This is a genomic window from Kribbella sp. NPDC049584, assembly GCF_040675555.1.
Classification (GTDB): domain Bacteria; phylum Actinomycetota; class Actinomycetes; order Propionibacteriales; family Kribbellaceae; genus Kribbella.
In genome coordinates, this window is the sequence record NZ_JBFAPF010000009.1 from 110,704 (window position 1) to 223,482 (window position 112,779).

The 112,779-nt window shown below is 68.5% G+C and carries 105 protein-coding genes, 1 tRNA gene and 1 riboswitch (2 of these 107 cut by a window edge); of the genes, 32 read left to right on the top strand and 74 right to left on the bottom strand.

All coding sequences use genetic code 11. The features are described 5' to 3' along the window. Positions 1-26, bottom strand: partial view of a hypothetical protein gene (locus AB0J62_RS27950; RefSeq protein ID WP_363877262.1) — the beginning only. Its footprint begins 643 nt before the window's first position; only the first 26 of its 669 coding nucleotides appear in the window; it begins with the start codon at positions 24-26; its stop codon lies beyond the left edge, outside the window. Between the two features lie 160 nt (positions 27-186). Between AB0J62_RS27950 and AB0J62_RS27955 the strand changes: the two genes are divergently transcribed. Then, a complete protein-coding gene (locus tag AB0J62_RS27955; protein ID WP_363877264.1) occupies positions 187-1,389 on the top strand; it encodes an acetyl-CoA C-acyltransferase in 1,203 nt (400 codons plus the stop codon). Further along, entirely contained in the window at positions 1,386-3,497 is a 2,112-nt protein-coding gene (locus AB0J62_RS27960; protein WP_363877266.1) for a 3-hydroxyacyl-CoA dehydrogenase NAD-binding domain-containing protein, read from the top strand. The genes AB0J62_RS27955 and AB0J62_RS27960 overlap by 4 nt, the downstream gene beginning before the upstream one ends. 75 nt (positions 3,498-3,572) lie before the next feature. Here the strand turns inward: AB0J62_RS27960 and AB0J62_RS27965 are convergent, their stop codons facing one another. The 5 genes from AB0J62_RS27965 to dxs all read right to left on the bottom strand — a co-directional run bounded on the left by AB0J62_RS27965 (position 3,573) and on the right by dxs (position 11,182). Beyond that, positions 3,573-4,880, bottom strand: a complete 1,308-nt coding sequence (locus AB0J62_RS27965; protein WP_363877268.1) for a hypothetical protein — start codon at positions 4,878-4,880, stop codon at positions 3,573-3,575. 54 nt (positions 4,881-4,934) lie between these two features. Next, the gene (locus tag AB0J62_RS27970; RefSeq protein ID WP_363877270.1) at positions 4,935-6,416 is read right to left on the bottom strand and encodes an amino acid permease; all 1,482 of its coding nucleotides are present in this window, start codon (positions 6,414-6,416) and stop codon (positions 4,935-4,937) included. 86 nt (positions 6,417-6,502) lie between these two features. After that, a complete protein-coding gene (locus AB0J62_RS27975; RefSeq protein WP_363877272.1) occupies positions 6,503-7,858 on the bottom strand; it encodes a hypothetical protein in 1,356 nt (451 codons plus the stop codon). 66 nt (positions 7,859-7,924) lie between these two features. Then, the gene (locus AB0J62_RS27980; RefSeq protein WP_363877274.1) at positions 7,925-9,262 is read right to left on the bottom strand and encodes a hypothetical protein; all 1,338 of its coding nucleotides are present in this window, start codon (positions 9,260-9,262) and stop codon (positions 7,925-7,927) included. 27 nt (positions 9,263-9,289) lie between these two features. Further along, positions 9,290-11,182: a 1-deoxy-D-xylulose-5-phosphate synthase gene (gene dxs, locus AB0J62_RS27985; RefSeq protein ID WP_363877276.1), complete on the bottom strand. Its 1,893-nt coding sequence runs from the start codon at positions 11,180-11,182 to the stop codon at positions 9,290-9,292. Between the two features lie 180 nt (positions 11,183-11,362). Here dxs and AB0J62_RS27990 point away from each other — a divergent pair, with 180 nt between their 5' ends. Beyond that, on the top strand, positions 11,363-11,863 hold the full coding sequence (locus tag AB0J62_RS27990; RefSeq protein ID WP_363877278.1) for a DUF402 domain-containing protein: 501 nt from the start codon (positions 11,363-11,365) through the stop codon (positions 11,861-11,863). A gap of 219 nt (positions 11,864-12,082) precedes the next feature. Further along, on the top strand, positions 12,083-12,577 hold the full coding sequence (locus AB0J62_RS27995) for a DUF402 domain-containing protein (RefSeq protein WP_363877280.1): 495 nt from the start codon (positions 12,083-12,085) through the stop codon (positions 12,575-12,577). On the opposite strand, the gene AB0J62_RS28000 is transcribed toward AB0J62_RS27995, so the two are convergent. Both AB0J62_RS28000 and AB0J62_RS28005 read right to left on the bottom strand, forming a co-directional pair. Continuing rightward, positions 12,574-13,212 carry an alpha/beta hydrolase-fold protein gene (locus AB0J62_RS28000; protein WP_363877282.1) on the bottom strand — a complete coding sequence of 213 codons (639 nt, stop codon included), beginning with the start codon at positions 13,210-13,212 and terminating at the stop codon, positions 12,574-12,576. The genes AB0J62_RS27995 and AB0J62_RS28000 overlap by 4 nt on opposite strands. A gap of 4 nt (positions 13,213-13,216) precedes the next feature. Beyond that, positions 13,217-14,725, bottom strand: coding sequence for a CocE/NonD family hydrolase (locus tag AB0J62_RS28005; RefSeq protein WP_363877284.1), 1,509 nt, complete (start codon positions 14,723-14,725; stop codon positions 13,217-13,219). 121 nt (positions 14,726-14,846) lie between these two features. Here AB0J62_RS28005 and AB0J62_RS28010 point away from each other — a divergent pair, with 121 nt between their 5' ends. Continuing rightward, a complete protein-coding gene (locus AB0J62_RS28010; protein ID WP_363877286.1) occupies positions 14,847-16,754 on the top strand; it encodes a Na+/H+ antiporter in 1,908 nt (635 codons plus the stop codon). Positions 16,755-16,758: 4 nt separating this feature from the next. Further along, a complete protein-coding gene (locus AB0J62_RS28015; protein ID WP_363877288.1) occupies positions 16,759-17,175 on the top strand; it encodes an HIT family protein in 417 nt (138 codons plus the stop codon). Here the strand turns inward: AB0J62_RS28015 and AB0J62_RS28020 are convergent. The 8 genes from AB0J62_RS28020 to AB0J62_RS28055 form a co-directional block, all read right to left on the bottom strand. Then, positions 17,152-17,532, bottom strand: a complete 381-nt coding sequence (locus AB0J62_RS28020) for a GNAT family N-acetyltransferase (protein WP_363877291.1) — start codon at positions 17,530-17,532, stop codon at positions 17,152-17,154. The genes AB0J62_RS28015 and AB0J62_RS28020 overlap by 24 nt on opposite strands. A 349-nt stretch (positions 17,533-17,881) precedes the next feature. Further along, positions 17,882-18,439 (bottom strand): HEAT repeat domain-containing protein, encoded by a 558-nt coding sequence (locus AB0J62_RS28025; RefSeq protein WP_363877293.1) that lies wholly within the window; start codon positions 18,437-18,439, stop codon positions 17,882-17,884. 621 nt (positions 18,440-19,060) lie between these two features. Beyond that, entirely contained in the window at positions 19,061-19,291 is a 231-nt protein-coding gene (locus AB0J62_RS28030; RefSeq protein ID WP_363877295.1) for a cold shock domain-containing protein, read from the bottom strand. Positions 19,292-19,452: 161 nt separating this feature from the next. Then, positions 19,453-22,227, bottom strand: a complete 2,775-nt coding sequence (gene acnA / locus AB0J62_RS28035) for an aconitate hydratase AcnA (RefSeq protein WP_363877297.1) — start codon at positions 22,225-22,227, stop codon at positions 19,453-19,455. Between the two features lie 143 nt (positions 22,228-22,370). Then, entirely contained in the window at positions 22,371-23,303 is a 933-nt protein-coding gene (locus AB0J62_RS28040) for an LLM class F420-dependent oxidoreductase (protein ID WP_363877299.1), read from the bottom strand. 10 nt (positions 23,304-23,313) lie between these two features. After that, entirely contained in the window at positions 23,314-28,638 is a 5,325-nt protein-coding gene (locus AB0J62_RS28045; protein ID WP_363877301.1) for a hypothetical protein, read from the bottom strand. Positions 28,639-28,673: 35 nt separating this feature from the next. Continuing rightward, on the bottom strand, positions 28,674-29,873 hold the full coding sequence (locus AB0J62_RS28050; protein WP_363877303.1) for a class I SAM-dependent RNA methyltransferase: 1,200 nt from the start codon (positions 29,871-29,873) through the stop codon (positions 28,674-28,676). Next, positions 29,870-31,897 (bottom strand): APC family permease, encoded by a 2,028-nt coding sequence (locus tag AB0J62_RS28055; protein ID WP_363877305.1) that lies wholly within the window; start codon positions 31,895-31,897, stop codon positions 29,870-29,872. The genes AB0J62_RS28050 and AB0J62_RS28055 overlap by 4 nt, the downstream gene beginning before the upstream one ends. Before the next feature lie 171 nt (positions 31,898-32,068). Here AB0J62_RS28055 and AB0J62_RS28060 point away from each other — a divergent pair, with 171 nt between their 5' ends. Next, a complete protein-coding gene (locus AB0J62_RS28060) occupies positions 32,069-32,731 on the top strand; it encodes a TrkA family potassium uptake protein (protein WP_363877307.1) in 663 nt (220 codons plus the stop codon). Next, the gene (locus tag AB0J62_RS28065; protein WP_134098908.1) at positions 32,731-33,408 is read left to right on the top strand and encodes a TrkA family potassium uptake protein; all 678 of its coding nucleotides are present in this window, start codon (positions 32,731-32,733) and stop codon (positions 33,406-33,408) included. The genes AB0J62_RS28060 and AB0J62_RS28065 overlap by 1 nt, the downstream gene beginning before the upstream one ends. Positions 33,409-33,444: 36 nt before the next feature. Here AB0J62_RS28065 and AB0J62_RS28070 read toward each other — a convergent pair whose 3' ends face one another. From AB0J62_RS28070 to dut, 4 genes are read right to left on the bottom strand one after another with little or no spacing between them, the layout of a single operon-like run. Then, positions 33,445-34,230 carry a DUF3159 domain-containing protein gene (locus tag AB0J62_RS28070; RefSeq protein ID WP_363877310.1) on the bottom strand — a complete coding sequence of 262 codons (786 nt, stop codon included), beginning with the start codon at positions 34,228-34,230 and terminating at the stop codon, positions 33,445-33,447. Next, on the bottom strand, positions 34,223-34,612 hold the full coding sequence (locus AB0J62_RS28075) for an OB-fold nucleic acid binding domain-containing protein (RefSeq protein ID WP_134098895.1): 390 nt from the start codon (positions 34,610-34,612) through the stop codon (positions 34,223-34,225). The genes AB0J62_RS28070 and AB0J62_RS28075 overlap by 8 nt, the downstream gene beginning before the upstream one ends. A 19-nt stretch (positions 34,613-34,631) precedes the next feature. After that, a complete protein-coding gene (locus tag AB0J62_RS28080; RefSeq protein WP_363877312.1) occupies positions 34,632-35,333 on the bottom strand; it encodes a DUF3710 domain-containing protein in 702 nt (233 codons plus the stop codon). A gap of 25 nt (positions 35,334-35,358) precedes the next feature. Beyond that, positions 35,359-35,811 carry a dUTP diphosphatase gene (dut, locus tag AB0J62_RS28085; RefSeq protein WP_130450488.1) on the bottom strand — a complete coding sequence of 151 codons (453 nt, stop codon included), beginning with the start codon at positions 35,809-35,811 and terminating at the stop codon, positions 35,359-35,361. Between the two features lie 52 nt (positions 35,812-35,863). Between dut and AB0J62_RS28090 the strand changes: the two genes are divergently transcribed. Together AB0J62_RS28090 and AB0J62_RS28095 are read left to right on the top strand one after the other, a co-directional pair. Beyond that, on the top strand, positions 35,864-36,319 hold the full coding sequence (locus AB0J62_RS28090; protein ID WP_363877314.1) for a DUF3093 domain-containing protein: 456 nt from the start codon (positions 35,864-35,866) through the stop codon (positions 36,317-36,319). Between the two features lie 28 nt (positions 36,320-36,347). Then, positions 36,348-36,674 (top strand): DUF4235 domain-containing protein, encoded by a 327-nt coding sequence (locus AB0J62_RS28095; RefSeq protein WP_363877316.1) that lies wholly within the window; start codon positions 36,348-36,350, stop codon positions 36,672-36,674. 138 nt (positions 36,675-36,812) lie between these two features. Here the strand turns inward: AB0J62_RS28095 and AB0J62_RS28100 are convergent, their stop codons facing one another. The 3 genes from AB0J62_RS28100 to AB0J62_RS28110 all read right to left on the bottom strand — a co-directional run bounded on the left by AB0J62_RS28100 (position 36,813) and on the right by AB0J62_RS28110 (position 39,275). Further along, complete coding sequence (locus AB0J62_RS28100; protein ID WP_130379292.1) at positions 36,813-37,112, bottom strand: DUF4193 domain-containing protein; 300 nt, start codon at positions 37,110-37,112, stop codon at positions 36,813-36,815. Positions 37,113-37,407: 295 nt separating this feature from the next. Next, positions 37,408-38,208 (bottom strand): inositol monophosphatase family protein, encoded by an 801-nt coding sequence (locus AB0J62_RS28105; RefSeq protein WP_363877318.1) that lies wholly within the window; start codon positions 38,206-38,208, stop codon positions 37,408-37,410. After that, the gene (locus AB0J62_RS28110; RefSeq protein ID WP_363877320.1) at positions 38,205-39,275 is read right to left on the bottom strand and encodes a ferrochelatase; all 1,071 of its coding nucleotides are present in this window, start codon (positions 39,273-39,275) and stop codon (positions 38,205-38,207) included. Before AB0J62_RS28110 ends, AB0J62_RS28105 begins: the two co-directional genes overlap by 4 nt. Positions 39,276-39,347: 72 nt before the next feature. Between AB0J62_RS28110 and AB0J62_RS28115 the strand changes: the two genes are divergently transcribed. Together AB0J62_RS28115 and AB0J62_RS28120 are read left to right on the top strand one after the other, a co-directional pair. Beyond that, on the top strand, positions 39,348-40,523 hold the full coding sequence (locus AB0J62_RS28115) for an MFS transporter (RefSeq protein WP_363877322.1): 1,176 nt from the start codon (positions 39,348-39,350) through the stop codon (positions 40,521-40,523). 40 nt (positions 40,524-40,563) lie between these two features. Then, positions 40,564-41,274, top strand: a complete 711-nt coding sequence (locus AB0J62_RS28120) for a MerR family transcriptional regulator (RefSeq protein ID WP_363877324.1) — start codon at positions 40,564-40,566, stop codon at positions 41,272-41,274. On the opposite strand, the gene AB0J62_RS28125 is transcribed toward AB0J62_RS28120, so the two are convergent. After that, positions 41,257-41,862, bottom strand: coding sequence for a trimeric intracellular cation channel family protein (locus AB0J62_RS28125; RefSeq protein WP_363877327.1), 606 nt, complete (start codon positions 41,860-41,862; stop codon positions 41,257-41,259). The two genes, AB0J62_RS28120 and AB0J62_RS28125, sit on opposite strands and share 18 nt — an antisense overlap. Before the next feature lie 56 nt (positions 41,863-41,918). Between AB0J62_RS28125 and AB0J62_RS28130 the strand changes: the two genes are divergently transcribed. Both AB0J62_RS28130 and fdhD read left to right on the top strand, forming a co-directional pair. Beyond that, the gene (locus AB0J62_RS28130; protein ID WP_363877329.1) at positions 41,919-42,884 is read left to right on the top strand and encodes a phosphotransferase; all 966 of its coding nucleotides are present in this window, start codon (positions 41,919-41,921) and stop codon (positions 42,882-42,884) included. Between the two features lie 17 nt (positions 42,885-42,901). After that, positions 42,902-43,738, top strand: coding sequence for a formate dehydrogenase accessory sulfurtransferase FdhD (fdhD, locus tag AB0J62_RS28135; protein ID WP_363877332.1), 837 nt, complete (start codon positions 42,902-42,904; stop codon positions 43,736-43,738). Here the strand turns inward: fdhD and AB0J62_RS28140 are convergent. Beyond that, a complete protein-coding gene (locus AB0J62_RS28140) occupies positions 43,719-46,463 on the bottom strand; it encodes an AAA family ATPase (RefSeq protein ID WP_363877334.1) in 2,745 nt (914 codons plus the stop codon). The two genes, fdhD and AB0J62_RS28140, sit on opposite strands and share 20 nt — an antisense overlap. Beyond that, entirely contained in the window at positions 46,460-47,587 is a 1,128-nt protein-coding gene (locus tag AB0J62_RS28145; protein ID WP_363877336.1) for a DNA repair exonuclease, read from the bottom strand. Before AB0J62_RS28145 ends, AB0J62_RS28140 begins: the two co-directional genes overlap by 4 nt. A gap of 193 nt (positions 47,588-47,780) precedes the next feature. On the opposite strand from AB0J62_RS28145, the gene AB0J62_RS28150 reads away from it, so the two are divergent. Then, a complete protein-coding gene (locus AB0J62_RS28150; protein ID WP_363877338.1) occupies positions 47,781-48,329 on the top strand; it encodes a GNAT family N-acetyltransferase in 549 nt (182 codons plus the stop codon). Then, positions 48,322-48,828, top strand: a complete 507-nt coding sequence (locus AB0J62_RS28155) for an HAD family acid phosphatase (RefSeq protein WP_363877340.1) — start codon at positions 48,322-48,324, stop codon at positions 48,826-48,828. The genes AB0J62_RS28150 and AB0J62_RS28155 overlap by 8 nt, the downstream gene beginning before the upstream one ends. 14 nt (positions 48,829-48,842) lie before the next feature. On the opposite strand, the gene AB0J62_RS28160 is transcribed toward AB0J62_RS28155, so the two are convergent. The 5 genes from AB0J62_RS28160 to AB0J62_RS28180 are packed head-to-tail and all read right to left on the bottom strand — an operon-like array spanning position 48,843 to position 54,412. Next, positions 48,843-50,513: an ABC transporter substrate-binding protein gene (locus AB0J62_RS28160; protein WP_363877342.1), complete on the bottom strand. Its 1,671-nt coding sequence runs from the start codon at positions 50,511-50,513 to the stop codon at positions 48,843-48,845. Between the two features lie 9 nt (positions 50,514-50,522). Further along, complete coding sequence (locus AB0J62_RS28165; protein ID WP_363877344.1) at positions 50,523-51,497, bottom strand: ABC transporter ATP-binding protein; 975 nt, start codon at positions 51,495-51,497, stop codon at positions 50,523-50,525. Further along, complete coding sequence (locus tag AB0J62_RS28170; RefSeq protein WP_363877346.1) at positions 51,494-52,492, bottom strand: ABC transporter ATP-binding protein; 999 nt, start codon at positions 52,490-52,492, stop codon at positions 51,494-51,496. Before AB0J62_RS28170 ends, AB0J62_RS28165 begins: the two co-directional genes overlap by 4 nt. Continuing rightward, positions 52,485-53,483 (bottom strand): ABC transporter permease, encoded by a 999-nt coding sequence (locus tag AB0J62_RS28175; protein ID WP_363877348.1) that lies wholly within the window; start codon positions 53,481-53,483, stop codon positions 52,485-52,487. The genes AB0J62_RS28170 and AB0J62_RS28175 overlap by 8 nt, the downstream gene beginning before the upstream one ends. After that, positions 53,483-54,412: an ABC transporter permease gene (locus tag AB0J62_RS28180; RefSeq protein ID WP_363877350.1), complete on the bottom strand. Its 930-nt coding sequence runs from the start codon at positions 54,410-54,412 to the stop codon at positions 53,483-53,485. The genes AB0J62_RS28175 and AB0J62_RS28180 overlap by 1 nt, the downstream gene beginning before the upstream one ends. A 154-nt stretch (positions 54,413-54,566) precedes the next feature. Between AB0J62_RS28180 and AB0J62_RS28185 the strand changes: the two genes are divergently transcribed. Beyond that, on the top strand, positions 54,567-55,409 hold the full coding sequence (locus tag AB0J62_RS28185; protein WP_363877744.1) for an alpha/beta hydrolase: 843 nt from the start codon (positions 54,567-54,569) through the stop codon (positions 55,407-55,409). Continuing rightward, positions 55,409-56,089 (top strand): nucleotidyltransferase domain-containing protein, encoded by a 681-nt coding sequence (locus AB0J62_RS28190; RefSeq protein WP_363877352.1) that lies wholly within the window; start codon positions 55,409-55,411, stop codon positions 56,087-56,089. The genes AB0J62_RS28185 and AB0J62_RS28190 overlap by 1 nt, the downstream gene beginning before the upstream one ends. Here the strand turns inward: AB0J62_RS28190 and AB0J62_RS28195 are convergent. Genes AB0J62_RS28195 through AB0J62_RS28205 form a run of 3 tightly spaced genes read right to left on the bottom strand, consistent with a single transcriptional unit; the run spans position 56,086 to position 57,981 of the window. Then, the gene (locus AB0J62_RS28195) at positions 56,086-56,733 is read right to left on the bottom strand and encodes a hypothetical protein (protein ID WP_363877354.1); all 648 of its coding nucleotides are present in this window, start codon (positions 56,731-56,733) and stop codon (positions 56,086-56,088) included. The two genes, AB0J62_RS28190 and AB0J62_RS28195, sit on opposite strands and share 4 nt — an antisense overlap. 37 nt (positions 56,734-56,770) lie before the next feature. Further along, on the bottom strand, positions 56,771-57,427 hold the full coding sequence (locus tag AB0J62_RS28200; protein WP_363877356.1) for a hypothetical protein: 657 nt from the start codon (positions 57,425-57,427) through the stop codon (positions 56,771-56,773). Then, on the bottom strand, positions 57,424-57,981 hold the full coding sequence (locus AB0J62_RS28205; RefSeq protein ID WP_363877358.1) for a sigma-70 family RNA polymerase sigma factor: 558 nt from the start codon (positions 57,979-57,981) through the stop codon (positions 57,424-57,426). Before AB0J62_RS28205 ends, AB0J62_RS28200 begins: the two co-directional genes overlap by 4 nt. A 215-nt stretch (positions 57,982-58,196) precedes the next feature. Between AB0J62_RS28205 and AB0J62_RS28210 the strand changes: the two genes are divergently transcribed. Continuing rightward, the gene (locus AB0J62_RS28210) at positions 58,197-59,708 is read left to right on the top strand and encodes a TldD/PmbA family protein (protein WP_363877360.1); all 1,512 of its coding nucleotides are present in this window, start codon (positions 58,197-58,199) and stop codon (positions 59,706-59,708) included. After that, a complete protein-coding gene (locus AB0J62_RS28215; protein ID WP_363877362.1) occupies positions 59,705-61,108 on the top strand; it encodes a metallopeptidase TldD-related protein in 1,404 nt (467 codons plus the stop codon). The genes AB0J62_RS28210 and AB0J62_RS28215 overlap by 4 nt, the downstream gene beginning before the upstream one ends. 93 nt (positions 61,109-61,201) lie before the next feature. On the opposite strand, the gene AB0J62_RS28220 is transcribed toward AB0J62_RS28215, so the two are convergent. Further along, the gene (locus AB0J62_RS28220) at positions 61,202-61,633 is read right to left on the bottom strand and encodes a DUF805 domain-containing protein (RefSeq protein ID WP_363877364.1); all 432 of its coding nucleotides are present in this window, start codon (positions 61,631-61,633) and stop codon (positions 61,202-61,204) included. 163 nt (positions 61,634-61,796) lie between these two features. Further along, entirely contained in the window at positions 61,797-62,465 is a 669-nt protein-coding gene (locus AB0J62_RS28225; RefSeq protein WP_363877366.1) for a methyltransferase domain-containing protein, read from the bottom strand. A gap of 289 nt (positions 62,466-62,754) precedes the next feature. Between AB0J62_RS28225 and AB0J62_RS28230 the strand changes: the two genes are divergently transcribed. Both AB0J62_RS28230 and AB0J62_RS28235 read left to right on the top strand, forming a co-directional pair. Next, the gene (locus tag AB0J62_RS28230; protein WP_363877369.1) at positions 62,755-64,275 is read left to right on the top strand and encodes a carbohydrate kinase family protein; all 1,521 of its coding nucleotides are present in this window, start codon (positions 62,755-62,757) and stop codon (positions 64,273-64,275) included. A 205-nt stretch (positions 64,276-64,480) separates the two neighbouring features. Then, complete coding sequence (locus AB0J62_RS28235; protein ID WP_363877371.1) at positions 64,481-66,022, top strand: PfkB family carbohydrate kinase; 1,542 nt, start codon at positions 64,481-64,483, stop codon at positions 66,020-66,022. 6 nt (positions 66,023-66,028) lie between these two features. Here the strand turns inward: AB0J62_RS28235 and AB0J62_RS28240 are convergent, their stop codons facing one another. Continuing rightward, positions 66,029-66,979, bottom strand: a complete 951-nt coding sequence (locus AB0J62_RS28240; RefSeq protein ID WP_363877373.1) for a hypothetical protein — start codon at positions 66,977-66,979, stop codon at positions 66,029-66,031. A 500-nt stretch (positions 66,980-67,479) separates the two neighbouring features. On the opposite strand from AB0J62_RS28240, the gene AB0J62_RS28245 reads away from it, so the two are divergent. Then, positions 67,480-67,635 (top strand): hypothetical protein, encoded by a 156-nt coding sequence (locus tag AB0J62_RS28245; protein WP_363877375.1) that lies wholly within the window; start codon positions 67,480-67,482, stop codon positions 67,633-67,635. Positions 67,636-67,709: 74 nt separating this feature from the next. Here AB0J62_RS28245 and AB0J62_RS28250 read toward each other — a convergent pair whose 3' ends face one another. The 6 genes from AB0J62_RS28250 to AB0J62_RS28275 form a co-directional block, all read right to left on the bottom strand. Further along, positions 67,710-68,237, bottom strand: a complete 528-nt coding sequence (locus tag AB0J62_RS28250) for a hypothetical protein (RefSeq protein ID WP_363877377.1) — start codon at positions 68,235-68,237, stop codon at positions 67,710-67,712. Between the two features lie 88 nt (positions 68,238-68,325). Further along, positions 68,326-70,119 carry an IucA/IucC family protein gene (locus AB0J62_RS28255; protein WP_363877379.1) on the bottom strand — a complete coding sequence of 598 codons (1,794 nt, stop codon included), beginning with the start codon at positions 70,117-70,119 and terminating at the stop codon, positions 68,326-68,328. After that, the gene (locus AB0J62_RS28260; RefSeq protein ID WP_363877381.1) at positions 70,116-71,375 is read right to left on the bottom strand and encodes a SidA/IucD/PvdA family monooxygenase; all 1,260 of its coding nucleotides are present in this window, start codon (positions 71,373-71,375) and stop codon (positions 70,116-70,118) included. The genes AB0J62_RS28255 and AB0J62_RS28260 overlap by 4 nt, the downstream gene beginning before the upstream one ends. 1 nt (position 71,376) lies before the next feature. Next, the gene (locus AB0J62_RS28265; protein WP_363877383.1) at positions 71,377-71,901 is read right to left on the bottom strand and encodes a GNAT family N-acetyltransferase; all 525 of its coding nucleotides are present in this window, start codon (positions 71,899-71,901) and stop codon (positions 71,377-71,379) included. A 17-nt stretch (positions 71,902-71,918) separates the two neighbouring features. Then, the gene (locus AB0J62_RS28270; protein WP_363877385.1) at positions 71,919-73,535 is read right to left on the bottom strand and encodes an IucA/IucC family protein; all 1,617 of its coding nucleotides are present in this window, start codon (positions 73,533-73,535) and stop codon (positions 71,919-71,921) included. Then, positions 73,532-75,019, bottom strand: a complete 1,488-nt coding sequence (locus AB0J62_RS28275) for a pyridoxal-dependent decarboxylase (protein WP_363877387.1) — start codon at positions 75,017-75,019, stop codon at positions 73,532-73,534. The genes AB0J62_RS28270 and AB0J62_RS28275 overlap by 4 nt, the downstream gene beginning before the upstream one ends. Before the next feature lie 177 nt (positions 75,020-75,196). Here AB0J62_RS28275 and AB0J62_RS28280 point away from each other — a divergent pair, with 177 nt between their 5' ends. Continuing rightward, on the top strand, positions 75,197-76,522 hold the full coding sequence (locus AB0J62_RS28280; RefSeq protein ID WP_363877389.1) for a tetratricopeptide repeat protein: 1,326 nt from the start codon (positions 75,197-75,199) through the stop codon (positions 76,520-76,522). A 6-nt stretch (positions 76,523-76,528) separates the two neighbouring features. Here the strand turns inward: AB0J62_RS28280 and AB0J62_RS28285 are convergent, their stop codons facing one another. The 14 genes from AB0J62_RS28285 to AB0J62_RS28350 form a co-directional block, all read right to left on the bottom strand. Then, positions 76,529-78,799, bottom strand: coding sequence for a hypothetical protein (locus AB0J62_RS28285; protein WP_363877391.1), 2,271 nt, complete (start codon positions 78,797-78,799; stop codon positions 76,529-76,531). A gap of 23 nt (positions 78,800-78,822) precedes the next feature. Beyond that, positions 78,823-78,894: transfer RNA gene (locus tag AB0J62_RS28290), tRNA-Ser, on the bottom strand. A gap of 14 nt (positions 78,895-78,908) precedes the next feature. Beyond that, positions 78,909-80,207, bottom strand: a complete 1,299-nt coding sequence (locus AB0J62_RS28295; RefSeq protein WP_363877393.1) for a serine hydrolase domain-containing protein — start codon at positions 80,205-80,207, stop codon at positions 78,909-78,911. Beyond that, positions 80,207-83,038, bottom strand: a complete 2,832-nt coding sequence (gene gcvP, locus AB0J62_RS28300; RefSeq protein WP_363877395.1) for an aminomethyl-transferring glycine dehydrogenase — start codon at positions 83,036-83,038, stop codon at positions 80,207-80,209. Before gcvP ends, AB0J62_RS28295 begins: the two co-directional genes overlap by 1 nt. 88 nt (positions 83,039-83,126) lie before the next feature. Continuing rightward, a riboswitch (glycine riboswitch) is annotated at positions 83,127-83,216 on the bottom strand. Positions 83,217-83,231: 15 nt separating this feature from the next. Continuing rightward, positions 83,232-84,125, bottom strand: coding sequence for a dihydrodipicolinate synthase family protein (locus AB0J62_RS28305; RefSeq protein WP_363877397.1), 894 nt, complete (start codon positions 84,123-84,125; stop codon positions 83,232-83,234). 26 nt (positions 84,126-84,151) lie between these two features. Continuing rightward, a complete protein-coding gene (locus AB0J62_RS28310) occupies positions 84,152-84,658 on the bottom strand; it encodes a MerR family transcriptional regulator (RefSeq protein ID WP_233714804.1) in 507 nt (168 codons plus the stop codon). 317 nt (positions 84,659-84,975) lie between these two features. Continuing rightward, complete coding sequence (locus AB0J62_RS28315; RefSeq protein ID WP_134098799.1) at positions 84,976-85,467, bottom strand: bifunctional nuclease family protein; 492 nt, start codon at positions 85,465-85,467, stop codon at positions 84,976-84,978. A gap of 60 nt (positions 85,468-85,527) precedes the next feature. Beyond that, positions 85,528-86,178: a MerR family transcriptional regulator gene (locus AB0J62_RS28320; protein ID WP_363877400.1), complete on the bottom strand. Its 651-nt coding sequence runs from the start codon at positions 86,176-86,178 to the stop codon at positions 85,528-85,530. A gap of 58 nt (positions 86,179-86,236) precedes the next feature. After that, positions 86,237-86,773 carry an FHA domain-containing protein gene (locus tag AB0J62_RS28325; RefSeq protein WP_134098795.1) on the bottom strand — a complete coding sequence of 179 codons (537 nt, stop codon included), beginning with the start codon at positions 86,771-86,773 and terminating at the stop codon, positions 86,237-86,239. Positions 86,774-86,899: 126 nt separating this feature from the next. Then, on the bottom strand, positions 86,900-87,283 hold the full coding sequence (gcvH, locus tag AB0J62_RS28330; RefSeq protein ID WP_134098793.1) for a glycine cleavage system protein GcvH: 384 nt from the start codon (positions 87,281-87,283) through the stop codon (positions 86,900-86,902). A gap of 30 nt (positions 87,284-87,313) precedes the next feature. Beyond that, a complete protein-coding gene (locus AB0J62_RS28335; protein ID WP_363877403.1) occupies positions 87,314-88,264 on the bottom strand; it encodes a DUF881 domain-containing protein in 951 nt (316 codons plus the stop codon). Position 88,265: 1 nt separating this feature from the next. After that, positions 88,266-88,598 carry a small basic family protein gene (locus tag AB0J62_RS28340; protein ID WP_130379362.1) on the bottom strand — a complete coding sequence of 111 codons (333 nt, stop codon included), beginning with the start codon at positions 88,596-88,598 and terminating at the stop codon, positions 88,266-88,268. Beyond that, complete coding sequence (locus AB0J62_RS28345) at positions 88,595-89,443, bottom strand: DUF881 domain-containing protein (protein ID WP_363877406.1); 849 nt, start codon at positions 89,441-89,443, stop codon at positions 88,595-88,597. Before AB0J62_RS28345 ends, AB0J62_RS28340 begins: the two co-directional genes overlap by 4 nt. Positions 89,444-89,447: 4 nt before the next feature. Further along, complete coding sequence (locus AB0J62_RS28350) at positions 89,448-90,044, bottom strand: CDP-alcohol phosphatidyltransferase family protein (protein ID WP_350863426.1); 597 nt, start codon at positions 90,042-90,044, stop codon at positions 89,448-89,450. A 199-nt stretch (positions 90,045-90,243) separates the two neighbouring features. Between AB0J62_RS28350 and AB0J62_RS28355 the strand changes: the two genes are divergently transcribed. Both AB0J62_RS28355 and AB0J62_RS28360 read left to right on the top strand, forming a co-directional pair. Continuing rightward, the gene (locus AB0J62_RS28355; RefSeq protein WP_363877409.1) at positions 90,244-90,612 is read left to right on the top strand and encodes a YciI family protein; all 369 of its coding nucleotides are present in this window, start codon (positions 90,244-90,246) and stop codon (positions 90,610-90,612) included. Further along, positions 90,609-91,805, top strand: a complete 1,197-nt coding sequence (locus AB0J62_RS28360) for a DUF6596 domain-containing protein (protein WP_363877411.1) — start codon at positions 90,609-90,611, stop codon at positions 91,803-91,805. Before AB0J62_RS28355 ends, AB0J62_RS28360 begins: the two co-directional genes overlap by 4 nt. Here AB0J62_RS28360 and AB0J62_RS28365 read toward each other — a convergent pair. Continuing rightward, positions 91,780-92,544 (bottom strand): class I SAM-dependent methyltransferase, encoded by a 765-nt coding sequence (locus AB0J62_RS28365; RefSeq protein ID WP_363877413.1) that lies wholly within the window; start codon positions 92,542-92,544, stop codon positions 91,780-91,782. The genes AB0J62_RS28360 and AB0J62_RS28365 overlap by 26 nt on opposite strands. Before the next feature lie 191 nt (positions 92,545-92,735). Here AB0J62_RS28365 and AB0J62_RS28370 point away from each other — a divergent pair, with 191 nt between their 5' ends. Beyond that, complete coding sequence (locus AB0J62_RS28370) at positions 92,736-94,952, top strand: glycoside hydrolase domain-containing protein (RefSeq protein WP_363877415.1); 2,217 nt, start codon at positions 92,736-92,738, stop codon at positions 94,950-94,952. Beyond that, positions 94,949-96,259 (top strand): glycosyltransferase, encoded by a 1,311-nt coding sequence (locus tag AB0J62_RS28375; RefSeq protein WP_363877417.1) that lies wholly within the window; start codon positions 94,949-94,951, stop codon positions 96,257-96,259. Before AB0J62_RS28370 ends, AB0J62_RS28375 begins: the two co-directional genes overlap by 4 nt. Positions 96,260-96,280: 21 nt before the next feature. On the opposite strand, the gene AB0J62_RS28380 is transcribed toward AB0J62_RS28375, so the two are convergent. Beyond that, positions 96,281-96,667, bottom strand: a complete 387-nt coding sequence (locus AB0J62_RS28380) for a VOC family protein (protein ID WP_363877419.1) — start codon at positions 96,665-96,667, stop codon at positions 96,281-96,283. A 57-nt stretch (positions 96,668-96,724) separates the two neighbouring features. Between AB0J62_RS28380 and AB0J62_RS28385 the strand changes: the two genes are divergently transcribed. Continuing rightward, positions 96,725-97,333, top strand: a complete 609-nt coding sequence (locus AB0J62_RS28385; RefSeq protein ID WP_363877421.1) for a GNAT family N-acetyltransferase — start codon at positions 96,725-96,727, stop codon at positions 97,331-97,333. Here the strand turns inward: AB0J62_RS28385 and AB0J62_RS28390 are convergent, their stop codons facing one another. Together AB0J62_RS28390 and AB0J62_RS28395 are read right to left on the bottom strand one after the other, a co-directional pair. Beyond that, positions 97,334-98,938 (bottom strand): DNA polymerase Y family protein, encoded by a 1,605-nt coding sequence (locus AB0J62_RS28390; protein ID WP_363877423.1) that lies wholly within the window; start codon positions 98,936-98,938, stop codon positions 97,334-97,336. After that, positions 98,938-99,771 (bottom strand): hypothetical protein, encoded by an 834-nt coding sequence (locus AB0J62_RS28395; protein ID WP_363877425.1) that lies wholly within the window; start codon positions 99,769-99,771, stop codon positions 98,938-98,940. Before AB0J62_RS28395 ends, AB0J62_RS28390 begins: the two co-directional genes overlap by 1 nt. Positions 99,772-99,848: 77 nt before the next feature. Between AB0J62_RS28395 and AB0J62_RS28400 the strand changes: the two genes are divergently transcribed. From AB0J62_RS28400 to AB0J62_RS28410, 3 genes are read left to right on the top strand one after another with little or no spacing between them, the layout of a single operon-like run. Beyond that, entirely contained in the window at positions 99,849-100,382 is a 534-nt protein-coding gene (locus AB0J62_RS28400; RefSeq protein WP_363877427.1) for a hypothetical protein, read from the top strand. A 9-nt stretch (positions 100,383-100,391) separates the two neighbouring features. Then, positions 100,392-100,856 carry a PPOX class F420-dependent oxidoreductase gene (locus tag AB0J62_RS28405; protein WP_134098771.1) on the top strand — a complete coding sequence of 155 codons (465 nt, stop codon included), beginning with the start codon at positions 100,392-100,394 and terminating at the stop codon, positions 100,854-100,856. Between the two features lie 35 nt (positions 100,857-100,891). Then, the gene (locus tag AB0J62_RS28410) at positions 100,892-101,611 is read left to right on the top strand and encodes a PIG-L family deacetylase (protein ID WP_363877430.1); all 720 of its coding nucleotides are present in this window, start codon (positions 100,892-100,894) and stop codon (positions 101,609-101,611) included. A gap of 3 nt (positions 101,612-101,614) precedes the next feature. Here the strand turns inward: AB0J62_RS28410 and AB0J62_RS28415 are convergent, their stop codons facing one another. From AB0J62_RS28415 to AB0J62_RS28475, 13 genes are all read right to left on the bottom strand, one after another. Next, positions 101,615-102,319 carry a GntR family transcriptional regulator gene (locus AB0J62_RS28415; protein ID WP_363877432.1) on the bottom strand — a complete coding sequence of 235 codons (705 nt, stop codon included), beginning with the start codon at positions 102,317-102,319 and terminating at the stop codon, positions 101,615-101,617. Positions 102,320-102,454: 135 nt separating this feature from the next. Next, positions 102,455-103,393, bottom strand: a complete 939-nt coding sequence (locus tag AB0J62_RS28420) for a zinc-binding alcohol dehydrogenase family protein (RefSeq protein ID WP_363877434.1) — start codon at positions 103,391-103,393, stop codon at positions 102,455-102,457. 61 nt (positions 103,394-103,454) lie between these two features. Beyond that, positions 103,455-104,354, bottom strand: a complete 900-nt coding sequence (locus tag AB0J62_RS28425; RefSeq protein WP_363877436.1) for an amidohydrolase family protein — start codon at positions 104,352-104,354, stop codon at positions 103,455-103,457. Between the two features lies 1 nt (position 104,355). After that, entirely contained in the window at positions 104,356-104,745 is a 390-nt protein-coding gene (locus tag AB0J62_RS28430) for a cupin domain-containing protein (RefSeq protein ID WP_363877438.1), read from the bottom strand. Further along, positions 104,742-106,301 carry an FAD-dependent monooxygenase gene (locus AB0J62_RS28435; protein WP_363877440.1) on the bottom strand — a complete coding sequence of 520 codons (1,560 nt, stop codon included), beginning with the start codon at positions 106,299-106,301 and terminating at the stop codon, positions 104,742-104,744. The genes AB0J62_RS28430 and AB0J62_RS28435 overlap by 4 nt, the downstream gene beginning before the upstream one ends. A 4-nt stretch (positions 106,302-106,305) precedes the next feature. Then, positions 106,306-107,040 carry an SDR family NAD(P)-dependent oxidoreductase gene (locus AB0J62_RS28440; protein WP_363877442.1) on the bottom strand — a complete coding sequence of 245 codons (735 nt, stop codon included), beginning with the start codon at positions 107,038-107,040 and terminating at the stop codon, positions 106,306-106,308. Beyond that, positions 107,037-107,735 carry a GntR family transcriptional regulator gene (locus AB0J62_RS28445; protein ID WP_363877444.1) on the bottom strand — a complete coding sequence of 233 codons (699 nt, stop codon included), beginning with the start codon at positions 107,733-107,735 and terminating at the stop codon, positions 107,037-107,039. The genes AB0J62_RS28440 and AB0J62_RS28445 overlap by 4 nt, the downstream gene beginning before the upstream one ends. Beyond that, the gene (locus AB0J62_RS28450) at positions 107,732-108,565 is read right to left on the bottom strand and encodes a fumarylacetoacetate hydrolase family protein (protein ID WP_363877446.1); all 834 of its coding nucleotides are present in this window, start codon (positions 108,563-108,565) and stop codon (positions 107,732-107,734) included. Before AB0J62_RS28450 ends, AB0J62_RS28445 begins: the two co-directional genes overlap by 4 nt. Before the next feature lie 40 nt (positions 108,566-108,605). Beyond that, on the bottom strand, positions 108,606-109,001 hold the full coding sequence (locus AB0J62_RS28455) for a RidA family protein (RefSeq protein WP_130450613.1): 396 nt from the start codon (positions 108,999-109,001) through the stop codon (positions 108,606-108,608). Beyond that, positions 109,001-110,089: an Ldh family oxidoreductase gene (locus AB0J62_RS28460; RefSeq protein ID WP_363877449.1), complete on the bottom strand. Its 1,089-nt coding sequence runs from the start codon at positions 110,087-110,089 to the stop codon at positions 109,001-109,003. The genes AB0J62_RS28455 and AB0J62_RS28460 overlap by 1 nt, the downstream gene beginning before the upstream one ends. Positions 110,090-110,207: 118 nt before the next feature. Further along, entirely contained in the window at positions 110,208-110,987 is a 780-nt protein-coding gene (locus AB0J62_RS28465) for an ABC transporter permease (RefSeq protein ID WP_363877451.1), read from the bottom strand. Further along, a complete protein-coding gene (locus AB0J62_RS28470) occupies positions 110,984-111,763 on the bottom strand; it encodes an ABC transporter ATP-binding protein (RefSeq protein ID WP_363877453.1) in 780 nt (259 codons plus the stop codon). Before AB0J62_RS28470 ends, AB0J62_RS28465 begins: the two co-directional genes overlap by 4 nt. A 16-nt stretch (positions 111,764-111,779) precedes the next feature. Continuing rightward, on the bottom strand, positions 111,780-112,779 hold the 3' portion of the coding sequence (locus AB0J62_RS28475; RefSeq protein ID WP_363877456.1) for an ABC transporter substrate-binding protein. It continues 20 nt past the right edge of the window; only the last 1,000 of its 1,020 coding nucleotides appear in the window; its start codon lies beyond the right edge, outside the window — the gene reads right to left on this strand; it ends in the stop codon at positions 111,780-111,782.

Consider the following 112,779-nt stretch of genomic DNA (forward strand, 5'->3'; position numbering starts at 1 on the left):
GGTACGGCGAGATCAAGGTTGTTCATTGAACGGCTCCCCATAGCTACCTGCCACCAGCATGCGCCGATTCCATGCGGTTCGCCACGGGTTGCTGTGAGCTGCTCCACAGGCACAGGGTGTTTGGCACTTCTGTTACTCATGGGTAGCATCGGGGTAGCTTTCCCGACCCCCCAGAGGAGGGCCCTCGTGCCCCGTGAGATCCGCGATGTCGTGTTCGTCGACGGCGTTCGCACCCCGTTCGGCAAGGCCAAGGGCCAGTACGCCGAAACCCGCGCCGACGACCTGGTGATCAAGTGCATCCGGGAGCTGCTGCGGCGGAACCCGGGTCTCCCCCCGGAACGCGTGGACGAGGTCGCGATCGCGGCCACCACCCAGATCGGCGACCAGGGCCTGACCATCGGCCGGACCGCGGCCCTGCTGGCCGGCCTGCCGAACACCACGCCCGGCTACGCCATCGACCGGATGTGCGCCGGCGCGATGACCGCCGTCACCACCACCGCGGCCGGCGTCGCGTTCGGTGCGTACGACGTGGTGATCGCGGGCGGGGTCGAGCACATGGGCCGGCACCCGATGGGCGAGGGCGTCGACCCGAACCCGCGGATCATCTCCGAGAAGCTCGTCGACACCTCCGCGCTGGTGATGGGGTCGACCGCGGAGAACCTGCACGACCGGTTCCCGGGGATCACCAAGGAGCGCGCCGACGCGTACGCCGCAGCGTCCCAGGAGAAGGCCGCGAAGGCCTACGCCAACGACCTGATCCAGCCGGACCTGGTGCCGATCGCGACCCGGTCGGCCGAGCAGGGCTGGGGCCTCGCGAGCACCGACGAGCCGATGCGGCCGGGCACCACGGTCGAGGACCTGGCTGGCTTGAAGACGCCTTTCCGTCCCCACGGCCGGGTCACCGCGGGTAACTCGGCCGGTATCAACGACGGTGCGACCGCGTGTGTGCTGACGTCGGCGGAGGCCGCAGAGGAGCTCGGGCTGACCCCGAAGATGAAGCTGGTCTCGTACGCCTTCGCCGGCGTCGAGCCCGAGGTGATGGGCGTCGGCCCGATCCCGGCGACCGAGAAGGCGCTGAAGCTGGCCGGGCTGACGATCGACGACATCCAGGCCTTCGAGGTGAACGAGGCGTTCGCCGTCCAGGTGCTGGCGTTCCTGGAGCACTACGGCATCGCCGACGACGACCCGCGGGTCAACCCGTACGGCGGTGCGATCGCCTACGGCCACCCGCTCGCGTCGTCCGGCGTCCGGCTGATGAACCAGCTGGCCAAGCAGTTCGAGCAGCGCCCCGAGGTCCGCTACGGCCTCACCACCATGTGCGTCGGCCTCGGCATGGGCGGCACGGTCATCTGGGAGAACCCCAACTGGGAAGGGAACGCGGCCGCATGAGTCTGCAGGAACTGATCGACTCGGCGTCTGCCTTGTCGACCGACGAGGTCGTCACGCTCGCGCACTCGCGCGACGTCGTACTGCCCGGCAAGGCCGGCACGATGGCGCTGATCACGCTGGACAACGGGCATGACCACACCAAGCCGAACACCTTCGGCCCGAAGGGTCTGGGGTCGCTGAACGCCGCGCTGGACGCCGCGCTGGCTCGCGACGAGATCGTCGCGATCGGTGTCACCGGCAAGCCGTTCATCCTCGCCGCCGGCGCGGACCTGACCGGCGTACCGAAGCTGACCGATCGCGAGCAGGCGCTGGCGCTCGGCAAGATCGGGCACGGCGTACTGCGGAAGCTCGTCGACGGCGGCAAGCCGTCGTTCGCGTTCGTGAACGGTGTGGCGCTGGGCGGCGGGCTCGAGGTTGCGCTGCACGCTACCTACCGCACTGTGTCGGTGGCGGCCGGGATGCTCGCGACGCCGGAGGTCTTCCTCGGGCTGATCCCGGGCTGGGGCGGCAACTTCCTGCTGCCGAACCTGATCGGCGCGGACAACGCGGTCAAGGTCGTCGTCGAGAACGCCCTCAACCAGAACAAGATGCTCAGCGGTCCGGAGGCGGTGAAGTTCGGCATCGGCGACGTACTGCTGGAGTCGGCCGACTTCCTCGAGCAGTCGTTGCTGTGGGCATCGAAGGTGCTCACGGGCTCGGTCGTGGTCGAGCGGCCTTCGGTCGACCGCGGTGAGGCGTGGGACGCGGCCGTTGCCCGGGGCAAGGCGTTTGCCGACCTGAAGGTCAGCGGCGCGGCGCCCGCGCCGTACCGGGCGCTGGAGCTGATCGCGGCGGCTCGCGACAACGATCGGGATCGTGGATTCGCGGCCGAGGACGAGGCGCTTGCCGATCTGATCATGAGCGAGGAGCTGCGGAGCGGGCTCTACGCGTTCGATCTCGTGAACAAGCGGGCCAAGCGGCCGGCCGGTGCGCCGGACAAGTCGTTGGCGCGGCCGGTGTCGAAGGTCGGCGTCGTCGGCGCGGGTCTGATGGCCGGTCAGCTGGCGTTGCTGTTCGCGCGGCGGCTCGAGGTTCCCGTCGTACTGACGGATCTCGACCAGGAGCGCGTGGATCGCGGCGTCGGCTATGTGCACGGTGAGATCGACAAGCTGCTCGCGAAGGGGCGGGTGCGCTCCGACAAGGCGAACCAGCTGAAGGCGCTCGTCACCGGTTCGGTCGACAAGGGCGTGTTCGCGGACGCGGACTTCGTGATCGAGGCCGTGTTCGAGGAGCTGCAGCTGAAGAAGACGATCTTCGCCGACCTGGAGAAGATCATCCGGCCGGACGCGATCCTCGCGACGAACACCTCGTCGTTGTCGGTGACCGAGATGGCCGCGGACCTCGAGCACCCGGAGCGGGTCGTCGGGTTCCACTTCTTCAACCCGGTCGCGGTGCTGCCGCTGCTGGAGATCATCCGGGCAGACCGGACCGACGACGCTGCGCTGGCGACTGCGTTCGCTGTCGGCAAGACGCTGAAGAAGTCGTGCGTGCTGGTGAAGGATGCACCGGCGTTCGTGGTGAACCGGCTGCTGACGCGGTTCCTCGGCGAGGTCAGCGCCGCGGTCGACGAAGGTACGCCGATCCCTGAGGCTGATCGCGCTCTCTCCGCACTGGGCCTGCCGATGCCGCCGTTCGTGCTGCTCCAGCTGGTCGGGCTGCCGGTCGCGCTGCACGTTGCGGAGACGATGAACCGCGCGTACCCGGACCGGTTCGCGGTGTCGGAGAACCTGGCGAAGGTTGTTGCTGCAGGCAAGAGTTCGTTCTACCTGTGGCCGGAGGGCAAGCCGGTCGTCGACCCGGAGGTCGAAGCGCTGGTAACGGTCGGCGACCGGCCCTCCACCCCCGACGAACTCCGCAACCGGGTCCTGACCGCCCTGGCCGAGGAAATCAAGATCATGCTCGACGAGGGCGTGGTCGCCGAGGCCCAGGACATCGACCTCTGCCTCCTCCTGGGCGCCGGCTGGCCCTTCCACCTGGGCGGCATCACCCCGTACCTCGACCGCACCGGCCTGTCCGAGAAAGTCAACGGCACCCGCTTCCTCCCCCGCGGAGTAGCCGGCCTCGCCTGACCCGCTGGGGGTCGGCGCAGCCCCGGAAGCCCACTCCGACCCCCAGCGACCATCAGGTCGACATCTGAAAGTTCTTTAGCCCTTGAACTTCTTGGCGGCGGCGATGAGTTGGGCGGGGGTCAGGCCGGTGTCTTTTGTCAGGACTGTGGGGCCGTGTTGGGACATGTCGGTGTACAGCGTGGCCAGTTTCTTCTCGCCTAGTTTGTTGGCGAGGTATTCGACGATCCACCAGCTGGTGCCGTAGGCGCGGTCTGCGTTGGCGTCGAAGACGGTGGTGTCAGGTAACGAGGTGAGCTTCGGGAGGTACGCCGACTTCACGCGCTTGCGGTACGGGTCGACCGACCAGTGCGGATCATCCTCGATCGACCGGCAGCGCACGTACTCCGCCATGCCTTCGACCATCCAGATCGGGGTGTAGATGCCGAGGGTCGCCGTCGCGACATGCGTCATCTCATGCACTAGGAGGTCTTTGTCGAGGCGTTTGCGGAGGGCTGGGTTCACCACGATGCGGCTGCCGATGGGCGGCCCGACCGGCTTGCCCAGTTGCTCGCCCTGGTAGAGCGTTACAGCCTTCGCCGCGATCGTCCAGCCATCCCCGGTCCCCGCGGTCCAGATCGTCGACATGACACGCTCCTGCGGCATCGCCACCACCAGTACGGCGCCGTTCCACGGTCGCGCCCAGTGTTTGCGGACCGACTTCACCGCCTTCTCGGCGACCTGCGCGACCTTCGTGCCGAGGCTCGCTTCCCGCTTGTCCACGACAACGACGACCGTGCCACGGCGTACCACCTGGACCTCGTCGAAGTCCCACGGCTGCTGATGACCGTCGCGGCTGAGGTTCTCGTCGGTCCCGGTGTCGTCGACGAGCACCCACGCAGCACCCCGCTGGACGAACGTGTACCCGAGGTCGGTCTGCACCGGCTGCGGATCCAGCCCCACCAACTGGTACCGCATCATCACCCGCGTCGAGAACGTCGTCGGCCCGAACTTCGCGACCAGCCCCGGCACCGGCCGGAACGCATCGGCGGTGAAGTACTTCAGTGAGCTGAACCCGAACTTCCGCAGGTTCACGAAGAGCAGCCGCTCCCGCGCGACCAACTCGGCCTGCTTCGGGTCGACCGAGGCCAGGAAGCCCTTCACATCGCCCTTGAGTACGGCGGTCGACCGCTGGGCCAGCACGGCATCGATCGCCTGCTTGCGCGCCAGCTCCTCAGCAGGAGCGAGCTCCCCCGGTGTGGGCGAAGCCGCCCGCGTCGCGACAGCGGCGACCGCGCTGTCGCCCGCTGGTGTCTCGCCGTTCCGGAACCGTACGGCGACGACCGCGCCGGACGCAGCGAGCGCCAGCGCGGCAACGCCCGCGAGCAGGCGTTTCGGGTGATTCATTGGTGATCCCCTCGGATGGTCGGCTGATCCTAGCCGACCATCCGAGGGCGATGATCACGCCTTCTGTGCCTCGCCGGTGCGCTCCTCCAGACCGACCCGGCTGCGCCGGTAGCCGTAGAGGGCGTAGACGGCGAATCCGAGCACCATCCAGATCGCGAACCGCAGCCAGGTCTCCAGCGACAGGTTCAGCATCAGGTAGACGCAGATGATCGCGGACAGGATCGGGATCACCGGGTTGCCCGGCACGGTGAACGACCGCTTGATGTCCGGCCGGCTCTTCCGCAGCAGCGGTACGGCGATCGACACCAGCGTGAACGCGGCCAGTGTGCCGATGTTCACCATCTCTTCCAGCTTGCCGATCGGGGTGACCCCAGCGATGATCGCGACGACGATGCCGATCCCGATCGTCAGGCGGTACGGCGTACCCCACTTCGGGTGCGTCTTGCCGAGCTGACGCGGCATCAGGTGGTCGCGGCTCATCGCGAACACGACCCGCGCCGCGCCGATCATCAGCGTCAGGACGACGGTGGTCAGACCGGCGACCGCACCGGCGGAGATCAGCGTCGCGAAGCCGCCCCGGCCGACGGACCGGAACGCTTCGGCCAGCGCGGCCTCGCCGTTGATGTCGGTGTACTTCACCATGCCGGTGATGACGATGCAGACCAGCACGTACAGCACGGTGCAGATCGCCAGCGAGCCGATGATGCCGCGGGGCAGGTCGCGCTGCGGGTTCTTCGCCTCTTCAGCCGTGGTCGCGACGACGTCGAACCCGATGAACGCGAAGAACACCAGCGACGCGCCGGACACCAGACCCATGATGCCGAACGTCGAGGGTGTGAAACCGAACAGCGCCTGGAACAGCGGCGTGGTGATCGTGACGTCGCCGTTGGGGGCCGGCACGCTCGGCGGGATGAACGGCGTCAGGTTCGAGCCCTTGATGTAGAACAGGCCGGCGATGATCACGAACAGGACCACGAACAGCTTGATGCCGACCAGCACCAGGTTGACCCGCAGCGACTCCTTGATCCCGATCGTCGCCAGCGTCGCCAGCACGAGCACGAGCAGCATCGCCAGCACGTTCACATGGCTGTCGGGCCCGATCGACGACGGCCAGCCCAACCCGATCTGATCGAGGAACAAGGCGGCGTACGTCGACCAGCCCTGCGACACGACGCTTGCCCCGAGCATCAACTCGAGCAGCAGGTCCCAGCCGATGATCCAGGCGAAGATCTCACCGAGGGCGAAGTACGAGAACGTGTACGCCGAACCCGACACCGGCACGGTCGACGAGAACTCTGCGTAGCACAACGCGGCCAGTGCACAGCAGACCGCGGCCAGGACGAAGGACAACGCGATACCCGGGCCGGCGTACAGCTTGGCCGCGCGGCCGGTCAGGGTGAAGATACCGGCACCGATGATGACGCCGATGCCGAAGACGGTCAGGTCTATCGCGGTGAGGCGTTTCTTGAGCTGGTACTCCGGCTCGTCCGTGTCGGCGATCGACTGCTCGATCGTCTTCTTCCGCACAAGACTCATCTGCGCCTCCTCGACTGCGTCTTCTCAAAGACAGGGACGGAACCCTTCGAGGTTGCCCCTCTGACAGCGCGAGGTCAAACCGCCACTCAGCGTCGTGGCTTGTATGTTGCCAGCGACGTCCACAGAGTCGCTTCGGTGAGACCGGTGCGTTCCATCAGGATCCGGTCCCGGGCGGCCTGGTCGGTGCCGTTCCTGGCCATGTCCTCGTACAGGTCCTCGACCTTGGCGAGCCCGATCCGCTGGACGAGGAACCGGACGGCGAGCCAGCTCACGCCGTACACGTCGGCGGAGTTCTGGTAGAAGCCGGCGTCGCTCGGTAGTGAGGACAGTTGCGGCAGCGCCTCGTCGATGACCTCCTGCTCCCATTTGGCGACCTCGCCGGGTCCGCTGATCGCCTCGATCCCCTTCCAGGACACGTACTCCGCGGCGCCTTCGGCCAGCCAGAGCGGCTCGTACCCGCCGAGGTCCGCGGTGGCGACGTGGGTGATCTCGTGCGACAGCAGGATCTCGTCGACCCGGTCGCGCTCGTTTGGGTTGATCACGATGTAGCCGCCGGCGACCGTACCGTCGGCGGTGTCCTGACCAGGCAGCGACGAGAATGTCGAACCGGTGCTGGCCGCGGACTCGATGTCCTCGTCGGCGAACCGCGCGTCGCGTACGTCGGTCTCGTCGAGCGCGATCACGAGCACCGAGCCGTTCCACTTGCGCGGCCAGTACGCCGTGACCTCGTTGAGGCCCTCGGTCGCGGCGGCCACGATCGCCCGTCCGCGTTTCGTGTCACCCCTCTCGACCACCGCGAGTACCCGCGGCCCGCGCTGGACCTCGATCCGGCCCAGGTCCCAGGCTTCGCGATGGGCCCCCGGGCCGAGGTCGGCGTCCAGGTCGTTGTCGTCGGTGAGCAGCCAGTGGCCGGCCCGGGAGATGAACGTGTAGCCGAGTTCGGTCGTCACCGGCGTGAAGTCGACCTTCGGGATCTGGTACCGCATCAGCACCCGCACGAGGTACGTCGTACCACCGTGGGCCCGGACCACCGCTGGGTTGAAACGCTCCTCGGCCTGGCTGTACCCGAGCTCGGTGAAACCGATCTCGACCAGATTCGCGAACAGGATCTTCTGCTCGGCGCGCAGCTTCTTGTTGGCCGGATCGACATCGGCGAGGAACAGCGCCTCGTTGCCGGTCTGCACGGCCTGCGCGCGGCGAAGCAGGATCGAGTCGACGGCCAGCCGGCGGGCGGCGATCTGGGCCGCGATCCGCGACGGCTTGGTCGCCTTCGGCGCGGTCGGGGACGCGGTCTGGACGATCGCCGGGTGGCTGCGGGCGTCCTGCTCGCGTTGTTCAACGGTGTAGACCACTCCGCCCGACACCGCGGCCACTGCCAGTACGAGCCCCAGCCAGCGGCGGGGGCCGGTGGGCGGCCGTGATTCAGGCGTCGTTGCACTCACTTCGGGTTGGTTCCCCTCCGAGTACCCGATGGTCGCAGACGGGTCACCCTAACCGACCTTCGCGCTTTATGCTGCCGCGGCAGCCTTCAGGGCGGTGAAAAGTCCCGTCTCGGTCATCCCGATGTGCTCGAGCATGATCCGGTCGCGTTCCTTCTGGGTCGAGCCCATCGCCGCCAGCTCGCGGTACAGCGTGCCGACCTCGGTCCCGCCGAACCGCGTGAACAGGTAGTCGAGCGCGAGCCAGGACAGCGGGTACGAGCTGTCGGCCTGGTCGAAGAAGGTCGCGTCCGCGGGCAGACTCTTCGCCTTCGCGAGGTACTTCGTCCGGACGTCCTGCCGGTACTGCGTGATCGCCAGGTTCTTCTCCCCCGCCATCGGCAGGAACTCGACGTACGTCGCGGCGCCCTCGACCAGCCAGCGTGGCGCGTACGGACCGTACGGCGCGGTGGCGACGTGGGTGAACTCGTGGGCGAGTGTGCGCGCATCGACCTTGCTGCGGTTGAAGGGGTTGATGACGACGTACGAGTCGGCCCGCTCCCCCGCGGCGGTGACCTCGCCCGGCAGCGTGCGGTACACCCAGGTCGCCATCGCGATCGCGTCCTCGGCGTTCTTCGGCTGGGTGTAGTCCGCGCCGCGAACGAGCTTGTCGTCGAGCGCGATCACGACACCGGATCCCTTCCAGCCGCCGGGCCAGCTCTTGGTGACGGCCTGTACCGCGCTGAGCGACATCGAGACCAGCTTGGTCGCGAGCGTGTCCTGGCCCTTCTCGACGACGACCAGCACGCGCGGCGCCCGCTTGACGAGGACCGGGCCGGAGTCCCATGCCTCCTGGTGCGAGCCGCGCGGGAGGCGCTTGTCGATGTCGGAGTCCGAGACCAGCATCCAGGACCCGTTCGCACGCTGGGTGAACGTGTAGCCGAGCATCGCTCGAACCGGGACCAGGTCGATGCCGCGGATCTGGTACGTCATCGCGACGGCGACCAGGTACGTCGTCGGGCCGTCCTTCTGCACGATGCTGTCGTCGTACTGCTGGGACAGCTGTTCGTAGGTCAGCTTGGCGAAACCGAACTGGCGAAGGTTCGTGAACAGAACCCGCTGGCTCTCGACGAGACGCGTGTTGGCGGGATCCAGGTCGGCGAGGAACTCCGTCTCGTTACCGGCCAGCACGGCCTGCGCGCGCCGCTTCAGTACGACGTCGACCGCGGCCGTGCGAGCGGCGAGGTCGACGCTCGCCGTGCTGGCGGCGCCGTCCGCCGAGCCGTCGGCGCGCTGGCTCGAGCGATGCAGCGCGAGACCGCCCGCGACTGCGGCGCTGATCAGGACCAGCGACAGCAGGACCGGCCAGACCCGGCTCAACCGCCGTCGGGCGCCACCGTGGCGGCTGTGCCGCCCTGCCTCAGCCACGGTTCTGGGTCCTGGTCAGTGACGTGCCTAGGCGTTGCCCGGGCGGTCGCCCGCCGGGTCGGGCGTGTCGAGGGCGTCGCCGTGGTGCTCCGACAGCAGCTCGGTGATCTCGCGGGCCAGCTCCTGCCCGGTCAGGCCGATCTCCTGCAGTACGACGGGACGCTTGGCGTGTTGCAGGAACTCCTGCGGGATGCCGAAGTCGCGGATCGGGGTCTCGATGCCGGCGTCACGGACCGCCTGCGCGATCATCGACCCGCATCCACCGGCCCGGCCGTTGTCCTCGACCGTGACGACGAGCTTGAAGTCCGCGGCCAGCGCGACCAGCTCGGGCGCCACCGGCTTCACCCAGCGCGGGTCGACCACGGTGACACCGAAGCCGTGTGCCTCGAGACGGTCCGCGACATCCATCGCGGTCGCCGCCATCGCGCCGATGCCGACGAGCAGTACGTCGTTGCCGGTCCGCTTGAGCACGTCGAGCTGCCCGATGCGGTCGATCGCCTCGATGTCCGGGCACACCTCGCCCTTCGAGTACCGCAGTACGGTCGGGGCGTCCTCCACCTCGACCGCCTCGTTGAGGAGCTCCTGGACCCGCTTGCCGTCACGTGGCGCGGCCAACCGGAGGCCGGGCACGACCTGGAGAATCGACATGTCCCACATGCCGTTGTGGCTCGGGCCGTCGTCACCGGTGACGCCGGCGCGGTCGAGGGCGAACGTGACGCCGCACTTGTGCAACGCGACGTCCATCAGGACCTGGTCGAAGGCACGGTTGAGGAACGTGGCGTAGATCGCGACGACCGGGTGCAGGCCGCCCATCGCGAGACCGGCCGCGCTCGTCACCGCGTGCTGCTCCGCGATGCCGACGTCGAACGTCCGGTCCGGGAACTCGTCGGCGAAGCGGGCCAGGCCGGTCGGATGCAGCATCGCCGCCGTGACCGCGACCACGTCCGGGCGGCGGTGGCCGATCTTGACCAACTCGTCGGAGAACACGTCCGTCCAGCCGCGCGGCTTGTTCGCCGGCCGGATCTGGTGGAAGTTGTCCTCCTCGTCCTGCTCGGCGGCCAGGTAGCCGAAGCCCTTCTTGGTCACCGCGTGCACGATCACCGGTCCGCCGAACGCCTTCGCGCTGCGGAGCGCGTCCTCCATCGCCTCACGGTCGTGACCGGCCACAGGTCCGACGTACTTGAGGCCGAGGTCCTCGAACATGCCCTGCGGGGCGAGCATGTCCTTCAGGCCCTTCTTGATCCCGTGCAGCACCTCGTACATCGGCGGGCCGACATACGGCGTACGGCCGAGGTTCTTCTTGATCAGGTCGAGAACCTTCTCGTACCGCGGGTTGGTGCGGAGCGAGGTCAGGTGCGTCGCGAGGCCGCCGACGGTGTCGCTGTACGACCGGCCGTTGTCGTTGACGATGATGACCAGCTTGAGGTCCTTCGCGGCGGCGATGTTGTTCAGCGCCTCCCAGGCCATGCCGCCGGTCAGACCGCCGTCGCCGATCAGTGCGACGACGTGGCGGTCCTCCTTGTTCAGCCGGTACGCCTTGGCCAAGCCGTCGGCGTACGACAGGGCTGTGGAGGCGTGGCTGTTCTCGATGATGTCGTGCTCGGACTCGGTCTGGCTCGGGTAGCCGGACAGGCCGCCCTGCTGACGGAGCGTGTCGAAGCGCGGGGCGCGGCCGGTGACCAGCTTGTGCACATACGCCTGGTGGCCGACGTCGAAGACGAGGCGGTCGCGGGGCGAGTCGAAGACGCGGTGCATCGCCAGGGTGATCTCGACCATCCCCAGGTTCGGGCCGAGGTGACCCCCGGTTCGGGAGACGGTCTCGACCAGCACGTCCCGGATCTCCGCCGCGAGATCGGTGAGCTGCTGATCAGTCAGCTTCTTGAGGTCCTCCGGACCTCCTACCGTCTCCAGCACGCGCATCGAGCTCCTCCCGCAGGTCTTTCTCGAATGCTTGAGTCTATGCTCGCCTTGCCCGGAATCCGAACTCGGTCACGGGCCGCCGAGCGGGGTTCGGGCCGATCTTGGGCAATCTCACACTCCAAGACGCTTCCCGGGAGTCGTTGGTTCGGCGTGGTGTGCGTCTCACTTAGAGTCATCGGTATGGACCTGGTGAGGACCCTGTTCCGGAAGTACGACGGGCAGCCGCATCGCCTGGTCGAGGCGATCCGCCTCGGCGAGGACGAGTACGGCCTGTGGGTCGGCTCCGTCCCGGGCACCCAGGGCCAACGCGCCGACGGCAGCTGGAAAACCATCGACCACCACCGCGTCCGGCTCTTCCCCCGCGGCCAGTGGTGGAGCGCGCTGTTCAACGACGAGCCCCACCAGACCGCCATCTACTGCGACATCACCATGCCGGCCGAGTTCGGCGTCGACTCCGTGACCCTCGTCGACCTCGACCTCGACATCCGGTTGCTGCGCGACGGCACCGTCCACGTCATGGACGAAGACGAGTTCCACGCCCACCAGATCCGCTACAACTACCCACCCCAGGTAGTAGCCACCGCCCAGGCAACCTGCGACCACCTGGCCGCCACCATCACGACCACAGAACCCTTCACCACCGCCTACAAGCCCTACCTGGAACTCATCCGGAGTATGTGAACGCCGCAACCGGCCCCCGTCGGCTAGGAGCCCCCCTGAGCCGACAAGGGCCGATCACGTGTGTCGGGGTTAGTCCGGCACCACACCATGCTCGGTGGCAATCAGCGACTGGTCCACTCCCCACCGCAAAGTTGCAGGAAGTTGCAGAAATGACCCGGCGGCTCCTCAGGGTGGCTGCAGCTGAGTGCGGCGCACCTCTGGGTCGATAGGTTGAGGGGTATGCGTGATGTTCGGGTGGTGTATCGGAAGTATGACGAGAAGTTGCACTGGCATCAGTGGATGCGGTTTCTCGGAGAGGATGAGTACGGCGTGTGGCTGGGGGCGCCGGCGGGGTCGGTGTCGCAGCGCGGGGATGAGCCGGTGGTTACGCAGGAGCAGGCTCATGTGCAGTTGTTTCCGCGGGGCAAGTGGTTCACTGCGATTTTCAACGACGAGCCGCGGTACACGGAGATCTATGCGGACATCACCACGCCGGTGGAGTTCTCCGATGATGTGGTGACGATGATCGATCTCGATCTGGACGTGATCAAGCGCCGGGACGGGAACGTGTTCATCGACGATGAGGACGAGTTCGCGGAGCATCAGGTGCAGTACGGGTATCCGGCCGAGGTGATCGCGACCGCGCGTGAGACCTGTGACTGGCTGGTCGGTGCGGTGTCGACCGACGAGCCGTTCCTCACGGTCTACAAGACGTACCTCGACAAGATTCGTTAGGCGAAAGCCCAGGCCGCCATCAGCGGGAGTTCCCTGCGCCAGAAGTCGTCGCCGTGAGAGCCGGCCCGCTCGGTCAGTACGACGTCTGCCTGGGCGTCGCGGAGCGCGTCCGCCCAGCGCGCTGCGTTCGCCAGGAACCACTCCTCTTCCGTGCCGCCGACGAAGTACGCGCGTGGCAGCAAGCTCCCCATGTCGCCGGGCGGCTGGTATCCCCCGCCGGGCGATGCGCAGAAGATCGCGCCGTAGATGTCGGGGTGGCGAAGCCCGATCGCGAGCGCGAGTTCGGCACTCGCCGAGACACCGAACACCGCCGTACGTCCCGCGGGCAGCGCGACGTCGAAGCGCTTACGCACCCACGAGCGGACGTCCTCGACGAAGAACTTCTCGTGTGCCGCGAACCGCTCCGGCTCGAACCCGGGCGAGTACTCGTGGATCCGCTCCAGCTCGTCGTCCAGGCGGTGCGTCGCGACGAGCAGCGTCGGCGGTACGTCGTCCGCCGCGTTGAGGAACTCGCCCCACTGCGAGATCAGCTGGCCGTCGCCGGCGAACACCACCGCCTCAGGTGTCTCCGCCGGGACGTACGCCGTGACTTGCCGGCCGCCGTCGTACTCGAACCTCTCGGTGACTGCTGCCATCCGCTCACCGTACCGAGTGCAGGGCCAACGTGCCGCCCTTGAGCATCATCACTCCCGGCAGCGGTCCGCGCTGTCCGGCGTACATGTCGGCGATCGGGGCGACGGTGAGATACAAGTTCTCACCCGCCGGTACGTCGACCGCAATCGCGGGCAGCTCGATCGTGCGGAGTACGCCGCGGGCCGGGTGCTTCTCGCGCAGCGGCATCGTGTTGTTCTGCACGACTTTCGCGGTCAACGGGCTCTTGCCGACGCTCAATGCGAAGTACGCCGCGGATTGCGGAAACACTGTGTAGACGTGGGCGGTCAGCGTCGGCGTACCAGCGATCGTGAGCGGGCCGCGAGCGATCGGAAGGTTGACGGGCAGACCGACGCCGGTCGGGGCGACGATCTTGCCGAGGCGATAGTTCTTGTTCGGCGTCAGCTTCTGTTGCGTGAGGCAACGACCTGCAGCCGTCGACAGGTGGTACGTGCCGAAGCCGGTCAGACCGGTCGACTTGTGCAGCAACTCGAGCTGCATGAACCGGATCGAGAGAGCGGCGAAGTTCGGCGATCCGAGAGCGATCGAGCACGGATCGCCGGCGGTCGCGAAACCGGGCGGTACGACGCTGGGCAGTGTGTGACCGCCGTTGTACCCGACGAAGATCGAACGGGCCCGTGCGCGAGCCGTGAGCGCGCGGTCGAAGTTCGCGAGACCCTGATTGAGGTTGAAGAGGTTGTCGGAGATGCCCTGCCCGAACAGGACCGGGATATCGAGCTTGCGTCCTTGCTGCACGTGCCAGGCAGGCCCGTTGTGCGCGAAGAACGCATCGAGATCGCGACCGGCCTTACCCGCCGGCCACGCGCCAGTGGCGATCAATGCCACGAACGCGGCCGACACAGCAGGCGGAAGATGCGTGCCGCCGCCCGCGAACAGGATCGACAGCCACATGGTCCGCGCGGCCTCCTGCGGCGCGAGGCTCTGCTTGAGGTCCCACCAGGTGACCTCCGGCGCGAGCGCGTCGAACCGGGTCCGACCGCTGTCGCGCAGCTCGGTGAACGCGCCGGCGAACTGGTACCCGCCGCCGTACGACCCGCCGATCGCGCCGATCAACGGATCGCCGGGGCGTTGCTTCGTCACCCAGTCGAGGCCGGCGACCAGGTCGACGAGCTTCACCACATCGCGACCCTCGAAGTCCGGGTTCATCACGTGCGCGACGCCCGTACTCTCGCCGAAGCTCCGCTGATCGAAGCTCAGTACGCCGAAGCCCGCGTCCAGCCAGTCCTTGAATGCGGCCGGGTCCTTGGTCCGGCTCCCGCCCCATCCATGACTGTGGAAGATCAACGGCACGGTGTGCTGCGCGGAAGCCGTCGGGGGCTTGAACAGCGAGTAGCAGATCCGTACGGGCGTCGTAGTACCAGGCTCTGGCACCGATGCGACACATCCGTTGACCACCGTGCTGTCCGCGGCCGCGGGGACCACCGGCGAGAACAGCAGGGCGACTACACCCGCCAGAGCAAGCACACGACGACGCATCCATGACTCCTGGTGATCGGCTGATCACACGCTAGAGGACTACCTCCCGGCTGACCAGCCCGAACTCAGCCGTGGGCGAACCGACCAGTGTAAATCCGCGCCGCACTGCGACACTGTGCGCGTGCATATCGCGATCGAGGTCGTAGCCCTCGTCGCCGTCGTCGCGGCCGGTGCCGCGCTGGCGCGGCGGATAGGGGTCTCGGCTCCCCTGCTGCTGGTGGTCATCGGGATCGCCGTGTCGTACCTGCCGTTCATCCCCCGGATCGAACTCTCGCCCGAGGTCGTGCTGGTCGGATTCCTGCCGCCGCTGCTCTACTCGGCCGCGATCAAGACCAGCCTGGTCGACTTCACCAAGCACCGGCGGTCGATCGGTCTGCTGTCGGTCGGCCTCGTCGCGTTCACCGCGCTCGGCGTCGGTCTGGTCGCCTGGTGGTTGCTCGGCGTGGTCGCGCAGTCGATCGGTCAGGAGCCGCTGCCGTTCTGGGCCGCGTTCGCGATCGGCGCCGTCGTCGCACCGCCCGATGCGGTCGCCGCGACCGCGATCGCCAAACGCGTCGGCCTCCCCCGCCGGATCGTGACGATCCTCGAGGGCGAGAGCCTGATGAACGACGCGACCGCGCTCGTCTGCCTCCGTACGGCGCTTGCCGCGGCCGTCGTCGCCCCGACCGTCCTGCACGTGAGCCTCGACTTCCTGCGCGCGGCGGGCGGCGGCGTACTCGTCGGCCTGGTGGTGGCGATCGTCCTGGCGAAAATCCGCCGCCGGTTCACCGATCCGGTCCTGGACACCACGCTCAGCCTGACGGCGCCGTTCATCGCCTACATCGCGGCCGAGAACCATTACGTGCACGCATCCGGCGTACTCTCCGTCGTCGTCACCGGGCTGCTGCTCGGGCACAAGGCGCCGATCATCCAGTCGGCGAAGTCGCGGATGTCGGAGCGGACCAACTGGCGGACGATCCAGTTCCTGCTGGAGAACATGGTCTTCCTGCTGATAGGCCTGCAGACGCGGTGGATCCTGGACGCGCTCGGCAACAGCCCGCTCCCGGCGTGGCTGATCGCGACGGCCACGGTCGCGGTGTTCCTCGCGGTGGTGCTGCTGCGGCCGATCTGGATCATTCCGACCACGCTGCTCTCGCGGCGGGTGCTCGGTCCGTCCCGGCCCGGACCGGTTTCGCGGCGCGCGCTGATCATCCTGTGCTGGGCCGGGATGCGCGGCGTGGTTACGCTGGCGGCGGTGTTCACCCTGCCCGAGAGCACGCCGCATCGCGAAGTACTCGTCTTCATCGCGCTGACCGTGACCGCGGGCACGCTGCTCGTCCAGGGGTCGACGCTGCCCTGGCTGGTACGGCGGTTGCGCCTGCCCGGCCCGGACCCGGCGGAGGACGCGTTGCAGGAGGCCGCCGTACTGCAGGGAGCGCACCGCGCCGCGATCGAGAAGCTCGACGAGATCTCGTCACCGTCGGACCCGCCGGCCGTGCTCGACGTACTGCGGCAGCGGGGTGAGGCGCGCGCACAGGCCGCGTGGGAGCGGCTCGGGCGGCCGGAGACCGAGTACGAGACGCCCAGCGAGGCGTACCGGCGGTTGCGGATCGCAATGCTCGAGGCGGAACGTACCCACATCCTGAAGGTCCGCGACGCCGGACTGGTTGCCGACGAGGTGCTGCAACGGGCACAGAACGCGCTCGACATCGAGGAGTCGATCCTGGACCGCGACGAGGACGACGACGTCGGCGGGCGCTCGGAGGATCTGCGGCCGAAGATGCTGCCCGGCGGCGAGTGCGAACACCTCGCAGAATCGCCGGTGGTCGTCGCGCCGAACACGCCGGACGGCTGCGAGGAATGCCTGGCCGACGGCACGTCCTGGGTGCACCTGCGGCTGTGCCTGGGCTGCGGCCACGTCGGGTGCTGCGACTCGTCGGAGATGAAGCACGCGAGCAAGCACTACGACGCGGAGAAGCATCCGGTGATGCGCAGCTTCGAGCCCGGCGAGACGTGGCGATGGTGTTTCGTCGACGAGAAGCTAGGTTGACGGCATGGCGGACTGTCTTTTCTGTTCCATCATCGCCGGTACGACGCCTGCGCAGATCGTGCTGGACACCCCGGACGTGGTCGGGTTCCTCGACATCCGGCCGGTGTTCAAGGGCCACACGCTGATCGTCCCGCGCGCCCATGTGCCGACGATGGTCGAGATGTCCGACGAGGTGATGATCCCGCTCTTCGGCGCGGCCCGGTCGGTCGCGGGCGCCGTCCGTACGGCGTTCGGCGCCCAGGGATCGTTCGTTGCCGTCAACAACGTTGTGTCCCAGTCGGTGCCGCACCTGCACGTCCACGTCGTACCCCGCACCAAGGGCGACGGCCTCCGCGGCTTCTTCTGGCCACGCACGAAATACGCCGACGAAACCGAAGCCTCGGAGTACGCCGGGAAACTACGTGCTGCTCTCGCCGATTAGCTCGTATTCCACCTGTGGGAGTGGGTTGCCGTCGCCGAAGTCGCGGGTCTGGGTGGCGCCGGTCTCGGTGAAACCCACCTTCGTGTAGAACCGGCGTGACTGCGGGGTGTCGCGAAGGGTCCACAGGTGAACGCGTTCGAAGCCGTCCTCGCGCAACTGCTGCAGCGTGCCGGCCATGAGCGCGGCCGACACTCCGCTCCCCCAGCCGTCGGGGTGCGTGTAGAAGCTGTGAATCTCCGCAAACCCGGCACGCGTCTCCGACGGCCCCGACCAGGAAATCGCCATCGGTCGCTCATCGACGAACCCGACCATGATCAGCCCGTCGCCCTCCGCGATCCGCGCATGCCAACGGCTCAACCGACTCTCAACCCCCTCCCGAGCCACCTCCACCGAAAACAACGGCCCATACGCCGCCCCCCACGAAGCAGCATGAACCTCCCCAACCGCCACCCCGTCAGCCGCCGTAGCCCGCCGCACAGAGATGCGCCCGACGAGACGGTCGGCACGTTTGGAACCGCCGGCACCCCCGGCACCGTCAGCCCCATCGGCACGCACGGCACCCTCGGCACGCCCGCCACCGTCGACATGCCCGGCACCGCCTGCATGCCCGGCACCGTCAACCCCGTCGGCACGCCCGGCACCGTCGGCCAGGCCAGCACCGTCGGCAGGGTCGGCACCGCCTGCATGGTCGGTGTGGTCGGTCGGGTCAGTGGATGGGGCGGTCAAGGCGGGTCTCCAGGTTCTCGAGGGCGCGTTCGACGGCGGCGCGAACTGTGTGATCGGGGTCGTCGGCCAGTGGGCGGATCGCGTCTGCGTGTTCGAACTCCCCGGCCGCGCCGACGGCTCGTACGGCGGCCGCCCGGACCCGCGGCAGCTCGTGCTCGAGCATCGGCAGCAACGCATCGACAAGCTGCCCGAGCTCCCGCTGCGCGGTGATCCGGGCGAGGTGCTCGCGCACGCGCCAGGCCGGATCGTTCGCCGCAACCTGCAGCGCGTCGACCACGTCGTCGCGCCATATGTACAGGAACACGCGGGCCGCCCAGACGCGGATCCAGTAGTAGTTCACCGGATCAACCGGCGTCTGCCATCCGCCGGGATTGTCCGACCCGGTGATCGCAACCAGCTTCGGCAGCTCAGCGCCGTACGCCGCCTCACCCGAGATCTCCCCGGTGAGAAACGCGACGCACCAGTCGATCACCACATCCTCGCCGTACTCCGCACACGCGGCACGTACGACATCGCGCGGCGACTGCCTCTCACTCATGCAGTCAGTAAACCGCGCCCCACCGACAGTTCCACCCACGCCGACCCACGCCCACTGCGTCCGTTATCGGCAGGGAGCTGAGTGCGGGTGCTCGGTCCCCGGGTCTCGCCCGGAGGTACGCCGTCTGCGGCCGGCGCCACGTCCGCGTCGCGGGCGCCGCCCGACCGGATCAACAGCACGCCAGACAAGTCCCGCGCCGCCGCCCGACCGGACCGGCACCACAGGCAGGTCGCGCGCTGGCGTCCGGCCGAAGCGGCAGCACGACCGGCAGGTCACGGGCCACCGCCCGACCAGATCGGCAGCACGACAGACAGGTCGCGCCACCCTCCGACCCATCCACCAGCACCACAGGCACGTCACGCGCCACCGTCCGACCGGACCAGCAGCACGACAGGCCAGGCGCGCACCACCGCCCGACCGGACCACCAGCACCACAGGCAAGTCACGTGTCATCGCCCGCCCGACCCGACTACCAGCACCACAGACAGGCCACGCACCGCCGCCCGACCAGATCAGCAACACGACACGCAAGTCACGCGCCACCGCCCGACCAGATCAGCAACACGACAGGCAGGTCGCGGGCTGGCGTCCGGTCGGAGCGGCTGGTCGGCGGGTGGCTTGTCAGTGGGGCTTGGTCCACTCGGCTCGGTAGTTGTAGCCGTCCTGGCCGGGGGACTCCCAGCGGACGCGCACCGAGGCGCCCGCCGGGAGGGAGCGGAACCCGTTGGCTTCGATCGCCGAGAAGTGGGTCCAGCAGCCGCCGGGGGTGCTGGGGCAGTCCACTACGCCCCAGCCCTCCTCGTCGCTCCAGAACCGGACGACGCCGTCGTCCTCTCCGGTGCGACGCTCCATCCCGTCGGCCCCCGTCGGCCCCCGTCGGCCCCCGTCGGCCCCCGTCGGCCCCCGTCACCCCGTCAGCTCGCCGTCAGCTCGCCGTCAGCTCGCCGTCAGCTCCCTGTCAACTCGTGGTCAGCTCACCGTCAACTCGCCGTCAGCTCGCCAGCAAGTCGTGGTCAGCTCGCGATCAGCGAGCGCAGGACGTACTGCAGGATGCCGCCGTTGCGGTAGTAGTCGGCCTCGCCGGGGGTGTCGATCCGGACGACCGCGTCGAACTCCTTCTTCGACCCGTCCGTGCCGGTGACGGTCACGTGGACCGTGCGCGGGATGTCGCCGTCGTTCAGCGCGGTCACGCCGCTGATGTCGAAGGTCTCCTCGCCGGTCAGGCCGAGCGACTCCGCGGTCTCACCCTCCGGGTACTGCAGCGGCAGCACGCCCATGCCAATCAGGTTCGACCGGTGGATGCGCTCGAAGGACTCGGTGATAACGGCCTTCGCGCCGAGCAGCGCCGTACCCTTGGCGGCCCAGTCACGCGACGAGCCCGAGCCGTACTCCTTGCCGGCCAGGATCACCAGCGGCGTCCCGGCTTCGGCGTACGCCTGGGCGGCGTCGTAGATCGTGGTGACCGGGGCGTCGTCCTTGGTGAAGTCGCGGGTGAAGCCGCCCTCGGTGCCCGGTGCGATCTGGTTGCGCAGCCGGATGTTCGCGAACGTGCCGCGGATCATCACCTCGTGGTTCCCGCGGCGGGAACCGTACGAGTTGAAGTCCTTGCGGTCGACGCCGTGCTCGGCCAGGTACTTGCCCGCCGGGCTGTCGGCCTTGATCGAACCGGCCGGGGAGATGTGGTCGGTGGTGACCGAGTCGCCAAGCTTGGCCAGCACGCGGGCCCCGGCGATGTCGGTGACCGGCGACGGGTCCTTCGCCATACCCTCGAAGTACGGAGGCTTCCGCACGTACGTCGACTCGGCGTCCCAGGCGAACGTCTTGCCCTCGGGCGTCGGCAGCGACTGCCAGCGCTCGTCGCCGGCGAACACGTCGGCGTAGTCCTTGGCGAACATCTCCTTGTTGATCGAGCTCGCGATCACCCGCTCGACCTCGTCCGCGGCCGGCCAGATGTCGCGCAGGAACACGTCGTTCCCGTCCTGGTCCTTGCCCAGGGCATCGGTCTCGAAGTCGAAGTCCATCGTGCCGGCCAGCGCGTACGCGATGACCAGCGGCGGGCTCGCCAGGTAGTTCATCTTCACGTCCGGGTTGATCCGGCCCTCGAAGTTCCGGTTGCCGGACAGCACCGACACGACGGCGAGGTCGGCCTCCTGGACACCGGCCGAGATCGGCTCGGGCAGCGGACCGGAGTTGCCGATGCACGTCGTACAGCCGTAGCCGACCAGGTGGAAGCCGAGCTTCTCGAGGTACGGTGTGACGCCGGCCTTCTCGTAGTAGTCGGTGACGACCTTCGACCCGGGCGCGAGCGACGTCTTCACCCACGGCTTGGACGACAGTCCCTTGTCGACCGCGTTCTTCGCGAGCAGCGCGGCGGCCAGCATGACCGACGGGTTCGACGTGTTGGTGCAGGAGGTGATGCTCGCGATCACGACGTGGCCGTGGTCGAGCTCGATCTCCTGGCCGTCGAGGCTGACCGTGGTCTTCTTCGACGGCCGGTCCTTGGCGCCCTGCACCACGTGCGGGTTGTCGTCGGTGTGGCCGTGCCCGTTCGGCGCGTCGCTGCCCGGGAAGCTGCCGAGCTCCGACGGGTCGACGTCGAGCTCCTCGGTCGCGTAGTCGCCGAGGACGCCGCGGAACGACTCCTTGGCCTTGCTCAGCTCGATCCGGTCCTGCGGCCGCTTCGGCCCGGCGATCGACGGTACGACGGTCGACAGGTCCAGCTCGAGGTACTCCGAGAAGCGCGGCTCGACGTCCGGGTTGTGCCAGAGGCCCTGCTCCTTCGCGTACGCCTCGACGAGCGCGACGTCGTCGTCGGAGCGACCGGTCAGCCGCAGGTACTCCAGGGTGACGTCGTCGATCGGGAAGATCGCGCAGGTCGAGCCGAACTCCGGGCTCATGTTGCCGATCGTGGCGCGGTTGGCCAGCGGAACCGCGGCCACACCGTCGCCGTAGAACTCGACGAACTTGCCGACCACACCGTGCTTGCGCAGCATCTGCGTGATCGTCAGGACGACGTCGGTCGCGGTGGCGCCGGCCGGGACGGACCCGGTCAGCTTGAAGCCGACGACCTTCGGGATCAGCATGCTGACCGGCTGGCCGAGCATCGCGGCCTCGGCCTCGATACCGCCGACGCCCCAGCCCAGCACGCCGAGGCCGTTGACCATCGTGGTGTGGCTGTCGGTGCCGACACAGGTGTCCGGATACGCCTGGCCGTTGCGGACCATCACGGTCCGGGCCAGGTGCTCGATGTTGACCTGGTGCACGATGCCGGTGCCCGGCGGGACGACCTTGAACTCGTCGAACGCGGTCTGGCCCCAGCGGAGGAACTGGTAGCGCTCGCGGTTGCGCTCGTACTCCAGCTCGACGTTGCGCTCGAACGCGTCCTGCCGGCCGAAGACGTCGATGATGACCGAGTGGTCGATGACCAGCTCGGCCGGCGCCAGCGGGTTGATCTTGGTCGGGTCGCCGCCGAGCTCGCCGACCGCCTCGCGCATCGTGGCCAGGTCGACCACGCACGGGACGCCGGTGAAGTCCTGCATGATCACGCGGGCCGGGGTGAACTGGATCTCGGTGTCCGGGGCCGCGTTCTGGTCCCAGCTGCCGAGCTTGGTGATGTGCTCGGCGGTGATGTTCGCGCCGTCCTCGGTGCGCAGCAGGTTCTCCAGCAGGACCTTCAAGGAGTACGGCAGCGTGTCCGCACCCTCGATACCCGCCAACCTGAAGATCTCGTACGACTGCCCGTTGACCTCGAGTGCCCCCTTGGCACCGAAGCTGTCGACGCTCGCCATCAACCCGCTCCTCTGTCAGTCCTTGTTCGCTCAGGCCCATCCTGCCCAGCGCGCCGCCCGGACGCGAGGTCAGGTCGCCCTAACCTCGCTCCGAAACTCTCTCGATATCAAGATACACGACATCGAGCCAACTTCGTGGGGCCTTATGAAACCTGTGGAAGAACCTCGGCGGCGATCAGATCGAGGTGATCAAGGTCGTGCAGGTCCATGATCTGGACGTACTGGCGCTGCGAGCCGACGGCGGCGAACTGGCCGAGCCGCTCGACCACCTCGGCCGGCGTACCGGCGATGCTGTTCGCCTTCAGATCGTCGACGTCGCGACCGATCGCGTCGGCGCGCTGCTTCACCTGAGCGTCGTCCTTGCCGACGACCACGGTGTGAGCGGTCGAGAGCGTCAGCGTCTTCGGGTCACGGCCGATCGCCTCGCACGCGGTCTGGACGCGCTTGTACAGCTCTGCGGCGGCTTCGACCGAGCAGAAGTTCGCGTTGAACTCGGCGGCGTACTTCGCTGCCAGCGCGGGCGTCTTCTTCTTGCCGCTGCCGCCGATGATGATCGGCGGGTGCGGCTGCTGGACCGGCTTCGGCAGCGCCGGGGAGTCTTCCAGCTGGTAGTGCTCGCCTTGGAATGCGTACTTCTCCCCGACGGGTGTGTCCCAGAGGCCGGTGATCAGCTCGAGTTGCTCGGCGAGCAGCTCGAAACGCGTGCGGGTGTCGGGGAAGGTCAGCCCGTACGCCTTGTGCTCCGCCTCGAACCAGCCCGCGCCGAGGCCGAGCTCGGCCCGCCCTCCGCTCATCTGGTCGACCTGCGCGACCGAGATCGCGAGTACGCCGGGGTTGCGGAACGTCGCGGAGCTGACGAGCGTGCCGAGCTTGATCGTGCTGGTCTCGCGGGCCAGGCCGGCGAGCGTGATCCAGGAGTCGGTCGGCCCCGGAAGGCCGTCGCGATCGCCCATGGCGAGGTAGTGGTCCGAGCGGAAGAACGCGTCGAACCCGTTCTCGTCGGTCTTGCGGGCGACCGCCAGGAGGTCGTCGTACGAGGCGCCTTGCTGCGGTTCGGTGAAGATCCTGAGAAGCATGGCGCCCACGCTATCTCGCGCTGGTGTACAGCTTCTCCAGGTACGACGGCTGCCATTCCGGGCCGCGGCTGTACAGGCGACGTACGAGGCCGTTGACGTCGAGGCGCGGCTCGATCGGGTTGTCCCACCAATCGGGCACCTGGTCGTACCACCGGTCGATCCGGAGCGTGCGGCCGGCGGCGTCGATCCGCGCGAACAGCCAACCGCCCTGAGGGCTTTGTTGCTCGGTCAGCCACAGGTCGCCGAGCAGTCCGCTCAGCTTGTCAGCGGCGTACTCCGGATCGTCGACGTCGGGCGGCTCCAGATCGAACCGGTACGACGGGGCCGCCGGGTCGAGCACCTGCACCTGAATCGTGAACCCCGACGGCACAATCGCCGTCCGGGCCCGGCACCAGGCCCGCAACGCCAACACCGCCTCCGACTCCTCCGGCCGGGGCCGAGGCCGCTCAGCCTCCGCCCGCATAGCCTCCTCGATAGACCCCGGCACCACCGCAACCCGAGGCCCATCACCCCCGACCAGCCCCAACCCCGGAATAGACATCCGAGCCACAACCCCAGCCACATCCCCGGCGCCGGGCGTCCCGTGGTGCGCTTGAACCCCGAGGTCCGCCAGGTCTCCGAGTTCGCCGTGGTCACCGTTGTCGCCGTGGTCACCGTTGTCGCCGTGGTCACCGTCGTCGCCGTGGTCACTGTTGTCGCCGTGGTCGCCGTTGTGCGCACGCGCCACGCCGTTCGCGCGGCCGTTCGCGGCGGCCGAGCCGTTCGCGCCATTCGCGTCGCCTGCGTCGCTCACTCCGCCCGACCAGGCAGCAGCGGCCGCTCCGTCGCCGTGCTCCTCGCGGTGTGGGTGCGTGTCCCAGTCAGCCGCATCCCCCCGCGTCGGATCGCCTACCTGCTCAGCACCCGGCCGAGCTGCACCGTTCGTCCGGTCCGCCCCGTTGGCACCGTACGTCCGATCCGCGCCGTTCGTGGCGTCGTCTTCTCGACCCCAAGCATCCCGGCCACCCGACCACGCCGCATCGTCCTCCCCCGAGGCGGGCAGGTCGTCGAACCCGACCGCCTGCATCTCCCCCGTCGGCGCATCGTCATCCACAACCGGCACGACTCCGGTCGGCCAGTCATCCTCTGGATCCCCAACAAAGTGATCCTGCTCGGGAGCGGAGCGCGGCCACGGCGCTGAGCCGGGCCGGGCGTCCGTGGACGAGTTTGTGTCCGGGTGCGCCCCAGAAGATCCCGTCAGGTTTGTGTCCGGGTGCGCCCCAGAAGAACCCGTCAGGCGCCCGGGCTCGGCGTGCTGCGCGGCCCGCGGCTGGGCGGGTGCTCCAGGGGCCGGATGGTTCTCCGGGTTCGGGAGTGGCTCGGGGTCCGGGTCTGGTTGCGGCTGAGGTTCTGGTTCCGGGAGCGGTTCGGGGGCAGGTTCAGGCTCCGGCTCTGGGAACGGCTCAGGCTGCGGTTCAGGATCCGGCTGCGGCTCCGGGTCAGGGAACGGCTCAGGCAGAGGCTCCGGTCCCGGGAACGGGTCCGGCGTAGGCGTCGGCTCGGGACCCGGGAAAGGCTCGGGACGCGGCCCCGGCCCTGGGTACGGCTCGGGTTGCGGCGCGGGTCCGGGACCCGGCTCGGGGCGCGGTGTAGGACCTGGACTCGGCTCAGGGCCTGGACCCGGGTAAGGCTCGGGACCGGGGCGCGGTTCCGGACCGGGGCCTGGGTGTGGCTCGGGACCGGGGCCCGGGTGCGGGGTCGGCTCGGGGTGGGGCGGGTTCGGCTCGGGCCATGGGGCGGGCTGGGGCTCCGGCTGGGGCCACGGCTCTGGGCGCGGCTGCGGTTGAAGCCAGGGCTGAGGGTCTACTTGAGCTTTAGCACCCTCCCACCCAGCATCCGCAGCACTCTCAGCCGCCCACGGCTCGGCGCCTGCATCAGCCGCTCGGCTCCGGGCGTCGCGGGTCGCCGCGGGCCGGCGGTAAACCTCGTCCTCGTCGTCATCCGCACCCGGCCTGTCGTACCGCCCACCCGGGCTGTCGTGCTGGCCGCCCGGGCTGTCGTACTCGCCGCCCGGCTGATCGAGCGCGGATCCACCTTGCGCCCGGACCTCCCGCATTTGCGTCGACTCGTCGTCGGCATCCTGCCCGTCGTACCGACCGCTCGGCCGATCGAGCGCAGATCCACTTTGCGCTCGCTCGTCCGGCATTTGCGCCGACTCGTCCGCGTCTTGTGCCGAGCCCTGCGCGCGTGCGTCTACCGAGCCGCGCTCCAGAGCATCGGCCGATCGGTGCGCGCGTGAGTCGATCGAGTCCTGCTCGCCTGTGTCAGCCGAGCTGTGTCCACGGGCATCAACAGGGTCGTGCTCGCCGGCTTTCGCCGAGGTGTAGTCCAGGGCTTGTACCGAACCGCGTGCGCGCGGGTCGGTCGAGCCGTGTTCACGTGCATCAGCCGAGTCGTGCTCACGGGCGTCGGGTGAGCTGGGGGTGCGGACGTCCGCGGTGGCCGGGAGTACGTCGGAGGCATGTGCCGCCGAGGGGTCCTCGATTACCGCCGGGATCTCGGCGGTTTGGTCGTCCTCGTCCAGGTCGGCGGTCAGCTCGTTCGGGGCGTCGATCGGGTCGCCGGAGGTTGCGTCGTACGGCGGGGGCGGGGTGGGCGCCTCGTCGTACGGCGTGGGGTGGTCGGCGTACTGGGTGGTCGATCGGTTGTCGTGTGAGGACTCGGCTGGTGGGTGCTGGTCCGCTGGGTACTGCGGGGCGGGCTGCTGGGGTTCGGTGGGCGCGACTGGGGCGAACGGCGATGGGCCGGTGAAGGAGGCGAGATCTTCCTCCTCTTCCTCGCCCGCAGGAGGCGGGTCGAGGACTGCGGCTATCTCGGCGGTGGGTGCGTCGTCGTCCTCCAGGTCAGCGGACGACAGGCCGCCGGCGGCGGCTGGCGACTGCGCGAAGGGCGAGTCGGCCGCCTCAGGGGTGGCGTTGGGGGCGAACGGCGAACCGGCCTGCGCCGCGTCGGGGGCGTCCGGAGCGAAGGGCGAGTCGGAGGGCGCCGCGTCGCGGGTGTTCCGAGCGAAGGGTGAGTCGGAGGGCGCTCTGTCGGGGGCGGTCCGAGCGAAGGGCGAGTCGGCCGCCTCTGGGGAGGCGTTGGGGGCGAACGGCGAACCGGCCTGCGCCGCGTCCGGGGCGTCCGGAGCGAAGGGTGAGTCGGAGGGCGTGGCGTCGGGGCCGGTCCGAGCGAAGGGTGAATCGGAGGGGACCGCGTCGCGTGCGGTTGGGGCGAAGGGTGAGTCGGCTGGGGCGGTGTCTGGGTGGAGGGGTGGGGCGAACGGGGAGTTCGTGGGGGCTGCTGCAGCTGGGGGCGCGGGTAGCTGATGGGTGTTGGCTTGGCCGGCTGTGCCGGGTTGGGAGAGCTGGAGAGGCTGTATCGGCGCTCCGAAGTGCGCGGTCGCGCCGGGCTGGGTGGGTTGACCGGGCTGGGTGGGGGCGCCGGGGTGGCCGGGCTGACCGGCATACGCGTTGTCACCGGGGTGGGCGGGGCGACCGGCCTGCGGACCGGAGTGCGCAGTCGGGCCAAGGTCGCCGGGTTGGCCGGGCTCGGTGGGTGAGCCGGGGCGGGCAGGCTGCTCGGGGTAGGCGGTACCTGGGTTGGTGCCGGAGGTCGCCGTGTCAGCGGGATATGTGCCGGAGCTGGCCGTGCCACCGGGGTACGTGCCGGAGTTGGCCCTCGCGCTGGGCTGAGCGGGTTGGCCGGGCTGGGCGGGTCCGCCGGGGTGGGTGGCCGGTAGGGCGGGTGCCTCTGGGTGAGCGCCGGGGTGGGTAGGGGTGGCGGGGTGGGAGTTGTTGCCGTGGGTGGGTGGGTTTTCTACCCATTGGCCGTTGATCCAGGTGGGGCCGGTCCACGCGGGGTTGTTTTCGGCGGTGTCGTCGGCGAAGGGGGTGTATTCGCTGGTGGCTTCTTCGTTGGACCAGGACGGTTGTTCGGCGGTTTCCCAGTCCTGTTCGTCCGGTGACGGGGCTGCTGCGGCGGGGGCGTCGGCGAAGAGGCTGTTGAAGAAGTCGTCGCCCTCGTACTGGCCGCCGCCTACGCGTGGAGGCTCCGCGGACGGGAGGGTCGGTTCGTACGTCGGGGTGGGCAGGCCGGCGCTCTGGACGTCGTTGGGCAGGTACGCGCCTGGGCCGGGGCCGGCGGAGGGCTGATGCGGCTCGGGCTGTACGGCCGGGGTGGAGCCGGTGTCGTGTTTGCGGCGGCGAAGCCAGCCCTGCTTCTTCCCGGTAACCCCGTAGTCCTCCTGCCCGCTCACCCCGCGTCCGCCCGCCTCGCGCACCCCGACCGGGCCGCCCGCCTCGGCTCCGCGCGCCGCAGCCTCTTGGCCGACACGGCCGCTAGCGAGACCTCCGTATGCCGCAGTCCCGCGCCCATCAGTGTCCTGTCCACCGGCTCCGTACGCAGCAGCCCCACGCCCGTCAGGCTCCTCGCCAGTAGGCCCGTACGCCGCAGCCTCATGGGCGGCCGCGCCGTGTGTGACTGGCGGGTGGGTGACCGGTGGGGTGTCGATTGGTTGGCCGGTGAAGGGGCTGATGCCGGGAGGAACTACGAACGACTCTTCGTCATCGGGGGGTGCGGAGGGGGGCCGACTATCGGGGCTTCCAATCACGAGATCTTCAACGACCGACACCTCGGCTGTGTCAGGGTCGTCGGCGAAACTTGCCGGTACTGCAAAGTTTCGGGTGAAGTCCGCCGCCGCCGCGACTCCCGCGGCGATCTCTGGCTGTACCGGCGAGCGCGGGTCGATCCGGAAGTGCGAGAAGAACGCCGCCAGAGCCTCGGCGGTGATCCCTGACTCCAGCGCCGTCCGGATCAGTTCGACGCCGTACGGGCGGAGTTCGTCAAGGCCGTCGAGGTAGTCGGCCCATTCCGCGACCCACTCGATCATCTCGTCGGCGGCGGCCTCGTCGGAGGTGATCCAGGCACCTATCTGCTGGAACCCGTCGTCGACTGGTTGCCACGGATCTCCCGGGTACGACGCGCGCGCCCACGTCCCGTTGAAGGCGCCGTACACGAAGCCGAGCTCGCCCGCCGCCTGACGCTGCCGCACCTCGGGCTGCCCGATCCAGTCCGGCGATCCCGCCAGCAGGTCCGTTCCGGCGGTCGCGCTGTGCTGCGTGTGGAACCCCCACAGCACGACCCGGCCGTCGCTGAGCCGGGCCAGTCGCAGAACGGAGGCGGTCTCGTCCTGGTGGTGGTATCCGTCGGCGTCGGCGTACCACCGGCGGTCGAAGCCCGTGGCATGGGCGACCGCCGCGAGTGCGGTCCAGCGGGCCCGCAACTCCTCAGGGTCGTCCAGGTCAACGAGCGGCATCAGGTCTCCAGCGCATTGGAATCCAGCCCCAGACGCTACCCGAGGGTTCCCCCACTCACCAGTTCACTATCCACAGGCTCGAGGATGGCGACGCACTCGATGTGGTGGGTCATGCCGAACAGGTCGAAGGCCCGCAGCGAAGCGATCCCGTAGCCGAGCCGCCCGAACGTCTTCAGGTCCCGCGCCAGCGCCGCCGGGTCACACGCGACGTACGCGACACGCCGCGGCCCGAGCGCAGCGATCCGCCGTACGACGTCCTTGCCGGCGCCCGTCCGAGGTGGATCGAGTACGACGAGGTCCACGTGTTCCAGGCCTTGCCCGGCCGCTGCGTTCAGGACCCGGTCGACGTCGCCGTTCTCGAGCGTCACGTCCTGCAGGTCGTGCAGGTTGCGTCGGGCGTTCCGGACCGCGTCCTTGTCCCCCTCGATCGCCAGCACCGCACAACCGGCCTCCGCCAGGAACGCAGCGAACAGCCCCACACCGGAGTACAGGTCCAGCGCGGTCTCCCCCGCGGCCGGCTCCAGTCCGCTCAGTACGGCGTCCAGCAGCGTCTCCGGAGCCGCCGGGTGGACCTGCCAGAACCCACCGGCTTCCACGAGGAACCGCCGTTCCCGCACCACCTCGACCAGCCGCTCTCCTGCCTCGGCGTCGGTCTGTACTGCGGTCTTGCCCTCCGACGACACCACGGCCTGTACGGACGACACGCCAGGCCAGCGTGACGACAACACGTCCGGCGTACCCGGATGGGCGATCAGGCACCGGTCGATCGGCACCAAGTCGTGAGAGCGGTGCGCGTACATGCCGGGCCGCCCGTCCACGACGGCGTACCGCATCCGCGTCCGCCACCCCAGACCGTCGTCGCCCGGCGACTCCATCACGATCGTCCGCTCGATCCCACCGATCCGCCGGAGCGTGTCCGACACCACGGTGGCCTTCAGCCGGCGCTGCTCGACGATGTTTGCGTGCTGGAAGTCACACCCGCCGCAGAGCCCCGGACCGGCGTACGGGCACGGCGGCTCGATCCGCTGCGGGGACGGCGTCAGCACGGACACCGCGTCCGCGCGCAGGTACTTCGCGGTCTGCTCGGTGATCCGGGCGTGTACCAGCTCCCCCGGCAGCGCGTGCCGGACGAACACCACCTGTCCCTCGTGCCGGGCGACGCAGTGTCCCCCGTGCGCGACTGGCCCTACCTCCAGCTCGACTACCGCCCCAACCAGACTGTCTGAGTCTGTCACCGATCTCCTGACGCCTTGCGGGCCCCGCGCCGTACCTGGCCGGCGACCCGTTCTACCCGGTCCTGCCGCTCCTCGGCCCCCTGCGACGAGACCAACTGGTAAGGAACGGACGTAACCATCACACCAGGTGTGAACAAGAGCCGCCCCTTCAGCCGCAGTGCGCTCTGGTTGTGCAGGATGTGTTCCCACCAGTGCCCCACGACATACTCCGGGATGTAGACCATCACCACGTCGCGCGGAGACTGCCTGCGGATGTCCCGGACGTACTGCAGGATCGGCCGGGTGATCTCGCGGTACGGCGAGGCGAGCCGCTTCAGCGGGATCGGGATGCCGCGCGCCTCCCACTCGGCCTGCAGTGCGTCCGACTCGTCCCGGTCGACGTCCACCGTGACGGCCTCGAGTGAGTACGGCCGGGCCGCCTTGGCGAAGGCCAGCGCCCGCAGCGTCGGGCGGTGCAGCTTCGAGACCAGCACGATCGAGTGCACCCGCGACGGCAGCATCAGCGGCTCGTCGCCTTCGGCCGTCATCTGCTTGCGGACCGTCTCGTAGTGCCGGTGGATGCCCTTCATCAGCACGAACAGCCCAGCCATCGCGATGATCGCGATGTAGGCGCCGTGGGTGAACTTGGTCAGCAGCACGATGATCAGCACGATCCCGGTCATCGTCAGACCGATCGCGTTGATCACCCGGGACCGCATCATCTGCCGCCGTTTGGCGGGGTCCGTCTCCGACTTCAGATGCCTGGTCCAGTGCCGGATCATGCCGAACTGGCTGAGGGTGAAACTGACGAACACGCCGACGATGTAGAGCTGGATCAGCTTGGTCACCTGGGCGTCGAACGCGATGATCAGCCCGGCGGCGCACAGGGCCAGCAGGATGATCCCGTTGCTGTAGGCGAGCCGGTCGCCGCGGGTGTGCAGCTGGCGGGGCAGGTACCCGTCGCGGGCCAGGATCGAGCCGAGCACCGGGAACCCGTTGAACGCGGTGTTCGCGGCCAGCACCAGGATCAGCATCGTCGCGCCGATCACCACGTAGAAGGCCGGCTGGAAGTTCGAGAACACCGAGTCGCCGATCTGGCCGATCACGGTCTTCTGGGTATAGCTGTCGCCCACCGGCTGCCCGTCGCGATAAAGCTGGGTCGCGGGATCCTCGGCGTACCGGAGTTTGATCTTGCTGGCCAGGAACAGGATGCTCATCAGCATCGTCACCGCGATCGTGCCCAGCAGCAGGAGCGTGGTCGCCGCGTTCTTGCTCTTCGGCTTGCGGAACGCCGGTACGCCGTTGCTGATCGCCTCGACACCGGTCAGCGCCGCACACCCGGACGAGAACGCCCGCGCCAGCAGGAAGACCGCGGCCAGCCCGGTGAACACCTCATGGCCGCCCTCGGCATGTACTTCGAAGTCCGCGCTCTCCGCCAGCGGCAGGTTGCCCGCGCTCAGCCGGATCAGGCCCCAGATCGCCATCCCGATGATCGAGAACATGAAGATGTACGTCGGAACCGCGAACACCGCCCCGGACTCACGGACCCCGCGCAGGTTCATCGCCGTCAGCAGCAGCACCAGGCCGACCGCCAGCGGTACCTCGTGCCCCTCCAGGAACGGCAGCGCCGACTTCGCGTTCTGCACCCCGGACGAGATCGACACCGCCACGGTCAGCACGTAGTCGACCATCAGCGCGCTGGCCACGGTGAGCCCCGCCGTCGGGCCGATGTTCACCGTCGCGACCTCGTAGTCACCGCCGCCGGACGGGTACGCGTGCACGTTCTGCCGGTACGACGCCACCACGACCAGCATCACGAACGCGACCAGCAGGCCGATCTTCCAGGAATAGCTGTACGCCGCCAGCCCGGCGATCGACAGCGTCAGGAAGACCTCGTCGGGGGCGTACGCGACCGACGACAGGGCGTCGCTCGCAAACACCGGGAGGGCGATGCGCTTCGGCAGCAGGGTCTCGCCCAGTTGCGTGCTGCGCAATTTGCGACCGAGCAGCAGCCGTTTGCCGAGGTCACCTAAAGCGGGAGTCACACCGGTGATGTTAGAGGGCACATGGTCGTGTCCGGCAGTCGCCCGCCGTAGCGTGAGCAGCCGCGCCGAGCGCCGCGCGGGGGACTGTCGGGCACGACCTAGGTCCGGTGTAGCGTCTATCCCTGCCGAACCGAGCCAGCGGCCCCAGGTGGGGCAAGGAGTGATCACTCAGTGCACGTCGTCATCATGGGCTGCGGCCGCGTCGGGTCGATGCTCGCGCGTGGCCTGGAGAGACGCGGCCACACGGTCGCGATCATCGATCAGACGGCCGACGCGTTCCGGCGGCTCAGTCCGAACTTCACCGGCCGGACCATCGTCGGCATGGGCTTCGACCGGGAGGTGCTGATCGAGGCCGGGATCGAGGACGCCGAGGCGTTTGCGGCGGTATCGAACGGCGACAACTCGAACATCCTCGCCGCCCGGGTGGCGCGGGAGACCTTCGGCATCTCCAACGTGGTGGCCCGGATCTACGACCCCGGACGCGCCGAGGTGTACCAGCGGCTCGGTATCCCCACGGTCGGCACGGTCCGCTGGACGGTCGATCAGATGATGCGCCGGCTGCTGCCCGAGGGCTCCGAGCCGGAGTGGCGGGACCCCTCCGGCACGATCCGGCTCGCCGAGGTGCACGTGCACGCGGAGTGGATCGGCCGGCTCGCGTTCGACATCGAGAAGGCCACCGGTGCGCGGGTCGCGTTCCTGACCCGGCTCGGCGAGGGGATGCTGCCCCGGCCCGACACGGTCATCCAGGAGGGTGACCTGGTCCACGTGGTGATGCCGGAGCGGGACGCCGCAGCGATCGAGTCCCAGCTCGGCACCAAGCCTGAGGAGCTGTGATGCGGGTAGCCATCGCCGGTGCCGGGAACGTCGGACGTTCGATCGCCGCCGAGCTGCTGGAGAACGGCCACGAGGTGCTGCTGATCGACAAGGACCCGCGGGCGATCAAGGCCGAGTCGGTGCCGCGCGCCGAGTGGCTGCTGGCGGACGCGTGCGAGCTGTCCTCGCTGGAGGAGGCGGCGTTGCAGCGCTGCCAGGTGGCGATCGCCAGCACCGGCGACGACAAGGTCAACCTGGTGGTCTCGCTGCTGGCGAAGACGGAGTTCGGCGTACCGCGGACCGTTGCCCGGGTCAACCATCCGCGCAACGAGTGGATGTTCAACGAGGCCTGGGGTGTGGACGTCTCGGTGTCGACGCCGCGGATCATGTCCGCGCTGGTCGAGGAGGCGGTGTCGGTCGGCGACCTGGTCCGCCTGTTCACCTTCCGCCAGGGCGACGCCAACCTGGTCGAGCTCACCCTGCCCGAGGACTCCCCCATGATCGGCCAACGCGTCGGCGACATCGACTGGCCCCTCGACACCGCCCTCGTCGTCATCCTCCGCGAAGGCCGGGTCCTACGCCCCGATCCGGAGGGCACGCTGGAACTCAACGACGAGCTCCTCTTCGTTGCAGCCGACGAAACCGAGGAACAGCTCGAAGACATGCTCTCCCCCCACCACCGCAAGACGGAGGAGTAGGAGAAAGGGACACCGCTCGCTGCAGAGCGGTGTCCTTTACTTCTTGTTGCCGCGGAGCAGGTGGGTGATGTGGTCGCGGGCCTCGTCCCACTTGGCTGGGGGGAGGGAGCCGCGGAGTACGGCGTATGCCAGCCAGATCGCGAGTGCGTAGAACGGCAGGCCGAGGCCGATCTTGGCGATGCCTAGCGCGTTCAGGCTGCCGGTGAAGTACAGCGGGACCTGGACGATCAGCCGGATCGCGAACAGGCCGACGAACACCAGCGTCGCCCGGGAGAAGCCCCGCAGCATCGCGGGGTCCCGGCGCCAGGCGGTGCCCGTCTGGGTGATCACGCCGTACAGGACGCCGAACAACGGCCAGCGGATCAGCACGGTGATCAGGTACAGAGCGCCATACCCGAGGTTGGTCAGCAGACCTGGGACGTAGAAGTCCTTGGCGTTCCCGGTGCGGTTCGCGACCCAGGCCGAGATCAGTACGCCGATGAAGCCGCCGATGATGTTGCGCAACTGCTGCCGGCGGACCAGGCGCACCACCGCGATCACGGCGGCGATACCGACCGCGATGATCAGCGAGAGCTGGAGCTTGTGGTCGCTGACCGCGTACGCGACCAAGAACGCGATCCACGGCAGGCCGATGTCGAGCAGCGCACCCCAGCCGCCCAGCGCCTGGAAGAAGTCCTTGTCGGTCGACCTCGCGGGCTTCCCGGGCTGGTCGTCCGACGGCGGCATGGTCGCCGCCGCTTCCACCTCGGGCTTGAGAATCTCGACCAGCTTCTCCTCGAGATTCTCCTCGACCTGCTCGCGGCGTGACGTCGGCTCAGCCATGCGCGGCCGTCGGTCGCAGCTCGTAGCGCGGGTTGAACATCACCCGGTCGCCGTCGACGACGCCGATCCGGCCGGACGCGATCAGTTCCGATCCGGCGTGGATGCCACCGATCTTGCGGCGGCCGAGCCAGATCAGCTTGACCGTGCCGGTGCCGTCGTACAACTCACCCTCCAGTGCTGGTACGCCGCCGCGCGGGCTGAACGTGATCGTGCGCAACGTGCCGTACAGCGTGACGAGTTCCCGGTCGTGACAGCCGGTGATGGACCGCGCGCCACAGTCCTGCGCGAAGTCCTGAAGGACCTCCGCGTCCTGCTGATCGCGGTCTCCGGCCAGTCCGCGGAAGGCACGCTTCCACAACCCTGCGGGTTTGCTGCTACCCATGATGTCGAGTGTAGTCCGCTCACGCTTGTTCGGTCGGGGTCGGCTGGGCACCCGGCGGAAGCCGCAACGGCAGCGACTCACGGACGGCCATCGGCTCGTCGCCCCGGACCACGACCGTGTTGCGCAGCGTCTCCTCCATCGGCAGCGCGGCGTCCGGCTCGACCGCCGCGCGACCCAGCACAGTGGCGCGGAGCAGCCAGCGCGGACCGTCCACACCGATGACACGGGAGGTCTGGCTGAAGATCTGGCCCTCGGGGTCCTCGACCGGTACGACGAGCACCAGCTCGGTGCCGAACTGGCCGTCGTGCTCGGTCGCCGTACCGCCCATCCGGCTGGCCTCGGCGGCGATCTCCTGCCGGACCTCGTCCCAGATGCCGCTCGAACGCGGCGCCGCGAAGGCACGCAGCTCGAGCGCGGAGTCCTCGAGCATCAGCAGCACCGCCTGGACCACGCCGCTCTGCTCGTCGACCTGAAGGCCCAGCTCCATCCCGGGCATGCCGTTGACCACCAGCGCGCCCAGGTCGATCCGGTCCTCCGCTTCCAGCACGTCGGCGTCGACCTCGGTCGAGTCGAACGGACCCTCGGAGCGAACATCCACCGGAGCCTCATCGGCCACTGCGTCGGTGTCGTTCGTCTCGGGATCGTTCTTGCCCTTGCGGCGGAAGATCACAGCCTTGCCTACTTCCTTGGTATTTAGTACGGCCGCCGTAGTCTCGCTCATCCGTCAGGTCAACGGATGCACGTGCTCAGCGTGTCACATCGCCGAAGCCGCCGGTCGACCCGTGCCCCTGGTCACCGCGCGCGGAACCGGGCAGCGAGGTCACCTCGACGAACCGGGCCTTCTCCACCTGCTGGATGACGAGCTGGGCGATCCGGTCGCCGCGTCGCACGGTCACCTCGGTGTGCGGATCGAGATTGATCAGGCAGACCTTGATCTCCCCGCGGTAGCCGGCGTCGACCGTGCCGGGTGCGTTGACGATCGAGACGCCGTGCTTGGCCGCCAGACCGGAGCGCGGATGCACGAAGGCGGCGTACCCGTCCTGCAGGGCGATCGCGATGCCGGTGCCGACCAGGCCGCGCTCCCCCGGCTTCAGAGTCAGGTCGGCCGCTGCCACCAGGTCCGCGCCGGCGTCGCCGGGATGCGCGTACGACGGGAGCGGGAGTTCGGGGTCGATGCGCTGGATGAGTACCTCGGTCACGAGAGGCGACCCTATCGAGCGCGCCGCGACCGGTTCGTGCCAGGCTGGGTCCGTGGGTAGCTATCGCGAGAGTCTGCGCGTGCCGGTGTCGTGGTGGATCATCGCCGCCGCTGCTGTGATCACGCTGTTCGTCATCACCGCGGTGCCGGCCGGGCTGATCGCCGGCATCATCGTCGGCGGGCTCGCGGCGGTGCTGCTGGTGGCGCTGTTCGTCCGGTACGGCGGGGCGCGGGTCGAGGTCGACGACGTACGGCTCCGGGCCGGGCGGGCCGAGATCGACCGGTCGTACCTCGGCACGGTCGAGGCGCTGACCGGTGAGGACGCACGGCTGGCGTTCGGGCGGGACTGCGACCCGAAGGCCTACCTGGTACTGCGTAGCTACCTGCCGGGCGCCGTACGGGTCCAGATCACCGACCCGGGCGACCCCGCGCCGTACTGGCTGATCGCCACGCGCCACCCGGATCGGTTGGCTGCCGCGCTGAGTGGGCACAGCGTGGGAAGATCCTGACTGTCAGCAGTCGCGTTAGGAGAGTGCAGTGGTCGGAGCGAAGATCGGCTGGAAGCTGGTGCAGGCCGCCTTCACGATCGTGGTCGGCCTGGCCGCGAGCAAGGCGGTCACCACGGCCTGGAAGCTCGGGTCCGGCGGGAAGCCGCCGAAGGACGGCACCGGAGGGTACGCCGAGGTCATCACCTGGGCCGCTGCGAGCGCTGGGGCCGCGGCCGCGGCCAGGTTGTTCGCCGAGCGGCGCGCGGCGGCTTACTACCTGCGGTCGACGGGGCACGCCCCGCCCGGGTACGTGGAGGACGCGACGGCCCGGCTGATCCGCGGCACCGACACCGGCCTCGTCAAGAAAGACGACTGAAGAAGAAGAAGAACAACCCCGCCTCGCTCCGCTCCGCTCGGCGGGTGGAGTGGGCGGCAGGGTTTACACAACAGCGGGACCGTTTCCAGGGGTCTGGAGACGGTCCCGCTTGGTTTGTTACGAAGAAGGGCGCTGGTGTCAGGCTGCGCAGTCGCGGCAGATCAGCTGCCCGTTCTTCGTCTCGGCGAGCTGGCTGCGGTGGTGAACCAGGAAGCAGCTCGAACAGGTGAACTCGTCGGCCTGACGCGGGAGGACCCGGACCGCCAGCTCCTCGTGGCTCAGGTCCGCGCCGGGCAGCTCGAAGCTCTCCGCGGCCTCGGCCTCGTCCTCGTCGACCTTGCCGGAGTTCTTGTCGTGACGGCGAGTCTTCAGCTCCTCGATCGACTCTTCGGAAGCGTCCTCGTCCGTCTTGCGCGGGGCGTCGTAATCAGTCGCCATGGTGTTTCCCTGCCCTCTTCGTACCCGTGGTGTTGCCTGCTGAGCCCTTGAACGGGTAGAGCGGCCGAGAAATTCCGCGTCGGCGCACCGCGCTGAACCTTCGTCCCCCGAAACCCTTGACAGCCAGGCCGGGATCGGCAATCACCTCTCCCGAGGACGGGATTGTGCCTTATAAAGCGCCGTAATGCACGGCTGGGTCCATGCTGTGACCCGCGTGTCGCCACAAATGTCAGGACCGAACATCAAAATGCTCATTAGTGCGCGATACTGCGCAGAAACGAGCACTCACCGACTTCTAGGCGCGCAACGGGTTCGCGGTGGCCAACAGGTCGTGGAGGGGCGCGAAGAGCGCCGGACTCGCTGCGATCGACATCTCCGGCGACACCGGTGCGCCGTGCAGCCCGCCGATCGTCGCCCCGGCCTCGGCCGCGATCAGCGCTCCCGCTCCGTAGTCCCACGGATTCAGTCCGCGTTCGAACACTGCGTCCAGCCGGCCGCATGCCACGTAGCAGAGGTCGATCGCGCCGACCCCGATCCGGCGGATGTCGCGGACCTTGGTGATCAGCTGCTGGATCACCTCTGCCTGCACCTGGCGGCGCGCCGGGTCGTACCCGAAGCCGGTCCCGACCAGGGCCTGGCTCAGCTCGGTCGCGCCCGACACCTGGATCGCCTTGCCGTCCGCGAACGCGCCACCGCCCTTGGTCGCGGTGAACACCTCGCCCTTCGGCGCATCCACCACCACGCCGGCGACCGTCTCCCCGTCGTACTCGACGGCGATCGAGACTGCGTACGTCGGAATGTCGTACAGGTAGTTGACCGTGCCGTCGATCGGGTCGACCACCCAGCGGACGCCGCTGGTGCCGACCACGTCGTCGCCCTCCTCGCCGAGGAACGAGTCGTCCGGCCGGGCCCGCAGGACCCGGGCCCGGATCAGCTCCTCGGACTCGCGGTCGACGGCGGTGACCACGTCGGTGATGGTGCTCTTGGTGTCGGCGACGGTGATCGTGCCGCGGCGGCGTTCGACGATCAGCCCGGCCGCCTCTTCCGCCACCTCCACGGCCAGCTTGAGAAGGTCCTGGGGGCTGTCGGAGCTCATACGGCTTCCTTCTGGGGTGTGGGTCGGCGCAGGGGTGGGCAGCAGTCGGGGCGGCAGTCGTCCCAGCCCGGGCCGAGCTTGCCGACGCATGGCCGGTCCGGCTGCTCGCCGCGCTCGGCCGCGGCCCGCTCGACCACCAGGTCGCGGAGCATCGTGACGAACTTCGGGTCGGTCCCCGGGGTCGCGGCCCGGGCCATCGGCAGGCCGATCTTCTCGGCGGTCTTCGCAGCCTCGGTGTCGAGGTCGTAGATGACCTCCATGTGGTCGCTGACGAACCCGATCGGCACCACGGCCACCCCGGGCACGCCCTCGGCGGCCAGGGCCTCCAGGTGGTCGTTGACGTCCGGCTCGAGCCACGGCACCTGCGGCGGGCCGGACCGCGAGCAGTAGACAAGGTCGGTACGACGGGTCCGGCCGGTCCGCTTCTCCAGCTCAGCCGTGATCTCCGCGGCGACATCCAGGTGCCAGTCGACGTACCCGTTGCCGTCCGGCCCGCTGGTCGTGTTCATCGCGGTCGGGATCGAGTGCGTCACGTAGGCGATCGCACTGCCCTCGGGCAGCCGGCTCAGCGCGTCGGCCGTCGACTCGACGAACGACCCGACGAAGCCGGGGTGGTTCGCGTAGTGGCGGAGCTTGTCGATCCGCGGCGCGTCCGGCGCCTCACGGGCGGCGTCCTCGAGGTTCTCCCGGTACTGGCGGCAGCCGGAGTACGACGGGTAGGCGGACGTGACGATCACCACGGCCCGGCGTACGCCGTCGGCCGCCATCTCGCGCATCGTGTCGGTCAGGTACGGCGCCCAGTTGCGGTTGCCCCAGTAGATCGGGAGGTCGAGGCCGATCTCGTCGAACGACTCGCGCAGCGCCTTGAGCAGCTCGCGGTTCTGGTCGTTGATCGGGCTCTTGCCGCCGAACGCGTAGTAGTGCTCCCCGACCTCCTTCAGCCGCTCGTCCGGGATCCCCCGGCCGCGGGTCACGTTCTGGAGGAACGGCAGGACGTCTTCAGGCTTCTCGGGGCCCCCGAAGGAGAGCAGCAGGACAGCGTCGTACGGAGGCGCGGCAGGCGACATATTCCAAGCTTCTCAGACGCGGGAACGCTAGGGTGTTCCCGGTCTCTCATGCTCAAGCCTTACGCACATCTCATGCGCCGTCCCGGTGCCGGCGCCTTCTTCGCCGCCGGGATCCTCGGGCGTATGCCGATCTCGATGATCGGGCTCGGCATCGTGATCCTGATCGCCCGCGAGAGCGGCTCGTACGGCCTGGCCGGCGCGGTGTCCGGTGTCGCGGTCATCGCGGGTGCGTTGACCGGACCGGTGCAAGGGCGGCTGGTCGACCGGTTCGGCCAGCGGACGCTGCTGCTGATCGGTTCGGTGCTCTGCACGGTCGCACTGGGCGGTCTGCTCGTCGCAGTCCGTGCCGACTCGGCAACCTGGGTTCTGTACGGGTTGTCGTTCGTTGCCGGCGGCACCCGTCCGCAGGTCGGCTCGTTCGTCCGTGCCCGCTGGACCCATCTGCTGGGGCGGGGGCGAGCACTGCAGACCGCGTTCGCTCTGGAGGCGGTCGGCGACGAGGTGGTCTTCATCGTCGGTCCGGTCCTTGTCACCGCGCTGGCGACGCAGTGGAGTCCGTACGCCGCACTGACCGCCGCCGGCCTGCTAGGGCTGGCCGGCGGCATCTGGCTGGCCACGCTGCGTGCGTCCGACCCACCGGGGCGTGGCAAGGCGAGCGGCGCCGAGCAGGCCCGGATGCCCTGGCTGTCGATCACACTGCTCAGTCTGATCGGTCTCGGCCTCGGCGCGACTCTCGGCGGCGCAGAGGTGATCACGGTCGCGTTCACCACAGAGAAGGGCCAGGCAGGCCTGGCGGGCGTCGTGCTGGCGATCTGGGCATTCGGAAGCCTGCTGGCCGGACTCTGGTACGGCTCTGTGCACTGGCGTGCTCCGGTGGAGCGCCGGCTGCTGATCGGCACGATCGCACTCGCCGTCACGCTCGCACCGCTCCCCTGGGTCAACAGCGTGCTGATGCTCGGTGTAGTGCTGTTCTGCTGCGGCATGACGATCGCTCCGACGATGGTGGCGGTGACTGCCTGCGTCGAGGAGTGGGTTCCGCCTGAGCGGCTGACCGAGGCGATCACCTGGACCGTCACCGGCATTCTGCTCGGCGTTGCGCCGGGGAACGCTGCCGCTGGGCACGCTGTCGACGTCTGGGGTCCGTCGCACGCCTACTGGGTCCCGTTCGGCGTGGGCATCGCCTGCGCGATCGTTGCCGCCGTCTCGATCACCTTCGCGCGCCCGAAGGAGCGGTTCGCCCACAACTAGGCTTGCATCTCCGGTAAGGGGAGATGTGAGGGTGTTGGGTATGGACCACTCGATCGGTGCAGTGGCGCGGCTTGCCGGCGTATCGGTGAAGACCGTGCGGTACTACTCCGACCGCGGGCTGCTGACCTCACGCCGTACGACGGCCGGCCACCGGCGGTACGACGCGACCTCGGTCGCGCGGCTGGAGCTCATCCGCACACTGCGGGCTCTGGGCCTCGACTTGGAGACAGTGCGGGCCGTGCTGGAGCGGGAACGGACGCTCACCGAGGTGCTCGCGGCGCATGCCGACGCACTCGCCGTACAGATCCGGACGCTGCAGGCGCAGCACGCCCTCGTAGCGGTGGTCGCCCATTCGACTCCCGAGGAGCTCACCGAAATGACTGAACAGTTCGAGGAAGCACGCCGGACGCTGATCGCCGACTTCCTGACCGACGCGCTCGGCGACGACCCGGCACTCGCCGCAGCTCGCCAGAACCTGACGCCCGTGCTCCCTCCCGACGCCGAGCCCCGGCAGGTGGACGCCTGGCACGAGCTGGCCGCGCTGGCCTCATCAGAAGACTTCCGTGCCTCGGTGCGGCGCCTCGCCGCCGGCTGGCGGGTCCTCGCCGGCAACGACCCGCTGCGAGCCGACCCGGAGTTGCGCGGGCAGCTGATCGAGCTGCGGCGTACGGCGGATCCGCGCTGGCATCGGTACGTCGAATTGGTTGCCGTGGTCAACGGATGGGCGCCGCCGTCACGGGTTGCGGGGTAGCGGCGCGTTCCAGCCGCGGCGGATCGCGATCAGCCGGATCGTGAAGCAGGTCAGCGCGGCGGCGATCGGGACCCAGAGCGCGTGGTACTCCAGCGCCGCCGCGACCACCACGATGCCCGCTCCGAGCAGCGCCGGAGTGGCGTAGATCTCGGAGCGGAGTACGACCGGGACGCGGCCGCTGAGAACGTCGCGGATCACCCCACCGCCGATGCCGGACAGCGTGCCGAGCAGGGCTGCCGAGAACGGCGACAGGCCGAACTGGATCGCTTTCAGCGCACCGGTCACGCAGAACAGTGCGAGGCCGGCCGCGTCGAAGATGTTCACCAGCCGCTCGAGCCGCCCGATCCCCGGATGCAGGAAGAACGTCAGCAGCCCGGCCACGATCGGGACGACCAGGTAACGCCAGTCGCGGAGCGCGGCCGGCGGGGTCTGGCCGATCAGCACGTCCCGGATGAATCCGCCGCCGAGCCCGGTGACGAGGGCGAGCACCTGGATCCCGAACACGTCCAGCTTCTTCCGTACGCCGACCAGCGCCCCGGTGATCCCGAAGACAAAGATCCCCACCAGATCGAGAACTTGCAGCACCATGGGCCAGACGCTAAACCACGAGCGCTGCTGCTCGGTCACTTCTATCGTTGGTGGACATGAGCCGCGCCCCGGACGTCGACTACTCCGCCACCTCGCTGCGCCCTGCCTGGGACTCGTTGCCGACGGATCTCCAGGCGGCCCTGGCTGTTGCCCTAGGCACCGAGATCTCCGCGGTGGCCGCCCCGGTCGGGTCCGGCTTCACCGGTGGGTTCGCGGCCCGCGCGCAGCTGACCGATGGTCGGCAGGTGTTCATCAAGGCCGCGCCGGCCGGGATGCACGCCTATGAGGCCTACCAGCGTGAGGCCGAGGTCGTTCCCCAACTTCCAGCCGCCGTGCGAGCGCCAGCAATCGTTGCCACGGCTCAGGTCGAGGGGTGGTTCGCGGTGGCATCCGAGTGGGTGGCCGGGCGGATGCCCGGAAGTCCGTGGACGATAGACGACTTCGATCGGGTGACTGCTGCTTGTGAGGAGATGGCTCTCGCGTTGCGGCCCAGTCCGTTGGACGGCCTGAAGCCGTTCGGGTATCTGGTCGAGGACGACGTTGCAGTGCCCGCGCAGATCCTTGCGGGTGAGCGTGAGCTGCCGAGGGGTCTGCAGCCCTGGCTGCCGCGGGTGCTGCCGGAGCTGGCCGAGCTGGCGGCGACGGGGCCGGAGATCCTCGTCGGCGACACGGCGATGCACTCCGACCTGCGGCCCGACAACATAGTGATCGACGCGAGCGGCACCTGCTGGATCGTGGACTGGAACTGGCTCACACTCGGGCCGCGCTGGGTGGACTGGGCGGGCATGCTGCCGATCGCACAACACCACGGCATCGACACGTTCGCCGCGATCAAGCGCAGTCCGCTGACGGCCGACGTACCCGATGAACACCTTGACGCCTTCATGGCGCTGATTGCCGCCTACATGTTGAAGAACACCGACGCCCCGCCGCCGCCCGGATGTACGCCGGCCCTGCGGGAGCACCAGCGCCTGCACGCGTGGACGTTCCTCGACTGGCTCGCGGTACGCCGGGGCTGGTGAGCGCCTACTGTTGTTGTATGACCAAAGGGCCGGCCACGAGGTTCAAAGTCGAGGTGCTCGATGGTGAGCGGACGTCGCGGCGTGAGGATGTCGTCACCACCGAGGAGCCGCTCGAGCTGCGGCTGGAGTGGCCGGGGCGGCCGCCCGAACCCTTGGTCGTCACCATGCGCACGCCCGGCTCCGACTTCGAGCTGGCCGCCGGCTTCTGCCTCGGCGAGGGTTTCGCGGTCCGCCCGGACGCGATCCGGACGGTTGCCTACTGCACCGATGTCGCGCTGACCCGCGAGCAGCAGTTCAACACCGTCACGGTCACCTTCGACGGTCAACCGGACCGCGAGCCACCCCAGCGGTACGGCGTCACGTCGGCCGCGTGCGGGGTCTGCGGCCAGCAGAGCCTCGACGAGCTCGCGGAGCGGGAGTACGACCCGGTGGACCCGGTCGAGGTCCCGGTCGACGTCGTACGGCGGCTGCCTGATCTTCTCCGCGAGGGGCAGACCACGTTCAACCGCACCGGCGGACTGCACGCGGCCGGCTTGTTCACCGCCGACGGCCGCAAGATCGTGGTGAAGGAGGATGTCGGCCGCCACAACGCCGTCGACAAGGTCGTCGGCTGGACCGTCCTCAACCACCACAGCCGCAAAGGCCTGGTCCTCGCCGTCAGCGGCCGCGCCGGCTACGAGATCGTCCAGAAGGCCGTCGCCGCCGGCATCGGCATGATCGTCGCCGTCAGCGCCCCCTCCAGCCTCGCCGTCGACCTGGCCCGCCAGTTCAACATCACCCTCGCCGGCTTCACCCGAGGCGACCGCTGCGTCGTCTACTCAGCCCCGGAACGGATCACGCGTCCAGCTTGGTGAAGGTTGCTTTGGGGACGTATTCGTAGCGGTCGGGCATGCAGGTGAGGATGATGATCTGGCCGTGGTCGCCGGCTCGGCCGAGGAGGGCGCCCATGTCGCGGAGGCGGGCCTTGTCGGACCAGCCGAGGGCGTCGTCGAAGATGACGGGGACGCTGCCCTCGCCGGTGCTGACCAGGTGGCTGATCGCGAGGCGGGTGATGATCGCCAGCTGCTCCTGGGCGCCCGTCGACAGCGCATCGACCCGCAGGCGTATGCCGTCCAGCTCGCGCTCCGCGACCGCGAGATCGTCGTCCAGCCAGACCTTGAACGACGGGCCGTAGACGCTCCGGCCCAGCGACTCGATGCGGGTCTGCAGCGGTTCGGAGTACTTCGTCTGAGCTTCGGCGCGATGCCGGCTCAGCGTCTCGTACACGCGGCGCGCGGCCTGCGCCCGGCGCTCCAGGCTGTCGTGTTCCGCGCGTACGGCGGCCAGCTCCAGGTCGGCCACGTCCCGCCTGGTCGCGAGCCCATCCCGTCCGGACTGCTCGAGCCGGCCCTCCGTCGTACGCAGCGCATCGCGCAAGGTGTCCCGCTCGCCCTGCAGCCGCTTCGCGACCGCCAACGCGTGCGTCAGCTCGCCTGCGACCTGGTCCGCCCCGGCCGCGTCCGCCTGCTCCTGTACGACGGTCAGCTCCTCGAGCACCGCCTCAACCTCAGCCGTCGCCTCGGTCTCAGCCGCGGACACCGCGTCGTCATCGAGCACCGCCCGGGCAGCCTCCAGCGCCTCGACCGCGGACGCCAATCGCTCCCCCGCCAGCTCGGACCGGGCCCGCGCGTTCTGCGCCTCGGAGCGATCCTCGTCAGCAGCCTTCCGGGCCTGCGCGACCGCGAACTCCGCGTCGGACAGCAACCGCTCGGCCTCGGCGAGCGCCTCGCGAGCGGAATCCAACGTTTGTTGCGCAGCGGCGAGGTCGTCCGGCTCCGGCTCCGGTACGTCGAAGTCGTCGAACAGCGTGTCGTGCGGTGAAGCGAACTCCTCGAACAACGACATCTGCCCGGGAACGCCTTCAACCGCGGGCTTGCCGGCTTCCTCGGCGTCGTCCTCGGGACCGAGCCGCGCAGTCAGTACGGCGATCCGCTCCCCCGGATCCCCTCCCGCCGTCAGCGACTTCTCCGTCCGCCGGGCTTCGTTCAGCTCGGCCGTCGCGGTGTCCGCCTTCCGGAGCAGCTCGCGCGCAGCGGCGACGTCCTTCACGCCGGCTTTCTTCAGCAGGTCCTTCTCCCGCCGTACGGCGTCGTCGACCCGCGACCGTAGCGTCGCCGCCTCACCACCCGCGCGCACGGTCACCTCGAGCTGCCCCGGTACGCCGATCACCAGCTCGCCCGAGACCAGCACCTCAGCCGCCTCGTCGAAGCCGAGCTCCGAAGGCACGGCCCCATCCAGACCCGTCCCCGACAACTCCACCGGCTCCGCGCCAAGCCGCCGTACAGACACCTCGGGTACGCCGGCCGCGAGCGCCGCGCGGGCCTCGATCACTGCCGCCCGAGCGTCCTCCAGCGCCGCGACGATCGCGTCGTCGACCTTGATCCGGTCGAGGATCGTCCCGGCGGCGGCGATCCGAGCACGTACGTCGACCAGCTCGGCCTGTTGGCCCAGCAAGCGATCCAGCTCGGCCCGATCCATCAGGTCCGAGACCCGTCGCTCGGCCGCCTGCACATCCGTGCGCCGGAGGTCCTTGAGCTCGACGACTTCTGCCAGCGCCGCCTCGGCCGCCTGCACCGTCTCGGCCGCGGTCTTGGCGACCAGATCGGCGTCCGCACGTTTCGTGGCGAGCTCAGCCTCGAACTTGGTGAACCGCTCGACCTCGTCCAGCAGCCGCTCGCGGTCGAGCCGCGTCCGGGTGTGGTTCTCCAACCGCGCCCGCGCCGTCTCGGCCCGCGAGCGGATCGAGTCACGCCGGAGCAGGATCTCGTCGGTCGCCTTCTTGCGTTCGCGCAGCTCCTCGACCGACTTCAGGTGATCGGACAGCCGGGTGTCGACATCGGAAAGGTCGAGGTTGAGCCGCTCGGCCCGCCGGATGTCGGACTGGACCTCCTCCATCGCCTGCAAAGCCTGCGCCGCGGCCAACTCGGCAGCGGCGACCGCCTTCGCGGACCGCGCGTAGTCGCCGGTCGGCTTGCCGCGAGGCGTCCAGTACCGCAGGTACTCGTGCTCGACCGCCGTCACCAACGGCATCGACGCGCCGTCGACCGGCGTCCCCGACTCGGCGGTTACAGCGGTGATCAACGGCTCCGCATCGGCCGGCGTTGGCAGCACCAACGACTGGCCCTGGCTGACCATCAACGTCTGCCAGAGCACCGGGTCGACGTGCTCGCGGAAGAGCCGCTCGGCCTCGTTGTGCGCCTCGCGGCCGGTCCAGGACTGCCGCCGGCCGTCTGCCTCGACGATCGTCAGCTCGGTGGACCGATTCTTCAGCCAGCGCTTGGAGTACGTCAGCTCGCGGCCGCCGAGACTCAGCTCGGCGGTGACCTCCGGTCCGACGTCCTGACCGACCGGCTGGATGTCGCGGATCCGGGTCGACTTCGAGTCGTCGGGCAGCTCGAAGATCAGCCCGAACGCCTCGACCAAGCTGGACTTCCCGACCTCGTTGTCGCCGACCACGACGGTGGTGCCGAGCGCGCGGAACCGGACAATGCGCTCTTTGACGCCACGGAAGTCCCGTAGCGCCAAGCTGTGCAATCTCATCCCGCGTCCCGCGCCAATCGGTGCATCAAGGACAACGCCGCACCTGCGCCCTCGTCGCCGCCGGCCAGCGCCTGCCGTAGCTCCTCCATGGCGGCGCGAGCGGGACCACTCAACTGCAACGACTCGAGGTCGGCCGCGTCCGGTGCGGGCCGGACGGTCCAGAACTTGGCCCACCGCTCCACGCTGGCGAACACCTCGCCCTGCGCGTCGATCATCGCGTCCAGCCGGCTCAGCAACGGCAGCGGCAACGAGCCGTCCCCGGCCAGTCGCACGTACGTCCGCTCCTTGTCCGGCAGTTCGGCGAACCAGTCCTCTAGCGCCTTGATCGACTCCTCGTCGAACAGCTCGACGCGGTGGTCGACCATGTGCCACGCGCCGACGCGCACCGGTTGGACCTCGATGGCGCCGGCGGCGATCGTCACCTTCAGCACGTTGCCCGGCGCGTCCTCCTCGGGTGACGTGACCTCCTGCGTCCCGGAGAACCAGATCCGGTCGGTCACCCGGGTCGTCGAGTGGCGGTCGCCGAGTCCGACGTACTGCAGCCGGCCGTCCGCGACCGCGGCCTCGAGCGCCGCCTGGTCGATCGTCGGTACGTCGGACATGCCGCCGGACAGGCTCGTCAGCTGACCGTGGGCGAGCAGGATCCGGACGATCCCGGGCTCGGGCGCGAGGTCGGCGTACCCGGGCGCGGCCGGATCCGAGAGCGGGCGGCGCGAACGCCAGGGTGCGCCGACGATCTCGACCCCCGGCGCAATCCGGAAAGGCGTCGTTTCGGTCAGGACCGTGACGTGCTCCGGCGCATGCGCCTGCCACTGGCTCGACGTCCACAGCGAGCCCGGCTCGAGCGCGTCGTGGTTTCCGGGCAGCAGGACAACGGGCACCGGGATCCGCTTGAGGGCTTCACAGGCCCGCAGGATCGTCTGCCGCTCGACCTGGTTGTGCTCGAACACGTCCCCGGTGACGACGACGAACGCCGCGCCGGTCTGCTCCGCGACCTCACCGATCCGTGCGACAGCATCCAGCCGCGCCTGGCCCCAGCGGGCCTGACCGTCCGGCCCCAGGAACCGGCGCATCATTCCCAGCTGCCAGTCCGAGCTGTGCAGAAACGTGATCGACTCGTCCATCGCGGGAAGAACGCTAACCCGCCCCACCGACAACCACCCAACCCAACACACCCGCAACCCCCACCCGCCCACACTCCGGACACCCATCCTTGGGCACGGATCAACCGTTCGCGCCTCAGCGAAACGGTTGATGGGTGCCCAAGGAGCCCGTGGCCGGGCGGGGAAGGCGGTGCTGCGGGCCTAGGATCCGGGGGTGGCGACCTACCTCGAGACCGATCGACTGATGCTCAGCCGGTTCACTGTGGCCGATGTCGAGTTGCTGGTGGCGCTGGACTCCGACCCCGAGGTGATGCGGTTCCTGACCGGTCAGCCGACACCACGCGACGAGATCGAGAACGTCGTACTGCCGGAGATCCTCAAGGTGTACGCCGAGCACCCGCAGCTCGGCACGTTCAAAGCCGAGGCGGCAGAAGGCTTCATCGGCTGGTTCGGGCTGCAACCGACCGCCGACGCGAAGGTGGTCGGCGTCGGCTACCGGCTCAACCGGGCCGCGTGGGGCAAGGGCTACGCGACCGAGGGGACCAAGGCGCTGATCGCTCACGCCTTCGGCCTCGGCATGGAGCAGGTGGTGGCAGACACCATGGCGGTCAACCATCGCTCGCGGGCGGTGATGCGACGATCCGGCCTGCGATTCCTGAAGCTCTACCACGAACAGTTCGACGATCCGCTGCCCGGCACGGAGTTCGGCGAGGTGCTGTACGGCGTCGACCGCGCGACCTGGGAAGCTGGTCGGCATGGATGAGCCGCCAACAGAAGTACGACCGTACGCCGTACTCGATATCGACGCGACGCTGTCCGACACGAGCAAGCGGATCCACTTCATCGAGCGGAAGCCGAAGGACTGGGACTCGTTCTTCGCGCACGCCAAGGAGGACGCCGTACTCGACGAGGGGCTCGCGGTCGCGACGACGCTGGCGGCCGAGCACGAGATCGTCTACCTGACCGGGCGGCCGGAGCGGCTGCGGCGGGAGACGCTGAAGTGGCTGAAGGACAACGGGTTCCCGGACGGGAAGCTGTACATGCGCGGCAACACCGACCGGCGCCCGTCGACGATGATGAAGCTCGGCCGGCTGCAACGCCTCGCCGAACAGCGCCCGGTCGCCGTCCTGGTCGATGACGACGCCAAGGTGATCGCCGCCGCGGAGAAGGCCGGCTACACGGTGATGAGGGCCGACTGGGGACTCGATGCCGAGACCCAGCCGACCCTCTTCGAGGCCCAGGAACACGAGGGCCGGACGTAACTACTTACTCAGGACTACTTACTCAGGCCGACGATCAGCTGGTTCGGGTACGGCGGGTACGCCGACAGGTAGAAGTTCTGCACCTTCGACCCGTGCAGGAACGCGTTCCGCGCGTAGATCAGCGGGACGACCGGTGCGTCGGCCATGATCTGCTTGTCCAGCGCGCCCCACATGCTCGCCGCCTTGGCCCGGTCGGTCTCGGCCGTGGCCGCGGCGATCGCCGCATCCACCGCGGGGTTGGAGTACCGCGACAGGTTGAACCCGCCGTTGCCGATCTCCGACGAGGCGAACAGCGGCTGGATGTTGCCGATCGCGGACGGGAAGTCCGGCAGCCAGCTCGACACGGTCAGGTCGAAGTCCGGCTTGTTGCCGGTCACCAGGTCGTTCCACGGCTCGTAGTCGAGCGGCTTGATGGTGGCGGTGATCCCGGCCCGCTTGAGGCCCTGCTGGATCGCCTGCGCCACACCCAGACCGTTGGTCTGGTCAGCGGCCAGCACCAGCTTCAGGTTGCTGACACCCGCGGCGGCCAGCATCTGCTTGGCCTTCTCCGGGTCTCCGGCCGGCGGCGCCTCGTACGAGTCGAACTTGTTGTAGCCGTCGATGCCCGGCGTGATCAGCGTCGACGCGATGTCACCGCCGTACTCCGGACCGCCCTCGGCGACCTGGACGGCCTGCTTGTCGACCGCGTACTCGATCGCCTTGCGGACCTGGAGGTTCTTGAGCGCCGGGCGCTGCGTGTTGATCGCCAGGTACTCCAGCGCACCCGACGGCGAGGTCGCCACCCGGGCCTTGACCGCGGGGTTGCCGTTCACGGTCGGGATCAGCGCGGCCGGGACCGAGACGCCGGTGGTCGCGGCGAACTTGTCGTCGCCGGCGTCGGCGATCAGCCGCTGGTTCACGACGTCGGGCTGCAGGCCCATCTCGAGCACGATCGAGTCCGGCAGGCCGGTCCGGGCCTGGTCGGTCGACTTGTCCCAGTTCGGGTTGCGCTCGAGCTCGAGCTTCGAGCCGGGGGCGTACGTCTTCACCTGGTACGGACCGCTGGCCACCGGCTTCTCACCGTAGTGCGCGGGGTCGGTGTCGGCCTTCTTCGGCACCGGCGCGAAGGCCGGCATGCTGACGATCCACGGCCAGTCGCCGTACGGCTTGTTCAGCTTGAACACGATGGTGGTGTCGTCCGGCGTCTCGATCGAGGCCAGCTCGCCGCCCTTGTACGGGCCCTGGTACTTGTCGCCGCCGACGAGCAGCGACTTGTGGTACCCGAGTCCGCCGGACAGCTCCGGCGCGAACGACCGCTCCACGCCGTACTTGATGTCGGCGGCAACGATCGGCGAGCCGTCGCCGTACTTCAGGCCGGACTTCAGCTTGTACGTCCAGGTCTTGCCGCCGTCGCTGACCTGACCGGTGTCGGTGGCCAGGTCGGGGACCAGCTCGGCCGCCTTGCCCGGCGAGGTCTTCCAGGACGTCAGGCCGCGCAGCACCAGGTGGATCGTGCTGATCCCGAGGTTCTGGCTCTTGGCCGGGTCGAGGCTGATCTCCTTGCTCGTGGTGAGCACGTGCCAGGTGCCGCCCTGCTCGGCGGCCGCGGTGCTGCCACCGGTGGCGGTCTTGTCATTGGCGTTGCAAGCGGCCGCTGCCAACACCAGTGCGGCCGCTACCGCGACCGCTCGGGTTAGGTGTTTCATCATGTCCTCTCAGGAGGGTGGGGGCTCAGGGAAGTAGCAGGCGGCCCGGTGTTCGGTCGAACCTTGGACGGGCTCGAGCACCGGTCGTTCGGTCGCGCACACGTCCTGCGCCTTGTAGCAACGGGTCCGGAACGGACAGCCGGACGGCGGGTCGATGGGCGTCGGTACGTCGCCGGTCAGCACGATCCGGTCCCGGTCCACACCCGGCTCAGGCACCGGTACCGCGGACAGCAGCGCCTTCGTGTACGGATGCGCCGGCGCCTCGTAGACCTGCGCGGCGGGACCCTCTTCGACGATGGTGCCGAGGTACATGACCGCGATCCGGTCGGCGACCTGCCGGACCACGGCGAGGTCGTGCGCGACAAGCACGTACGACAGGCCGAGCTCGTCGCGCAGATCGGCCAGCAGGTTCAGCACCTGGGCCTGGACGGACACGTCGAGCGCCGACACGGGCTCGTCGCAGACCAGGAGGTCCGGCTTCACCGACAACGCGCGGGCGATCCCGATCCGCTGGCGTTGACCGCCGGAGAACTCGTGCGGATAGCGCTCCAGGTACTGCTCGGCGAGGCCGACCTGCTCCAGCAGCTCGACCAGCTGCGCGCGGGTCGGACGGATGCCCTGCGCACGGTACGGCGTACTGAGGATGGTGCCGACCGACTGCCGCGGGTTCAGCGACGCCTGCGGGTCCTGGAAGACCATCTGGATCCGCCGGCGGACCGGCCGCAGCCTGCGGCCACGCACCTTGGTGACGTCGGTGCCGCCGATCTCGACGCGGCCCTGGGTCGGGTCGAGCAGACGGGTCGCCACGCGGGCCAGCGTCGACTTGCCCGATCCGGATTCGCCGACCAGACCCACGGTTTCGCCCTTGCGGACGACGAGATTGACGCCGTCGACCGCGCGGACGGCCTGCGCCTTGCGCCACGGGGCGCCGCGCAGACCGAAGTACTTCTTGACGTCCTTGAGGTTCAGCAGCTCCTCACTCACAGCAGCACCTCCGGCCGTCGTCCGAGGTGGCAGGCCGCCTCGTGATCGCCCTGGCCGGGGCGAGGCGTGAGCTCGGGACGCTCGGTGATGCAGCGTTCGCCGACCAGATGCGTGTACGCGCACCGCGGCTGGAACGGGCAACCGGTGGTGATCGATCCCGGCGTGGGCGGGCTGCCGGGGATCGTGGTCAGCCGCGGTTTCGGCGGCAGGTCGACCCGCGGCATCGCGCCGAGCAGACCGAGCGTGTACGGGTGGGCGGCCCGGAAGAAGATGTCCCGGACCGTGCCGCGCTCGGACGCGCGGCCGGCGTACATGACCAGAACGTCGTCCGCGACCTCGGCGACGACGCCGAGATCGTGCGAGATCAGGACCAGCGCCGTACCGAACTCCTCCTGCACGTCGTCGAGCAAGCGCATGATCTGTGCCTGCACGGTCACATCGAGTGCGGTCGTCGGCTCGTCCGCGATCAGCACTCTGGGGTCGTTCACCAGAGCCATAGCAATCACGACCCGCTGCCGCATTCCCCCGGAGAATTCGTGCGGGTAGCTGTCGGCCCGGCGGCTCGCGTCCGGGATGCCGACCTTGTCGAGCATCTCGATCGCGCGCTGGTGCGCCTTCTTCTTCGAGACGTCGTGGTGCAGGCGGTACGCCTCGGCGACCTGCCAGCCGACGGTGTAGTACGGATTCAGCGCGGACAGCGCGTCCTGGAAGACCAACGCGATGTCGTTGCCGCGGATCTTGCGGAGCTCTTCCCCCGGGAGGCCGTTCAGCTCGCGGCCGTCGAGCAGGACCTCGCCGGTGACCCGGGCGTTCGAGGGCAGCAGACCCATCACTGCGGCCGAGCTGACGCTCTTGCCGGAACCGGACTCGCCGACGATCGCCAGCGTCTCCCCCGGCGCGACGGCGAAGTCGATCCCGTCGACGGCGGGCACCGGACCACCCTCGGTCGTGAACGTGACGTGCAGGTCGTGCACTTCCAGGACCGGCTCAGCCATGACTCACCCTCGGGTCGAGCACACCGTGCACTATGTCCACCACCAGGTTCGCGAGGATGATCAGGAACGCCGAGAACAGCGTCACGCCGACGACGACGGCCACGTCGAGCGAGCCGACCGCGGTGATCAGCAGGTCGCCGAGGCCCTGCATGCTGAAGACCTTCTCGGTCAGGATCGCACCTCCGAGCAGACCGCCGAGATCGAGGCCGAACAGCGTCACGACCGGCACGAGGACGCCGCGGAGTCCGTGGGTCAGGACCACCCGCGACTCGCCGGCGCCCTTCGCCCGGGCCGTGGTGATGTAGTCGAGGTTCAGCTCCTCGAGCATCTGCGACCGGGTCAGCCGGATGTACGACGCCGCCTGCAGGATCGCGAGCACGATCCACGGCGTGATCAGGTGCCAGGCCCAGTCGACCGGACTCTCGGTGAACGGGACGTAGCCGTTGACCGGAACCATGTTGAGCCAGAACCCGAAGACCAGGATCGCCAGTAGCCCGAGCAGGAAGGACGGCGTCGAGACTCCGACCAGCGCGATCCCGATCGCGAGCCGGTCGAGGAAGTGGCCGCGGTTCAGGGCGGCGATCACACCGAGCGAGACACCGAAGATCAGCCACAGTACGGCGGCGCCGATCGCGATCGAGGCGGTGACCGGCAGCCGGTCGAGGATCAGCGTGGTGACCGGGCGGGCCAGCGGGAACGAGTACCCGAAGCAGGGCGCGTTGCAGTGCACGGCCGCCGAACCCTCACCGAAGGTGCGGCCGGCGAAGACGCCCTTCAGGAAGCTCAGGTACTGCTGCAGGGTGCTCTGGTCGAGCTGCATGAAGTGCCGCGCCTGCTCCAGGCGGTCCGGCGTACAAGGCTTGCCGCACGCCAGGTGGGCCGGGTCGGCCGGGATCGCGTAGAAGACCAGGTAGACGGCGAGGCTCAGCGCAAGCATCACGAGCAGGGCCGCGAACAGCCGCCGGGTCACGAACCAGACGAGGTCGGGCATCAGCTCGTCCTCCGCAACCGGACGTCGAATGCGTCCCGCACGCCGTCACCGACGAGCGTGAACCCCAGGACGGCGAGGAACAGCACCGCACCCGGGAACAGCAGGAACCACGGGTCCGCGCCGGTGTAGACCCAGGCGATCGAGTCCGAGATCGACCGCCCGAGGCTCGGTGTCGGCGGTGGTACGCCGACGCCGAGGAACGACAGCGCCGCCTCCGTGCCGACGTAGCCGGGGATCGCCAGGGTGGCGATCACCAGGACCGGGCCGAGCAGGTTCGGCAGGAGTTCGCGGGTGATGACCATCCAGCCGCTCGAGCCGACGCTACGGGCCGCCTCGACGAACTCCCGGGCGACCAGCGAGCGGGCCTGGTTGCGGATCAGCCGGGCCAGGCCGGCCCAGCCGAAGAAGCTCAGCACCAGGATCAGCAGCAGCCAGCGTGGGAACCTGGCCGGGATGATGATGCCGAGGGCAATCATGAAGACGAGCTGCGGGAACCCGAACAGGAAGTCGAGCAGCCGCGACATGACCGCGTCGTACCAGCCGCCGAAGTACGCCGCGCTGATCCCGGCGAGTGTGCCGACGACCGTCGTGATCACGGTGACGACGATCGCGATGGTCAGCGACGTCCGCAGGCCGAGGACGACGATCGCGAACAGGTCCCGGCCGGTCAGCGGCTCGACACCGAACCAGTGAGTGCCGCTGATCCCCCCGAGCGCGCCCGCCGGCGCGTTGCCGCGGTTCGGATCGAGCAGATCGATGTGGTACGTCGTCGCGTCCTGGCCGGCCAGCCGCACCAGCAGGGGCGCGGCCGCCGCGACCACGATCAGCCCCACGACCAGTACGACGCCGACCCGCGCGCTGCGGTCACGCCGTAGCCGGCGCAACGCCTGCCGGGTGGGTGAAACGGTCCCGGCGACCGAGGAACTCACAAGCACTCCCGACTGGTTGGATTCTTACAGCCGACAAAACCTAGGGCGCATCCTTCCACCACCCGCGTCGCATCTCGAATTCCGAGAATCTCGGGTTGGTAACTGTGGATTCGGATAGCTGCTGTCGGGTGGTTACGCTCCGCTCGTGGACGACATGGTGCGGATCGGCGACCGGATGGTTCTCTACAGCGTCTACGGCGCTGAGGACGGTCTGCCGGCGCTCTCGTTCGGGGGTACGCCGTCAACACGCTGGAAGCGGCCGGATGCCGTGGCGGCTATCGAGTCGTCCGGTCTGCGAGTCGCCACGCTTGACCGCCCCGGTTACGGCGGGTCGACGCGCCGGCCGGGGCGCGCTGTGGCCTCTGTGGTCGAGGTCGCGGTTGCGGTGGCCGATGCGCTGGGCTGGGCCCGCTTCGCGGTCACGGGCGGCTCAGGTGGCGGACCGCATGCGTTGGCGTGTGCCGCACTGCTGCCTGAGCGAGTGACGAGGTGCGCGGTGATCGGTAGCAACGCGCCGCCGATCGTCGACGGTCCGGAGCCGACCGAGGAGGAAGAGCTCGCGGACCCGCGCCGCAATCGCACCTCCTGGCTCGCAGTACACGGCGACCTCCGGCCTGGGCTGGAGGAGACAGCCCGGACGATCATGGCTGCTGTTGAAGCAGGCGGACCAGAGATCCCACCTCAACCGGGAGCAGAGCCGGGTCCGCCCGCCCGGGAGGACGCCGCGGCGATGGCTCGTCTCGACGCCACCTTCGTCACCAGCCACGACGGCTGGCTCGACGACCACCTCGCCTTCGCTGCCCCGTGGGGCTTCGAGCTGGGTGACATCAAGGTCCCCGTCAGCCTCTGGCATGGCTCAGCCGACGAACGCGCGGGCAAGTACGTCGACATCCTGGCCGCTGCGATGCCTCACGCGGAACGCAAGTACTACGTGGGCGGTCACATCCCGCCGGCAAATGCGTACCGTGAATTGCTGCGCTGGCTGACACTGTCCTGATGGACGTCGCACGCCAACTCGTACAGGAGCTCTATCCGGATGCTCGAGCCGCCTGGCTCGGCGGCAGTGTGGCGCGCGGTGACGCGAGTAGTACATCCGACCTGGACATCACTGTGTTGCTGGACGGTCCCCCGGCGCCGATGCGGAAGTCGATGGAGTACGCCGGCTGGCCGGTTGAGCTGTTCGTCCACACCGAGAAGTCACTGCGCTATTTCGCGGACAAGGACCAGGAGCGACGCCAGCCGACCATGATGCGGCTTGTCGGAGAGTCTGTCGTACTGCTGGACACAGATGGGTGCGGGGCTCGGCTGCAGCAGGAGTACCTGGCTGAGGTGGCTGCCGGGCCCAAGCCGTTGTCCGTGGACGAGCTGGACCTGCTGCGGTACACGATCACCAATCTGATTGACGACCTGTCGGATGCGTCCGGTGACGTGCGACTGGCGATCGCTTCGGTGCTGTGGCAGGACGCGGCCCGGCTGTTGCTGACCGGTGCTGGGCGTTGGTCCGGTACCGGCAAGGGTCTGCTGCGGGAGGTTTCGGCGTACGACAGTGCTCAGGCTGCGGCGTTGATGGACGGCGTACGGGCGGAGGACGACCGGCTGATCGTTGCCGTGGACCACATCCTTGCTCGCTACGGTGGACGGCTGTTTGCGGGCTTCGAGCTGACGGCGAAGCTCTAGTCGATCAGCTCCCAGCGGCGTTTCGGGAAGACGCGGACGGCAACGACTGCGGCGGCTGCGCCGATCAGGACGCCGGGGATGATCCAGCGCCAGCCGGTGAAGACACTGGTACTGGTGACTTGGGACTGCGCCGGTGCGGGTGCCGGCTCGGATGTCGGCTCGGGTGTGGTGACGGGCGCGTCGGCTGAGGAGTAGCCGTTGCCGAGGGTGGGGCCGCCGTCGAACTTGCCGTCGAGGAGTTTGAACGTTCCGAGCACCTCGAGAAGGCGTGCCGGATCGGCGGCCCGGTGCCAAGTGGGCTTGTCGGGCTTGGTTCCGGTCATGAACTCCTCCGTGGAGATCCACGGGCCACCGGGTGCGTCCGGGTAGATGACGTCGATCCGCCACACGCTCATGTCGTGGATCAGCCAGGTCGCGCGGACGAACCTGCCGGCGCTGTGTACATCGCTCCCGGCGGCGGTCTTCGACGGGGCCTGGACCAGGTTCTGCAGGTCGTAGTACCGCTCGTCGTCGTAGCCGACGGCGGCCACGTGCGGCGGTGCGCTGAGCAGCACGCTGGTGGGACCTCCTGCGTGCGCTGGAAGTGCGGTGAACGCGGTCAGTCCGAGCAGTGCTGCGGCGAGTGCGAGCGTACGACGGATCATGGCGGCTCTCCTTTCACGCTGGATACACCGCCGTCGGTCAGGAGGTTCCGCTGGCCAGGGCTATTGCCCGGGTCTTGTCAGGGCCCTCGAGGCGGAACGTCACGCCGTTGCGCTCCCAGACCAGAGTGGGTCCGGCGACGCGTACGACGCGTTTGTCGACCAGTACGAGGTCGTGTGGGGTCTCGAACCAGAAGGCGTTGATCTGCTCGACGTATTCGAGGCTGCCGTAGTACCGCTTGAGGTACATGGGCTCGATGCCGGACTGGAACTGCTCCAACCGCACACCGGCCCAACTGGTCGCGATGAACCCCTTCGACGCCTCAACTCCGGTCGGCGGACCCAGCTCCTTCGGAAGCGCTGGAGTGAACCCGGCGACCTGTGCGGCCTGGTCCAACGACAGGTGTCCCCCGACGGTGGGCACTGGAGGCGCAGTACTCGGACCGCTGCCGACGGGCTGCGCCTGGACGCCGCCGATCCGCAGCCACTCTGCGACGGCGGCGCGCACCGGTGGGGTCAGCGCGAGGCCAGCGAGCAGTACGAGGAAGCCGGCGAGGAACGCGCGCCATCTGTCGCGCAGGCGCTTCCGCACTGGGATGTCCGCTACGCGCGTGAGCACTGTGGTTGCCAGGGTGTCGTCAACCGGAGGTACGACGGCAGATCGTCCGACGGCCCGCAGTTCGTCTTCGAGGCTCATCGCTGCACCTCCTTGTCCGGTAGGGCGTCTCGGAGTCTTCCCAGGGCGCGATGCAGGCGTGATTTGACCGTCCCGCGGGGCCAGCCGAGTACTACGGCGGTCTCCTGCTCATCCAGGTCCAGCAGGTACCTGCAGGTCACGACGAGCCGCATCGGCTCCGGGAGCGTGCGTACGGCGTTCAGCAGCTCAGTCCGACGCTCCAGCGACTCTGCGGCGTCGGCTGGATCCAGTACGACGTCCAGCGGCGCGGCGAGTTCCTCGCGCCGTGCTCGCCGGCCACGTGCCCGCACCGCGTTCCGGGTCTCGTTGGCGACAATCCGCAGCAACCAGGGCTTGAAGGCAGCTCCCTCCCGGAACCCGCCCAGCCCTCTGTAAGCCTTGACGAACGCCTCCTGCACCACGTCATCCGCATCAGCCCCCGCCCCGAGAAACACCGCAGTCCGCTTCGCCACCAGGGCATACCGCCCCACCAACTCGCCGTACGCGGCCCTATCCCCACCCCGCACCCGAGCCAGAACCTCACCATCCCCACCGCCCTCGATCACGCCTCCCATCAACCGATCCACACCCTCACCAGCCCACCAAGCAAGCGAGCACCCCAACCCACCCAGGAGCCGGGCCCTCACCCAGCCCGCCGAGCGGAGCGAGGCAGCCTCACCCCACCCAGGAGCCGGGCCCCTCGCCCTGCCCGCCGAGCGGAGCGAGGCGGTTTCTTGTCATTGTCACTACACCGCCGGGCTTTGTCCGGTTCCGTGTATAAGGTCGACACGTGCCCGAAGTCGACGCGAGCTTCCTCGCCCTCCCCCGTCATGAACTCGCCCAAGCGGCGCTCCACCGCGCCCGCGACCTCGGCGCGACGTACGCCGAGTTCCGCCTGGAGCGGATCCGGTCCGAGTCGATCTCCCTGCGCGACAGCGTCCTGGAGAGCGCGCAGGACGACGAGGACCTCGGCCTCGCCGTCCGCGTGATCCACGACGGCACGTGGGGATTCGCCGCCGGCGTCGCGCTCACCGAGGACGAAGCGGTCCGCGTCGCCGAGCAGGCCGTGAACATGGCGCAGGTGTCCCGCCCGATCAACGCCGAGACGATCGAGCTCGCCGACGAGCCGGTGTACGACGACGTCACCTGGATCTCGTCGTACGAGATCGACCCGTTCACCGTCCCGCGCGCCGACAAGGTCGCCCTGCTCACCGACTACAGCGACCGCCTGCTCAAGGCCGACGGCGTCGCCCACGTGAGCGTTCACGTCGCGACCATCCACGAGTGCAAGTACTACGCCAACACCGCCGGCACGTCGCACACCCAGCAGCGCGTCCGCATCGGCCCGAACATCACCGCCCACGCCGTCGCCGAGGACCGGTTCGACTCGATGTCGACCTGCGCCCCGCCGGCCGGCCGCGGCTGGGAGTACATGACCGGCACCGGGTGGAACTGGGACGAAGAGCTCGCCCAGATCCCCGGCTGGCTCGCCGAGAAGCTCGCCGCCCCGTCCGTCGAGGCCGGCGAGTACGACCTCGTCATCGATCCGACCAACCTCTGGCTGACCATCCACGAGTCGATCGGCCACGCCACCGAGCTGGACCGCGCCCTCGGCTACGAAGCGAACTACGCCGGCACCAGCTTCGCCACCATCGACAAGCTCGGCACGCTGAAGTACGGCTCGCCGGTCATGCACGTCACCGGCGACCGCACGGTCGAGCACGGCCTGTCCACCGTCGGGTACGACGACGAGGGCGTCGCCGGCCAGCAGTGGGACCTGGTCAAGGACGGCATCCTGGTCGGCTACCAGGTCGACCGCCGGATGGCGAAGAAGAACGAGGACCTGCTCGGCACACCGCGCTCCAACGGCTGTGCGTACGCCGACTCGTCCGGCCACATCCCGATCCAGCGGATGGCCAACGTCTCGCTCCAGCCCGCCCCGAACGGCCCCTCCACCGAGGAGCTGATCAGCCGGGTCAAGAACGGGATCTACATCGTCGGCGACAAGTCCTGGTCGATCGACATGCAGCGGTACAACTTCCAGTTCACCGGTCAGCGGTTCTACAAGATCGTCGACGGCAAGATCGCCGGCCAGCTCCGCGACGTGGCCTACCAGGCGACCACCACCGACTTCTGGGGCTCGATGGAGGCCGTCGGCGGCCCGCAGACGTACCTGCTCGGCGGCGCGCTGAACTGCGGTAAGGCCGAGCCGCCGCAGTCCGGCGCGGTCACCCACGGCTGCCCGTCCGCGCTGTTCCGCAGCGTCCGCATTCTCAACACCACGCAGGAGGCCGGCCGGTGACGATCCAACTCACGCCCCAGGACACCATCGAGCGCGGTCTGGCGCTGGCCGCGGCCGAGGGCGCCGACGGCTGCGTCGTACTCGTCGCCGAGACCTCCAGCACGAACCTGCGCTGGGCCAACAACACCCTGACCACGAACGGCGCGATGCGCGGCTCGAGCGTGACCGTCATCGCCACGGTCGGATCCGGCGAGGGCACGGCGGCCGGCGTCATCGGCCGCTCGTCCGTCACCGAGGACTCGTTGCAAGAGATCGTCTCCGCGGCGATCGCCACCGCCCGCGCCGCGGGACCGGCCGAGGATGCCCGCCCGCTCGTCGACGGCGCCGTCGGCGCGGACTGGGAGCTCGAACCCGAGGAGACGACGGTCGGCGTCTACGAGAAGTTCGCGCCGTCGCTCGGCGAGTCGCTCAAGCGCGCCGAGCTCGAGCGGCGTCGGTTGTACGGGTTCGCCAACCACGAGGTCGTCACGCTGTACGTCGGTTCGTCGACCGGTCTGCGGCTGCGCCAGGCGCTCCCCCGCGGGTATGTGTCCTCGACCGGCAAGAACGCCGACCTCAGCCACTCGGCCTGGGTCGGCACGGCCACCCGAGACTTCACCGACGTCGACCCGCTCGCGCTCGACGCCGAGCTGAGCCGCCGGCTCGGCTGGGCGACCCGGACGGTCTCGGTCGACGCCGGCCGGCAGCCGACGATCCTGCCGCCGGCCGCAGTCGCCGACCTGATGACGTACCTGTACTGGCAGCTCGACGGCCGCGATGCCTTCGACGGCCAGACCGTGTTCTCGAAGTCCGGCGGCGGCACCCGGATCGGCGACACCCTGTCGCAGCACCCGGTGAATCTGCACTCCGACCCGGCGCTGCCCGGGCTCGAGGCGTTCGCGTTCGCGGTGGCCCGGTCGTCGGGCGGCTCGTCGAGCGTGTTCGACAACGGGCTGACGTTGCACGCGACGGACTGGATCCGGGGCGGCAAGCTCGAACACCTGATGACGAGCCGTCATACGGCGGAGCTCATCGGCGTACCGAAGGCGACGCCCGACATCGCGAACTACGTCGTGTCCGTCGACGGCGGCGCCGGCTCGACCGACGACCTGGTAGCCGGGCTCGACACCGGCCTGCTGGTGACCTGCCTCTGGTACATCCGGATGGTCGACCCGCAGACGCTGCTGCTGACCGGTCTGACCCGTGACGGCGTCTACCTGGTCGAGAACGGCGAGGTGACGGGCGCGGTCAACAACTTCCGGTTCAACGAGAGTCCGGTCGATCTGCTCGGCCGGTTCACCGCCGCGGGCGCCACGGTTCCGTCGTACTCGAGGGAATGGGGCGATTACTTCTCGCGGACGGCGACGCCGCCGCTGCTCGTGCCCGACTTCAACATGTCGAGCGTCAGCCAGGCCAACTGAGTCCTGCCTGGTAACAGCAGAACGCCCCGCCGATCGGCGGGGCGTTCTGCGTGTCTGGACCCAGTCGGACTCAGACGGACTACTCAGACGGACTCAGACGGTCGGGTAACCCGGCTCCGCCGGACCGGCCTGGCCCGGGCCGCCGAACCGCTCGGCCGCCTTCGGGTCCGGACCGTAGGCGTTGTCACCGGCGTTGCCCTCCTGGGCAGCCAGGACGATGAACCAGATCCACCCGATACACGGGATCAGGTTGATCAGGATCCACCAGCCCGAACGCCCGGTGTCGTGCATGCGCCGGATCGCCACACCGATCGTCGGCAGCAGCACCGCCAGGCTGTAGATCGTCGACAGCCAGCCGGACGAGCTGCTCGAGCCCGAGCCGAAGTCGAGGCCGAGGATCTTGTCCAGGATGGACAGGATGATCGAGACGATCACGTTGAAGAGCACGAACATCCAGTACTCTTTGCGGCGGGCCCGGCCGCTGAACACGGCGTACTTCTTCAGAACGTCGATGTACCACTGCATTTTGCTGTATCTCCGATGGTCGAAGGTGAGACGCGGACCGAGCCTGTCGGAACCGGTCGGGTTCGTCAATGCAACTTTTCGCTTTGGTGACCACACCGCAATCTGGCACGCCGGTACCGCAGGCAACTTCACCTGTTCGGAACCGGAACACCTAGAGCCGGCTTCAGCTTTCCTGCACGGGTTTGGTCATGGTGACCCGCCACATCCGCCGCTGACTTTCGTCGTACGCCGTCGTCTCGTCGAGCCGCCACTCCTCGGCCAGCTCGGTCACCAATGACTCGTCGAAGAACCGCCCGACGAAGCCGTCGTGCATCGCCAGTCCGTCCTCCAACCGACGCCAGTACTTCGCGCACGAGTCGGCTGCCGACCACACGGCGTACACGAAAATCCCACCAGGGCAGAGAACGCGGTGGATCTCCGCGACGAGAGACCGCAGCTCGGAGGGCGAGAACGCCATGTTCAGCAGGAGATTCGCGAACACCGCGTTGACCGTCGCATCGGCCGGCGGCAACGGATCCCGTACGTCGTGCAACGCCGCTGTCACCCGATCGTCGAGCCCCTCCCGCTGCGCCTCGTGCCGCAACTGATCGAGCGCCGCCTCGCTGAAATCGGTGGCATGCACGCTGAATCCCTGCCTGGCCAGGAAAAGCGCATCCCGACCGTGCCCCGCCCCCAACTCCAGCACATCATCGATGCCCGCGGCACCAAACACCCCAGCCGCCCACTCCGCCGCCACCGAAGGCCCCGCCCCGTGCAACCGCGGGCGCCGCGCATAAGCCGACTCCCACCGCTCCTGCTGAGCCCTCGCAAGCTCCACATGCCCAATATTCATCGTGCTCCCCGTATCCGTCCCCCCAACCGCGCCCGACAGACCGCAGCAGCCTACGCCAGAACCCCGAATAGACGCACCCAACAACGAAACGGTTCCACGGCAGTCCAACGGCACCGTCCCTTATCCACAGCCTTACCCACAGGCCCCAGCTTGCCTACTGCAACCATCCGGACCGACGTCCGCAGTTCCCCGCGGCTGAATCAAGTGCTTGCAACGACACGCTGACAATCCGCGCCACGCGACCGCCGCCCACATACTGAAATTGCTAACTAGCTGCGTTGGGGGACGCATGTCCAACCACCTGTTCCAAGGACAAAACGAAGCGACCTACTTGGTCCCTGTCTTCGAGTCCCTCCGCCGCTACGACGGCCTCACCCTCAAACGCCTCTCAACCCGAGCCGCCCAGCCCCTCCTAGGCCTGCCCATCGTCCAAAACCAGGCCGTCCAAACTGGCCACAAACCGGCCGAGGCGGCACTAGAGGTCATCGCCGAAAAGGTCCGCGAACTGGACGCGGTCGCCGACCGCATCATTGCCGACGCAATCCTCAAGCTCGGGATCTACCTCCAGACGTACAGGTCGCACGCGGTCTCCAAACGAACGATCCATCACCTCGGATCCGGTGGGCTCGGTGACCGCCGGCTCGCGATCGTCCAGAACTGGCAGGTTCTACACGAAGCACTCGGCGAGCAACCGCTCACAGAACCGCCAAGCGAACACACTTTGCGCTCACGGACGGAGAGCGAAGTCTTCGAGAGACTCGCCGCCCTTCTGGTGAATCCCAAGCCGACCATCGAGGTCTCCGAACCCGGAGAACCCATTCCGATCTCCACCGCGCAAACCGCCGACTCCGACGCCAGCGGAAAGGTCATCGTCATCGGTGGCGCCACCATCGACCACATCTGGCGGCTCGGCTCAATTCCCAAGGTCGGAACATCGGCAATGGCGATGAGCTATACCCGCGCCCTTGGCGGCAAGGGTCTCAGCCAGGCGGTTGCCGCATCTCATCTGGATCTGGATGTGTCTCTGATCGCAGCCATAGCGAGCGACGACGAAGGCAAGGAGATTGAATCTCACCTGGTAGCCGAAGGGGTCGACGTCTCGCTGCTGAGGCGCATCGAGCGATCTACCGCCAGGACGCCGGCCACGGGTGTATTCGAACTCCCTGCGGGCAACAGCTCAGCCGCGGTCTGGCGCGACGGCGTCGAACTTGACATACCCACGATCGATCAGTACGCCGCCATGCTGACATCCTGCGACGTACTGCTGCTGACGTTCGAAGTCCCGCAATCGGTTCTCCGACACACCCTCGACCTCGTCGGCGCCGCATCCGAGCATCCCGTGGTGATCGTCACCCCCGGCCAGCCGTACGCTGACGGCCAACTGCTCAGCCCACTCCTGAAGCAAGTCGATTACCTCGTCGGACACAAGTGGGAACTCGAAGGTTTCGCGTTCTCGAACAAGGCAAAGCTCGACCCCCAGCTGCTCAGTGACGATCTCCTGAGCCTCGGCCTGCGATCCCTCTGCCTCCTCAGCGACACGGGCGGAGGCAGTATCTACGAACGCGACAAGCCCCCGGAGCAAATCCCCGTTCCGCGCTCGGTCCTGAAGGAATCGGCCATCACCCGCGACGCCTTCTGCGCCGCCCTGGCCGCCCGCCTCATCGAAGACCGCACCCTGACCGGCAACACCATCCGCTGGGCCGCTGCGGCCATGGCCAGCTTCGCCGAGAACTACCACCAAGCCGCAAGCCACCCCCGCCGAGCCACAGTCGACGAGAAGTATCGCCAAATCATTTCGCCGGAGGTCTGATGACAACCAATCGAGGGAATACTGCCACCATCGGTGGAGAGCGTGACTGCCGTTATCAGCTTGATAGATAACCTTTGCGGCGATCAACCGGTTGACCGACATAACCATTGGCAGCCCCGGTCTCAACATGACATGGATCTGCTGGCACACTCTGCTCACTGCAGAGTCACGCTGACGATGCGATGAGCAAGGCAGGTGGGGGTCGATGACAACCAGGAGCGAGGGACGGCAGGCGAACGCCGCCCTGCTACTCGTCAGTGTGCTGGAAAAGCTCCGGACCCACGACGGTGTCACCGTCCACCGGATCCACGCCGGCCGCATCGGCGCTACCGCTCCGCTGCTGGAGTTCGCGGCCACCCGCTTCGGCGACGTCCACGATCTCGAACTAGCAGCGGCTGCTTTCAATCTGGTCGTCACCACCGTTCGTGAGCGCCTCTCCGGCACGCAACAAGTCGTCGCTGACGCAATCCTCGCCCTGGGCGTGCATGAGAGCACCTACGCGGCTGCCGGTGTCGATGACCGGGTCACCCGATCGCTGTACCACACGACACTCGGTCGCCGCCGCCAGGTACTGCTAGATAATTGGCACCGCCTTCATGGCGCCCTCGATCTAGAGGCTCCCGATACTCCGGGCGATCGGGCGCTTCGGGGCACGACTGAGCCGGCGGTACTCCGCGAACTGGTGAACCAACTGATCCGCCGCGACACCTACCCCTCTGGCTCCGTACGCGGACCAGCCACAACGCGGGAACTGACGCCGGCTGACGACACGGCTCATTCCGGGCGCGTGATTGTAGTGGGTGGCGCAGTGATGGATGCGACGTTCCGCATCAAATCATTACCTGCATCAGAAACATCGACCGAGGCCTACGACTTCGACTTGTCCCCCGGAGGCAAAGGCCTGATGCAGGCAATCGGCTGTGCCCGGCTGGGCCTGAAGACATCGCTGATTGCGGCTGTCGCCGACGACTACTTCGGCCAGGACATCCTCGAGCACCTCGAACTGGAGGGTGTGGACACCTCCCTGGTCAAGCTCGTCCCTGATGCGAGTACTCCGGTCACCGGGGTGCTCGAGAAGGAGTTGGGCGACAGCATCGCGGTGAACTGGCGCAATCAGCGTGAGGTCTTCCTGTCCAAGCGAGACGTGGATCAGCGAGCCGACGAACTGGTCAACTGCGACGTACTCATGACCACCTTCGAAGTGCCTCGCGAGACTATGCAGCGAACGCTCGCGCTGGCCCATCGTGAGCCCAGCACTCGCCCGCTCGTCATCGTGACGCCCGGCCAGCCATACGCCGACGAGCGAATCAGTCATGAAACGTTTGAACAGATCGATTTCCTTGTAGCCCATGCCTGGGAACTTGGGCCGTTCGCGCCACCTGACGAGGTTCCGTTCACCCCCGAGCCGGTCGCTCAAAAGCTTGTCACCTACGGCGTGGAAACGCTGTGTCTCCTGGTGAATGGGGGTTGCACGATCTATTCACACACCGGTGACGGCGTCAGCCACGTTCCAATGATTCCGACAATCTACAAGGAGGCTTCGGTCGCTCGAGACGCCTTCTGCGCAGCGCTGGCGGCCAAGCTGATCGAGAACGATCGGCGATTCTCGGCCGAGGTCGCGCTCTGGGCGTCCGCAGCGATGTCGTGCGCCACGTCCGGCTTCCGCTCGAACTCCTCGATGCCGGACCGCAAGCGCATTGACACACTCCTGGCCCGCTCAGCACTCCAACCGAAGAACCTGGTCTGACCCGTCTTACCGACGCAGACAGCGCTGGGCATCGCGGGGAACAGCCTCAGTGACTTCTTGCAGCCGGCAGCAGAAGATCCATGAGTCAAGCAAGCGCACGCGGCTCTGCTCAAAGCGGCTACCGGGATTGGCTGTGCTGAGCTCCGCCAGATTGGCACCGCCGTACCGAAGTCGAAGCTGACGTGGACTCGTGTACCTGCCATCGACGTACAAGTACGGCCTTGGTTGGACAGACATCCATTGGTGCCAGTTGGCCGCCCGATAGCTGGCGCCGACGAAGCCCAGGTTGGGATCGACCGCTGTCGTCAAAACCCTTGCATTTGAGACCGTTCGCATGGCCTGTCGAACCTTCGCGAGCAGAAATGAGATCGCGTTCGGCGGTGCGACATCGAAGGAGTAGACCCGCGACACGTCCCAAGCCGCGCCTGGCGGCAGGTCGAATTGCGTCCGGAGCTGCCGGCTGACCAACGCCCACTCCAACGGGGACACGCTGCACAAGGTCACGGGCCGCTGATGCACCGGGTCCACGAGCGCGAAGTTCCGGGAACCTGCGCGCGCACTCCGCAGATAGTGAAGACGACTGAAAATCTCGTCCGCGATGCCATCTGTCAGCCGCATGAACCGCAGGTCCTTGAGCGAGTACCCATCCTTTGGGATCAGGTGTTCTATCGCCTGATAATCACCCCAAAGCCTCGACGCATTGCGGTGCAGTTCGGCGACGACATCCTTACGGTGGATGCTTCCGTTCGACCGTGTCACCAGCGGCAAATGCAATAGCGAACGGACTGTCAGTGCGCGGACAGGGACCTCGTACTCGCCTGCGATGCGCTTGACCTCGTCGGCGAACGCCGGCGTGTTCGCCCTGCAGCCGTCGAGCGTTAGCTGTCCCCGCATCGGCATTTGCCGCTTGGCCGACGCAGGCGCTGACGTTCGGGCCACTTGCTGCGAAATCGTCATTCGTCCAGAGTCCGCACGTGCCGATGACACGCATCGGTTGACGCGTGCAGACATCACCGTGCGGTGGTGATCTTCACCACATTCGTGAGACTAGCGGATAGTTGCCTCGGCGCCTCATCTCCAAGCCAGCAGGTGTTGGCGGTGTCGCACGACGCCAGCCCGCCACCTGACAGACCCTGCTGCCAACTGGCAGCCACATCTGTGCCATTTGGCGTGGCCTGCAAGTCGATCGAGCCGCCTTCGCCGCCAGTTGGTAGAGAGTCATCCACAGACCACGCTGCTGATTTCGATGCCATGCCGCCAAGTTTTCGACAAGGTGCGCCACCCGGTTCTCAATTCTTGATGTTGGTCGGGTGGCTGTCACCAAATCCCACGGATTGACAACCGATTGTCGCGGAGTCCTATAGAAGAGTAATCCAACGCGAACGCCGCGACCTACTTTAGTCGGCCGCCGGCAAATGACAAGCTACAAGGGAAGTGAATCAGGAAAAGAGGACGCCATGAACCAGCACGAAATGCTCCCGATCCTCGTCGCTCTCGCTTGCGCGGTACTCATGGTGACGCTGTGGAAACAGCTTCTGATTCTCGTTCTCGTGGGAGTCGTGTTGATCTTCTGCTACGGCCTCTACAACGTTGCGGTTGTGATGGCCGGCTGAGTTCGGCAACGCAAGCGCCCGCCCGGAGAATTCCGGGCGGGCGTCGGTCTGTTCACTGCATAGTCGGCCGGTTGTCACAACTCAGCGGGTCGGTTGCTGCGGGCGAGCCACCTTGTCATGCCCTTGGCCAGGAGCTGTGTGCGGTGCCAGACCGGATCGTGCCTGAGTTCTCGGGCCGAGAGGCGGAGCCGGGCCCGGTATTCGATTGCGAGGGCGGTGAGGGTGCTGTGGCGGTCGCAGACAAAGGCCCGGTCGGCGAGGAGTTCGTACTGGTCGCAGGTTAGGTCGATGACCCAGCGGTGGGGTGAGGTTGGGTTGCCGATCTCGATCCAGCAGTGGAACTGCAGCGTTTGATTGCCGACGAGGATGTCACCCACGCAGTACCGGGATCGTGCTCGCAACAGCCACGGAAGTTCGTGCAGCAGCCAGGCTGAGCTGACGCCGCATTGGCCTGCCGAGGCAGGTAGCCCTGGGCCGTGGACGAAGTCGGGGTGGATGGTCGACTCGGACCACTCTTCGGTGAGAGCGGCGCGGTAGGCGTAGAGCCGACGACGGAGGTGCGCAGAGAACCAGCTCTCGGGCTGTGAAGACGGCGCTGCCAAGACAGAGTTTGACACGGTGGTGGCCCCCCAATCCTTGCTTCGAACCACTCACTCGGCATTGTGGGCGTTGCCGGATTGGGCCGCAAGGTCAATCTAAGGGGATTGGGGTGGCTGTGTGTAGCGGGTTGGGGATGGTGCCGGTTGTCGGGATGGGTGGGCGGGTGTCGAGGTCGGTGTAGCCGAGGGTTAGGCGGTAGCCGTTGAGGGGGTAGCGGAGGAAGGTTGGGGCGGTTAGGGCGGTGGCTGCCAGGCGGTCGGTGTATTCGGGGTGGTTCTGGGTGTAGCGGTGTACTTCGGCTAGAGCGATACCCCAGAAGATGTCTTCTGGGATTAGGGATTTGGCGGCCAGGGGGTTGAGGACGCCGAGTAGGAGGGCGTCTACGACGTACTGGCGGAGGATGGGCCAGGGTTTGCGTGGGAGGACTCGGGCGTGGGAGTCCGGCTCGATGCCTCGGGCAACTATTGGGATGGTGGAGACGTTGATGTCGTCGACGAGGTCCTTAATGACCAGGCGGGTGGGGAGGCCGGAATCGTCGCAGATGATGGCGAGGTTTTCACCGTGTGGGTTGACGGTGATGCCGTAGTGGTGGAGCAGGTGGAGCAAGGGGCGGAAGAGGGTAGAGAGGAGACGGCTCAGCCAGGCTTGGGGGTCGACTCCGGAGCGCGCAATCAGTTCCTCCGCCAGTCCAGGATGTAAGACGGCGGCCAGGGGCCAGACGGATTCGCCGTTGCGCAGGCGGGGGTCGATTGGGTCTCGCCAGATGGTGCCGAGGGTTTCGGTCCATTGGTAGGGGATGCCGGGGTGGGTTGAGAGGTCGGGGTGGGGGACGGTTACGGAGGCGACTTCGCCTAGGAGTTCGGTGCCTAGTTGTTGGAAGACCTCGTCGCGGGACCAGAGGCCGCGGAGCCATTGGGTGAGCATGGGGGCGGCGAGGGTGCAGTGGGAGGGGATGCCTCGGTAGACGGAGGTGTTGAGGATTTTGAGAGGGAGTTTTACCTGGTAGCGCGTCGGGTTGGTGATGTTGACCATCGTGCGGATGGATTGAGTGGGGAGATACTCGTCGGGGCTCTCGCCCAGGATGACGATCTCGCCGGTGGCTAGTTCTCGGGCCCACTGGGTGCGGATGACTTGGTCGAGTTGCCAGGGGTGGCATGGGAGCCAGACGTACGCGTCGGGGTCGTCCAAGCGCGCTCGGAATGCTTCCACCGTCGCAGCGTCCAGTTCGCGGGCGATGACGGCGTGTTCGGAGAGGTCCGGCGTGCCGCGGAACTCGGCCAGGCCTCGGCGTACGGCGAGCCAGGTCAGGCGCAGCGGCGTACGGGCTTCGGGGGCGTAGCGTTCGCTGTCGGCGGCTGAGAAGCCTAGGCGGCCCTTGTTGGCAACGAGGAGGGGGTGGCCGGTCAGGTGGCCCTCGAGGCGGCTGTGGTGCAGATCGAGCAACTCCCCCACTGGCACTGCAGAAGCGGCCATGCGTACGTCGGCTGCCAGCGTGCTCGTCAGCTCGGCGACGTACCCGGCAACCGTTGACCCGTCGAGACCCAGTGCGTCGGAAGCCTCGACGAAGAACTGGATCGGGTCCGTGGCTACCTCGCTCTCGTCGTTGCCGAGGATGCCGGCGGTCGTACGGCGGATCGAGCCTGGGTCGACTCGCCAACTGCCGAACCCGCCGCGGGTGGCTGTGAAGGTGTAGCAGATCGAGCCGAACTCCAGTTGGTATTCAACCGGCCCTGACGAGGCAGAGTTCAGGTCTGCCGCGTCCAGAGAAGCAGGAGCTTCGTGGGTCGACGCAGTAGGGGTTGGGTGTAGTAGGGCTTCGGTGGAGAACTGGGAGATTAGTTTGGCGAGGAGGGCTGATGAGGAGGTCAGCCAGTGGTCGGTCATCTCGGGATCGCGAAGGTTGTGAAGGTGGTTGACTTTGGTAGGGGGAAGAGCTCGCGGCCGGCCACGGTGTTGAGGATGGTGGCGTTGCGGATGGCGCCGATGCCTAGGTCGGGAGCTGCTACGCCGTGGGAGTGTAGGTCGGCGTTGGCGACGAAGATGCGGTTGGGGAGGGTGGTTGAGGAGGCGCTGTGGTTGCGGTTGAGGATCCAGCGGCCAGCGGTGTCGTGGTCGAGCAGGGGCTGCAGGGAGTCCATGAACGGTAGGGGCCGGTTGCGGTAACCGGTCGCGGCTACTACGACGTCTGTTGTGTGCTGGAAGGTGCGGCCAGTGTCGCCGTGCAGCATGGTGAGCTCTGCGCCGTCGGGGCCGACAGCAGCGGACTCCACGCCCACACCCACCTGGAGCTCGACCGGCGCCGCGTTCAGGTCGCGTGCATAGAGCTCGTCGTGGATGTCTTCGAGGGTGTCTGCGGAGATGCCCTTGTAGTGGCGCCACTGCTCTTTCACCAGTCGATCGCGCACAGGCTCGTCCAGTGCGTGGAAGTAGTCGACGTACGACGGTGTGGTCATCTCGAGCACAAGCTTCGAGTAGTCCAGCGGTGTGAAGGCCGCAGTACGAGTCAGCCACGACACAGCTGGACTGTGAGCTCGCAGCAAGTCCAGGAAGCACTCTGCGCCGGACTGACCCGACCCGACAACAGTCACGTGGCCGGCGCGCAGGAAATCGTCACGCCGGTACAGGTAGTCCGCCGAGTGCAGGAGCCGCTCTGCAGGCAGCCCAGCCAGCGCAGCGGGTACGAACGGCTCCGTGCCGACGCCAACCACCAGATGTCGAGCCTCAAAGTGCTCAACGGCTTCACCGCGCTCCACCGTCAACGAGAACGCTGACCCGTCCCAGACCACGTCCCGCACGTGGTGACCGAAGTGCAGCGATTCCAGCTGCGCAGCACACCACCGCAGGTAGCTCTCGTACTCGCGCCGCGTCGGATGGAACTTCTCCCGCACGTAGAACTGGTAGAGCCGGTCATTCGCACGAAGGAACGACAGAAACGACAGGTGGTGCGCCGGCTCGACCAGCGACACCAGGTCGGCCAGGAACGATACCTGCAGCATCGCGTCGGAAAACATCAACCCACGGTGCCACGTGAACTCCGGCCTGCTGTCCAGCACCGCAACGTCCAACTCGTCGACCTCGGAGGCCAACGCGGCGAGCCCGAGGTTGAACGGCCCGCAGCCGATCGCGATCACGTCGTACATGTCATTCCTCCAGAGTCCGCGAGCGGATCATCAGTACTGCAGTCTTCTCGGGCAGCTGCAGCTCCCCTTGCTGGACGAAACCGGCCGCGACGAATGCACGGACGGATGGGGTGTTCCGTACGTCGGGCTCAGCCACGACCTGTGAGCACGCCGGATCGGCGCGCATCAACGCATCCGCGACCGCACCGATGAGCCGACGACCCAGCCCACGACCGACCCGCGTGACATCGCCGATGGCGAGGTGCATGCCCCAGTCGTGCTCACCGCTCGCGTAGTACTCCGCCAGGTGGTCATGGCGCACGCGGTACAGCTCGACGTACCCCAAGTCCTCCGCGTCGACGGTCGCGACACAAGGGATTGAGTGCTCCCCCGACGTCTGCCGACTGATCTCCTCAGCCCAGCGCTCGACCGACCAGTCCTGCTGCCACCAACGCCGGACGTGCGGCTGGGCCATCCACAGCGCGATCCGCCCCGCGTCGGAGGCGTCGGCCGGGCGGAGGTCGAAGCCGTCGTCCAGGTGGAGCATCGGCTGTAGGTCACACCTCATCGCAGCGGGTTCGGGATGTCGAGGTACACCGACTGTGCGTCCAGTGGCGCCACCACTTCGTCGATGCCGCGGAGCCGGGTCAGCATGTTCGCCTTGCACGGCAGCGTGTCTGCCTCCAGCCAGCGTCGCGCCAGCCGGTCCCCAGAAGGTCCAGCGGCCTTCAGCAACGGCAGCGCGAGCGTCAGTCGCTCCCGCACAACCTCGAGCAGTACAGCCTCGTCAGCAATGCCATCCGCCGCCAGACAGCCCACCACAGCCAACGCCTGGTTGTGCAGCAGGTAGTAGGTCAACCGGTCATCGACAATCGGATCGTCGACCACCGCGAGCGTCGAGTCACGCAGGCCGGTCACGGCCAAAAGACCAGGCAGGTACGACGAAGCGAGGTAATAACCTTGGTTGTCGCGATACGCACCACCCCTGATCCGCCCCGCGCCGTCCAGCCGCACCAGCGTGTTCTGCTGATGCGCCTCGAGCCCGATGCCCGTCTCGGCGTACAGGTGCAGCATCGGAACCAGCACGTTGTCGATGTACTCCGCAACCCAGCCGGCCGGGTCGTCCGCGGCGTACACACTCAGCCGACTGACCTCCCCAGGACGAGGCGCGACGAGACCCGCCAAACACGCATAACTGTTGACATCTGCCGGCACCTCTCGCACAGCAACGTCAAGACCGGTCAACGTCGGTCCACCCTCGTCAAGAGCAACCCAGGCCGGGTCCCTGACGATGCTGAACCGCGGATGCGCGGTCGCCGTACCCGCGTTGTACGCCGCGTCGAGCAGCCGGTTGATCTCCAAGCCGCGTCGCAGCTCGGTCGGCGTCGACTCGCGCCGTGAGTTGGTGATCCGCAGACCGAGCGAAAGCTTCAGCATCACCGGCAGGTCCGGGTGGAAGACGGTCCGCAGCGAAGACGTCGGATACCACTGCACCCCCTGCGGCCCCAGCGCCTTGACCCGCCCGGACGCGATCAGCGAGGCGACGCGCGGTCGCGAAAGCACGGACGCGGCCTGCCACGGATGAGCCGGGATCAACACGCGCCCCGACGATGGAGTGATGCCGGCCAACTCGCCCATCAGCTGCACAGCGTCCAGTCCGTGCAGCGAGGGCGCCCCGGCCACCTGGTCCGACGACACCAGCTCGGCGTCGGCTTCGAACCAGTGCAGTGCGAAACGACCACCCAGCTCGGGCGAGTACGCCGCCAGCTCGGCACCGCTGAGCCCGTCCCGACTCTTCGGCGCGGGGTGGTTCAGATGCCCGAACAGCAACGCCTGCTCGAACTCCAGGAAGCGCCCCGGTCCCCGCACGCCGTCAGCCTCGTCCACAAACAGTGAAACGTTCCGCACCGACTCCGCCGTACGCGCCGCCAGGTCGTCGACCTCCGCGGCGTCGGCGTCCGCAGAAAGCAGCCGCACCAAGTCCTCAGGAACAGCCGGTATGCCGTCCACCCGCACGTCGGTGAACTGATGCAATCCAGTCCGCGACGCATGCTCCACCCGCGCGGTGACCGTCGCCGTACCCACCGACAAGGTCAATGGCCCGACCGCAACCGGCACGGACGACTCGCGCGTGTAACACCGCAGGATCGCGTTCAAGTGCGCTACGACAGCAATGCTCACGCCGCTCCCTCACCGGTCAGGACGTCGAGGCCGGTGGCCACGACCTGGTCGAGCAGGTCTTCGATGTCCGTCGCGGTGGCGTTCGGGTTCAGCAGCGTCAACTTCAACGCGACCGCTGCCGGGCGGCCGCCGCGGGCCGGCAGTCTGGTCCGGCCGATCAGCACCCGTCCGGACGTCAGCAACCGGCGCCGGACCTCGCCCTGGAGGGCGTCCGCAGCGGACGCCTCCAGCCCCTGCCCGGCGACCCGGAACAACACCGTGGTCAGGGTCACCGGCGCCAGCAACTCGAGGTTGCTGTCGGCAACGACCCGGGCCGCGGCGGCGTGCGCGAGCTCGTGACAGGTGTCGAGCATTGTGCCCAGTCCGGACCGCCCGTACGCCGTCAGCGTGGTGGCAACCTTGACCGCATCCGGACGTCGGGTGGTCTGCAGGCTGCGTCCGAGCAGGCCGTCCAGCCCGGAGTCGATGTCGTCGGCCGGGTTCAGGTAGTCCACCGAACGGTCGAACGCGGAGAAGCGGGTCCGGTCGGCCACCAGCAGCACGCTGGTCGCGGCCGGCTGCCAGCCGATCTTGTGCAGATCCAGCGTGACCGAGTCCGCCAGCGGGAGGTCGGCGAGCAGCGGCGCCAGGCGCTCGGAGAACAGCGCCCCGAACCCGTACGCCGCATCCACGTGCAGCCAGACCCCGTACGCGCGGGCCAACGTCGCGATATCGGCGATCGGGTCGATCGATCCGAAGTCCGTCGTACCGGCTGTCGCGACCACGGCGACCGGCGTACGGCCGGGCGTCGCGAGCTCGTCGGCGAGTACGTCGGTCCGCATCCGGAAGTTCTCGTCGGACGGAATCGTGATCGCGGCCGACTCGCCGAGCCCGAGGGCGGCGCAGGCCCGCTGGACGGAGAAGTGCGCCAGCTCGGAGCAGAACACGACCGGCCGCTCCACCCCCTGCACGCCGTTCCGCCGTACGTCGACACCCGCCACGGCAGCCGCACTGTCGCGGGCGATCAGGACCGCAAGCAAGTTCGAGATCGAACCACCAGGCGTCAGTACGCCGTCCGCCTCCGGGCCGAATCCGGCGAGGTCGGCCAGCGACTTCACGACCCACTGCTCGATCGCGAGGGTCGCCGGACCGGAGTCGTACGTGTCCATCGACGCGTTCGAGGCAGAGGCCAGCGCGTCCGCGTCCACCGCGACCTGGAGCACCGGCGGCTGCAGGTGTGCCGCCGCGTGCGGGTGGCTCAGGTCGATGCCGTTCTGGTCGAGCAGACCCGCGATCAGGTCGAGCGCGGCCGACTCCCCCACGCCTGTCGACGGGATCCGCGGCTCACCCAGCACCTCGGCGGCCCGGCGCAGTACCGCTCCCGGCGAACCGTGCGGCAATGGTCCACGCTCCCGATCCGCCACCGTCGAGGCCAGCGGCCACCTGCCGCTGAACGGGTCGCGCACGGGTGTTGGCAGCGCGGTCAGACGCGCGGGCTGCGACATCCAGATCTCCCGGGAAGTTGTCGAGTAAGGCAACCCTTACTAAGGCAGCCCTAACTTTTGCCCGCCTCACCGACCGTGTCAACTCAACCACCCGAGACGTGAACATCCTCACGAACCAGTGCAACGCAATCGGCGCCGCGTGCATCTCACTCAGCAACTAGGTGAAGGGGGACGACGATGACCAGCGTGCGCGAGATAGTTGTCCGAGGTTCGGTCCAGGCGGCCGGCACGCTGGCGGTGATCGCCGGGCTGATCGGGCTGATCACCGGCTGGCCGTACGGGCACGGACTGATCACTGCAGGGCTCGCCGTTTACCTGGCCTCGCTCTTCAACCGGCGGATGAGCTTTCACCGGTCCATGGGTGCGTTCGAGCTGATGCGAGCTCAGGGCGACGACGCCCTGCAGCACATCGAGAGCGCTGTCCGCAGCTACCGGAAGCTGGCGGTCAAGCGGCCACGCGAGGCCATGCACCTGGCCGATGCCCTGGGCAAGCAGTGGAAGGTGCTCAACAAGCTCAGCCGGCACGACGAGGCGCTCCAGGTCGGGCGCGAAGAGGTCGAGACCTGGCGGGCGGTCGTGATCAACGAGCCGGCGCACCGCGTCCGCCTGTCCACAGCGCTCAACCACGTGTCCGTGAGTCTCAACCGTCTGGACCGCGATGACGAGAGCATTTCGGTCGATGAGGAGGCGATCGTCGTACAGCGCAGTCTCGTCGCCCAGGACGAACAGCTGCTCGCGCTGCACGTGGCGAACCTGGCGGTCGATCTGCGGAACCTCGGTCGGTGGGAGGAGGCACTGCCGGCCGCCGTGGAGGCGGTTGGGCTGTATCGGCGCCTGGCACCGTCCGAACCTGACCTGCTCGAAGCGGCCGCGAACGCTGCCGAGAGTTTGCAGATCATCGCCCTGCGCCTGGACCGATATGAAGACGGAGTCGCCGCGGCGCGGGAATGGGTCGGCTTCGAACGCGCCCGCGCGGCCGACCAGCCGCAACGGACTCCCCAGCTGGCCGAGGCCGTCCGCCAACTCGGCTCGACGCTGATGATGGCGGACCGGCGCGAGGAGGGACAGACTTCCTGGCGCGAATCGCTCGAGATCCGGCGGCGGCTCGCGGAGTCGGCCGACGAGCACCGTCCGGCGTACGCCGAGGCGTGCAGCACCATCGGCCACGGGCTCGAAGCTTTGGGCGAGGCGGCCGAGGCCCTCGCCGTGTTCCAGACCGGTCTTTCCGTACGGCGGGAGCTCGCGGCCATTGACCCGAAGCACTACGACGACCTGTTGACCGAGCTCGCAGAAGCTGCCTTCTCCACCCGCCTCTACACCGGCGACAGCGAACCGGCCGCCGCTTCGTTCGCCGCCGAGGCTTCCGCGGTCGCCCGCGAGCATCCCGGCTCCATCAGCCGCGCCGCGCTGGTCGAGGCCGCGGATCTGCTCACTCGCGCCGAGTTCGCCGACGAGGCACACGAACTCGAGGACCTCTCCGCGCAACACTCGGACAGTCGCTGAGCAGGTTCAGTTTGTCGCTGCGGCCCAGTGGGGGCCGGCGCTCCAGCCGAGCAGGCGCCGACCGCCGCCGGGCGTGCGGCCCGCCGCGTCGAAGCGCTCGCCCGCGGCCACCTGCTGCAGCCCGGCAACAGCCGGCGCCAACCGCCGGCCCGCCCGTTCCTCCAGCCGTGCCAGCACCTCACCTTGCGAGGCCTGCGAGCAGAAGCTGAGGTAGAAGATCGCCTGCCGCCACGCGTACGCCGTGTTCTTGATACCCGTCAACGTCACCGGCTGGGACTGCCGCTGCACCGCCCAGCCGAACGCGCGGCCGGCCAGCTCGGGCGCGACCTCACGGAGCCAGTCGGTCAACTCCAGGCCCTCGACCAGTACAGCCAGGTTGTGGGTGGTCAGGATCTGGCTCTGCTCCAGCACAGTCCCGTGCTGAGCGACGTGGCCGCCGCCCCCGTTCGATGCCTCGCGTGAGCGTTGGCGGCATGCCTCCGCGAAGTCGTCCGCGGTCGCCTTGCCCCAGCGCTTGTACCGGCGCTGCTCAACGACCGGCCAGGACGCCGGCAGGTCGTAGTACCGCGCGTACAGCGTCCCGAACATCACGCGGCTCGCCACCGAGGCCGCATCCCGCCATTTCTCGGTGAACGTCCCCATGAAGATGTCGGCCGCGACTTCCTCGACGAGCGGCAGCTTGAGGCCGGCCTGGGAGGCCAGCGCGCCCAGCTCACGGACGAGCGGATTCGGCAGGATCGTCTGCGGGAAGGCGGTGAGAGCCAGGACGGTTGTCTCACGCAGCGACTGCGCCGCGGCCCGCGTCGCCTGAGCGCGCCGATCGCGGTACGGCGCGACGGCGGCAATCCACGGCAGCTCGTCGAAACGAACCTGGTGTTCAAGGTTCAGCAGCAACAGGCTCCGCCGCCGGCGGAAAGCCGCGTAGCTCTGCGCATATGCGGCCGCCAGCGACGGGTCCTCAATGTTGGCGGCGAGCAACTGCGAGGTGATCTGCGGCAACACCTGCGCGAGCACCTCCCCCGAGCTGATGACGCCGCGGTCAACCAACTCACCGATCGGAGCCTCGAGCGCCCGCGCTGCCTTCGCAAGCAGGTGCGCAGGAATGGCTGAGCCGGCCGCCGCCGGGACCTCGTCAGCCGTCACCTCACCATCGATCGCATCGAGGGTCGGCAGTCCGCCGTCATCCGGGAACCGATCCAGCCGGCAGCTCAGCACGTGTGCCAAGGTCGCGTACGTCGGCCGCGCGGCGACGGCGTTCTGCGTCGTACGCAAGGCCGCCCGCGCCTCCGATCCGGGCGCGCCGTGGGCCTGGATCGTGTTGGCAAGCGCGCGCCGGATCCAGCCGACCTCACGACCGCTCAGCGCCGAACTGTCGGACGGGCAACGCTCGAGCGCCGCCTGCAGCCGGGCGAAGTTGCTCTTCGGATGCCGATGCCCATGCATCTCGGCAGCAGCGTGGAACTCGTCCAGCCACTGAGAACGCCGTTCCACCCAGTCGTCCGGCCAGACCCGGCACGGCCATCCACCGACAACCGCACCGTCGGCGGTCAGCTCCGGCAGCTCGTCGTCGACCGTGTCGCACCACAGCGCCACCAGCCGGTCGTACAGCGGATTCCAGACCCGCAGAGTCTCCAGCATGGCAGCGATCCGCGGCCGTACCGTTGCCTGCCGCAACGTACTGCGAACCTCGGCCACCGGCTGCAGCCGCACCACCGCGCCGGACGGGGTCGACGACGGGCTGAACGTCGGCGTGAACCGGAGCCGGTGCATCAGCGGACGGAGCTCCGACGTGAGGTCGAGCGCCGCGGCGTACTGCTCGTGCTCGAGCAACCAGGCCACGACCAGCAGCGCCGACTCTTCCGGCACGTCGATCCGGTAGTTCCCGCTCCGAAGCGCCCGGCCGAGCTCCGCGAGCCCTTCATCGCCGAGGAACCACAGGTTGAGCCGCTCCCGGTCGGTCTCCCCCGGCGCGTTCTCCGGCACTCGTGCCAGCTCGTCCTCCCGCAGCGGCGCCTCCGCGAGATAACGCCCGGTCGCGAACCCGCCGTGCGCCACCTCCAGCGTCACCCAGGCCGGCGTGTCCGCCACCGGGGTCCGCGAACCGACCGTCAGTCGGCCCGAAGCCATCCCGTCGAGGACGTTGCGCCAGGCATCGACCCGGACGGCCGCACGCCGGCGTACGGCGAGATCGTCAGAGGTCAGCGCACGCTCGAGAGCCTGTTCCAGCCGACGCATCGCATACCCGGCCGAGGCAGTGGCGCGTGCTTCCTCCGACATAGAACCCCCGTTTCCCAGCAGAGACATGGAGGCAGGACTCGAACCTGCGCCCTCCCGGTAAGCAGCCGGGCGATCTACCCCTGATCTACTCCATGCAATGCGTCACAGCCTAACCGCCGTACGGGGTCCTCGTCAGAACAAATGTGGCGATGTTGAGATGCGAGATGGTGTCGCCGTCGCGGATGACGTGCAGCTTTTCGCCTGCCAGGTAGCCGTCGCGGCCCTGGTAGAGGTCGGGTCCCAGCGGGGACAGGCGCGTGGTGAGGCCGCCGCTGAGCTGCAGAATGCCCGCCGAGACAGAGATCGTGAGCGGCGTGTTGCCCCAGTACCAATGGCCGAGCAGGTCGGTGCCTTGGGCAAGCGTCGGCTCCGGCACCCATTCCTGCGCGAGCGGCGGCTCGTACGCCGCGAGGATGCGGACCAGGTCAGGCGCCAGCGAGGCAACCCGCCCGTACGTCGCATTGCCGAGCGTCACCGCTCCGATCCGGCGTACGCGGTCGACGAACAGCCCCGCGAGGAACCCGGGCATCGAGCCGGTGTGACCGATCAGCAGATGCGGGTCGTCCGCGATCAACCGCAGGCCCAGGCCGTACGACGCCGTCAGCCCTTCCCGCGGATCTGACGCCACCGGAGCCGCCATCTCCTCGACGGATTCCCGGCTCAACACTTCATGCACCGGGTCGATCCAGAACGACGCGTACCGGGCCAGATCCTCGATCGTGCTCCACAACTGCCCGGCCGGAGCCATCGCGCCGGAGTCGTACGCCGGCTCCGGCACAAGCTGGCCGCTGAACGGATGGACCGAGAACCCTTGCGCCGCGGGGGCCTCCGGGAAGTACGTCGTACGGCGCATCTCCAACGGCGCGAGGATGCGCTCCTGTGCCAACTCCCACCAGGACGACCCGCGCAACCGGGCCACGATCTCGCCGAGCAGGCCGTACCCCAGGTTGGAGTAGTGATGCCGGCGATCCGCGGGACCAGCCGCCTGCGACTCGTCCATCGCCGCCGTCAACTGGTCGAACGAGACCCCCGGATTCCTTTCCCACCAAGGGCCTTCGGGCTCGGCGTTCATCCCGCCGCTGTGCGCGAGCAACTGCCGGACCGTCCGGTCGCCGAACGCGATCCCCGGCAGATGCTTGCCCACAGCATCATTCAGCGACAGCAGCCCGTCGTCGCGGCACTGCAGCACCAGGATCGCCGTCAACGTCTTGGTGATCGACCCGATCCGGTACTGCACATCCGCTCCCGGCAACGCCCCGCCCGCCGAGGCGAACCGCCCGCGCGCGCCGGTCCACACCAGCGCACCGTCCCGGATCACGCCACCGTTCACCGACGGCAACTTTCCTTCGCTCTGAGCCGCCGCGATCTCGGCGTACAGAGCAGCGGCGGTGTCAGAACGCAGGGACATTACTCAAAAGCCTCCGGGGCCGGGCAGGAGCAGATCAGGTTGCGGTCGCCGTACGCGCCGTCGATGCGGCGGACCGGCGGCCAGTACTTCGAGGCGCGGTCCACCGAGCGCGGGAACGCGGCATCCTCGCGAGTGTAGGCGTGCTCCCACTTGTCGTTGATGACCGACTCGGCGGTGTGCGGCGCGTTCACCAGCGGGTTGTCCGCGGCCGGCCACTCGCCGGCCGCGACCCGGTCGATCTCGTGCCGGATCGCGATCATCGCGTCGCAGAAGCGGTCCAGCTCGTCCAGGTCCTCGGACTCGGTCGGCTCGACCATCAGCGTGCCCGCGACCGGGAACGACATCGTCGGCGCGTGGAAACCGTAGTCGATCAGCCGCTTCGCGACGTCGTCGACGCTGATCCCGGTCTCCTTGGTCATCGGCCGCAGATCCAGGATGCACTCGTGCGCGACCAGGCCGTTCTCACCCGTGTACAGGACCGGGAACGCGCCCTCGAGCCGCTTCGCGACGTAGTTCGCGCTCAGCACGGCGGTCTTGGTCGCCGCGGTCAGGCCCTCGGCGCCCATCATCCGGATGTACGCCCACGAGATCGCCAGCACACCCGCGGATCCGAACGGCGCCGCGCTGATCGGGCCGACGCCGGACTCGGGACCGGCCTGGTCGAGCAGCGGATGGTTCGGCAGGTACGGCGCCAGGTGCGCCGCGACACCGACCGGTCCGACACCCGGACCGCCACCGCCGTGCGGGATGCAGAACGTCTTGTGCAGGTTCAAATGGCTGACGTCGCCGCCGAACTCGCCGGGCTTCGCCAGCCCCAGGAGCGCGTTCAGGTTCGCGCCGTCGACGTACACCTGGCCGCCGTGCTCGTGGACGATCGAGCACACCTCGCGGACGCTCTCCTCGTAGACACCGTGTGTCGACGGGTACGTGATCATGATCGCCGCCAGCTTCGACGCGTGCTCGGAAGCCTTGGCCCGCAGGTCGTCCAGGTCGATCGTGCCGTCATCGTTGCCCTTGACAACGACGACCTTCATCCCGGCCATCACCGCGGAGGCGGCGTTGGTGCCGTGCGCGGACGCCGGGATCAGGCAGACGTTGCGGTCTTCGTTGCCCCGGGCCCGGTGGTACCCGCGGATCGCGAGCAGCCCGGCGAGCTCACCCTGCGAACCCGCGTTCGGCTGGATCGAGACCTTCGCGTACCCGGTGACCTCGGCGAGCCAGCGCTCGAGCTGACCGATCAGCGTCACGTATCCGGCAGCGTCCTCGATCGGCGCGAACGGGTGCACGTCCGAGAACTCCGGCCAGGTGACCGGCTCCATCTCGGTGGTCGCGTTCAGCTTCATCGTGCAAGAGCCGAGCGGGATCATCCCGCGGTCCAGCGCGTAGTCCTTGTCGGACAGCTTGCGCAGGTACCGCAGCATCGCCGTCTCGGACCGGTGGGTGTTGAACACCGGGTGCGTCAGGTACTCCGTCGTCCGCGGTACTGCGATCGCAGCAGCGCCGAGCGTGTCGTCGTACTGCACGCCGAAGGACTGGCAGACGCGGGTGAGGGTGGCGACATCGGTCTTCTCGTCGCAGGAGATGCCGACGTGGTCCGCGTCGACGAGCCGCAGCCAAATCCCGTTCTGCCGGGCCGCGTCGACCACGTCGGCGGCCTGACCCGGCACGCGGGCGAGCACGGTGTCGAAGAAGTCGTCGTGCACGACCTCGACCCCGCCTGCCCGCAGCGACGCGGCGAGCTTGCCGGCATAGTTGTGCACCCGGTCGGCGATCGCCTTCAGGCCATCCGGCCCGTGGTACACGGCGTACATCGAGGCGACGACCGCCAGCAGGACCTGCGCCGTACAGATGTTCGAGGTGGCCTTCTCGCGGCGGATGTGCTGCTCACGGGTCTGCAGCGCCAGTCGGTACGCCGGGGCACCGTCGGCGTCGACCGATACGCCGACGAGACGACCGGGCAACGACCTCTCCAGACCGGACCGCACGGACATGAAGCCCGCGTGCGGACCGCCGTAGAACAGCGGTACGCCGAAGCGCTGCGAGGAACCGATGACGATATCGGCGCCGACCTCACCCGGTGCCTCGAGCAACGTCAGCGCGAGCAGATCTGAGGCGACGGCAACCAACGTGTCGCGCTCGTGCGCCGCCTCGATCAGCGGCTTGAGGTCGCGGACGACGCCGTTGGAGCCCGGGTACTGCACGAGGAAACCGAAGAAATCGCCCTCGGGCAGGCCCTCGGTGGTGTCGGCGACGACGACCTCGATGCCGAGTGCCTCGGCCCGGGTCTGGACGACGGCGACGGTCTGGGCGAAGCAGTCGGCGTCGACCAGGAAGCGGTCCGACTTGCTCTTCTTGTTGGACCGGTGCGCCAGCGTCATCGCCTCGGCGGCCGCGGTGCCCTCGTCGAGCAGCGACGCGTTCGCGGTGGGCAGACCGGTCAGGTCGGAGACGACGGTCTGGAAGTTGAGCAGCGCCTCGAGGCGGCCCTGGGAGATCTCGGGCTGGTACGGCGTGTAGGCGGTGTACCAAGCCGGGTTCTCGACCAGTCGCCGCACGATGACCGACGGCGTGAACGTGCCGTAGTACCCCTGGCCGATCATCGAGGTCGCGACGTTGTTGCGGGCCGCGAGCTGGCGGAGCTCGGTCAGCGCGTCGACCTCGGAGGCCGGCTCAGGCAGCCGGAGCGGCTCGGCCGACCGGATCGAGTCCGGTACGGCGGCATCGACAAGTGCGTCGACGTCGGCGTACCCGAGCAGCTGCACCATGCGTGCGACCTCGTCCGGGCGTGGCCCGATGTGGCGGTCGGCAAAGATTGCGGACAGTTCGGTCATCAGAGGCTCCGTTGCTGACAATGCTTCCGGTCGCCTCCCCCTCTGTCACCCACAGTGCTGAGGTCAGCAACTGGCGCTCCAGAGTCGCCTGTGGCACTCGGTCCATGGGCCTGAGAGGTTCCGGGGAGGAATTGCCCCTTCGGCGCCCGATGACACGGGTCTCTCCCGAGTGCTGTGTGCGGCTGAAACGAGGCTACCAGCAATCCGGGAACAGTTCGGGCAGGAGTCGCCGGGCGGTCGGCTTCGCCGCCTCGACCTGGTCCGCCGTCGCGGACTGCATCGGCCAGCGGACCCGGGTACCGACGTCGGCCCAGTCCCCGACCGCGGCCAGGAACTTGTCCAGCGCAGGGTTCGACAGCCCGATCTTCTGCAGCGGGGAGACATGCTCCGCGAAGAATTCCGCGATCCGGCGCTCGACATCCAGATCATGACCGGTCCGTACGGCGCCGGTGGGCGACAGTGCGGCGACATTCGAGTAGCTCCCCTGCGCACCGAGTAACGACATACTCGCCAGGAAGTGCCCCGGCACGAAGATGGCCAGCCCGGACTTGGTCGATTCGTCGAACCATGCCTTGTCGCCGCCCGCAGTCTTCAGCCCGATCAGACTCGGCACCGCCTCGGCGAGCTCACACAGCTGCCGCGGCGCCACAGCCGTCTTCGCATGCGGCGGGTTGTACAGGACAAGCGGCACGTCTCCCGCGACGTCTGCCACTCGCTGGAGGAAGGTCAACAGCTCACGAGCATTCAGCGGAAGCCAGTCGGGGACGATCACCTGAATCGCTCCAGGCGCCAACTTCGCTGCCCGCTCAACCCGCGACAGCTGCACCTGCGCCGACGGATGGCTGGCCCCGAGTTGGAACGGTTTACCCGCCGCGGCAAGCACCGAGTTGATCCGGTCGAACTCGTCCTCGGTCAGCGTCTGGAACTCCCCCGCCGTCCCGTGGGCGTACAGACCGTCCACCTCGGAGGACGCGAGTACGGCGACCTGGGACTCGAGCCGGGCGAAGTCGATCGAGTCGTCCGCGTTCAGCGGCAGCAACAAAGTCGCCCACACACCGCGGAGCGAGTCAGCAGTGAGTGGGCGCACAGAGCAAATCTAAGGGCAGAACCCGGTCAGCCGGTCATCCGCGCGCGACGGCGGGCGGCGAGCTCATCGCCGGCGTGGCCGTCGGAGTCGCCTTCGTCGTGACCATCGGCACGCTCCGTGGGCAGCTCGGAGAGCGAGCCCTCGACCTCGCGCCAGACGCCGCCGAGCGCGATACCGAACACGCCCTGGCCGCCGGCCAGCAGATCGATCACCTCGTCGGGCGAGGAGCACATGTACACCGAGGCGCCGTCGCTCATCAGCGTGATCTGGGTGAGGTCGTCGAACCCACGCTTGCTCAGGTGCGCGATCGCGGTCCGGATCTGCTGCAGCGAGATCCCGGCGTCGAGCAGCCGCTTGATCACCTTCAGCAACAGAACGTCACGGAAGCCGTACAACCGCTGCGTCCCGGAACCGGTCGCCGGGCGAACCGACGGCGAGACCAGACCGGTCCGCGCCCAGTAGTCGAGCTGCCGGTAGGTGATCCCGGCCGCGGCGCAGGCCGTCGGGCCGCGGAACCCGACATCCTCCGGCATCGGCCGCAGGTCGTCGTCGAACAGCAGACCCTGGACGCCGGCGGTGGCCGTAGCGGCTGCCACAGCCTCGGCGTGCGCGTCGGACGTCGACTGCGCCGTCAGATCCGTGTCGCCGGTGCGTGTCACGCCTGAGCCTCCCTGGATACCGACTGGAACGAGCCATCTGCGTGGAGTGACAGCACCCCACGACTCCTTCACGGTAAGCCGCCGCCCCAACCGGGTCAACGACAACCGCACCGAGCCGGGAGCGTGTCGCGACCGCCGTACGAATCGTTACCAAGCCGCTCTTGTACCACTCGGGGCCAAAACCCCGGGTGTCAGCTCTTGTCGAAGTCCTCCGGAGTCACCTGGTCGAGGAACTCCCGGAACCGCTCGACCTCCTCTTCCTCCACCACCTCGTCGTCGGCCTCCTCACTCTCCGGGACCGGGATCCCGGCCTCGGCCAGGATCTCCTCCGCGCAGAACACCGGGGTGCCGGTACGCAATGCGAGCGCGATCGAGTCCGACGGCCGCGCGGAGATCTCGGTCTTGTCGTCGAAGACCAGGATCGCCTCGAACACCCCGTCGTTCAGGTTCACGATCCGGACCTGGCTGAGCGTGTGCCCGAGCACGCGGATGGTCTCGGCGAACAGGTCGTGGGTCAACGGCCTGGGCGGCTCCATGCCCTGCTGGGCGAACGCGATCGCACTGGCCTCTGCGGCCCCGATCCAGATCGGCAGGTACCGCTCTCCGCCGACCTCTTTCAGCAGCACGATCGGCTGACTCGAGGGCATCTCAACCCGGACTCCGACCACGTCGACTTCGCGCACACCTTCAGCCTACTCCGCGGGGAAGCCCCGAGGTGCCCCGGCAGTTGGCTGTGGACTCCGTCACGGACGCGGCAGGCGGGATCGGACGAGTGCGGTGTGCAGCCGAACGGTCAGGGCGGCCAGCTCCGCGGTCTGGTCGGTACGGCGCGGGCCGGTGACCTGCTCGATCAGCCCGACCTCCCGATCGGCCGCCGTACGGAAGGCACGCAGGTGCCGGGGCTCGAGCCCGTACCCGGCAAGTTCCGCGGCGACCTGGGCGATCACGATCGCGTCGCCGGTGTAGTGGTTGCCGCTGGCCACCACCAGGCCGTGGCTCTCCAGCTCACCGAGCAACTCCGAGGAGACACCGGCGGCGGCCCGCAGCTCGTCCCGGGTCAAGCGCAGCTCGGTGCCCGAGGCACCGAAATCGGCGAAGTCCTCGGCGACCGGCTGGCCGGGTGTCTGCGGCAGCGAGCTCGGCGCGACCGGTGGACCCGCGGCGGCCGGATGCAGGCCGCGGTCGATCGCACCGAGATGTTCCTTGATCACCTTCAGCGGCAGGTACTGGTCGCGTTGCGCGGTCAGCACGTAACGCAGCCGCTCGACGTCGGCGGCACTGAACTTGCGGTACCCCGACGCCGTGCGGGCAGGCGTCACCAGACCCTCGGCCTCGAGGAACCGGATCTTGGAGATCGTGACGTCGGCGAACTCGGCCTGCAGCAGCTGCAGCACCTGACCGATGCCACGACCGTCCGCCGGCCCTCCGGCCGTGGAATCAGCGGCGCTCGGATCAGGCCTGGCCACTGGCGTAGTACACCAGCCGGTACTTGCCGATCTGGACCTCGTCGCCGTTGTTCAGCTGGACCTCGTCGATCCGGTCACGGTTGACGTACGTGCCGTTGAGGCTGCCGACGTCGCGGACCTTCACGCCGTACGGATCGCGGCGGAACTCCGCGTGCCGGCGGGACACGGTGACGTCGTCGAGGAAGATGTCGCTGTCCGGGTGGCGTCCCGCGGTGACGACGTCGACGTCGAGCAGGAACCGGCTGCCCGCGTTCGGGCCGCGCTGGACGATCAGCAGAGCCGACCCGGCCGGCAGTGCGCCGACAGCGGCCTCGTCGTCGGCGGACAGCGGCTCACCGGTCTGCTCCGGCTCCGGCTCGGCGCCGATCGGCGTCAGCATCGCGGTGTCGGTGACGCCCGGTGTCGGCTGAGGGGTCGCCGGTGCTGCCGCCGGGCGGTCGGCGCCAGGCAGCATCGCTCCGCACTGCGAGCAGAACCGGCTGCCCTCGGAGTTCTCGTGCCCGCACTGGTTGCAGAACGGCATGCTGTGATCCTCCCGATCGCCGGGTGTCCGGCGACGTTTTCGATAGACCCCGTATGAACAGTGTGACGTGCTGGAACAAGATGAGAGGCCTCAACCCTCGACCAGCGGTTGAGGCCCCAAAACCTATCAGCTCTGGTCGAGCTGTCCTTGATAGGCATCGGCGTCCATCAGCGCGGCGACCTCGGCCGCGTCCTCGACCTCGATGTCGAGCAGCCAGCCCTCGCCGTACGGGTCGCTGTTCACCAGGTCCGGCTGGTCGGCGAGCGCCTCGTTCACCGCGGTCACGGTGCCGTTCACCGGGGCGAACAGGTCGCTCACGCTCTTGGTCGACTCCAGCTCACCACAGGCGTCGCCGGCCCGCACCGTGCTGCCGACCTCGGGCAGCTGCACGTACACGATGTCGCCGAGCTGGTCCTGGGCGAAGTCGGTGATGCCGACCCGCACCGGTCCGTCGCTGCCGGCCTTCAGCCACTCGTGCTCGGCTGTGTACTTCAGATCTTCGGGGTACACCTTCGTTCCTCTTTCACTCAAGGACAACAGCTACTTGGTCGGGCTGGCCGCCGGGCGAGCGTAACGATGCTCCTGCGGCGCGTGCAAGGCGGCGATCGGGACCGTCGTCAGCTCGTTCACCTCCGCCGTTCCGCCCACCTGCGGACCGGTCACCTCGCTGACCAGGCCGCCGGGGAAGTTGGCCGCCTCGGCCAGGTTGTGCGAATCCCCGATCGCCTCGATCACGTACGGCGAGTTGACCTTCTGGCCGTCGATCAGGATCCCCGGTGGGTCGTCCACGAAGTCGGTGCTGGCGACCACCCGGACCAACCCGTTGATCTGGATCGCCTCGGCACCGGCATCTCGCAACTCCTCGATCGCGTCCAGCAGGTTGCTCGAGGTCATCTTGCCCTGCGGGTCGTTCAGCGTGATCCGGACACCGGGACCTGTCGCGGGCAGCGTACCGGCGAGGATGCCGAGGGTGCGGACCTGGGCCTCGGCCTGCTCGCGCGCCGTCTGCGCCTTGTCCGCGCTGGAGGACAGCGAGTTCTTCCGCTCCTCCAGGTCGGCGATCTCGCTCTCCAGCCGGCGGGTGTTCTGGCCGAGGCCGTCCAGGATCGCGATCAGGTCCTCGCGGCGGGCGTTCTGGTAGCCGTCGTCGGCCCGGTTCACCCGCACCTGGACCACGGCCACACAGGCGACCAGCGCCAGGACGACGGCCACGATCGCCTGCCCGCGGGACGGCTTGAACCCGGCCTTGAGCCGCCGCAGCGCGAGGTTGGGCGTCTTCGGCTTGGGCATCGGGGTCGGCGTCACCGGCTGCGGCGACTCGACCGGCTCAGGCTTGGCCGCTTGCTCAGGCTTCACCGGCTCAGGCTTCACCGGCTCAGGCTTCACCGGCTCAGGCTTCACCGGCTCAGGCTTCGCCTGCTCAGGCTTCGCCTGCTCAGGCTTGGTCGCCGGCTCGGGCTTGTCGGGTTTGCCGGGTTTGTCGTCAGCCATGTCAGGCCCGGAAGATGTGGCGCCGGATGGCGGCCATGTTGGTGAAGATGCGGATGCCGAGGACGACGACCACGCCGGTCGACAGCTGCGAGCCGACGCCGAGCTGGTCGCCCAGGTACACGATCAGGGCCGCGATCAGCACGTTCGAGACGAACGACACGACGAACACCTTGTCGTCGAAGATCCCGTCCAGGAACGCCCGGAGCGCGCCGAACACCGCGTCGAGCGCGGCCACGACCGCGATCGGCAGGTAGGGCTGGGCCCAGTCCGGCACATCGGGCGCGACCAGCAGACCGACCACGACCCCGATCACCAGTCCGAGTACGGCGATCATCTCGATCCCACTTTCGCGTAGCGCAACGCGATGGTCGCATCGGCCGGCACCAGCAAGGAGTCCTCCGTCGTGATCGTCATCCGGACATCGAAGTTGCTCACCAGGTACTGCACCCAGCGGCCGCCCGAGCTCTGCGCGAACCGGGCCGGCATGGTCGCGGTGTCGCCGATCGCGAGCACCGTGTACGGCGGGGTCAGCGAGCTGTAGTCGACCGTGATCGCACTGCCCGCGCCGCGGATCGCCGTCAGCGAGGTGATCCGGTGACCGTTCACCGAGATCGCCTCGGCGCCGGACGTCCACAGGCCGTTGACCAGTTGCTGCAGGTCGACGTCGAGCAGCCGGCCCTCTTTGGAGTCGGCGTTCTTCGCATCGTCGATGACCGCCTTGAGCCCGGGGCCGGCGACCGAGATCGCTCCGGTCTGCAGCTCCAGGTCGTCGAGCTTCTGCTGCAGCGCCGCGCCGGTGCTGTCGTTGCTCAGTCCGCTCGCCTGCAACCGGCGCACCTCGTCGGCGAGGTCGGACTGGTGGTTGCGCAGGTCGGTCAGCCGGGAGTCGGCCTGGTTGATCCGATCGATCAGCTCGCTGCGCTGCTTCTCGGCCTCCGGCGCGCTGCGGTAGTTCTGCGAGGCGGCGATCGCGAGCAGGAACCCGAGCACGACCGTGGCCGCCACGAGCATGATCCGGTGCCGGGAGCGGAGCGCCTTGGCGCCGTCCTTCGGGCGGGTCCGGGCGGCGACGGCGTACCCCTCGTCGATCGGGTGCGCCATCAGGTTGTTCAGCAGCGACATCGACGCGTCGACGCGCCGGGGCTTCTGCACCGGTTGCTGGGGGGCTTGCTGTGTCACGGGTCTACCCGGCCGCGTCCTTGATCGGCTTCACCGTCTGGACAAGGTGCCGCAGCTGCGCGAAGTACAGCGCGCCGGCCCAGTAGTACAGACCGGTTCCCCAGATTGCGAACGCCCAGCCGAACACGCGGGCGAGCAGGTTGAGGGTGGAGTCGCCGTCGCCGAGCAGGAGCAGCGGGAACGCGTACAGCAGGCAGAACGTGGCGGACTTGCCGAGGAAGTGCACCGGCAGCGCGTTGAAGCCGCGGCGGTGCAGGGCCGGCAGGGTCAGCGTCAGCAGCACGTCGCGCAGCGGCAGCGCGATCGCCAGCCACCACGGGATGATGTCGCGCAGCGCCAGGCCGACGACGGTCGCGAAGATGTACAGCCGGTCGGCCACCGGGTCGAGCATCTGGCCCAGCCGGCTGGTCTGGTTCATCCGGCGGGCGATCTGGCCGTCGGCCCAGTCGGTGAATCCGGAGATCGCCAGCACCAGCAGCGCCCAGCCGTCCTCCTTCGGACCGAGCACCAGCCACAGGAAGAGCGGCACACCCAGCAACCTGAGGAAGCTGAGCGCGTTCGGGATCGTCCAAACCCGGTCGGACACTTCCAAGTCCGGCACGCGACCCCTCCCTCTCTCACCCGGATACCGCTCGTAACTCTACTGGGGCACCCCGACAGGTTTACGTCCGGCCATGCCGGGGCATGCCCCGACTTTCCCCTCATCACCAGAACGCGGCCGGGCGGCTGCCGCTATGGCTGGTGCGAACCGGTGACCCGATCGATACCCGAGAGTGATCCTTGGAACGGGAGGGCTGACCATGAAGTTCTTGGTGCTGATCTACGGGAGCCCGGAGTCGCGGGCGGTCTGGGACGCGCTGTCCGACGAGCAGAAGAAGGAAGGCATGGCGGGGTATGCCGGCCTACACGAGGCGCTCGCGGCGCGCGGGGAGCTGGTCGCGTCGGAGTCGCTGGACGACCCGGCGCTGACCAAGCAGGTGCTGGTCCGCGACGGCAAGCCGATGACGACGGACGGGCCGTTCGCCGAGGTGAAGGAGCAGTTGGCCGGCTTCTACCTGCTGGACTGTGAGTCGATGGACCGCGCGGTGGAGATCGTCGCGCAGATCCCGGAGGCACCGTTCAGTGTCGTGGAGGTCCGTCCGGTCCGTGATCTCGGCGCGTTCATGTGATCGAGGACCTGCTGCGGGAGCAGGCCCCGCAGGTGCTGGCCGCGCTGGTCCGCCGGTACGGCGACTTCGACGCGTGCGAGGACGCCGTACAAGAGGCTCTCCTCGCTGCGTCGCTGCAGTGGCCGGGTGAGGGTGTTCCGGCAAATCCGCGCAGCTGGCTGATCACGGTCGCGTCGCGGCGGCGGATCGAAGTACTGCGCAGTGAGGCGGCGCGGACGCGGCGGGAAGAGGCAGTCGCCGTCGCGCCGGAGCCGGAGCCCGCATCGTCGGTCGACGACTCGCTGACTTTGCTGATGCTGTGCTGCCACCCGGCGCTGACGTCGCAGTCGCAGGTCGCGCTCACGCTGCGCGCGGTCGGCGGGCTGACGACCGGCGAGATCGCCCGGGCATTTCTGGTGCCGGAGGCAACGATCGGGCAGCGGATCAGCCGCGCGAAGGCGAAGCTCCAGGGCGCGCGGTTCGCGATGCCGCCGGCCTCGGAGCAGCCCGAGCGGCTGGCCGCCGTACTGCATGTGCTGTATCTGATCTTCAACGAGGGCTACACGGCGTCGTCCGGTACGTCGCTGCACCGGGTCGAGCTGAGTGCCGAGGCGATCCGGCTGACCCGGCAGTTGCGGGCGCAGCTCCCGGCGGAAGGCGAGGTGGCCGGGCTGCTCGCGTTGATGCTGCTGACGGACGCGCGCCGGCCGGCGCGGACGACGGCGGACGGGGCGCTGGTGCCGTTGCCGGAACAGGACCGGACGTTGTGGGACGTGGAGGCGATTGCCGAGGGCACCGAGTTGATCACGTCGACGCTGCAGTCGGCGCCGGTCGGGCCATATCAGTTGCAGGCGGCGATCGCTGCGGTCCACGACTCGGCGGCACGGGCCGAGGACACGGACTGGCGCGAGATCCTGATGCTGTACGAACTCCTCGAGTCGACCGCGCCGGGTCCGATGGTGACGCTGAACCGGATCGTCGCGGTTGCCATGGTGCACGGCCCGGCTGCGGGCTTGGCGCAGCTTGATGATGTGGATGCCGCTTTGCAGGGACATCATCGGTTGGCTGCTGTTCGTGCTCATCTGCTGGAGCTCTCCGGCGATGAGGTTGCCGCGCGACAGGCTTATGAGCTTGCCGCGCGGCTCACGCAGAGTCTTCCGGAGCAGCGCTACCTGCAGGCGCGCGCCGCTAAGCTCTCGGCCGGCCCCAGCTGAGCTCAGCCTCGATCTTCAGCTTCAGTACGCCGTCCTCGGCGTACGGGCGGACCGCTTCCTCGACGGTCGCGTCGAAATCGGCGGCCTCCTCGGGAGTCATCAGGTCCCGCGCCAGACTCGACGTCGAATGGAACTGCTCGACGTAGTCGGCGACCTTCTGGTGATAGGTGACGGGCGCCGTCCGCGCCGTCCCGTTGAGCTCGAGCAGGCCGCGATCGCGGATCGCCTCGACGACGCTGTACTTCGGGTCGTGGTCCTTCTTGCGCGAGTGCCGCTGGATCGCGCGGACGACTCCGTCCCACCACGGCATCTCGACAGGCCCGTGTTCGATGACGACGAGCTGCGCGTTCGGGGTCAGATGCGGGACGATCCGCGCGAACGTCTCCTCCCACGGCATCCAGTGGATGCTCGCGCCGGCCGTCACCAGTGCGTACGGGCCGTCGAGCTCGGCGCTCTCGATCGCGTTGACCTGCCAGGTGAGGTTCGGGTGGTCGCCGCCGGGGCGCTGCTTGCCGGCTTCGACCATCGGCGCGGAGAAATCGATCGCGTCGACGTGCTCGACCCGCGGCGCCAGCGGCCGGGCGATCGCGCCTTCACCGGCGCCGATGTCGAGTACGCGTCGCGGCTCGTCGGTGATCAGGGCCAGGAGCCGGTCGAACACCTCGTCCGGGTACGGCGGCCGGTGCTGGTAGGCCTCCGCTACCGCTTCCTGCTGGAACGTCGCCGCAAGCTCAGTCATGCGTCGGAGCCTAGTCCGGGCCGTCCGGCGGCTCACCGGTTTCTGCTGCCGGCCGACGGGCCAGCGCTCGGCGAGACAGGCTGCGCACGACCAGCCTGCTCGTAACCTGCCCGTTTCCTTCGAACACACGGCTGAAACATGCGCTTCCTACCTTGAGAGTCCACATCAGCCGCGATGGGCGGTGAGGCCCGATGTATGAGTACGTCGACCCGTTCATCGGGACCGGCGCCACCGACCTGCCCACGCCGAAGGGCCTGGCCGCGACCTGGTGGTGGCCCAAGCCGCAGGTCGGCAACACCCACCCTGGTGCCACGCACCCGTTCGGGATGGTGTCGGCCTGCCCGTACTCCGGGGCCTACCCGACTGGCTACGGGCTGTACGACTTCAACACCGAGGGCGTGCCCGACCTGTTGTACGACCGTCCGGTCGCGTCCGGCTTCACCCACTTCCAGCAGTCCGGCACGGGCGCGATCCGCAAGTACTACAACTACTTCCGGGTCACGCCGATGCTCGGCCCGCTCGATGACCTGGGCACCACTTGGGACCTGCTGGACGAGGTGGCCGAGCCCGGCTACTACGCGGCGACGCTGAGCTCGGGAGTGCGGTGCGAAGTCACGGTCGGCCCGAAGTCGGCCGTCCATCGGTACACCTTCCCGGCGCATGACGCCGCCCGGATCGTCATCGACGCCTCGACCGGCGGCCTCGCGATCCCGCACAGCCAGACTGTGCCGTTGAAGGCGCACCTGGCGATGCTGGAGCCGGGGGTCGCTCAGGGCGAGATCCATGTCGAGGGCGTGCCGCTGGCCGTGCACTTGGAGGTCGACGCCCCTGGCTGGCGGCAGTTGCTGTGGTACGACCGGCGCCTGATGCCCGGCGGCACCCGTCTCGACTTCGACTACATCCGGCCGACCACACTGCGGCCGTTCGGGCTGATCTTCATAGGCCCCTCGCGCGCCGAGCAGACCGTCGAGGTGCGTCTGGGGTTCTCCCTGCGCGGCTGTGAGACGGCCCGCAACAACCTGCACGCAGACATCAGCCGCAGCCAGGCCACCTTCTCCGGGCGGCGCGACGACACGGCAGCCACCTGGCGCGACCACCTCGGCAAGATTGAGATCAACGCCGAGTCCAATGACCAGGCGACCGTTTTCGGCACAGCGCTCTACCATTCGCTGGTCAAGCCGTGTTTCGCCCCGGACGAGAGCCCGTGGACGACCGAGGGCCCGTACGCGTTCGACATCTGCACGATGTGGGACATCTACCGCACCCAACTGCCGCTGATAACCACCCTGTTCCCCGAGCGTTCGGTCGCGCTGGCCGGCGCACTGCTGTCGGTCTGCGAGCAGGAGGGCAACCTGCCGATCGGCTACCGGATGGCCAAGGGCGCCGACCGGTTCTCCCGGCAGGGCAGCGCGCTCGCGCACACCTTCCTTGCCGACCTGTGCCAGCTGGATCTGCCGGGTATCGACTGGGACTGGGCCATGGTGCATCTGGAGATGGACCTGCGCCGGACGTACGGCGAGGACTACCTGGTGCACGGCGTGGCACACCCGATCAGCCACACCCTCGACCTGGCGTACGCCTACCACTGCACCGCGGCGATCGCCCACAAGGTGCGGGACCGGCCATTGGCGCGGCAGATGCGCGACCTTGCCCAGGGCTGGCGGGCGGCGTACGACCCGGGCACCGGGCTGCTGCGCGACTCGACGTTCTACGAGGGCGGCAGGTGGAACTACTCCTTCCGGTTGCTGCACGACATGCGCGCCCGGATCGCGCTCGCGGGCGGCGACGAGGCTTTTATCGGGCTCCTCGACCGGTTCTTCGGGTACGACGCCGCACCGGTCACCCAGCCGGGGGTGGCGCCGAGCGTGGCCGAGATGGAGGCCGGGTACGGCCTGTGCCGGTTCGAGGGGTTGAACAACGAACCGGACTACGAGGCGCCGTGGTCCTACCACTACGCCGGACGGCCGGACCGAACCGCCGAGGTGGTGCATGCCGCGATCGCCAACCAGTTCGGCACCGGCCGGGGCGGGCTGCCAGGTAACGACGACTCCGGCGGGTTGTCGGCGTGGTACGTGTGGGCGACCCTCGGTCTGTTCCCGGTGGCTGGGCAGAACATGTTCCTGGTGAGCACGCCGGCCGTGGCGGAGTCGACGGTCCGGCTGCCCGAGGGCGAGCTGTCCATCACCACAACAGGATTCGAGCCGGTCGAGGCCGGTGGACCGGTCTCGTACGTCCAGTCCATCGCAGTGGACGGCAAGACCCTCGAACGCCCCTGGGTCTCCGGCCGGGAGCTGCGGCACATCCGCAACCTGCACATCGAGCTCGGCCCGCAGCCCTCCGGCTGGGGCACCCGGATCAGGCCACCATCCACATCCGACCCGCTGCACGCAACTGGAGGTGAGGCATGAGCATCGCCGACGACACGCTCGTCCCGTCCGCACCCACCCGCCGCCTGGTCATCGTCGTTCGCGCCGACCCGGTGATCTGCGGGCACTCCGGTGAGGCACGGTGCCTCGCCGAGGTGGCGCTCACCCGCGGGTTCGACGACGTCCGGATCGTGACCTGGCCGCTGGACGCGCTGGAGGCGGCCGGGCTGCCGTTGAAACCACTCGATCGCGTGCTGCCGTACAGCCCTGGCATCACCGTCGAGCGGCCCGATCCCGTGGGTGACTACCGGGTTCCGGACGGGCGCTACCTGTCCGGGCTCATCGGGCGGCTGGTCGAGCTGTTCAGCGACGGGGTGCCGACGGTGGCGATGTCGCTCTACCTGAGCCCGCACGCGATCGCCGTACATGAGGCCGTCCAGGTGGCGCGGCGGATCGGGCCCGCACGGGTCATCACCGTGGCCGAGGCAGTGGGCTCCGATATCACCAACGTGGTGCGCGAGTGCGTGAACACCGGGCGGTTCGGCGCGGCCGCGCACATCCTGTCGGTCTACCTGGCGGCTGATCACTGCGTGGCGGTGTCGTCGTACACCAGGGATCTGATCGTGGCCTCGGCGGCGACCATCGACGGCATTCACGGCACGACGTTCGCGCAGCAATGCCGTGAGCGGATCGCCATCTCCTATCCGGCGGTCGACTCCTGGTCCTACCTTTCGCTGACCGATGACGGGATCGCCGAAACTCTCGGCCGGCGCGGCCTTTCGCGAGACGGGTACGTGCTGTTCCTCTCCCGGATCGCTTCGGCGAAGGGGGTCGACGACCTGATCGCCGCCTACGCCGGATCCCGGTCGGCCGAGCGGGTGCAGCTGGTTCTTGCCGGGCGCGGGCCGCAAGAGGACGAGGTGATGGCGCAGGTGGCGGCAGCGGGGCTGGGCGAGCGGGTGCGGGTGCTGACCGACGTGGACGACGCGGAGAAGCCGGCGCTGATGGCCGGGAGCGCGGCGTTCGTGCTGCCGACGCGCGAGCAGCCGGAGTTCGTGGAGACGTTCGGGATCGCCCTGGTCGAGAAGGCTCTCGCCGGCGGCGGGCCGATCATCACCTGCGCGACGGGCGGCGTACCCGAGGCGGTCGGTGATACGGCCCTGCTGGTGCCGCAGCGTGACCCGGCCACACTGCGGCGCGTGCTTGACGAGGTCGTGTGCGACTGGACCCGCGAACAGCGGGCGGACGCCGAGCAGCGTGCGCGGGTGTACGCGTTGCAGTTCGATCGAGCGGCGGTGTTCGACCGCCTCTTCGCGCTCGCTGCGCCTCCCGCCGTCCCCGTCGCCTGAGCTGCCGGCCTTACTACCCGCTTATTGCCTGCCCCAGACGGTCGCGTGCTGCTCGAAGTACTCCGGATCGCTGTGCATCGGGATGACGCAGAACAGATGACCGCCGGGGGCTTTGAGCGTGTGGCAGCCCTGCCAGCTGGCGATCTCCACCGCGCCGAGTTCGGTCAACCGGGCGACCTCGGCGGGGACGTCGTCGGTCTCGATGTCGAGGTGGTACCGCGGCTCGTCGTCGACGGACTGGATCGCCGCGACGTACCCGGGGATCGCGTTGTGCAGGCTGGTGAACTGCGGCTCGCCATCCGGCGACGACGTCCGTACGCCGAGCGCCTCGGACCAGAACGTCGTGGCGGCGTCGACCTCGTCCCGCCGTACGTCGATGAGGAAGGTGGAGACTCTGCTGCGATGCATGCGGGCCAATCTAGTTCCGGACGCGGGTCGTCCGGAACGCGCGTTAATCTGCTCGGCATGGTGATCGATGAGTCGCAACTGACCGTCGTACCGGCGAACGAGGCGCCCTGGGAAGACCTTCAAACGATCTTCGGTACGACGGATGCCGGGCAGTGCCAATGCCAGCGGTTCAAGATCCGCGGTTGGATCTGGCGGGACTCGACGCTGGACGAGCGGATGACACGACTACAGGACCAGACCGCCTGCGGTACGCCGGATGCGCCGTCGACGAGCGGGCTGATCGCGTACGTCGACGGCGAGCCGGCCGGCTGGGTCGCCGTCGAGCCGCGCACGGCGTACCCGAAGCTGCGAACGTCGCGGGTGCCGTGGGCGGACCGCTCCGAGGACAAGGACGACGAGAGCGTCTGGGCGGTCACGTGCATGACGGTCCGCAAAGGCTTCCGCGGCCGCGGCCTCACCTATCACCTGGCCCGGGCGACCATCCCGTACGCCCGCAGCCGCGGTGCCCGCGCACTCGAGGCCTACCCGATGTTCACCCAACCTGGCAAAACCATCACCTGGGGCGAACTCCACGTCGGCCCCCACCAGGCCTTCGAGGAGGCCGGCTTCAAGCAACTCACCCACCCCACCCTCCGCCGCACGGTGATGCGGATCGACTTCACCTAATCAGTCGTAGGTGGCTTGGGCCTGCCAGGTTGTTTGGTGGAGGGTGAAGAGCCAGGCGCGGGTGTCGGCGGTCTGGAACTGGAAGCGGGCCTGGCGGGACTCGGTGGCGGGGTCCCACCAGCGTTCGGTGCTGAGCCAGGGGCCGGCCCAGGCCGTGATCGGGTGAAGTTTGTTGCTATCGGCAACTTGAACACCGGAGCCGCCGGTGGGCAGCAAGGAGAACGCGGCCGGTACGCCGGAGAGCTCGCCGCGGGCACTGACCGACACCTGCGCGCCGTCCGCGGCGAACACCTTCGCCGGGATCGGCTCCGGGAAGATCGTGGTCGGCGCCGGCGTCGGCCAGCGCTCGGCCCCGGTGATCGACCCGGGCCACGGCTGGTCCGGAGGCCGTGCCGGCACCGGTGGATCGCCCCAGGGGATCAGCGTCTGCCGCTCGGCGAATCCTCGCCCGCCGCCGATCACCACCGATACGACCGCACCGTGACCGAGCATGCTCTGCACCCGCGACAACGCCCGGTGGATCCGCTCGTCCGGCCCGCCGCCCCACAGCCCGTCGACATGCGCGCCGACCGGATCCGCCTGCTCCGGGATCAGCCGGATCCGCACGACGGGCGACGTCAGCTCACTGGTCGCCGTGCCGCTCCCCTGCAACTGCCAACGCACGCGGTCCACCACGTCCGCCGCGGTGAACCAGCGTGGATGCAGCCACTCCCGCTCGTGGATCCGCCCGGACTCGGTGCCGACCTCGACCCGCAGCGTCGTACACACCAGGCCGAGCTCGGTCAGCCGGACGATCAGCTCGTCGGCGATCGCACGGACCGCGAACGCGACCTGGTCGACCCGGTCGACCGCCGGCTCGAAGTCGAGGGCCCGGGTGAGCTCCGGCGGGACCTCCCGGCCGGTCACCGGGCGATCGTCGGATCCGCTCGCCAGCCGATGGGCAAACGCGCCACTGGGACCGAACCGGGTCAGCACCTCCGTCCCGGAGAGTCGGGCGAACGCACCCAGCGACCGCAACCCCAGCCGGCGCAGCAGATCCGTGAGCTCCGGCTGCTCGAGCAGATCGATCGACAACGGCGCGAGGAACTCCGGTGACCCGCCCGGCGGCACCACCTGCACCCTGGTCCGCGCGGAGCTCGCCCGCGCCGCCTGCTCGGCGGCGAACGGACCGTCGGCGATCCCGATCCGGCTGCCCGGCACGTCGAACGTCTCCAGCCGGTCGAGCAGCTTCTCCGCCGCCCTCTCCTCGCTGCCGTAGAACCGGGCCGGACCGCGTGCCTTCAACGCGCACATCCCCGGACGGATCACCTGCACGCCCGGCGTGATCGCCTCCAGGCACGCGATCACCGGATCGAACGCGCGCGCGTCGATCACCGGGTCGTACTTCAGCACGACCAGCTCCGGGCACCGCGACTGCGCGTCCCGAGCCCGCTGCCCGCGCCGCACCCCCTCGGCCCGCGCGGCCGCCGAGGTGGCGAGCACCTTCCCCTTCTCCAGCACGACGATCGGCTCGTCCGGCGAGCGTCCGGTCGCCACCGCGGCCGCCGTCACCGGCCAGTCGGGCACCCAGATCACCATCGTGCGGGTGAGTCCGCGGCCGCCCATCAGCCCACCGCGCCGATCTGATCCGCCCACTCTTCCTGCCAGCCCGGGCCAGCCTGACGAGCCGGGTCAGCCTCACGAGCGGGCTCGACAGGCCGGACGACACCGTCGGGGCCAGGAAGCCAGAGCTCATGACGACGAGCGCGCACGGCGGCCCGCCGACCGGTCACCGCCACCGTCGCCCGGCGGCCGGTGATCAGCCCCTCGCCGTCGCCGAGACCGGTCCAGGTGTTGCTCTCGATCTCGAACCGGGCCTCGCTGCCGGGCCACGACCCGCACGCGATCAGCATCGCGCCGCGGGTCCGGAGCCGGGCGGCGAGCCGGGATGCCTCCCCCGGTGTCACCTCCCCCGGCGGCCGGACGACCACCACCGTCAGCGCGTCCACCAACGCGGCGACGACGCTGAGCCACTCGCGGCCCGGATCCGGGACCAGCACGAGCCGCTCCAGATCGACGCCGAGCCCACGCGCCGCCTCGGCACCGAACGACGGCACCCCGACGACACCGCACCAGGCGCCCTCCGCGGACGGACCGGCCATCAGCGCCATCACCAGGGCGGCGCTGCCACGCACGGAGTACACCGAGCCGCCGCGCAGGCTCGCCCCCGCCAGCAACTCACTCACCGCCGGATGCGTGGGCAGCTCCCGATCCACTCCGGCCGTGTCCAACGCCTGCTGCACCCGCGCGACCGACGGCACCCGGCCGGTGACAGGAGCCAGGCGGGCGCTCTCCTCCTCGTCGTCTTCAGCCGCCTTCCGAGCCTTGACCTGGGCGAGGAGCAGGCGCGCCTGGTCGAGCGCCGTGACCCGGCTCGTCGCTGCCTCGCTCCCCGTCATGAATCCATGTTCGAACACCTGTTCGAACATGTCAATCCGGTCGTCCACAGGCCCCGGGACTGGTTAGAGTCGCAACCATGCGACGCGTCGAAGACCCTCGGTTCGCCGCCGCGCTGCGAGAGATGGAGAACAGTATCGACGCCGCCTGGGACACTTTCTGCACCGCCTCCGGCGTCCGCAAAGGTACGGCGGAAGCGCGCGAGCTGGCCGAGGTCGTACTGCAGGACACGTCCGAGTTCGACTGGCGGATCGTCGACGGAGCGCTCGACCATCTGACCTGCCCGGACTGCGGTTCCACCCTCGGCGCCGGCGCGGGATGTGCGCGCTGCGACCAGGCGAACGGCTTCCGTTTCGCGGCGCGGGAGACCGACCGTCCCGGCGTACCTCCGGGAAACGAGCACGCGATCCGCGTGTCCTCGGCCGTGGCCAGGACCAGGAACCGCTACACGGCGCGGGCCCGCGCCGGCTACGAGCTTCTCCTCCCTGACCTGCTGGCCGGAGTCCTTCCCACGACCGCCCAGGCGCAGCACTACAAACACCTCATCAACCAGCGCACCGATGACGAGCTGGAACACCTCCTCACCCCGCAGGATCTTCAGCCGGACGCATAGGGTGGGACCATGCCGAGGACTATTGCTACCAACACCAAGGTCGATCTCGAGGGGCTGCTGGAGTTCGTGCGGCCTCGTCATCACATGCTGCTGATCACGTACCGGGCGGACGGGACGGCACAGGCGTCACCGGTGTCCGGAGGCGTGGACACCGAGGGCCGCATCGTCATCTCGTCGTACCCGGAGCGGGCCAAGAGCACCAACGTGAAGCGGACCGGCAAGGCCGGGGTGCTCGTGCTGTCGGACGACTGGAACGGCGCCTGGGTGCAGGTGGACGGCAGTGGCGAGGTCATCGAGCTGCCGGACGCCGTGGAGCCGCTTGTCGACTACTACCGTGCGATCTCCGGCGAGCACCCTGACTGGGACGAGTACCGCGAGGCGATGGTGAAGCAGGGCAAGTGCCTGATCCGCATCACCCCCGAGCGCTGGGGTCCGCTCGCCACCGGCGGCTTCCCGGCCCGCCTGGCCGACTAGCCGGCTGGCTGGCTGGCAGGCTGAGTGGCTGACTGATGCCCACGGCGCTCGTCGTCCACGCGCACCCGGACGACGAGGTCTTCGCCACCGGCGCCGCGACCTCCGTGCTGCACGAGCAGGGCTGGCATGTCGTACTGCGTGTGGCCACCGCCGGGATGCACGGAGCCGCGGAACATCTCACCGACTCCTGCGCGCTGCTGGGGATCGATGAGTGGGGCTGGCTCGGTGCAGCGGACCAGTGGATCGATGACGGTGGCCACAACGGCCCGCGGACGTTAGCCGCCGCGCCGCCGGCCGATGTGGCCGCGGAGGTCGAGAAGGCAGCCCGCGAGCTCGAACCAGAGCTGATCCTCACAGTGGGACGGGACGGACTCACCGGGCATCCGGACCACATCGCCATCTCACAAGCAGTCCAGAGAGCGCTCCGACGCGTCCAGTGCCGCACCCTGGGTGCCCGTGTCAGAACCGAGGACGTGCGCGCAGGAGAGCGCCTGGTCCAGCAATTGGCCCCGGGACAACAGATCGGGTCGGGCCACGTCACCGGATGCGACGGACCGCTCGAGGAGATCAGCGGAGGGTCCGAGCAGCGCAGGCGGCAAGCTCTGGACCAGTACTACGACGGCCTGGGCAGCCAGCCGCTCGCACAACTCATCGGCGTTCACCGCTCGAGCAGCGACGGCCTGCTGCTCCGAGCGGTCTTCGACGCAACAGGCTGGCAGCACGACAGGTTCGAAGAGCTCAGGGCTTCCCAGTAGAACTCAGGGCTTCTCAGTAGAAGGAGCCGAGCGACGCTCCATCGTCTCGGTGATGCGCTGCATCGCACCTTCCAGGTGTTCGCGCAGCGCGGCCTCGGCGCCTGCCTCGTCGTGCGCGACGCACGCGTCGAGGATCGCTTGGTGCTCCCGTCGGGTCTGCTCGATGCGGGCCTTGGTCTGCCGCGAGCCGAACCGGTAGCGCTCGCTGTTCTGCCAGACCGGCTCGATCGCTCGCGGTAGCCACCGCGAACCGCCCGCCCGGTAGATGGCGAAGTGGAACTCGGTGTGCGCCTGCCGGGACGCGATGTTGTCGCCCAGCTTCGACAACCGGACATGCTCGGCCAGTGCGTCCCGGGCGGTCGAGGCGTCCGAGTCGGAGAACCGTGTCGCGGCCGCACGCACCGCAAGAGACTCCAGCGCCAACCGGGTCGCGTGGGTGTCGCGCAGGTCCTCCATCGACAACTCACGGACCCAGGCGCCCTTGTGCGGGACGATCTCGACCAGTCCGAGCGCAGCCATCCGGCGCAGCCCTTCGCGGATCGGCATCTGGCTCATGTCGAGCCGTTTGGCGAGCTCCTCGAGCCGCAGCGCCGTACCACTGGGCAGCTCGCCGGACAGGATGAGCTCGTGCAGCTCGGCGGCGGCTTCCTCGGCGAGCGTACGACGGCCGGTAGGCCCCCCAGGCGTGAGCTCGAGTCGTCGGATCATCAGTAGCGGGCTGCCTCTCTCCTATTCAGCTCTGGAGGTACCGTAGCCGCCACTCGGGTATCTGCGGGCCTCCGACGACGGATTGCTCAGCTCAGACTCCAGCAAACACAAGTGGTCTAGGCCGGCCGAGGAGTGTCAGCGCAGCGCGGTCAGGTCCAGCAACACCCGCCCGGCCTGCCGATCGAGCGCGTCACCGACCCGATCCGCGGGCACCACGTCGTACTCCGCATGCCAGGAGGCCGCTGCGATATCTGCGAGGGCCTGACCGACCGCATCCGGTGCCAGAGCAGTGCGTTGCAGGTTCACCGGCAGCACCCGGAGGTCGCGGCCGATCAACTGGTGCAGATCGATCGTGGTGAACTCACCGGCCTTGTAACCCAGTACGGCGATCCGCCCGCCCGGGGTGATGTGCCCCAGGACCCCACCGGTCACCGGACCACCCATGGTGTCGACAGCCGCGTCACACCACTGCAGCTCCCGTCCAACCTGTCCCAGTCCGTCGACGCGAACGATCTGGTCCACCAGTGCGGTCGTGGCGTCGACAGACGCCTCCATCGCCACCAGACCGATCACCCGCGCCGCACCGGCCGACCGTGCGATCGCAGCGCACATCCTGCCGACCGCACCGTTCACGCCGGTGACGACAACGGTCTCGCCCTTCTGTACGTCGGCCACCCGCCGGACAGCGGTGTGCGCGGTCAACGCCTGCGTCAGCAACGTCAGCGCCGCTCCCGGCTCCAACGACGACGGCAGCCGATGTACGGCGGTATCCGGCACGACGGCGTACCGACCCCACACGCCCGCTCTCGTCACGCCGACGCCGTCGCCCCGGACGAGCACAGCTGTCCCGGCCTCGACGACATCCGAGCTGACGACCACACCCGTCCCCTCGGAGCCCGGTACGAACGGCACAGACGGCTGCTTGCCGGCCAGCGTCGACCGGTCCTGCGAAGTCACGGCAGCCAGCCGCATCTCCACCAACGTCTCCCCCGGACCGGCTGTCAGCTCGACCTCTTCGGCCTTCAGCTGCTCCCCCGGTCCGTGGCTGTGCAACACAGTCCCCCGTGTAGTCACGCCTCATCCCCGTTCACGATTTGATATCTGATCACAACCTCGACCAGACAGCACCCTCGTCTCACCACGCGGCGACCTCCTTCGCCAGCGGCCGGGTCAGCACCTCGGCCGTCGCGGCCCGCGCGGCGGACACCCCGTCGCTGCCCATCGGGAACGGCCAGTCACTCCCGGCCAGGACCCGCTCGGCACCGAACGTCGAAGTCAGCAGTTCCAGTACGGCGTCGTCGTGCACCAGATCGTCGACGTAGAACCGGCGCAGCGCCTCCGCGACCGGCAACGACACCGGCTCGATCCCGGGCCGTTCCGTGTCGATCCCGCGCTGCCACCGGCCGGCAACGGCCGCCGTCACACCACCCCCATGGCACAAGCAGAACCGGATCCCTGGAAACCGCCCCGGCACGTCGGCGAAGACGAGCGAAGCGGCGGCCACTCCGGTCTCGTACGGATTCCCCAACAGGTTCGACAAGTAGAACGAATCAAGCCGCTTGTCGTCACTGCTGCCGGGATGAATCAGGGTGAACGCCTCCAGCACGTCCAGCACCCGCCAGACCGGATCCAGCCCGGCATAGCTCGGCGTACCCAGTGCGAACCCGCCGAAGACGCCTTCACCGGCCAGACCGGCAGCCACTGCCGGCGCTGCCGGGTCCAGCAGCGGCAGATGCGCCAGGACACGCAGTTGCGGTGTGGCGAGTTCGCGGAGCCCCTGGTTGACCAGCTCGGACCACTCGACGCCGGCGTCGTACCGGAAGAGCGCGGGCGGCACGGAGACGACGGCGCCGTCCAGCGACTGCTCGGTGATCCACTGCAGCAGCGCGGCCGGGTCGGCGAGCCGGCGCAGCGGCAGTCGCTGTCCGTCGACCACCAGCGAACCGCTGTCGACGGACAGCCCGAACTCACCCCGGTGCGCCGCCGACAGCACGGTCGGCGGGATCAGATGCGTGTGGACGTCCCAACCGGCCATGTCAGCGGGCGTCCTCGTCGTTGTCGTAGAAGTCCGGCCGCTCTGGGTAGTGCGGCCCGTCGTACACCTCTAGCAGGACAGAGGTCTCCTCTGCCCGCGTCGGACCGTGCGTCACGCCCTTGGGGTTCCAGTAGAAGCTGCCCTTGGTCAGCGTGGTCCCGGTCGGCAGGTACACGTACCGGCCGGACAGGCAGAACATGAACTGGTTCGACGCGTGCTTGTGCTCGGACGGAATGCCGGAGCCCTTCTCGAAACGCACCAGTGCGATCGAGGCCTCGGTCTCCGGGTCCCGCCACAGCATCTTGTGGGACAGACCGTCCAACGACTTCTCGACCCACTCCAGGTCGTCCGTCTGCAGCAGGATCTCGCGCAGCGGTTCGTCGAAACTCATGGAACCTCCTTACCGGTAATGCGGCTGTACAGCTCCTCCGCAACGCCAGTACTCATCGGAGCGACAGCAGCCACATGCCCGTCCGGCCGGAGCAGTACTACGGTCTCCGGCGGCACGCCGTACCGCTTGGTGGCAACGCTTCCGGGGTCGAACAGCGCACGGTCCCGCAGACCGGAGTCGTGCGGCGCGTCCCACCGGGACACTGCGTAGTGCTGCAGCGCAGGCGATCCGTTCAGCGGGATCTCCGGGCGCCGGCGGACATCAGTGAAGTACAAGGCGACGAACGAGTCCCGGCACAGGTCGTGGATCGTCAACCGGCCTGTCGGGCTCTGCAGCACCAGGTCGGGCGCCCGGTCACCGGCGCGCACCGCAGGCGGTTCGGCCGCCGTGGCAACCATCGACCAGTCACCGGAGCCGTCCACGTCCAGCCGCACGCTCAGCAGAGTCCGCGTGTACGCCGTCGCCCAGTCGCTCGTTCCCGCTGTGACAGCGCCCTGCTGGAACGACATGTACTTCCGCGCGGCCTCGGCCATCTCGCCCGAGCCCTCGATCGCCACCGGACGCTGCTCCTGCTCGTACCCGTCCAGCAGCGACGGATCGGCCCAGCCGCGCAGTACCCAGGCCAGCCGCCACGGCAGGTTCGACGCGTCCAGCGCTCCGGTGTTCAGACCGAGCGCCCACATCGGCGTGATCAGGTGGGCCGCATCGCCCATCAGGAATACCCTGCGGTCCTTGGTCCACTGCTCCGCGACCCGGTGGTGCACGTTGTAGACGACCGAGCCCATCAGCTCGATCCGGTCCACCTCGCCGATGAACTGCTTCACCTTCACCAGCAGGTCCTCGTCGCCCGGAGCGTCGGCGCCCGGGGCCAGCGGGAACAGGAACCGCCAGTTGTCAGGCTGCCGGATCAGCACCATCCACTCGGACTTGTCCGCGAAGTACGCGAGGTACGGGTAGTCCCTGGCGTTGTCGACATCCAGGTCCACGACGACGTCGATCAACATGTACCGCTCCGGCAGGGTCTCCCCCACCACCTTCACGCCGAGCGCATCGCGGATCCGCGAACGACCGCCGTCACAGGCCAGCAGGTACGACGCCTCCAGCTCCTGCGGACCGTCCGGTGTCTCGACCTGCAGCACTACGCGGTCGTCACGTACCTCGAACGACGTCATCCGGTGCTGCGTCCGCACCGGCGTGGACAGGGCCGCCGCGAGCAGCGGCTCCATCTTCTGCTGCGGCAGGTTGATGACGAACGGGAACTGCGTGTCGTTCGCCAGCTCGGCCAACTGCACCGAGGCCCGGGGCGTGTTGGTGGCCCGGTCGATGTCACCGATCTCGTCGATCCGCAGCGCGGCGCCGAGGATGCGGTCCACCGCGCCGTACCGGTTCCAGATCTCCAACGTCCGGCTGAGCGTCGTACCGGCCTTGGTGTCGGAGGAGAGCGTGGCGTCCTCCTCCAGCAGCACGTACGGGATGCCGTAGTGCTCAAGGCCGAGGGCCGCGGTCAGACCGATCGGTCCGGCGCCGACCACGACAACAGGGAGCTGTTCAGTCAACTTGTCACTCCGTGGAACTCGTAAAGCTGGTGAACTTGGCAAAGGCACGTTCCCGGGCCAGCACGGACCCGGTCATCGCGGCAGCGTCGGACAGGAGGAACAGCAACGGCCCGACCACGTCGTCGGGGTCGCCGATGCCTATGGTGTCGTGCCAGTGCTCCCGTTCCGCCCCGACGTTCGCAGTACGGAACTGTTCGGTGTCGATCACCCCTGGCGCGACCACGTTCACCCGGACCCGGTCGCCGGCCACCTCGACCGCCAGCGACTTGGCGAACGCCACCAGCGCCGCCTTGCTCGCGGCGTACGCCGATGCGCCCGCGTACCCGGTCGACGCCAGCCCCGACGTGAAGACCACCACCGAGCCGGACTGCCGCTCCACCATCTGCGGTACGACGGCCTGACACATCCAGACCACACCATCGAGGTTCACCTGCAGCGTGCGGGTCCACTCGGCCGCATCCATCTCCAGCACAGTCGACCGCGGCTGCACGGCCGCACCGGCGACCAGACCGTCGATCCGCCCGTGCCGCTCCAGCACACCAGCGACCGCAGCCTGGACGGCGGACCGGTCCGCTACGTCGACCTCGACGTACTCGACACCGTCCGAGGGCGGCGTGACGTCGAAGACGACCGCAGTACCGCCGGCGGCGTTGACTGCCTGTGCGAGCGCCGCACCGATGCCACGTGCGCCGCCTGTGATCACCACGACCTCACCGGTCGCGTCGAACCTCGCCTTCACGACGTCTCCTTCGGCTTCGACGTCATCGTCTCGGTGATCCGCTGGAACGCGCCCGCCAAGTGACTACGCAACGCCAACTCGGCCGCGTCAGGATCCTGCGCGACGCACGCGTCCAGGATCGCCTGGTGTTCTTGCCGGCTCTTCTCGATCAGGAACGCCGTCTGACGGCTCCCGAACCGGTAGCGCTCGCTGTTCTGCCAGACCGGTTCAATTGCTCGCGGCAACCACTGTGAGCCGCTTGCCCGGTAGATCGCGAAGTGGAAGTCCGCATGGGCGTCGCGGGCGCCCGCGGAGTCTTCTGCTCGTGACAGACGGAGGTGCTCAGCCAATGCGGCCGCGGCCTTCGTCAGGTCGTCCTCGGTGAACCGGGCCGCAGCCGCCCGTACGGCGAGACTCTCCAGCGCCAGCCGAGTCTCATGCGTGTCGCGCAGATCCGACAACGACAGGTCACGGACCCACGCGCCGCGGTGCGGGATGATCTCGACCAGCCCGAGCGCCTCCAACCGACGGAGTCCCTCGCGCACAGGCATCTGACTCATCTCGAGCCGGCTGGCCAGCTCCACGAGCCTCAGCGGCGTACCGCTCGGCAGCTCACCGGACAGGATCAGCTGGTGAAGCTCGGCGGCCGCGTGCTCAGCGAGGGTACGGCGGCCGCTCTTGCCGCCACCTGGCAGCAGTTCAAGAGGCCCGTTCATGCGCGTGTCACTCTGTTGCGCAGCTCGCCGAGTTTGTCGGAGCGGGTGACGACAACGTCGCCGTCCTGGAGGAACACCTGGGGGTCGCGGGCGTTGCCGATGCCGGCCGGGGTACCGGTCAGCAGCAGGTCGCCCGGGCGCAGCGTCATACCGAACGAGAGCTCACTGATCAGCGTGGCGACGTCGAACGCCATCTGCCGTGTGGACGCGTCCTGGCGTACCTCACCGTTCACCACGCACTGCAGGTGGATGTCCTGCGGGTCGCCCACCTCGTCGGCGGTCACGATCCACGGACCCAGCGGCATGGTGTTATCGATGCTCTTGCCCTTCAGCCACTGGCCGCCGTGCGCACGCTGCAGGTCGCGCTGCGACACATCGTTGGCCAGCGTGTAGCCCCAGACGTGGTCCAGTGCGTCGGCAACCGCGATGTTCTTGCCGGTCTTGCCGATCACCAGCGCGACCTCGGCCTCGTAGTCCCACTTGGCGGAGATCGCCGGATCCCAGGCGATGTCGTCGTACGGACCGATCACCACGTCCGGGCCCTTGGTGAAGAACGTCGGGTGCTCGGGCCGGTCGACGTCCTGCCCCTCGCGCGTGCCCTTGCTCTCCTCGAAGTGGTCCCAGTAGTTCCACCCGGTGCACAGGATGTCCCGCCGGAACCGCCGCAACGGCGCCCGCAAGAGCCCTTCGTCATAGGGGATCTTGTCGACCACCGAGGCCTCACCAGAGATCACCTCGGTCAGATCCGTTGCCGATAGCAACAGGACGGAATCCCCGTCGAGTACGCCGGGCACCTCGCGCCCGGCGTACTCCACCATCACGTACTTCATCTCAGGTCCACTCGACGCCACGCATGAAACTCACCCCCGGTCAGGCGACCACGGCGATCGCGTTGATCTCGATCAGGTAATCGGGATGTGCGAGCTTGCTGACCTCGACCATGGTCGACGCCGGCAGCGGCTCGGTGAAGTACTGCGCCCGGATCTCGTGGATCTTGGCGAAGTCCTCCATGTTGCGCACGTACACATCCACGCGGCAGACGTCCGCGAGCGTTCCGCCGGCGGCCTCGACCGCCGCCTTCACGTTCTCGCACACCTGCCTGGTCTGTTCCCGGACATCGCCGACCCCGACGATCTCGCCGTCCGGCCGCCGGGCGGTCATCCCGGAGACGAAGACCAAGCGTCCGGTCGCTTCGATCGTCGTTGCCTGCGAGAACACCCCGTTCGGGCTCCGCAGCGCCTCGGTCGACACCTGTGTCTTTCCCATCAGCTCAACACCCCTCCCGCCGGTACGACGACGCCGGCCGCACGCGCCGCCTCCAGCAGCCCGTCCAGTCCGGACCGCTCGATCAGCACACCGTGCCGGCGCTGGTACGCCGCACGCTCCGCCTCGATCTCACCCGGCAGGTGCAGCCGGTTCACGCCCGGAGCCGTCGCGCTGCCCCGAACCCGCGCGGCCAGCCCGGACGAGCGCAGGCGGAAACTCTCCACGCCGCCCATCAACTCCGGGTCGATCGCCAGGAACAGGTGCGCGCAGTCGTTCGGCCGGTCCGGCTCCCGGTACAGCGGGCGGACCTGGTCACCCCAGCCTCCACCGCTCAGCACACCGGTGAGTACGTCGATCATCAACGCCAGCCCGAACCCCTTGTGCCCGGCCGCCGGCAACAGCATGCCGAGCACGGCCTCCTCCGGGTCCGTGGTCGGCGTACCCGAGGAGTCGGTCGCCCAGGTCTCAGGGATCGACCGCCCGGCCGAGGCCGCCAACCGGATCTTGCCCAGGGCAACGGCCGACAATGCCATGTCCAGCACGATCTCCACGCCGGCCTTGGTCGGGACCGCGATCGCCAGCGGGTTGTTGCCGACGATCCGCTCGGCGCCGCCCGGAGCAGGCATCAACGGCGTGGTGTTCGACATCGCGATACCGATACATCCCGCCTGACCGGCTTGCATGGCCCAGCGGCTGGCCGCGCCGAAATGGTGTGCGTTGCGGACCGAGACCAGGCCGATGCCGTGCCGGCCGGCGCGTTCGATCGCGTGGCCCATCGCCTGCGGGCTGGACAGCTGGCCCATCCCGCCGCGGGCATCCGCGACCATCGCGGCGCCGGCGTCGAACAGGATGTCGAGCTCGCGCTCGCGGGTCACACCGCCGGCGTTCAGGCGTTCGACGTACATCGGAACCAGCATCACGCCGTGCGAACTCACCCCGCGCAGATCCGCCTCGACCAGCGCAGCCGCAATCTTGTCCGCATCCTCCGCCTCGAACCCGACCGCCACGAACACCGCCGAAACCGTGCCCTGCAACCAGTCCGGCCGAACCAACACCCGCCGATCCGCATCAGACGCTTGCGCGGTCATCGGGCCTCCCGGCCTGGACTGAGGAGCGCAGGGAGCGAAGCGACCGGAGCGACGAGGGAAGGCCGGGAGCTAAGGCCCGATGACCACGCCGGCGCCGGAGGCGCGGCCAAAAGTACAGTCATCGCTTCTCCTGGGCCCAGGGGAGCAGCAGGTGCTCGAGTAGCACCAAGCCGTAGAACAAGATGATGCTCATGACGCTGAGGAGCATGATCGCGGCGAAGGCCAGGGTGGTGTCGGCGCTGGCGCCGGACTGCTGGATCACGTAGCCGAGTCCCTTGGTGGCACCAACGAACTCGCCGATCACCGCACCGATCACGGCCAGCGAGATCGCGACCTTGAACCCGGTGAAGATCTGCGGCATCGCGTACCGCAGCCGGAGCTTGAAGAACTCCTGCGCCCGCGTCGCGTTCAGCGACCGCATCAGCTCGACCAGCTCGGTCGGCGTCGACTTCATCCCCTGCGCGGTCGAGATGACGATCGGGAAGAAGCACATCAGCAGCACCATCACGACCTTCGGCCACTGACCGAAGCCCATCCACACCACCAGCAGCGGCGCGACCGCGACCTTGGGGATCGAGTTCACCATCAGCAGCAGCGGATAGACCAGCCGCTCGAGGATCACCGAGCGGACGATCACCAGCGCGATCGGCACCCCGATGACGATCGCCAGTACGAAGCCCTCGAGCGTCTCGAGCAGCGACGTACCGGTCTCCGACAGCAGGACACCGGGCTGGTCGAAGAACTTGACCGCCACGTCCCACGGCGTCGGCAGCAGGTACGGCGCGATCGAGAACACGACCGTCGCGCCCCACCACAACGCGATCGCTGCCGCCAGCCCGATGATCGGGAGGATGACGGCGGCCGCCGGCGAACTGGTCAGCCAGGAACGCTTGGTCATCGCCGGTCCTCGCTCTCCTTCTCCGAGAGCAGCGCGTGCAGCCGTGCGCTGATCGTGGCCACCTCGGTGACGTAGGCGTTCTGGGCGAGGCTGCGCGGCCGCGGGATGTCGATGTCGACGATGTCACGCATCCGGCCCGGACGCGGCGTCAGGACGACGACCCGGTCCGCGAGTACGACGGCCTCCTCGATCGAGTGCGTGACGAACACGATCGTGGTTGACAGCTCCATCTTGATCCGCTGCAACTCCTCGGACAGCTCGGTCCGGGTGAGCGCGTCGAGTGCGGAGAACGGCTCGTCCATCAGCATCACCTGCGGGTCGCGGATCAGCGACCGGCACAGCGACACCCGCTGCTGCATGCCACCGGAGAGCTCGTGCGGCAGCCGCCGTTCGAACCCTTGCAGACCGACCAGCTCGAGCAACTGGTGAGCCCGGTCCCGGTACGCCGCCTTGCCGCGGTCGCTGCCCTTGTCGATCTCGACCGGCAGCATCACGTTCGACAGCACCGAACGCCACGGCAGCAAGGCCGGCCGCTGGAACATGAACGACACGTCCCGGCGCGGTCCGGTGACGGGTTCATCCGCCACCGCGACCGAACCCGAGGTCGGCGGCAGGAGTCCCGCGATCAGCCGGAGCAGAGTGGACTTGCCACATCCGGACCGGCCGATCAGCGTGACGAACTCACCGCCGCGGACGTGCAGGTCGATCTTCTCGAGGGCGGTCACCCGGCCCTCGCGACCGTCGAAGACCTGCCCTACGCCGTCCAGGCGAATCATCAGTGCTCAGACACCCCTAGCTCTTCGGAGCCAGGCTCATCGTGACGACGTCGTCCGGCGTGACGGAGCCCTTCTGGATCGCGGTGGACTGCTCGAGCAGCGAGATGATCGTCTTGACCCGGTTCACGTCGACATCGCCGAGCGGACCCTCGAAGTTCTTCGGCTTCGTGTAGTCCTTCATGATCTCCAGCTCGGTGGTCGCGACCGCCAGATCGGTGTCGGGCACGTACTTCTTCAGGATCGCCGCGGACCCGGCCGGGTCGTCGACGGTGTCCTGCAGGCCCTTGAACAGCGCGCCGGTGAACTTCTTCACCTGGTCCGGGTGGTCCTTGGCCAGGTCCGACCGGGTGATGATCGCGTTGCCGTACAGCTCCGGCAGCACGTCGCCGTACGCCAGCGTGACGGGCTCGCGGTGCTGCGGGTCGGCCTTCTGGATCAGCGGCTTGCCGACCACGAACTGGCCGATGCCCTTGACCTTGCCGGAGGCAAGCAGTTTCGGCAGCGCCGGCGGCGGCGACGGCAGGAAGGTCACCGACTTCGGGTCGATGTGGACGGCCTTGGCGTAGACCGGGAACATCACCGTGTTGGTGGAGCCCGGCTGGTCGGCGATCGTCTGGCCGACCAGGTCCTGCGGCTTCTCGATGCCGTAGCCCTTGAGCGACATGATCGCGGCCAGCGACTTCTGGTGGATCATGCCGACGGTGGTGACCGGCAGCTTCTGCTTGCCAAGGGTGATCACGGTCGCGGTGAAGTCGCCGATGCCGTAGTCGGCCTGACCGCCGGCCACCAGCTTCATCACGTCGACGGTGCCGGTGCCCGGGGTGATCTTGACGTCGAAGCCGGCGTCCTTGAAGTACCCCTTGTCCAGCGCGACGTAGGCGTACGCCTCGCGGCCGAAGGTGTTGAACGACGTCAGGTAGTTGACCTTCTGCAGACCGTTGTCGGCCTGACCGCCTTTGTCGTCACCGTTACATGCACTGACCAGGGCGAGCCCCAGGACCGCCATCACCGCGATG

What these genes read in the sequence shown, in the direction of transcription:
- AB0J62_RS27960 (WP_363877266.1), top strand. Translation starts at nt 1,386, where the DNA reads ATGAGTCTGCAGGAACTGATCGACTCGGCGTCTGCCTTGTCGACCGAC.
- AB0J62_RS27965 (WP_363877268.1), bottom strand. Translation starts at nt 4,880, where the DNA reads ATGAATCACCCGAAACGCCTGCTCGCGGGCGTTGCCGCGCTGGCGCTC.
- AB0J62_RS27970 (WP_363877270.1), bottom strand. Translation starts at nt 6,416, where the DNA reads ATGAGTCTTGTGCGGAAGAAGACGATCGAGCAGTCGATCGCCGACACG.
- dxs (WP_363877276.1), bottom strand. Translation starts at nt 11,182, where the DNA reads ATGCGCGTGCTGGAGACGGTAGGAGGTCCGGAGGACCTCAAGAAGCTG.
- AB0J62_RS27990 (WP_363877278.1), top strand. Translation starts at nt 11,363, where the DNA reads ATGGACCTGGTGAGGACCCTGTTCCGGAAGTACGACGGGCAGCCGCAT.
- AB0J62_RS27995 (WP_363877280.1), top strand. Translation starts at nt 12,083, where the DNA reads ATGCGTGATGTTCGGGTGGTGTATCGGAAGTATGACGAGAAGTTGCAC.
- AB0J62_RS28000 (WP_363877282.1), bottom strand. Translation starts at nt 13,212, where the DNA reads ATGGCAGCAGTCACCGAGAGGTTCGAGTACGACGGCGGCCGGCAAGTC.
- AB0J62_RS28005 (WP_363877284.1), bottom strand. Translation starts at nt 14,725, where the DNA reads ATGCGTCGTCGTGTGCTTGCTCTGGCGGGTGTAGTCGCCCTGCTGTTC.
- AB0J62_RS28015 (WP_363877288.1), top strand. Translation starts at nt 16,759, where the DNA reads ATGGCGGACTGTCTTTTCTGTTCCATCATCGCCGGTACGACGCCTGCG.
- AB0J62_RS28025 (WP_363877293.1), bottom strand. Translation starts at nt 18,439, where the DNA reads ATGAGTGAGAGGCAGTCGCCGCGCGATGTCGTACGTGCCGCGTGTGCG.
- AB0J62_RS28030 (WP_363877295.1), bottom strand. Translation starts at nt 19,291, where the DNA reads ATGGAGCGTCGCACCGGAGAGGACGACGGCGTCGTCCGGTTCTGGAGC.
- acnA (WP_363877297.1), bottom strand. Translation starts at nt 22,227, where the DNA reads ATGGCGAGCGTCGACAGCTTCGGTGCCAAGGGGGCACTCGAGGTCAAC.
- AB0J62_RS28040 (WP_363877299.1), bottom strand. Translation starts at nt 23,303, where the DNA reads ATGCTTCTCAGGATCTTCACCGAACCGCAGCAAGGCGCCTCGTACGAC.
- AB0J62_RS28045 (WP_363877301.1), bottom strand. Translation starts at nt 28,638, where the DNA reads ATGCCGCTCGTTGACCTGGACGACCCTGAGGAGTTGCGGGCCCGCTGG.
- AB0J62_RS28065 (WP_134098908.1), top strand. Translation starts at nt 32,731, where the DNA reads ATGCGGGTAGCCATCGCCGGTGCCGGGAACGTCGGACGTTCGATCGCC.
- AB0J62_RS28070 (WP_363877310.1), bottom strand. Translation starts at nt 34,230, where the DNA reads ATGGCTGAGCCGACGTCACGCCGCGAGCAGGTCGAGGAGAATCTCGAG.
- AB0J62_RS28075 (WP_134098895.1), bottom strand. Translation starts at nt 34,612, where the DNA reads ATGGGTAGCAGCAAACCCGCAGGGTTGTGGAAGCGTGCCTTCCGCGGA.
- AB0J62_RS28080 (WP_363877312.1), bottom strand. Translation starts at nt 35,333, where the DNA reads ATGAGCGAGACTACGGCGGCCGTACTAAATACCAAGGAAGTAGGCAAG.
- AB0J62_RS28100 (WP_130379292.1), bottom strand. Translation starts at nt 37,112, where the DNA reads ATGGCGACTGATTACGACGCCCCGCGCAAGACGGACGAGGACGCTTCC.
- AB0J62_RS28105 (WP_363877318.1), bottom strand. Translation starts at nt 38,208, where the DNA reads ATGAGCTCCGACAGCCCCCAGGACCTTCTCAAGCTGGCCGTGGAGGTG.
- AB0J62_RS28110 (WP_363877320.1), bottom strand. Translation starts at nt 39,275, where the DNA reads ATGTCGCCTGCCGCGCCTCCGTACGACGCTGTCCTGCTGCTCTCCTTC.
- AB0J62_RS28115 (WP_363877322.1), top strand. Translation starts at nt 39,348, where the DNA reads ATGCGCCGTCCCGGTGCCGGCGCCTTCTTCGCCGCCGGGATCCTCGGG.
- AB0J62_RS28120 (WP_363877324.1), top strand. Translation starts at nt 40,564, where the DNA reads ATGGACCACTCGATCGGTGCAGTGGCGCGGCTTGCCGGCGTATCGGTG.
- AB0J62_RS28125 (WP_363877327.1), bottom strand. Translation starts at nt 41,862, where the DNA reads ATGGTGCTGCAAGTTCTCGATCTGGTGGGGATCTTTGTCTTCGGGATC.
- AB0J62_RS28130 (WP_363877329.1), top strand. Translation starts at nt 41,919, where the DNA reads ATGAGCCGCGCCCCGGACGTCGACTACTCCGCCACCTCGCTGCGCCCT.
- fdhD (WP_363877332.1), top strand. Translation starts at nt 42,902, where the DNA reads ATGACCAAAGGGCCGGCCACGAGGTTCAAAGTCGAGGTGCTCGATGGT.
- AB0J62_RS28140 (WP_363877334.1), bottom strand. Translation starts at nt 46,463, where the DNA reads ATGAGATTGCACAGCTTGGCGCTACGGGACTTCCGTGGCGTCAAAGAG.
- AB0J62_RS28145 (WP_363877336.1), bottom strand. Translation starts at nt 47,587, where the DNA reads ATGGACGAGTCGATCACGTTTCTGCACAGCTCGGACTGGCAGCTGGGA.
- AB0J62_RS28155 (WP_363877340.1), top strand. Translation starts at nt 48,322, where the DNA reads ATGGATGAGCCGCCAACAGAAGTACGACCGTACGCCGTACTCGATATC.
- AB0J62_RS28160 (WP_363877342.1), bottom strand. Translation starts at nt 50,513, where the DNA reads ATGAAACACCTAACCCGAGCGGTCGCGGTAGCGGCCGCACTGGTGTTG.
- AB0J62_RS28170 (WP_363877346.1), bottom strand. Translation starts at nt 52,492, where the DNA reads ATGGCTGAGCCGGTCCTGGAAGTGCACGACCTGCACGTCACGTTCACG.
- AB0J62_RS28175 (WP_363877348.1), bottom strand. Translation starts at nt 53,483, where the DNA reads ATGCCCGACCTCGTCTGGTTCGTGACCCGGCGGCTGTTCGCGGCCCTG.
- AB0J62_RS28185 (WP_363877744.1), top strand. Translation starts at nt 54,567, where the DNA reads ATGGTGCGGATCGGCGACCGGATGGTTCTCTACAGCGTCTACGGCGCT.
- AB0J62_RS28190 (WP_363877352.1), top strand. Translation starts at nt 55,409, where the DNA reads ATGGACGTCGCACGCCAACTCGTACAGGAGCTCTATCCGGATGCTCGA.
- AB0J62_RS28195 (WP_363877354.1), bottom strand. Translation starts at nt 56,733, where the DNA reads ATGATCCGTCGTACGCTCGCACTCGCCGCAGCACTGCTCGGACTGACC.
- AB0J62_RS28200 (WP_363877356.1), bottom strand. Translation starts at nt 57,427, where the DNA reads ATGAGCCTCGAAGACGAACTGCGGGCCGTCGGACGATCTGCCGTCGTA.
- AB0J62_RS28205 (WP_363877358.1), bottom strand. Translation starts at nt 57,981, where the DNA reads ATGGGAGGCGTGATCGAGGGCGGTGGGGATGGTGAGGTTCTGGCTCGG.
- AB0J62_RS28220 (WP_363877364.1), bottom strand. Translation starts at nt 61,633, where the DNA reads ATGCAGTGGTACATCGACGTTCTGAAGAAGTACGCCGTGTTCAGCGGC.
- AB0J62_RS28225 (WP_363877366.1), bottom strand. Translation starts at nt 62,465, where the DNA reads ATGAATATTGGGCATGTGGAGCTTGCGAGGGCTCAGCAGGAGCGGTGG.
- AB0J62_RS28230 (WP_363877369.1), top strand. Translation starts at nt 62,755, where the DNA reads ATGTCCAACCACCTGTTCCAAGGACAAAACGAAGCGACCTACTTGGTC.
- AB0J62_RS28235 (WP_363877371.1), top strand. Translation starts at nt 64,481, where the DNA reads ATGACAACCAGGAGCGAGGGACGGCAGGCGAACGCCGCCCTGCTACTC.
- AB0J62_RS28240 (WP_363877373.1), bottom strand. Translation starts at nt 66,979, where the DNA reads ATGACGATTTCGCAGCAAGTGGCCCGAACGTCAGCGCCTGCGTCGGCC.
- AB0J62_RS28245 (WP_363877375.1), top strand. Translation starts at nt 67,480, where the DNA reads ATGAACCAGCACGAAATGCTCCCGATCCTCGTCGCTCTCGCTTGCGCG.
- AB0J62_RS28255 (WP_363877379.1), bottom strand. Translation starts at nt 70,119, where the DNA reads ATGACCGACCACTGGCTGACCTCCTCATCAGCCCTCCTCGCCAAACTA.
- AB0J62_RS28260 (WP_363877381.1), bottom strand. Translation starts at nt 71,375, where the DNA reads ATGTACGACGTGATCGCGATCGGCTGCGGGCCGTTCAACCTCGGGCTC.
- AB0J62_RS28265 (WP_363877383.1), bottom strand. Translation starts at nt 71,901, where the DNA reads ATGCTCCACCTGGACGACGGCTTCGACCTCCGCCCGGCCGACGCCTCC.
- AB0J62_RS28275 (WP_363877387.1), bottom strand. Translation starts at nt 75,019, where the DNA reads ATGTCGCAGCCCGCGCGTCTGACCGCGCTGCCAACACCCGTGCGCGAC.
- AB0J62_RS28280 (WP_363877389.1), top strand. Translation starts at nt 75,197, where the DNA reads ATGACCAGCGTGCGCGAGATAGTTGTCCGAGGTTCGGTCCAGGCGGCC.
- AB0J62_RS28285 (WP_363877391.1), bottom strand. Translation starts at nt 78,799, where the DNA reads ATGTCGGAGGAAGCACGCGCCACTGCCTCGGCCGGGTATGCGATGCGT.
- AB0J62_RS28295 (WP_363877393.1), bottom strand. Translation starts at nt 80,207, where the DNA reads ATGTCCCTGCGTTCTGACACCGCCGCTGCTCTGTACGCCGAGATCGCG.
- gcvP (WP_363877395.1), bottom strand. Translation starts at nt 83,038, where the DNA reads ATGACCGAACTGTCCGCAATCTTTGCCGACCGCCACATCGGGCCACGC.
- AB0J62_RS28310 (WP_233714804.1), bottom strand. Translation starts at nt 84,658, where the DNA reads ATGCCGGAGGATGTCGGGTTCCGCGGCCCGACGGCCTGCGCCGCGGCC.
- AB0J62_RS28325 (WP_134098795.1), bottom strand. Translation starts at nt 86,773, where the DNA reads ATGCCGTTCTGCAACCAGTGCGGGCACGAGAACTCCGAGGGCAGCCGG.
- AB0J62_RS28335 (WP_363877403.1), bottom strand. Translation starts at nt 88,264, where the DNA reads ATGGCTGACGACAAACCCGGCAAACCCGACAAGCCCGAGCCGGCGACC.
- AB0J62_RS28340 (WP_130379362.1), bottom strand. Translation starts at nt 88,598, where the DNA reads ATGATCGCCGTACTCGGACTGGTGATCGGGGTCGTGGTCGGTCTGCTG.
- AB0J62_RS28355 (WP_363877409.1), top strand. Translation starts at nt 90,244, where the DNA reads ATGAAGTTCTTGGTGCTGATCTACGGGAGCCCGGAGTCGCGGGCGGTC.
- AB0J62_RS28365 (WP_363877413.1), bottom strand. Translation starts at nt 92,544, where the DNA reads ATGACTGAGCTTGCGGCGACGTTCCAGCAGGAAGCGGTAGCGGAGGCC.
- AB0J62_RS28370 (WP_363877415.1), top strand. Translation starts at nt 92,736, where the DNA reads ATGTATGAGTACGTCGACCCGTTCATCGGGACCGGCGCCACCGACCTG.
- AB0J62_RS28375 (WP_363877417.1), top strand. Translation starts at nt 94,949, where the DNA reads ATGAGCATCGCCGACGACACGCTCGTCCCGTCCGCACCCACCCGCCGC.
- AB0J62_RS28380 (WP_363877419.1), bottom strand. Translation starts at nt 96,667, where the DNA reads ATGCATCGCAGCAGAGTCTCCACCTTCCTCATCGACGTACGGCGGGAC.
- AB0J62_RS28385 (WP_363877421.1), top strand. Translation starts at nt 96,725, where the DNA reads ATGGTGATCGATGAGTCGCAACTGACCGTCGTACCGGCGAACGAGGCG.
- AB0J62_RS28390 (WP_363877423.1), bottom strand. Translation starts at nt 98,938, where the DNA reads ATGGGCGGCCGCGGACTCACCCGCACGATGGTGATCTGGGTGCCCGAC.
- AB0J62_RS28395 (WP_363877425.1), bottom strand. Translation starts at nt 99,771, where the DNA reads ATGACGGGGAGCGAGGCAGCGACGAGCCGGGTCACGGCGCTCGACCAG.
- AB0J62_RS28400 (WP_363877427.1), top strand. Translation starts at nt 99,849, where the DNA reads ATGCGACGCGTCGAAGACCCTCGGTTCGCCGCCGCGCTGCGAGAGATG.
- AB0J62_RS28405 (WP_134098771.1), top strand. Translation starts at nt 100,392, where the DNA reads ATGCCGAGGACTATTGCTACCAACACCAAGGTCGATCTCGAGGGGCTG.
- AB0J62_RS28410 (WP_363877430.1), top strand. Translation starts at nt 100,892, where the DNA reads ATGCCCACGGCGCTCGTCGTCCACGCGCACCCGGACGACGAGGTCTTC.
- AB0J62_RS28415 (WP_363877432.1), bottom strand. Translation starts at nt 102,319, where the DNA reads ATGATCCGACGACTCGAGCTCACGCCTGGGGGGCCTACCGGCCGTCGT.
- AB0J62_RS28425 (WP_363877436.1), bottom strand. Translation starts at nt 104,354, where the DNA reads ATGGCCGGTTGGGACGTCCACACGCATCTGATCCCGCCGACCGTGCTG.
- AB0J62_RS28430 (WP_363877438.1), bottom strand. Translation starts at nt 104,745, where the DNA reads ATGAGTTTCGACGAACCGCTGCGCGAGATCCTGCTGCAGACGGACGAC.
- AB0J62_RS28445 (WP_363877444.1), bottom strand. Translation starts at nt 107,735, where the DNA reads ATGAACGGGCCTCTTGAACTGCTGCCAGGTGGCGGCAAGAGCGGCCGC.
- AB0J62_RS28450 (WP_363877446.1), bottom strand. Translation starts at nt 108,565, where the DNA reads ATGAAGTACGTGATGGTGGAGTACGCCGGGCGCGAGGTGCCCGGCGTA.
- AB0J62_RS28455 (WP_130450613.1), bottom strand. Translation starts at nt 109,001, where the DNA reads ATGGGAAAGACACAGGTGTCGACCGAGGCGCTGCGGAGCCCGAACGGG.
- AB0J62_RS28460 (WP_363877449.1), bottom strand. Translation starts at nt 110,089, where the DNA reads ATGACCGCGCAAGCGTCTGATGCGGATCGGCGGGTGTTGGTTCGGCCG.
- AB0J62_RS28465 (WP_363877451.1), bottom strand. Translation starts at nt 110,987, where the DNA reads ATGACCAAGCGTTCCTGGCTGACCAGTTCGCCGGCGGCCGCCGTCATC.
- AB0J62_RS28470 (WP_363877453.1), bottom strand. Translation starts at nt 111,763, where the DNA reads ATGATTCGCCTGGACGGCGTAGGGCAGGTCTTCGACGGTCGCGAGGGC.